The 113,308-nt window shown below is 60.6% G+C and carries 103 protein-coding genes; 44 read left to right on the top strand and 59 right to left on the bottom strand.

Annotated elements, in window-relative coordinates; genetic code table 11:
• Nucleotides 1–42 precede the first annotated feature (42 nt).
• The 6 genes from ABXR19_RS03840 to ABXR19_RS03815 all read right to left on the bottom strand — a co-directional run bounded on the left by ABXR19_RS03840 (nt 43) and on the right by ABXR19_RS03815 (nt 3,785).
• Nucleotides 43–660 carry a flavin prenyltransferase UbiX gene (locus tag ABXR19_RS03840; RefSeq protein ID WP_354599772.1) on the bottom strand — a complete coding sequence of 206 codons (618 nt, stop codon included), beginning with the start codon at nt 658–660 and terminating at the stop codon, nt 43–45.
• 36 nt (nt 661–696) lie between these two features.
• Nucleotides 697–1,269 carry a Gx transporter family protein gene (locus ABXR19_RS03835; protein ID WP_354599771.1) on the bottom strand — a complete coding sequence of 191 codons (573 nt, stop codon included), beginning with the start codon at nt 1,267–1,269 and terminating at the stop codon, nt 697–699.
• Between the two features lie 200 nt (nt 1,270–1,469).
• Nucleotides 1,470–1,871: a NusG domain II-containing protein gene (locus ABXR19_RS03830; RefSeq protein ID WP_354599770.1), complete on the bottom strand. Its 402-nt coding sequence runs from the start codon at nt 1,869–1,871 to the stop codon at nt 1,470–1,472.
• Nucleotides 1,871–2,731, bottom strand: coding sequence for an RNase adapter RapZ (gene rapZ, locus ABXR19_RS03825; protein ID WP_354599769.1), 861 nt, complete (start codon nt 2,729–2,731; stop codon nt 1,871–1,873). The genes ABXR19_RS03830 and rapZ overlap by 1 nt, the downstream gene beginning before the upstream one ends.
• A gap of 46 nt (nt 2,732–2,777) precedes the next feature.
• On the bottom strand, nt 2,778–2,981 hold the full coding sequence (locus ABXR19_RS03820; protein WP_354599768.1) for a DUF1289 domain-containing protein: 204 nt from the start codon (nt 2,979–2,981) through the stop codon (nt 2,778–2,780).
• A gap of 126 nt (nt 2,982–3,107) precedes the next feature.
• Nucleotides 3,108–3,785, bottom strand: a complete 678-nt coding sequence (locus ABXR19_RS03815; protein WP_354599767.1) for an SDR family NAD(P)-dependent oxidoreductase — start codon at nt 3,783–3,785, stop codon at nt 3,108–3,110.
• A 151-nt stretch (nt 3,786–3,936) separates the two neighbouring features.
• Here ABXR19_RS03815 and ABXR19_RS03810 point away from each other — a divergent pair, with 151 nt between their 5' ends.
• Together ABXR19_RS03810 and ABXR19_RS03805 are read left to right on the top strand one after the other, a co-directional pair.
• On the top strand, nt 3,937–4,980 hold the full coding sequence (locus tag ABXR19_RS03810; protein ID WP_354599766.1) for an MBL fold metallo-hydrolase: 1,044 nt from the start codon (nt 3,937–3,939) through the stop codon (nt 4,978–4,980).
• 32 nt (nt 4,981–5,012) lie between these two features.
• Entirely contained in the window at nt 5,013–6,833 is a 1,821-nt protein-coding gene (locus ABXR19_RS03805) for a PHA/PHB synthase family protein (RefSeq protein ID WP_354599765.1), read from the top strand.
• Nucleotides 6,834–6,941: 108 nt separating this feature from the next.
• Here ABXR19_RS03805 and ABXR19_RS03800 read toward each other — a convergent pair whose 3' ends face one another.
• Both ABXR19_RS03800 and ABXR19_RS03795 read right to left on the bottom strand, forming a co-directional pair.
• Entirely contained in the window at nt 6,942–8,345 is a 1,404-nt protein-coding gene (locus ABXR19_RS03800) for an MATE family efflux transporter (protein WP_354599764.1), read from the bottom strand.
• Nucleotides 8,346–8,597: 252 nt separating this feature from the next.
• A complete protein-coding gene (locus ABXR19_RS03795) occupies nt 8,598–9,494 on the bottom strand; it encodes a LysR substrate-binding domain-containing protein (RefSeq protein WP_354599763.1) in 897 nt (298 codons plus the stop codon).
• A 101-nt stretch (nt 9,495–9,595) separates the two neighbouring features.
• On the opposite strand from ABXR19_RS03795, the gene aroE reads away from it, so the two are divergent.
• Both aroE and ABXR19_RS03785 read left to right on the top strand, forming a co-directional pair.
• A complete protein-coding gene (gene aroE / locus ABXR19_RS03790) occupies nt 9,596–10,420 on the top strand; it encodes a shikimate dehydrogenase (protein ID WP_354599762.1) in 825 nt (274 codons plus the stop codon).
• Between the two features lie 101 nt (nt 10,421–10,521).
• Nucleotides 10,522–11,295, top strand: a complete 774-nt coding sequence (locus tag ABXR19_RS03785; protein WP_354599761.1) for a sulfite exporter TauE/SafE family protein — start codon at nt 10,522–10,524, stop codon at nt 11,293–11,295.
• Between the two features lie 299 nt (nt 11,296–11,594).
• Here the strand turns inward: ABXR19_RS03785 and ABXR19_RS03780 are convergent, their stop codons facing one another.
• Nucleotides 11,595–12,269 (bottom strand): PEP-CTERM sorting domain-containing protein, encoded by a 675-nt coding sequence (locus ABXR19_RS03780; RefSeq protein ID WP_354599760.1) that lies wholly within the window; start codon nt 12,267–12,269, stop codon nt 11,595–11,597.
• 313 nt (nt 12,270–12,582) lie between these two features.
• On the opposite strand from ABXR19_RS03780, the gene ABXR19_RS03775 reads away from it, so the two are divergent.
• Both ABXR19_RS03775 and ABXR19_RS03770 read left to right on the top strand, forming a co-directional pair.
• A complete protein-coding gene (locus tag ABXR19_RS03775) occupies nt 12,583–13,032 on the top strand; it encodes a CBS domain-containing protein (RefSeq protein WP_354599759.1) in 450 nt (149 codons plus the stop codon).
• A 176-nt stretch (nt 13,033–13,208) separates the two neighbouring features.
• A complete protein-coding gene (locus ABXR19_RS03770) occupies nt 13,209–14,147 on the top strand; it encodes a cation diffusion facilitator family transporter (RefSeq protein ID WP_354599758.1) in 939 nt (312 codons plus the stop codon).
• On the opposite strand, the gene ABXR19_RS03765 is transcribed toward ABXR19_RS03770, so the two are convergent.
• From ABXR19_RS03765 to ABXR19_RS03755, 3 genes are read right to left on the bottom strand one after another with little or no spacing between them, the layout of a single operon-like run.
• Nucleotides 14,084–14,980, bottom strand: coding sequence for a DMT family transporter (locus ABXR19_RS03765; RefSeq protein WP_354599757.1), 897 nt, complete (start codon nt 14,978–14,980; stop codon nt 14,084–14,086). The two genes, ABXR19_RS03770 and ABXR19_RS03765, sit on opposite strands and share 64 nt — an antisense overlap.
• Nucleotide 14,981: 1 nt before the next feature.
• Nucleotides 14,982–15,881 carry a DMT family transporter gene (locus ABXR19_RS03760; RefSeq protein ID WP_354599756.1) on the bottom strand — a complete coding sequence of 300 codons (900 nt, stop codon included), beginning with the start codon at nt 15,879–15,881 and terminating at the stop codon, nt 14,982–14,984.
• 2 nt (nt 15,882–15,883) lie between these two features.
• Nucleotides 15,884–16,330: an acyl-CoA thioesterase gene (locus ABXR19_RS03755; protein WP_354599755.1), complete on the bottom strand. Its 447-nt coding sequence runs from the start codon at nt 16,328–16,330 to the stop codon at nt 15,884–15,886.
• Nucleotides 16,331–16,624: 294 nt separating this feature from the next.
• On the opposite strand from ABXR19_RS03755, the gene ABXR19_RS03750 reads away from it, so the two are divergent.
• Nucleotides 16,625–18,166: a high affinity choline transporter 1 gene (locus ABXR19_RS03750; RefSeq protein WP_354599754.1), complete on the top strand. Its 1,542-nt coding sequence runs from the start codon at nt 16,625–16,627 to the stop codon at nt 18,164–18,166.
• A gap of 1 nt (nt 18,167) precedes the next feature.
• Nucleotides 18,168–19,232 carry a VanZ family protein gene (locus ABXR19_RS03745; protein WP_354599753.1) on the top strand — a complete coding sequence of 355 codons (1,065 nt, stop codon included), beginning with the start codon at nt 18,168–18,170 and terminating at the stop codon, nt 19,230–19,232.
• Between the two features lie 243 nt (nt 19,233–19,475).
• Here ABXR19_RS03745 and ABXR19_RS03740 read toward each other — a convergent pair whose 3' ends face one another.
• The 7 genes from ABXR19_RS03740 to ABXR19_RS03710 all read right to left on the bottom strand — a co-directional run bounded on the left by ABXR19_RS03740 (nt 19,476) and on the right by ABXR19_RS03710 (nt 24,692).
• Nucleotides 19,476–20,798: a sensor histidine kinase gene (locus ABXR19_RS03740; RefSeq protein ID WP_354599752.1), complete on the bottom strand. Its 1,323-nt coding sequence runs from the start codon at nt 20,796–20,798 to the stop codon at nt 19,476–19,478.
• 196 nt (nt 20,799–20,994) lie between these two features.
• On the bottom strand, nt 20,995–21,615 hold the full coding sequence (locus tag ABXR19_RS03735; protein ID WP_354599751.1) for a Maf family protein: 621 nt from the start codon (nt 21,613–21,615) through the stop codon (nt 20,995–20,997).
• A 13-nt stretch (nt 21,616–21,628) separates the two neighbouring features.
• Nucleotides 21,629–22,099, bottom strand: a complete 471-nt coding sequence (gene rlmH, locus ABXR19_RS03730) for a 23S rRNA (pseudouridine(1915)-N(3))-methyltransferase RlmH (RefSeq protein WP_354599750.1) — start codon at nt 22,097–22,099, stop codon at nt 21,629–21,631.
• On the bottom strand, nt 22,096–22,479 hold the full coding sequence (gene rsfS / locus ABXR19_RS03725) for a ribosome silencing factor (RefSeq protein WP_354599749.1): 384 nt from the start codon (nt 22,477–22,479) through the stop codon (nt 22,096–22,098). The genes rlmH and rsfS overlap by 4 nt, the downstream gene beginning before the upstream one ends.
• An 11-nt stretch (nt 22,480–22,490) precedes the next feature.
• Nucleotides 22,491–23,147 carry a nicotinate-nucleotide adenylyltransferase gene (nadD, locus tag ABXR19_RS03720; RefSeq protein ID WP_354599748.1) on the bottom strand — a complete coding sequence of 219 codons (657 nt, stop codon included), beginning with the start codon at nt 23,145–23,147 and terminating at the stop codon, nt 22,491–22,493.
• Nucleotides 23,144–23,887, bottom strand: a complete 744-nt coding sequence (locus tag ABXR19_RS03715) for a BPSS1780 family membrane protein (protein ID WP_354599747.1) — start codon at nt 23,885–23,887, stop codon at nt 23,144–23,146. The genes nadD and ABXR19_RS03715 overlap by 4 nt, the downstream gene beginning before the upstream one ends.
• A complete protein-coding gene (locus tag ABXR19_RS03710) occupies nt 23,874–24,692 on the bottom strand; it encodes a BPSS1780 family membrane protein (protein WP_354599746.1) in 819 nt (272 codons plus the stop codon). Before ABXR19_RS03710 ends, ABXR19_RS03715 begins: the two co-directional genes overlap by 14 nt.
• Before the next feature lie 208 nt (nt 24,693–24,900).
• Here ABXR19_RS03710 and ABXR19_RS03705 point away from each other — a divergent pair, with 208 nt between their 5' ends.
• Both ABXR19_RS03705 and ABXR19_RS03700 read left to right on the top strand, forming a co-directional pair.
• On the top strand, nt 24,901–26,949 hold the full coding sequence (locus ABXR19_RS03705) for a TonB-dependent receptor plug domain-containing protein (RefSeq protein ID WP_354599745.1): 2,049 nt from the start codon (nt 24,901–24,903) through the stop codon (nt 26,947–26,949).
• 144 nt (nt 26,950–27,093) lie between these two features.
• Entirely contained in the window at nt 27,094–27,441 is a 348-nt protein-coding gene (locus tag ABXR19_RS03700) for a DUF4870 domain-containing protein (protein WP_354599744.1), read from the top strand.
• A 136-nt stretch (nt 27,442–27,577) separates the two neighbouring features.
• On the opposite strand, the gene ABXR19_RS03695 is transcribed toward ABXR19_RS03700, so the two are convergent.
• A complete protein-coding gene (locus tag ABXR19_RS03695; protein ID WP_354599743.1) occupies nt 27,578–33,559 on the bottom strand; it encodes an excinuclease ABC subunit UvrA in 5,982 nt (1,993 codons plus the stop codon).
• A gap of 72 nt (nt 33,560–33,631) precedes the next feature.
• Between ABXR19_RS03695 and ABXR19_RS03690 the strand changes: the two genes are divergently transcribed.
• On the top strand, nt 33,632–33,871 hold the full coding sequence (locus tag ABXR19_RS03690; protein ID WP_354599742.1) for a hypothetical protein: 240 nt from the start codon (nt 33,632–33,634) through the stop codon (nt 33,869–33,871).
• A 222-nt stretch (nt 33,872–34,093) separates the two neighbouring features.
• Here the strand turns inward: ABXR19_RS03690 and ABXR19_RS03685 are convergent, their stop codons facing one another.
• The 3 genes from ABXR19_RS03685 to earP form a co-directional block, all read right to left on the bottom strand.
• Complete coding sequence (locus ABXR19_RS03685; protein ID WP_354599741.1) at nt 34,094–34,363, bottom strand: hypothetical protein; 270 nt, start codon at nt 34,361–34,363, stop codon at nt 34,094–34,096.
• 126 nt (nt 34,364–34,489) lie between these two features.
• Complete coding sequence (gene efp / locus ABXR19_RS03680; protein WP_354599740.1) at nt 34,490–35,047, bottom strand: elongation factor P; 558 nt, start codon at nt 35,045–35,047, stop codon at nt 34,490–34,492.
• Nucleotides 35,048–35,088: 41 nt separating this feature from the next.
• Nucleotides 35,089–36,222 (bottom strand): elongation factor P maturation arginine rhamnosyltransferase EarP, encoded by a 1,134-nt coding sequence (gene earP, locus ABXR19_RS03675; RefSeq protein WP_354599739.1) that lies wholly within the window; start codon nt 36,220–36,222, stop codon nt 35,089–35,091.
• An 80-nt stretch (nt 36,223–36,302) separates the two neighbouring features.
• Here earP and ABXR19_RS03670 point away from each other — a divergent pair, with 80 nt between their 5' ends.
• From ABXR19_RS03670 to ABXR19_RS03630, 9 genes are all read left to right on the top strand, one after another.
• A complete protein-coding gene (locus tag ABXR19_RS03670; protein ID WP_354599738.1) occupies nt 36,303–36,998 on the top strand; it encodes a Crp/Fnr family transcriptional regulator in 696 nt (231 codons plus the stop codon).
• 149 nt (nt 36,999–37,147) lie between these two features.
• Nucleotides 37,148–37,804, top strand: a complete 657-nt coding sequence (can, locus tag ABXR19_RS03665) for a carbonate dehydratase (RefSeq protein WP_354599737.1) — start codon at nt 37,148–37,150, stop codon at nt 37,802–37,804.
• Between the two features lie 82 nt (nt 37,805–37,886).
• Nucleotides 37,887–38,444, top strand: coding sequence for an SPOR domain-containing protein (locus ABXR19_RS03660; RefSeq protein WP_354599736.1), 558 nt, complete (start codon nt 37,887–37,889; stop codon nt 38,442–38,444).
• Between the two features lie 165 nt (nt 38,445–38,609).
• The gene (locus ABXR19_RS03655; RefSeq protein WP_354599735.1) at nt 38,610–39,287 is read left to right on the top strand and encodes a thiol:disulfide interchange protein DsbA/DsbL; all 678 of its coding nucleotides are present in this window, start codon (nt 38,610–38,612) and stop codon (nt 39,285–39,287) included.
• Nucleotides 39,284–40,060 (top strand): SDR family oxidoreductase, encoded by a 777-nt coding sequence (locus ABXR19_RS03650; RefSeq protein ID WP_354599734.1) that lies wholly within the window; start codon nt 39,284–39,286, stop codon nt 40,058–40,060. The genes ABXR19_RS03655 and ABXR19_RS03650 overlap by 4 nt, the downstream gene beginning before the upstream one ends.
• Before the next feature lie 7 nt (nt 40,061–40,067).
• Nucleotides 40,068–40,973, top strand: coding sequence for a DMT family transporter (locus ABXR19_RS03645; protein WP_354599733.1), 906 nt, complete (start codon nt 40,068–40,070; stop codon nt 40,971–40,973).
• Between the two features lie 129 nt (nt 40,974–41,102).
• Nucleotides 41,103–43,448 carry a heparinase II/III domain-containing protein gene (locus tag ABXR19_RS03640; RefSeq protein WP_354599732.1) on the top strand — a complete coding sequence of 782 codons (2,346 nt, stop codon included), beginning with the start codon at nt 41,103–41,105 and terminating at the stop codon, nt 43,446–43,448.
• An 81-nt stretch (nt 43,449–43,529) separates the two neighbouring features.
• The gene (locus ABXR19_RS03635; protein ID WP_354599731.1) at nt 43,530–43,898 is read left to right on the top strand and encodes a VOC family protein; all 369 of its coding nucleotides are present in this window, start codon (nt 43,530–43,532) and stop codon (nt 43,896–43,898) included.
• Nucleotides 43,899–43,962: 64 nt separating this feature from the next.
• The gene (locus tag ABXR19_RS03630) at nt 43,963–44,661 is read left to right on the top strand and encodes a helix-turn-helix transcriptional regulator (RefSeq protein ID WP_354599730.1); all 699 of its coding nucleotides are present in this window, start codon (nt 43,963–43,965) and stop codon (nt 44,659–44,661) included.
• Here ABXR19_RS03630 and ABXR19_RS03625 read toward each other — a convergent pair.
• The 8 genes from ABXR19_RS03625 to ABXR19_RS03590 form a co-directional block, all read right to left on the bottom strand.
• Complete coding sequence (locus ABXR19_RS03625) at nt 44,658–46,280, bottom strand: methyl-accepting chemotaxis protein (protein ID WP_354599729.1); 1,623 nt, start codon at nt 46,278–46,280, stop codon at nt 44,658–44,660. The two genes, ABXR19_RS03630 and ABXR19_RS03625, sit on opposite strands and share 4 nt — an antisense overlap.
• A 168-nt stretch (nt 46,281–46,448) precedes the next feature.
• Nucleotides 46,449–47,009, bottom strand: a complete 561-nt coding sequence (locus ABXR19_RS03620; RefSeq protein WP_354599728.1) for a metal-dependent hydrolase — start codon at nt 47,007–47,009, stop codon at nt 46,449–46,451.
• Entirely contained in the window at nt 47,009–48,025 is a 1,017-nt protein-coding gene (locus tag ABXR19_RS03615) for an acyltransferase (protein WP_354599727.1), read from the bottom strand. The genes ABXR19_RS03620 and ABXR19_RS03615 overlap by 1 nt, the downstream gene beginning before the upstream one ends.
• Nucleotides 48,026–48,089: 64 nt before the next feature.
• Complete coding sequence (locus ABXR19_RS03610) at nt 48,090–49,073, bottom strand: energy transducer TonB family protein (protein ID WP_354599726.1); 984 nt, start codon at nt 49,071–49,073, stop codon at nt 48,090–48,092.
• 11 nt (nt 49,074–49,084) lie between these two features.
• Nucleotides 49,085–51,007: a ribonuclease catalytic domain-containing protein gene (locus tag ABXR19_RS03605; protein WP_354599725.1), complete on the bottom strand. Its 1,923-nt coding sequence runs from the start codon at nt 51,005–51,007 to the stop codon at nt 49,085–49,087.
• Nucleotides 51,008–51,184: 177 nt separating this feature from the next.
• Entirely contained in the window at nt 51,185–51,763 is a 579-nt protein-coding gene (locus ABXR19_RS03600; RefSeq protein WP_354599724.1) for a YqiA/YcfP family alpha/beta fold hydrolase, read from the bottom strand.
• A 43-nt stretch (nt 51,764–51,806) separates the two neighbouring features.
• Nucleotides 51,807–52,631, bottom strand: a complete 825-nt coding sequence (locus tag ABXR19_RS03595) for an undecaprenyl-diphosphate phosphatase (protein ID WP_354599723.1) — start codon at nt 52,629–52,631, stop codon at nt 51,807–51,809.
• 68 nt (nt 52,632–52,699) lie between these two features.
• Nucleotides 52,700–52,954: a YkgJ family cysteine cluster protein gene (locus tag ABXR19_RS03590; protein ID WP_354599722.1), complete on the bottom strand. Its 255-nt coding sequence runs from the start codon at nt 52,952–52,954 to the stop codon at nt 52,700–52,702.
• 176 nt (nt 52,955–53,130) lie between these two features.
• Between ABXR19_RS03590 and ABXR19_RS03585 the strand changes: the two genes are divergently transcribed.
• The 3 genes from ABXR19_RS03585 to ABXR19_RS03575 are packed head-to-tail and all read left to right on the top strand — an operon-like array spanning nt 53,131 to nt 55,092.
• The gene (locus ABXR19_RS03585) at nt 53,131–53,583 is read left to right on the top strand and encodes a hemerythrin domain-containing protein (protein WP_354599721.1); all 453 of its coding nucleotides are present in this window, start codon (nt 53,131–53,133) and stop codon (nt 53,581–53,583) included.
• Nucleotides 53,580–53,804, top strand: a complete 225-nt coding sequence (locus ABXR19_RS03580) for a DUF2249 domain-containing protein (protein ID WP_354599720.1) — start codon at nt 53,580–53,582, stop codon at nt 53,802–53,804. The genes ABXR19_RS03585 and ABXR19_RS03580 overlap by 4 nt, the downstream gene beginning before the upstream one ends.
• A gap of 1 nt (nt 53,805) precedes the next feature.
• Complete coding sequence (locus ABXR19_RS03575; protein WP_354599719.1) at nt 53,806–55,092, top strand: hypothetical protein; 1,287 nt, start codon at nt 53,806–53,808, stop codon at nt 55,090–55,092.
• Nucleotides 55,093–55,183: 91 nt separating this feature from the next.
• Here ABXR19_RS03575 and ABXR19_RS03570 read toward each other — a convergent pair whose 3' ends face one another.
• Together ABXR19_RS03570 and cadR are read right to left on the bottom strand one after the other, a co-directional pair.
• The gene (locus ABXR19_RS03570; protein WP_354599718.1) at nt 55,184–55,606 is read right to left on the bottom strand and encodes a VOC family protein; all 423 of its coding nucleotides are present in this window, start codon (nt 55,604–55,606) and stop codon (nt 55,184–55,186) included.
• Between the two features lie 23 nt (nt 55,607–55,629).
• Nucleotides 55,630–56,079, bottom strand: coding sequence for a Cd(II)/Pb(II)-responsive transcriptional regulator (cadR, locus tag ABXR19_RS03565; protein ID WP_354599717.1), 450 nt, complete (start codon nt 56,077–56,079; stop codon nt 55,630–55,632).
• Nucleotides 56,080–56,178: 99 nt separating this feature from the next.
• Here cadR and ABXR19_RS03560 point away from each other — a divergent pair, with 99 nt between their 5' ends.
• Complete coding sequence (locus ABXR19_RS03560) at nt 56,179–56,808, top strand: cation efflux transmembrane domain-containing protein (protein WP_354599716.1); 630 nt, start codon at nt 56,179–56,181, stop codon at nt 56,806–56,808.
• A gap of 358 nt (nt 56,809–57,166) precedes the next feature.
• On the opposite strand, the gene ABXR19_RS03555 is transcribed toward ABXR19_RS03560, so the two are convergent.
• Nucleotides 57,167–58,066, bottom strand: a complete 900-nt coding sequence (locus ABXR19_RS03555) for a DMT family transporter (RefSeq protein ID WP_354599715.1) — start codon at nt 58,064–58,066, stop codon at nt 57,167–57,169.
• Between the two features lie 546 nt (nt 58,067–58,612).
• Here ABXR19_RS03555 and ABXR19_RS03550 point away from each other — a divergent pair.
• The 5 genes from ABXR19_RS03550 to prmC all read left to right on the top strand — a co-directional run bounded on the left by ABXR19_RS03550 (nt 58,613) and on the right by prmC (nt 64,822).
• Nucleotides 58,613–60,247, top strand: a complete 1,635-nt coding sequence (locus ABXR19_RS03550) for a right-handed parallel beta-helix repeat-containing protein (protein WP_354599714.1) — start codon at nt 58,613–58,615, stop codon at nt 60,245–60,247.
• Nucleotides 60,248–60,676: 429 nt separating this feature from the next.
• Nucleotides 60,677–61,948, top strand: coding sequence for a glutamyl-tRNA reductase (gene hemA, locus ABXR19_RS03545; protein WP_354599713.1), 1,272 nt, complete (start codon nt 60,677–60,679; stop codon nt 61,946–61,948).
• A 109-nt stretch (nt 61,949–62,057) separates the two neighbouring features.
• Nucleotides 62,058–63,143: a peptide chain release factor 1 gene (gene prfA, locus ABXR19_RS03540; RefSeq protein WP_354599712.1), complete on the top strand. Its 1,086-nt coding sequence runs from the start codon at nt 62,058–62,060 to the stop codon at nt 63,141–63,143.
• Between the two features lie 48 nt (nt 63,144–63,191).
• Nucleotides 63,192–63,995, top strand: a complete 804-nt coding sequence (locus tag ABXR19_RS03535) for a peptidylprolyl isomerase (RefSeq protein ID WP_354599711.1) — start codon at nt 63,192–63,194, stop codon at nt 63,993–63,995.
• On the top strand, nt 63,992–64,822 hold the full coding sequence (gene prmC / locus ABXR19_RS03530; protein WP_354599710.1) for a peptide chain release factor N(5)-glutamine methyltransferase: 831 nt from the start codon (nt 63,992–63,994) through the stop codon (nt 64,820–64,822). The genes ABXR19_RS03535 and prmC overlap by 4 nt, the downstream gene beginning before the upstream one ends.
• 483 nt (nt 64,823–65,305) lie before the next feature.
• On the opposite strand, the gene ABXR19_RS03525 is transcribed toward prmC, so the two are convergent.
• The 9 genes from ABXR19_RS03525 to ABXR19_RS03485 form a co-directional block, all read right to left on the bottom strand.
• On the bottom strand, nt 65,306–65,713 hold the full coding sequence (locus ABXR19_RS03525; RefSeq protein ID WP_354599709.1) for a DUF6896 domain-containing protein: 408 nt from the start codon (nt 65,711–65,713) through the stop codon (nt 65,306–65,308).
• A gap of 75 nt (nt 65,714–65,788) precedes the next feature.
• Nucleotides 65,789–66,373 carry a PqiC family protein gene (locus ABXR19_RS03520; RefSeq protein WP_354599708.1) on the bottom strand — a complete coding sequence of 195 codons (585 nt, stop codon included), beginning with the start codon at nt 66,371–66,373 and terminating at the stop codon, nt 65,789–65,791.
• Nucleotides 66,370–67,374 carry an MlaD family protein gene (locus ABXR19_RS03515; protein ID WP_354599707.1) on the bottom strand — a complete coding sequence of 335 codons (1,005 nt, stop codon included), beginning with the start codon at nt 67,372–67,374 and terminating at the stop codon, nt 66,370–66,372. The genes ABXR19_RS03520 and ABXR19_RS03515 overlap by 4 nt, the downstream gene beginning before the upstream one ends.
• A complete protein-coding gene (locus tag ABXR19_RS03510) occupies nt 67,371–68,120 on the bottom strand; it encodes an ABC transporter ATP-binding protein (protein ID WP_354599706.1) in 750 nt (249 codons plus the stop codon). The genes ABXR19_RS03515 and ABXR19_RS03510 overlap by 4 nt, the downstream gene beginning before the upstream one ends.
• A 1-nt stretch (nt 68,121) precedes the next feature.
• On the bottom strand, nt 68,122–69,246 hold the full coding sequence (locus ABXR19_RS03505; protein ID WP_354599705.1) for an MlaE family ABC transporter permease: 1,125 nt from the start codon (nt 69,244–69,246) through the stop codon (nt 68,122–68,124).
• 312 nt (nt 69,247–69,558) lie between these two features.
• The gene (locus ABXR19_RS03500; RefSeq protein WP_354599704.1) at nt 69,559–69,942 is read right to left on the bottom strand and encodes a cupin domain-containing protein; all 384 of its coding nucleotides are present in this window, start codon (nt 69,940–69,942) and stop codon (nt 69,559–69,561) included.
• Nucleotides 69,943–69,969: 27 nt separating this feature from the next.
• Nucleotides 69,970–70,512 carry a hypothetical protein gene (locus ABXR19_RS03495; RefSeq protein WP_354599703.1) on the bottom strand — a complete coding sequence of 181 codons (543 nt, stop codon included), beginning with the start codon at nt 70,510–70,512 and terminating at the stop codon, nt 69,970–69,972.
• Nucleotides 70,513–70,532: 20 nt separating this feature from the next.
• Complete coding sequence (locus ABXR19_RS03490; protein ID WP_354599702.1) at nt 70,533–72,038, bottom strand: YifB family Mg chelatase-like AAA ATPase; 1,506 nt, start codon at nt 72,036–72,038, stop codon at nt 70,533–70,535.
• 22 nt (nt 72,039–72,060) lie between these two features.
• Nucleotides 72,061–72,309 (bottom strand): accessory factor UbiK family protein, encoded by a 249-nt coding sequence (locus tag ABXR19_RS03485; protein WP_354599701.1) that lies wholly within the window; start codon nt 72,307–72,309, stop codon nt 72,061–72,063.
• 372 nt (nt 72,310–72,681) lie between these two features.
• On the opposite strand from ABXR19_RS03485, the gene ABXR19_RS03480 reads away from it, so the two are divergent.
• The 4 genes from ABXR19_RS03480 to ABXR19_RS03465 all read left to right on the top strand — a co-directional run bounded on the left by ABXR19_RS03480 (nt 72,682) and on the right by ABXR19_RS03465 (nt 77,265).
• A complete protein-coding gene (locus ABXR19_RS03480; RefSeq protein WP_354599700.1) occupies nt 72,682–73,515 on the top strand; it encodes a TorF family putative porin in 834 nt (277 codons plus the stop codon).
• Nucleotides 73,516–73,570: 55 nt separating this feature from the next.
• A complete protein-coding gene (gene glnK / locus ABXR19_RS03475) occupies nt 73,571–73,909 on the top strand; it encodes a P-II family nitrogen regulator (RefSeq protein WP_354599699.1) in 339 nt (112 codons plus the stop codon).
• 21 nt (nt 73,910–73,930) lie between these two features.
• Complete coding sequence (amt, locus tag ABXR19_RS03470; protein WP_354599698.1) at nt 73,931–75,418, top strand: ammonium transporter; 1,488 nt, start codon at nt 73,931–73,933, stop codon at nt 75,416–75,418.
• 197 nt (nt 75,419–75,615) lie between these two features.
• Entirely contained in the window at nt 75,616–77,265 is a 1,650-nt protein-coding gene (locus ABXR19_RS03465; RefSeq protein WP_354599697.1) for a hypothetical protein, read from the top strand.
• 203 nt (nt 77,266–77,468) lie between these two features.
• On the opposite strand, the gene ABXR19_RS03460 is transcribed toward ABXR19_RS03465, so the two are convergent.
• On the bottom strand, nt 77,469–77,801 hold the full coding sequence (locus ABXR19_RS03460) for a TfoX/Sxy family protein (protein WP_354599696.1): 333 nt from the start codon (nt 77,799–77,801) through the stop codon (nt 77,469–77,471).
• Entirely contained in the window at nt 77,798–79,054 is a 1,257-nt protein-coding gene (locus ABXR19_RS03455) for a D-amino acid dehydrogenase (RefSeq protein WP_354599695.1), read from the bottom strand. The genes ABXR19_RS03460 and ABXR19_RS03455 overlap by 4 nt, the downstream gene beginning before the upstream one ends.
• A gap of 186 nt (nt 79,055–79,240) precedes the next feature.
• Here ABXR19_RS03455 and ABXR19_RS03450 point away from each other — a divergent pair, with 186 nt between their 5' ends.
• The gene (locus ABXR19_RS03450; protein WP_354599694.1) at nt 79,241–80,878 is read left to right on the top strand and encodes a methyl-accepting chemotaxis protein; all 1,638 of its coding nucleotides are present in this window, start codon (nt 79,241–79,243) and stop codon (nt 80,876–80,878) included.
• Nucleotides 80,879–81,117: 239 nt separating this feature from the next.
• On the opposite strand, the gene ABXR19_RS03445 is transcribed toward ABXR19_RS03450, so the two are convergent.
• From ABXR19_RS03445 to ABXR19_RS03420, 6 genes are all read right to left on the bottom strand, one after another.
• Nucleotides 81,118–81,945 carry a lysophospholipid acyltransferase family protein gene (locus ABXR19_RS03445; protein WP_354599693.1) on the bottom strand — a complete coding sequence of 276 codons (828 nt, stop codon included), beginning with the start codon at nt 81,943–81,945 and terminating at the stop codon, nt 81,118–81,120.
• Between the two features lie 252 nt (nt 81,946–82,197).
• Complete coding sequence (locus ABXR19_RS03440) at nt 82,198–82,956, bottom strand: GNAT family N-acetyltransferase (protein WP_354599692.1); 759 nt, start codon at nt 82,954–82,956, stop codon at nt 82,198–82,200.
• Nucleotides 82,957–83,091: 135 nt separating this feature from the next.
• A complete protein-coding gene (locus ABXR19_RS03435) occupies nt 83,092–83,646 on the bottom strand; it encodes an outer membrane lipoprotein (protein WP_354599691.1) in 555 nt (184 codons plus the stop codon).
• Nucleotides 83,647–83,761: 115 nt separating this feature from the next.
• Entirely contained in the window at nt 83,762–84,697 is a 936-nt protein-coding gene (locus ABXR19_RS03430; RefSeq protein ID WP_354599690.1) for a carbohydrate kinase family protein, read from the bottom strand.
• Between the two features lie 305 nt (nt 84,698–85,002).
• Nucleotides 85,003–85,371 carry a diacylglycerol kinase gene (locus ABXR19_RS03425; protein WP_354599689.1) on the bottom strand — a complete coding sequence of 123 codons (369 nt, stop codon included), beginning with the start codon at nt 85,369–85,371 and terminating at the stop codon, nt 85,003–85,005.
• Between the two features lie 12 nt (nt 85,372–85,383).
• A complete protein-coding gene (locus ABXR19_RS03420; RefSeq protein WP_354599688.1) occupies nt 85,384–86,529 on the bottom strand; it encodes a glycosyltransferase family 4 protein in 1,146 nt (381 codons plus the stop codon).
• A gap of 188 nt (nt 86,530–86,717) precedes the next feature.
• On the opposite strand from ABXR19_RS03420, the gene ABXR19_RS03415 reads away from it, so the two are divergent.
• Nucleotides 86,718–88,070, top strand: a complete 1,353-nt coding sequence (locus ABXR19_RS03415; protein ID WP_354599687.1) for an O-antigen ligase family protein — start codon at nt 86,718–86,720, stop codon at nt 88,068–88,070.
• Nucleotides 88,067–89,143, top strand: coding sequence for a glycosyltransferase family 9 protein (locus tag ABXR19_RS03410; protein WP_354599686.1), 1,077 nt, complete (start codon nt 88,067–88,069; stop codon nt 89,141–89,143). The genes ABXR19_RS03415 and ABXR19_RS03410 overlap by 4 nt, the downstream gene beginning before the upstream one ends.
• Before the next feature lie 94 nt (nt 89,144–89,237).
• On the opposite strand, the gene ABXR19_RS03405 is transcribed toward ABXR19_RS03410, so the two are convergent.
• Genes ABXR19_RS03405 through ABXR19_RS03395 form a run of 3 tightly spaced genes read right to left on the bottom strand, consistent with a single transcriptional unit; the run spans nt 89,238 to nt 92,672 of the window.
• On the bottom strand, nt 89,238–90,287 hold the full coding sequence (locus ABXR19_RS03405) for a CgeB family protein (RefSeq protein WP_354599685.1): 1,050 nt from the start codon (nt 90,285–90,287) through the stop codon (nt 89,238–89,240).
• A gap of 58 nt (nt 90,288–90,345) precedes the next feature.
• A complete protein-coding gene (locus ABXR19_RS03400) occupies nt 90,346–91,452 on the bottom strand; it encodes a glycosyltransferase family 9 protein (protein ID WP_354599684.1) in 1,107 nt (368 codons plus the stop codon).
• Between the two features lie 32 nt (nt 91,453–91,484).
• Nucleotides 91,485–92,672 carry a class I SAM-dependent rRNA methyltransferase gene (locus ABXR19_RS03395; RefSeq protein ID WP_354599683.1) on the bottom strand — a complete coding sequence of 396 codons (1,188 nt, stop codon included), beginning with the start codon at nt 92,670–92,672 and terminating at the stop codon, nt 91,485–91,487.
• A 348-nt stretch (nt 92,673–93,020) separates the two neighbouring features.
• On the opposite strand from ABXR19_RS03395, the gene ABXR19_RS03390 reads away from it, so the two are divergent.
• Both ABXR19_RS03390 and ABXR19_RS03385 read left to right on the top strand, forming a co-directional pair.
• Nucleotides 93,021–93,761, top strand: coding sequence for a hypothetical protein (locus tag ABXR19_RS03390; protein WP_354599682.1), 741 nt, complete (start codon nt 93,021–93,023; stop codon nt 93,759–93,761).
• A 395-nt stretch (nt 93,762–94,156) separates the two neighbouring features.
• Complete coding sequence (locus ABXR19_RS03385) at nt 94,157–94,393, top strand: helix-turn-helix transcriptional regulator (protein WP_354599681.1); 237 nt, start codon at nt 94,157–94,159, stop codon at nt 94,391–94,393.
• 201 nt (nt 94,394–94,594) lie between these two features.
• Here ABXR19_RS03385 and ABXR19_RS03380 read toward each other — a convergent pair whose 3' ends face one another.
• Nucleotides 94,595–95,557 carry a Fic family protein gene (locus ABXR19_RS03380; protein WP_354599680.1) on the bottom strand — a complete coding sequence of 321 codons (963 nt, stop codon included), beginning with the start codon at nt 95,555–95,557 and terminating at the stop codon, nt 94,595–94,597.
• 766 nt (nt 95,558–96,323) lie between these two features.
• On the opposite strand from ABXR19_RS03380, the gene ABXR19_RS03375 reads away from it, so the two are divergent.
• The 5 genes from ABXR19_RS03375 (at nt 96,324) to ABXR19_RS03355 (ending at nt 102,252) form a co-directional block, all read left to right on the top strand.
• A complete protein-coding gene (locus ABXR19_RS03375) occupies nt 96,324–97,781 on the top strand; it encodes a helix-turn-helix domain-containing protein (RefSeq protein ID WP_354599679.1) in 1,458 nt (485 codons plus the stop codon).
• Entirely contained in the window at nt 97,778–99,124 is a 1,347-nt protein-coding gene (locus ABXR19_RS03370) for a B12-binding domain-containing radical SAM protein (RefSeq protein WP_354599678.1), read from the top strand. The genes ABXR19_RS03375 and ABXR19_RS03370 overlap by 4 nt, the downstream gene beginning before the upstream one ends.
• On the top strand, nt 99,124–99,735 hold the full coding sequence (locus tag ABXR19_RS03365; RefSeq protein WP_354599677.1) for an AAA family ATPase: 612 nt from the start codon (nt 99,124–99,126) through the stop codon (nt 99,733–99,735). Before ABXR19_RS03370 ends, ABXR19_RS03365 begins: the two co-directional genes overlap by 1 nt.
• Entirely contained in the window at nt 99,732–100,016 is a 285-nt protein-coding gene (locus tag ABXR19_RS03360) for a hypothetical protein (protein WP_354599676.1), read from the top strand. The genes ABXR19_RS03365 and ABXR19_RS03360 overlap by 4 nt, the downstream gene beginning before the upstream one ends.
• 520 nt (nt 100,017–100,536) lie before the next feature.
• Nucleotides 100,537–102,252 (top strand): retron Ec67 family RNA-directed DNA polymerase/endonuclease, encoded by a 1,716-nt coding sequence (locus ABXR19_RS03355; protein WP_354599675.1) that lies wholly within the window; start codon nt 100,537–100,539, stop codon nt 102,250–102,252.
• Between the two features lie 3,646 nt (nt 102,253–105,898).
• Here ABXR19_RS03355 and csb2 read toward each other — a convergent pair.
• The 4 genes from csb2 to ABXR19_RS03335 all read right to left on the bottom strand — a co-directional run bounded on the left by csb2 (nt 105,899) and on the right by ABXR19_RS03335 (nt 113,038).
• Nucleotides 105,899–107,287, bottom strand: coding sequence for a type I-G CRISPR-associated protein Csb2 (gene csb2 / locus ABXR19_RS03350; protein ID WP_354599674.1), 1,389 nt, complete (start codon nt 107,285–107,287; stop codon nt 105,899–105,901).
• Between the two features lie 2 nt (nt 107,288–107,289).
• Complete coding sequence (gene cas7g / locus ABXR19_RS03345) at nt 107,290–108,414, bottom strand: type I-G CRISPR-associated RAMP protein Csb1/Cas7g (protein WP_354599673.1); 1,125 nt, start codon at nt 108,412–108,414, stop codon at nt 107,290–107,292.
• Nucleotides 108,390–111,845, bottom strand: coding sequence for a type I-G CRISPR-associated helicase/endonuclease Cas3g (cas3g, locus tag ABXR19_RS03340; protein WP_354599672.1), 3,456 nt, complete (start codon nt 111,843–111,845; stop codon nt 108,390–108,392). Before cas3g ends, cas7g begins: the two co-directional genes overlap by 25 nt.
• 254 nt (nt 111,846–112,099) lie before the next feature.
• The gene (locus tag ABXR19_RS03335) at nt 112,100–113,038 is read right to left on the bottom strand and encodes a hypothetical protein (RefSeq protein ID WP_354599671.1); all 939 of its coding nucleotides are present in this window, start codon (nt 113,036–113,038) and stop codon (nt 112,100–112,102) included.
• 173 nt (nt 113,039–113,211) lie between these two features.
• Between ABXR19_RS03335 and ABXR19_RS03330 the strand changes: the two genes are divergently transcribed.
• Nucleotides 113,212–113,308: transposase DNA-binding-containing protein (locus tag ABXR19_RS03330; protein ID WP_354599984.1), on the top strand; the 97-nt coding region annotated here is incomplete at its 3' end.

Genomic DNA, 113,308 nt, shown 5'->3' with positions numbered 1-113,308 from the left:
CCTAGCGGAAGAAGCCCGCCCCATGAGGCTCTGCGGACAGGTCTATTTTTTCTCGCCCCAGCGCGCCATCAGCTGATGCGCTACGCCCAATTGATCCAGAATCCGCGCGACGACGAAATCGACCAGATCCTGCACCGTCTGCGGGTGATGGTAGAAACCGGGGTTGGGCGGCAGGATGACGACGCCCATGCGCGACAGACGCAACATATTTTCCAGATGCAGGGTGGAGAAGGGTGCTTCGCGCGGCACGATCACCAGCTTGCGACCTTCCTTGAGGCATACGTCGGCGGCGCGCTCGATCAGGTTGCTGGACAGGCCGGCCGCCACCGAAGCCAGGGTGCCCATGGTGCAGGGGCAGATGACCATCGCGTCCGGCGGGTTGGTGCCAGAGGCAATCGGCGCGAACCACTCCTCGCGGCCATACACGACGAGTTGATCGGGCTTGGCGCCGAGGCGGGCGCTGAGCATGGCGGCGGTCTCAGTCGTGTTGCTGCTCAGGCTCAGATCCATTTCCTGTTTGGCGACAATCTGCGCGGCCTGGGTGTAAACCAACTGCACACGACAATCTGCGGCGAGCAGGCTTTCGATCAGGCGCAGGCCGTAAGGCATGCCGGAGGCGCCGGTGAGGGCGACGGTGATGGTGATGGTTTTTATCGTCATCGCAAGTCGTGAGTCGCTAGTGGCAAGTCGCCAATTCTACGGTGCATCGGCTGTTTCGACTCGCGACTCGCGACTTGCGACTTGCGACGCCTTATCAGCGACTGGCGAATCTGCCAGCAGCCTAGCCGTAATCAGACCATTGACTGCGCCGAAGAAGGTGGCGGTGGCGGAGAAGATTGGCCACAGGCCCCAAAGACCTTCGTGAGGCACCAGCCAGACGCGGGCCAGCAGCATCTGTCCGCCGATATGGGCGAAAGCGGCGAGGACCGACAGGCTGACCGGGCCGAACCAGCGGCGCGGCAGGTGTACGGCAACAGACAGTAGCGCGAGCGTGCACAGGGTGCCGGCGAGGCTGAGGAAGAAGCCCGGAGCAAACAGCTGGCCGAGCAACAGGCTGGTGGCGAAGACGCGCAGTAGCGCGACCCAGGCGGCTTCGGACCAGCCGTGGCGCAGTAGCACCAGCAACACGACGATATTCGCCAGGCCCGGTTTGACGCCGGGCAGAGGCGTCGGAATGGCGGCTTCGGCAATTGACAGGACGATGGCGGCTGCCGCGTAGCGGGCGACGCGGTGGTCGGAGGCATCGGCGCGGATGAAGGTTTGGGTCATCAAGCGAGTAGCGTGCTTCTGAATTGATGAAGCCACGTCAAGCCAGGAATGACGGCGAAGGGGGCGCTTCGTTGTTTGCGAAGCAGCATTCTGGAAGCTGCCGTGGGCTCACCTGAGCAGAGAAAGTTGTGATGGGGGCAAATGTCGGCATTCATATCGACTTGCCTGTCTGTAAAAGCCCGCAATTGTGCTCTCCTGGTTCAATAACTCATCGAATCATAGGCGGCGCGCCGGCCGGTGAGTTGCAGGCTGACTTCATTCGGTGCGCAGATCGCCGCTGCGCCGCTGCGTGACAACCAGCCCTGCTTCACGCAGTACTGACGCTGGCCGGGGTCGGAGGCCACGCGAGCGCGCCCCGGTTGGACTTCGATATGGGTGATGCCGAGCGGCCCCTTGACTTCGAATCGGGCGGAGCGATCCAGCGGCAGGCTGGCGACGGTCTGTCCACCGGCACGCACGATGGCCGTGGTTGGCAGATCCGGCCCCCACAGGGTCAACCCGGCGGCCAGAGTAGCGCCGAAGGCGGCGAGGATCACCAGATAATCGCCGGGGAGCAGCAGGGCGAGCCAGTGACGTACCGATATCCTCGTGGAGAGCCGCATCAGGCGGACTTCTTCAGCCCGGCATCGAGCGAGCGATGCCGCACCATGACCTTGGCTTGATCGGCGAATTCCCGCGCCAGCCATTCGGCCAGATACACTGAGCGGTGCTGGCCGCCGGTGCAGCCAATGGCCACGGTGAAGTAGCTGCGGCCGTCGTGGCAGAACGAGGGCAGCCAGTCGGCGATGAACTTTCTGATGTCCTGTGCCATACGCAGGGCATCGTCCGAAGCCTGCATGAATTCGATCACGGGCTGATCCAGGCCGGTGAGGCCGCGCAAGGCCGGGTCATAAAAGGGATTGGGCAGGCAGCGCACGTCGAAGACGAAGTCGGCATCCACCGGCAGGCCGTGCTTGAAGCCGAAGGACTGGAACAGCAAAGTCGGCCCGGCACTGGGGGCGGATTCGATCAGCTCGCGAATCCAGCCGCGCAACACGTTCGGGTGCAGGGCGCTGGTGTCGATGCGATGGCCGAGTTCGGCGATGCGGGTCAGCAGGTGGCGTTCATGGCTGATCGATTCCTGCAGGGTCTTGCCGTCTTCGGCCAAGGGATGACGCCGACGCGTTTCCGAGAAACGCGCGATCAGGGCTTCATCACGCGAGTCCAGGAAAATGAAGCGCAGGTCGCGTACCAGTTCACGTACATGGGTAATTACTTCGGGCAGGGCTTCGATGCTGGCGCCGGAGCGCACATCCACAGCCACGCCGACGCGGGTGTAGCCCTCTGCCTGGAGTTGCCCGATGAGCTGGGGCAACAGGGTGGAGGGCAGATTGTCGACGCAGTAATAGCCGGTGTCTTCGAGCAGTTTGAGGGCGATACTCTTGCCGGAGCCGGAGAGGCCGCTGATCAGGGTGAGTTGCATGGGTTACTGTGCCAAGACGGGTCTGCAAGCCGAAGGATAACGAAAATCAGCGCCGCAGGGTCTGTTGCCAAGCCTCGTGGGCGGCGCGGCGCTGCGCACAGCGCGCCAGAATGGCTTCGCGCTCTGCCGCATCGGCACTGTGCCAGCCGGTGATTTCATCAAGCGTGCGAAAGCAGCCGACGCAGGTATTGTTGCGATCATCCAGACAGCAGTCGCGTACGCAAGGCGAGGCGGGAAGCTCGGCGGCCATAGCTCAGAAGCCCCGGAAAAATGAAGCGGAGTGCAACGCAGCGCTTCTGACGCGACGCCCCGACGATGACAGTACATCCAGTACGGCAAGGAGGGGCAACAAAGTCAGAATCATTTTTTGGGGCTTCTACCAGCTGAGCTTGCGCCCGGTGTAGTCAAGGAAGCAGCCGTTGTCGTCGGCTGACAGGTCGTCGATGACTTTGCGCAATCCTTCAACCGATTCGCTGACGCTGATCGCGGCGTTGGGGCCGCCCATGTCGGTGCGCACCCAGCCCGGATGCAGGCTGATGACGGTGGCGCCTTGTGGCCCGAGTTCGTTGGCTGCGACTTTCACCAGCATGTTGGCGGCGGCTTTGGAGCAGCGATAGGCCAGGGCATCGGTGCCACTGGTTTCGGTGATCGAGCCCATTTTCGAGGACATCACCGCGATTACGCCGCCGGCCCGTGCCACGCAGGAGCCGAAGGCCTGGATCAGACGCATCGGTCCGAGCACATTGGTGTGCATCACGGCATCGAAGGTGTCGTCGCCGGGGGCGGCAAAGCTGCCCGTGTCGGGCCCGAAAACGCCCGCATTGACGATCAGCAGATCCAGCGGCGCATCATCAAAATGCCAGCTCAGCGCGGCGACCGAATTGACGTCCGTGACATCCAGTGTCTGCAGGTCGACGTTGGCCGGAGCCCAGCCTTTGGCTTGTTCTGGCGCGCGGCAGCCAGCGATTACGTGCCAGTCTTCCGCCGCATACTGCACGGCGAACTCCAGGCCGATGCCGCGACTGGCGCCAGCGATAAGTACGGTCTTGCTCATGGGTGTGGCCTCGGATCAGAATGGGTACATGACACTGAGCTGAGGATTATGTGCCCATGCCGGCGCGAAGGCTAGACGGCGGCCCTCAAAGCTTGCATCCGGCGATGCTGCGGTGCATCATCAGTCTGAAATCTTCAGCGGGTTTATCGGCATGTCGGCTCCACCCCTCCGTCATCCCTTTTCTGATGCGCCTGCAGGCGTTGCGCGCCTGGAAGTCGCATCCGGCGTGCACTGGCTGCGTTTTGCCTTGCCCTGGAGCCTGAACCACATCAACCTGTGGCTGATTGAAGATGGTGGCAGTCTGGCCATCGTCGATACCGGCCTGGGCGATCCGCCTACGCGTGGACTGTGGACCGAGCTGATTGCGACCCTGGAGCGTCCGATCAGCAAGATCATCGTGACCCATTACCACCCCGATCACATCGGTAACGCCGACTGGCTTTCACGGGCGACCGGTGCACCGGTATGGATGTCGATGAGCGAATTCATGCTGGCGCATGCCGTTCATGGCCAGACCAGCGGTTATGGCATGAGCAGCATGCTCGGCCACTTCCGCCATCACGGCCTGGATGAAGAGCGTCTGGCGAAAATGGAGGCGCGCGGCAATGTGTATGAGCGCGGCGTGCCGACCTTGCCGACACAGATCCAGCGCATGCTCGATGGCGACGTGTTGCGCATTGGCAATCGTGATTGGCGGGCCATTGCCGGCTACGGCCATTCGCCCGAGCATATTTCGCTGCATTGTGCCGAGGCCGGCGTGCTGATTTCTGGCGACATGCTGTTGCCGCGCATCACCACCAATATCAATGTGCCCGCCGCGATGCCGGACGAAGATTCGGTCGGGCGCTTTCTGGCTTCCTTGCAGCGTTTCGTGCCGCTACCGATGGACACGCTGGTGTTGCCGGCGCACGGTTTGCCCTTCCGTGGCCTGCATGCCCGAATAGGCCAACTCGTGGCCCACCACGCCGAGCGCGATGCAACAATGCTCAAAGGCCTGACGGAGCCGCGCAGCGCTGCCGAGCTGCTGCAGACGCTGTTTACGCGGCCGCTGGATGCGCACCAGTTGATGTTTGCCATGGGCGAGGCCATCGCCCATCTGAATCATTTGTGGCACCGAGGATTGCTGCGCTGCACTAAAGAAGATGGCGCCCCCATCCGTTACCAATCCATCACGCTTCCTCAGCTTCATTCTTAGCCTCATCAACCCCTCTTTCAGGAGTCTGTTCCATGGCTGCCCCCAAAATCGAAGCACCCAAGCCCGAGCTGGCCAACCATCAGGAGATGGCCAAGACCTACGCCGAAGTGGCGCAGCGCGCTTCCAAGCTGCTCAACGCGCATATGCAGCGCGAGATGAAAAAGGGCATCCAGCCGCCCAGCGACGAGCTCGGCGTGGCCCAGGCTTTCATGGACATGATGAACAAGCTGCTGGCCAATCCGTATCGGCTGGCGCAGAACCAGATGAATCTGGTGTGGGACTACTTCTCGCTGTGGCAGCACTCCATGCAGCGCATGTGGGGCCTGTCGCCCGACGCGGTCGCCAGCCCGGCCACCGGCGACAAGCGTTTCAAGCATGAAGACTGGCAGGATCACTTCCTCTTCGACTTCGTCAAACAAAGCTATCTGATCGCCGCGCGGCATATTCACGACACGGTTTCCGGCGTCGAGGGTCTGGACGAAGGCACGCAGAAGAAGGTCAACTTCTACACCCGCCAATATATTGACGCGATTGCCCCGTCGAACTTCGCGCTGACCAATCCCGAAGTCTTTCAGGAAACCATCCGCAGTCACGGCCAGAACCTGATCAAGGGCTTCAACAATTTGCTGCAGGATGTCGAAGAAGGCGATGGCAGCCTGCGTATCCGCATGACCGATACCTCGGCCTTCGAGCTGGGCAAGAACGTCGCCACCACGCCCGGCAAGGTCGTGTTCCAGAACGAGCTGATGCAGCTGCTGCAATACACGCCGACGACTGCCAAGGTCAGCAGCCGTCCGCTGCTGATTGTGCCGCCGTGGATCAACAAATACTACGTGCTGGATCTGCGCGAAAAGAACTCCTACATCAAATGGTCGGTCGATCAGGGTCATACCGTCTTCGTGATCAGCTGGGTCAATCCCGATGTCAAGATGGCGGGCAAGGGCTTTGACGATTACATGAGCGAAGGCGTGCTGGCGGCTGTGGATGCAGTGATCGAGCAGACTGGTGCCAAGGAAATCAATGCCGCCGGCTACTGTCTGGGTGGCACCCTGCTCGGCACAACGCTGGCCTATATGGCTGCGAAAAAAGACAAGCGCATCGCTTCGGGCACCTTCTTCACCTCGCTGCTGGATTTCTCGCAGCCCGGCGAGCTGGGTGTGTTCATTGACGAAGAGCAGGTCCAGGCGTTGGAAAAGAAGATGGCCGAACGCGGCTATCTGGAAGGCTCCGAGATGGCCGGCACCTTCAACATGCTGCGTGCCAACGATCTGATCTGGTCCTTCGTGGTGAATAACTACCTGCTCGGCAAGGATCCCTTCCCCTTCGATCTGCTCTACTGGAATTCTGACTCCACGCGTCTGCCGGCGAAGATGCACAGCTTTTATCTGCGCAAGATGTATCTGGAAAACGCGCTCGTCAAGCCCGGCGGCGTCGAGGTCTGCGGGGTCAAGATTGATCTCTCCAAGATCAAGGTGCCGTGCTACTTCATTTCAACTGTCGAAGACCACATTGCCCCCTGGAAGAGTACCTATACCGGCGCTCAGCGCATCAGCAGCGACGTGCGTTTCGTGCTCGGTGGCTCGGGCCATATCGCCGGCATCGTCAATCCGCCTGCGGCCAACAAATATGGCTTCTGGGTACGTGACGACGACAAGCGCCCGGAAGACTGCGAAGCCTGGCTGGAAGGCGCCAAGCATCAGGCCGGCTCATGGTGGACCGATTGGCAGGCCTGGGTGAAAGCGCAGGACAGCACGGAAGTCGCCGCACGCGATCCGGCCAAGGGCAAGTTCAAGGTGCTGGAAGACGCGCCGGGCTCTTACGTGAAAGCGCGTCTGGACAAGAGCCCGAAGTAAACGCAATTCACGCAAAAAGCGGGGCGCTGGCTGAAGAGCCGCGGCCCGCTTGTGTTTACGGCATGCCTGCTTGTACAGGCAATGTGGGTGCGGCTCTCCGGACAGGCTCTAGCCTGCCAACGCCGCCGCCTTGGCCCGCTGTTTGCCCAGAATGCGGCGCCGCGCGGCGCGCGCCAGCGGTGTCCAGCTGAGCCAGTACCAGCGCAGCGCCACCGACACGCCGCGTAGACATTCATCGGCCATGTAACCCAGCCAGATGCCCGGCAGGCCGTAGCCGAAATGGATGCCGAGCAGCCAGGCCAGCCCCGTGCCCATCACCACATTGACGTAGATATTCACCTTGGCCGGATAGCGCGCGTCGCCGGCTGCGCGCAACGCGCCGGTGATCAGGATGTTCAGGCTGCGGCCCTGACCTGCCAGCAACTCGATGGCCAGGATGCTGCCGAGCAGAACCGGCACCGCCGGGTTGTCCGAGAACAGCGCGATGGCCTGCGGCATGATCAGCCAGGCCAGCATGCCGCCAATGGCCGTGGCGATCAGGCCGATCCGCAGCGAGCGCCGCAGCAGCGTATTGGCTTGCTGCAGATGACCTGCGCCGACATGATGGCCGATGATGATTTCGGTGCCGCTGGCCACTGCGTTGACCACCATATTCACCATGCCATTGATCTGCATGGCGTAAGCGTGCACAGCCAGCGCTGCCGTGCCCAGGCTTCCCGCCATGGCCACCGTGGCCATGAAGCAGACGCGGAAGCCGATCTTCTCGCCCGCACTGGGCAGGCCGATGTGCAGGATCGCCGACAGCGGCTCGCGTGCGACCCGCAGCGCATCATGCAGGCGCAGCGAGATGCCCAGGTGCCGTGCCCACACCCACAGCAGCAAGCCGAAGACCAGCAGGCGCGAGGCCAGCTGGCCGTAAGCCAGACCCATCACGCCGAGTGCCGGAATCGGCCCGACGCCGAACACCAGCGGCGCGCTGACCAGCAGGTGCAGCAGGTTCATGGCCATCACCAGACGCATCGAGATCTGGGTGAACGTGAAGGCGCGCAGCACCGCAAACATGGTGATGTTGATCGCCTCCACCGCCAGCGCGCAGGCAATCGCCCGCATGAAGGGCACGGCCATGTTCATCAGCTCGGGCGGCAGGAACAGCAGGCGCAGCAAGCCTTCCGGCCAGGCGCCGACCAGCAGTGCCGCGGCCAGCCCCAGCCACACCGAGCAGGCAAAGCCGGCACGCGCATGTGCGCGTGCCCCATCGGCATCGCCTGCGCCCCGGTGCTGCGTCACCATCACGCTGGCGCCCATGCTGACCACCCGGAAAATACGGTCAAACACCATGCGCAATTGATTCGACAGGCCGAACACGGCCACCGCCGCCGCCGACACATGCCCGGCCATCCACAGGCCCAGCGTGCCGATCAGCATGAATAGCGCCATCTCGACAAAGATCGGCCAGGACAGGGTGTAAAGATCGAGATCGGCGTGAGCGAGGGCTTTGTTTGCAGGTTTCATGCTGGCGAGTATCGCGCTTCGGCAGGCAAAGATTTTGATCGGAATTTGCGTATTGCGGTGGCTGCGCCCAAACGGTTTCCAGCTTCCAGTGGGGCCGTCAAACGATACCTGAATCCACCAGGGGCTCGGTCGCTTGGCGTTAAGAAGGCGACGGGATTCTCCCAGAGACAGCCCGAAGAGCCTCGCCCCGCTTGCGTTTACAGCATGCCTGTTTGCAGATCCAATACCCGCGCGGCTGTTCAGGCAGGCTCGCTACGGCGCCTCCACCAGCTCCGCCCAGGCCGCGACAAAGCCCTGCACGCGGGGCGAGTCTTCTTTCTGGCGGGTGGCCAGCGCCATGATCAGGTGCGCGCCTTCGTCACGCAAAGGTACGAAGCGCACGCCGGAAATCTGTACTACGGCCAGCGGCGCGGGCAGCACGGCGATGCCCATGCCGGCGGCGACCAGACCGATCTGGGTCAGTGCTTCCTGTGCCTCTTGCGCCACGCGCGGGGCGAAGCCGGCCTTGGCGCACAGGCGGCGCAGGTATTCAACGACGCTGGCGCCGATGGAGGCGGGATAGCAGATGAAGGCTTCGTCCTGACATTCGGCCAGTGACACGTCGCTGCGCCCGGCGAGCCGATGGTCCTCGGGCAGCACCAGACACAGCCGGTCCTGACGCAGAATCTGCATGCGGATGCCATCCGGCGCGGCGGATTCGTTGAAGCGCACGAAGCCGATGTCCAGTTCGCCACGCTGCAGGGCGGCGAACTGGACGTGGGTGGTCATCTCGCTCAGGCGCAGGCTGACCGCCGGGAAGGCTGCGCGGTAATGACGCAGCAGGTTGCGGATGTCCGGAATCAGCAAGCCGCTGGAGGTGAAGCCGATGCGCAGCTCGCCTGCCCCGCCGCGCGCGATGCGTTGCAGTTCGTCGGCCACATCGGCGCTGGCACCCAGAATTTCACGCGCACGCACGAGCAGGTGCTGGCCGGCTTCGGTGAGCTGTACGCTGCGCTTGGTGCGGATGAACAGGGCAACGCCCAGCTCCGCTTCCAGCGCCTGGATTTGCTGGGACAGCGGCGGCTGGCCGATGTGCAGGCGGGCGGCGGCGCGCGTAAAGTGCAGCTCTTCGGCGACCGCCAGAAAGTAACGCAGATGGCGCAGCTCCATTCATATCTCCAGACTCTTAGTTGAGCCTTAAATATATATTGGACTAAGCCTGCGACCAAACTTAAGATGCCTGAAACGTCTTTTCAACGGAGCTTTTCCCCATGACCGACCGCTACGCCATCATCGGCAACCCCATCGCCCAGGCCAAATCCCCGGCCCTGCAGACCGCCTTTGCCCAGCAGTGCGGGCAGGACATGGAATATGGCGCGATCTTCGCCGAACTGGATGGCTTCGTGGCCGGCGTGCGGGCGTTCCAGCAAAGCGGCGGCAAGGGCATGAACATCACCATGCCCTTCAAGCTCGAAGCCTTCGAACTGGCCGACGAGCTGACTCCGCGCGGCCGTGCAGCCGGCGCGATCAACATGTTCACCCTGCGTGCCGACGGCACGATCCTCGGCGATAACACCGATGGTTTTGGCATCATGCGCGACATCACCCACAACCTCCGGCGCAGCCTCAAGGGCGCACGCGTGCTGCTGCTGGGCGCTGGCGGCGCGGTGCGTGGCACCTTGCTGCCATTGTTTGACGAGGCGCCCGCTGAGATCTTCATCGCCAACCGCACCGCCAGCAAAGCGGTGGAACTGGCCGCCGAATTCGGCGCACAGGCCGGCGTCATCAAGCTGGCTGGCGGCGGGTTTGCCGATATTGCCGGGCGCTTCGACGTGATCATCAACGGCTCGGCTTCCAGTATGACCAATGACGTGCCGCCGCTGCCGGCGGGCGTGTGGGACAAGGATTCACTGGCCTACGACATGGCCTACAAGAAAGAGCCGACCGCTTTCGTCCTCGCCGCGCAGGCTGCTGGCGTGGGCCAGACCAGCGACGGTCTGGGCATGGTCATCGAGCAGGGCGCCGAGTGCTTCTTCCTGTGGCGCGGCCAGCGTCCGGACACCGCGCCGGTGATTGCGGCGCTCAGGGCGGCATGATTTCTGTAGGTGCGGCTTCAGCCGCACACCGCGTGTGGATGGCGGACTGACGTCCGCCCTACACCCCCAGTTCCCAGTTTCTAATTTCCAGTTCCAAAAAAGTGACCCAAGAACTCCTGATCCTGCTGCCCATCTGCTTCATCACCGGTGCCATCAACGCAGCCATCGGCGGCGGTGGCTTGATTGGCATTCCGGCCTTTTACAACGTCCTCACCACCTTTTCACCCGCCCAGATCATGGGCGTGGACAAGCTGTCCTCGGTGATGGGGCATGGCATGTCGATCCGCCAGTACGCGCGCAACATGAACCTGCCCTGGCGCCTGATGTTGCCCACCGCGGTGACGGCTTTTGCCGGCGCCTATATTGGTGTGCGCATGCTCAATCTGATGCCGACCGAGTGGATGCGGCCGATCATCATCGCGGTGCTGGCGATCATGCTGGTTTACACTTGGTTCAAGCCGCAGATGGGGCATGTGGACGCGAGTCGCACGCCGACCCGTTCAGATCTTGCCAAGGGCGCGGCGCTGGGTCTGGCCCTGGGTTTTTACGATGGTTTCATCGGCCCCGGCACCGGTAGTTTCCTGCTCTTCCTGTTCGTGCGTTTCTTCCACTTCGATTTTCTGCGCGCCACGGCTTGCGCCAAGGTCGTGAATTTCGGCACCAACGCCGCCACCCTCGTGTTCCTGATTCCGGCCGGCATGGTCGATTACAGTCTGGCCTTGCCACTCGGCGTGGCCGCGATCTGCGGCTCGGTCGTAGGCTCTCGCCTGGCGATGCGTGGCGGCAATCAATGGATCCGGCGCTTGTTCTTGATTCTGGCGGTCAGCTTGTTGTGCAAGTTGGTATGGGAAACCGTAAGGCCCTGGCTGGGGTGAGCACCTTTGGCTAAGTGCTGACCGCCTGCGGCGGAGCAATGAGGGTTGAGTGCTGAGTGGGCATGCTTGTAAAGCCGCGCTTGGTAAGTCTTTCCGGGCATGCGTGCTGGAGAGGTCCGGCGTGTGCGGCTCTCCGGCCATGCCTGCATCCATGTTTAGCGTGGGGGTGCCGTGCACGCCGCTGCAAGCTTGGCGTAGGACGCCAACACTGACATTCCCGCGTGGGATGGGGGAGCGATCAAATATTCAGACAAAGAAAAAGGCGACCCGCAGGTCGCCTTTTTTATGTGCTTCTTTGCTTACTTGTTGCGTCGACGCGAAGCCGACACTAGCAAACCCAGACCGGCGGCCATCATCAGCCAGGTCGAAGGTTCCGGCACTGCCGTAACCGGGGTAACTGTGGTGCCTGGGCCAACGATACCGCCTGTGCCAGCGGGGATCGGGTTTGGCGCTGTGCCGGGGATGTTGCCGGTGCCTGGACCGTCGCTCGGGCCTTGAGCGATGGTCGGGCCGGGGGTGGGCGCTTGCGGCGCACCAGGTACGATGTCCTGCGGGCCAGCGCCGGTCGGCGGCAAGGCGTCGAGCGGACCTGCACCGGCAGGCGCCTGGGTCAGCACGCTTTCAGCAAACTTGTCGTCCTGCTTCTTTTTGTTGTCGGCAAGCGGGCGAGCCTTGCGCCGCGGCGCGATGGCAGCTGGCGCGGATTGGGTCGGAGCCTCGGCATTCAGCGCATCGTCAATCAATTCCGGAGTGCTGATTCCCGCGCTGGTGGGCGCGGTTGCGAGATTGCCAGATGCAGAACTGCTTCCTTCGGATTTCTGGGCAGCAGCAAGGGCGGCTGCTTTAGCCTTCTTTTGCTGATAGTACATTGACCCGCCGATGGCGATAGCTGTACAAGCCAGCAGCAAAGCCAGCAAAAGGGCCAAGCGGCGGCGGCGCTGTCCGGACTGAGTAGTAGTGTTATTGGAGGCCACGATGTTTTGCCCTGAGTCAGGTGAAGCTAAAGTCGGTTATCTTACAGTTCTGAGGCCCGATTTTGCTGCATTGCGGATGGAATCTACTGTGATTATTGTCACGGTTGTAGATTTATATTCTCGTCGCGAATGTTTGTAACATATTGATGTGTGTGGGGTTGACGGCCAGCCGGGGCGTCCTCTGGCAGAGGGGTCGATAGCCATGTATATATAAATGTGCGTGCAGGCGGCGCTCCAAGTTGCTGCGGATAGATCGTGATAACTTGTTGATCCAGTTGCACAAAGCCCGAAATCCAAAACGAGAGAGAGCATCATGACCAACGTACGCCAGATTCTGGATGGCAAGAAGAGTCAGCAAATCCATACCGTCAGCCCGCAAACCTCAATTTTTGAGGCGCTTGAGCTGATGGCAAGCAAAGATGTCAGCGCCGTACTGGTGCTCGAAAACGAACGCCTGGTGGGGATCTTCACCGAGCGCGACTATGCCCGCAAAGTCATCCTGAAGGGCCGCAATTCGCGGGATACCCAGATCAGCGAGTTGATGACGCAGAATCTGCTGACCATTTCACCCACGCAGACCGTGGAAGACGTGATGGAGATCATGACCGAGAATCGCTTCCGCCACCTGCCGGTGGTCGAGCGTGGGCAGTTGATCGGGATCGTGACCATCGGCGACGCAGTCAAGACCGTGATCGACCAGCAGCAGCAGACGATCAATCAGTTGGCGGGTTACATATCAGGCGATATTGCGCCGGGGATGTAAGCCTGAGTTTCGGTGTTAGCAGATGGCCGGTCCTGTGACCGGCCATTGCTTTGCCTGCGAGATGCGTGTGATTCGCAATACTGCATTGATTTTACTGAATTAATTTTTATCAAGGCAATGCATTGGGAGTGAAGGAGGCGATAATCCGGCCCGTCTGTATTTCACCCTTTCGCCTCATGAGCCGCAAAAAAAACGTCGCCCTGCTGTCTGTCGCCTCCAATAGTCTGCTGATCACCCTGAAGCTGATTGCCGGCACTTTGTCGGGTTCGGTCAGCATCATTTCCGAGGCCATCCATTCGATGATGGATCTGGTCGCGGCGGTGATTGCCTTTTTTGCGGTGCGCATGGCCGATGTGCCGCCGGATGAAGATCATCCCTATGGACACGAGAAATTCGAGAACGTGTCGGGCGTGATCGAAGGCGTGTTGATTGTGGTCGCTGCTGTGTGGATCATCACTGAGGCGGTGCACAAGCTGTTCAATCCGGCCCCGCTCGGGGCGGCGGGTTGGGGCGTGGCGGTGATGTTCGTGTCGGCGCTGGTGAATACGCTGGTCTCGCGCTTGTTGTACAAGGTCGCGCGCGAAGAGCATTCAATGGCGCTGGAAGCTGACGCTCTGCATCTGAAAGCCGATGTATATACCTCGCTGGGCGTTGGTTTCGGCCTGGCTGCGATCTGGCTGACGGGCTGGCATCAGCTGGATCCGCTGGTGGCGATTGCGGTGGCGCTGTTCATCCTGAAGGAGGCTTTCGAGCTGATCGCCAAGGCATTTGCGCCGCTGATCGATGCCAGTCTGCCGAAGGAAGAAATCGACGCAATCCACTCCGCACTGGGCCGGCATGCGCATGACTTCATCGACTATCACAATCTGCGTACGCGTCAGTCCGGCAAGATCCGTCACATTGATCTGCACGTCACGCTGCATCGATACAGCACGCTGGAGCACGCCCATGCGCTGTGTGACCGGCTGGAGGCTGAAATCGTGGAGGTGATCGCCCATGCCAATGTGTTGATCCACTCCGATCCTTGCGACGAATCGTGTCGCTGTCCGGATCAGTCCTTCATGCGGCCGATCAGCACAACCCCTGTAATCACCAGCCCCGCACCAAACAGCTGAATCGCGCCCAGCGATTCACCGAGAAAAACCCAGCCGAACAGGATGGTCAGCACCGGACCGAGGGTGCCGATCATTGAGGTCGCGCTGGCGCCGATGCGACGCATGGCGACCGCAATCAGCCAGATCGGCAATACCGTCGATAGCAGCGCCATGGCCAGTGCGAGGGCATGCACCTGCCAGGGCTGGGCGAGGCTTGCCAGCGGCCGCATCAGGACAAACTGCAGCAGGCTCAGCACGCAGGCCACGCTAGTGGCGAGGGCCGCTACACGCGTGGCGCCCAGCGTTTTCACTTCCTCGCCGCTGAGCATCAGATAAGTGGCGTAAGAAAGCGTGCTGCCGAATACCAGCAGGCAGCCCAGCGCGACATTGCTGCCGGCATGGCTCAGATCCAGATCGTGAGAGACCGCCAGCCCAATTCCGATATAGCACAGCAGCATCGGCGCAAGCATGGCGCGGGCGATGCGCTTGCCGAGAAATACGGCGGACAGGATCACGACCAGCGTCGGGTAGATGAACAGGATCAGGCGTTCCAGCGCCGCCGTTATATAGCGCAGACCGAGAAAATCCAGATAGCTCGCGAGGTAGTAACCGGTGACGCCCAGCACCAGCAGCATGAGCAGATCGCGGCGACTCAAGGCACGCGGTTCGCGGTACGAAATGCTGAACCCCATCGCGATAAAGAAAGGCAGGGCGTAGCCCATGCGCAGCGCGAGCAAGGTTTCGGCATCCACGCCGTAGCGATAGGCGAGTTTGACGAAGATGGCCTTGAACGAGAAGCACACTGCGCCTAGCACGGCGAAAGCGAATCCGGAAACCTGATGTGTGCTGCGCATGTCAGGCTGCCTGCATGCGCTGGCGGTGTGCATACACTCCATGCAGCTCATTGAGCAGCAAGGCGGCGATCACCACCGCACCGCCTTGCAAGGTGGCCAGCGTCGGCACTTCGCTCGCCCCCAGCCAGGCCCACAGCGGGCCAAGCACCACTTCGAGCTCGGCCAGCAGCGAAACCTGCGGCGCAGACAGACTGCGCGCAGCCACCACCATCAGCATGCACGGCAAGGCCAGCTGGAAACAGCCCAGCACGCCGAGAATCTGCACGTCATGCAGGGTCGCCTGCAAGGGGAAAGCAAAAGGCAGCATCAGCAGCGCCGAGAACGTCGCCCCCAGACACACCGCCGGCACCAGATCCACGGCATGCCCGGAACGCTTGAACACGATGACGTTGATCGCCGAGGCCAGCGGCACCACGAAGGCAATGCACATGCCGAGCACGTCGCGGGCGCTGCCGGCCTGAACGCCGCCGGAAAAGATCCAGGCCATGCCCGCCACGGCCAGCACGATGGCCAGCCAGGTCGCTCCGGCAATCGGCTCGCGCAGGACCACCCAGGTCAGTAATGCGGTGAGAAGCGGTGCGGCACAGCTCACCACCAGCGTGTTGCTGGTCGAGGTCAGGGTTAGCGCAATCATGAAGCTGGTGAACATTGCGCCCCACAGCAGGCCGGAAACGAGCAGGGAACGGCTGGGCCGGCGCAAGGCGGCCAGCGCCTCGTGACCCCGCGTCGCCAGCAGGGCGAGGATCACGAAGACCGCACAGAAGGCACTGCGCCAGAAGGTCACCTCGAAGCTGCGCGCTGCGTCCAGATGGCGCGTGAGCACCCCCGCCGTGCTCCACAGCAGGGCACAAAAAATCATGACGGCAACCGCCGTCGGGCGGCTGTAACGACGGGTGAACATCTTCAGCCGGCCTCGACCAGAGCCATTACTTCGGCTTCATCTTCGACCAGTGAAAAGGCTGCCCGCACCTCATCCAGAATCGGCCGTGGCAAACCGGCGCGCGTGTCGATGAAGACCCAGGCGGTTTCCGCCCGCGCGAGCACTTGTCCGTCAGATTCGCGCCAGAACAGGTATTTGCGCGTGCTGCTGCGCTCCCCCATGCTGCTCACCCAGGTCAGCAGGTTGATCGGATCATCGAGTAAAGCCGGGCGCAGGTATTCAATGAAATGCGAGCGGATCACCCAGGAGCAACGTTTTTCGAAGTAGCGCGCCATCGGCCAGCCCAGCGCAGTGGTGTGGGCAATCGCCACCTCCTGCATCCAGCGCAGGTACTCGACATTATTGACGTGGCGATGCACATCAATGGCATCGGCGGGGATGGTAAAGCGGTGGCTGTAGATACGGGACATGATGAAAAGCTCGGAATAAACCGTACGCAGGAGGATGGTATGAGCCTAGCGTCAGTATGCCACCAGTGCAGCGGCGATGGGCACTGTGCTGAGCCGGTGGCTGAAGAACCGCGCTGGACGGGCTTGTGCAAGCATGCATCACGCTGGCAAAGGCGCACTGCGGCGCTGCAGGCAGTGTGCTGCGGACCTTTATTGCGCCGCTCGCGGGGCTGGGTGGCGAGGCGCAAGCGCCGGTATAATCGCCCGCTTCTTGCTTGCTGCTTGTAGTACTTTTTTGCCCGGAGTCATCTTTCAATGCTGATCGCATTCGTCCTCCTTTATCTGCTGGTGTCCATCGGGATTGGTCTGTACGCCGCGACACGCGTCAACAACGCGACTGACTACGTCACTACCGGGCGCCATCTGCCGTTCTACATCACGGTTGCCACAGTGTTCGCGACCTGGTTTGGCGCCGAAACGGTGCTGGGCATTTCCTCGACCTTCGTCAAGGATGGGCTCTCAGGCATCATCGCCGACCCTTTCGGTTCGTCCTGTGCGCTGATCTTTTTCGGCCTGTTCTTTGCGCTGCCGCTGTACCGCATGAACCTGATGACGCTGGGCGATTACTATCGCCGCCGTTATGGCCGCAGTGTTGAAATCATCACTTCGGTGGTGATCACGATTTCCTACCTCGGTTGGGTCGCCGCGCAGATCGCGGCTCTCGGGCTGGTGTTCTCGGTGTTGTCGCACGGCGCGATCAGCCGTGATCAGGGTATGCTGATTGGCACCGGCGTGGTGCTGCTGTACACCCTGTACGGCGGGATGTGGTCGGTGGCGCTGACCGATTTCATGCAGATGAGCGTCATCGTGATCGGCCTGGTCTATATCGCCTGGGCAGTGGGCGGCATGGCCGGTGGCGTGGACGTGGTGGTGGATCACATGGCGCAGCACGACAAGCTGCAGCTGCTGCCGCAGGGCGGGACGATGGAGTGGGTGGCCTTCATCGCCGCCTTCTCGACCATGGCGCTGGGGTCGATCCCGCAGCAGGATGTATTCCAGCGCGTGAATTCGGCACGCAATGAAAAAGGCGCGGTGTGGGGCACCTTGACCGGTGGCGTGGCGTATTTCTTCTTTGCCTTCGTGCCGCTGTTCATCGCCTATTCCGCCAGCATCGTGGCACCGGATCTGGTGGCGACACAGCTGGCACCCGGCGGTGATTCGCAGATGATCCTGCCGCGTTTGGTGCTGGAGCACATGCCGGTCTTCGCTCAGGTGATGTTCTTCGGCGCGCTGCTCTCGGCGATCATGAGCACGGCTTCCGGCACGCTGCTGGCGCCCTCGGTGACCTTCTCCGAAAACGTGCTGCGCGGCTTCTTTCCCGGCATGAGCGATACCCACTTCCTGCGCATGACGCGGATCATCGTGGTGATCTTTACCGCGCTGGTGCTGACGTTTGCGCTCAACAGCGAGGCCTCGATCTACCAGATGGTCGAGCAGGCCTACTCGGTGACCCTGGCCATGGCCTTTGCACCGCTGGCCTTCGGCTTGTACTGGAAACGCGCCACCAATCAGGGCGCGATCCTGTCCATCGTTTGCGGTGGCGTGGTTTGGCTGAGTTTGTTGTTGCCACTGATGGGCTGGGTTGAGGGGCCGGAGAGCTGGGTAGCATTGGCCAAGGCCGTGCCGCCGCAGTTTTTCGGTTTCCTGGCGAGTGTGGCGGCTATGATCGTCGGCTCTTTGTTGCCGCAGTGGATCCGCAATACGCCGGATCAGCAGCACGCCCATGCGCGCACCCACCATGACGTGGGGCATGCTCATGCCAGCGCCGCGGCCCAGCACACGCCGCCCAGGCCCTGACATGGCCCACTCCAGCCGTCTGCCGCGCTACCTGTGCATTGCCTACGCGCTGCTGACGCTTTACGTTTGTCTGCATCCGTTCAAAGGCTGGGTGGATTCGGGCGTGCATCCGCTGGGTTTCTTGCTGTTGCCTTGGCCGAAGTACAACCTGTGGCTGGACGTGCTTCTCAACGTGCTGGGTTTCATGCCATTCGGTTTCATGTTTGCCGCCGCCCTGGATGAGCGCCGCCGCGTCGGCCGTGCGGGGCGCATCGTCTTGCTGGCAATGCTGGCGAGTGGCCTGCTCAGTTTCAGCGTTGAACTCCTGCAGAACTTCCTGCCGACGCGTGTCGCTTCCAATCTTGATCTGGCGACTAATCTGCTGGGGGGTGTGCTGGGAGCTTTGGCGGGTTTGCGCTGGGGCCGCGTCTTTCACGAAGGTGGACGCGTGCAGCGCTGGCGGGCGCGGCATATCCCTGCGGGTCACATCGGTGAAGTCGGCATCCTGTTGATCGCCTTGTGGTGGCTGACACAGCTGGAGCCGACGACCACGCTGTTCGGCAACGGGGATCTGCGCGTGTTGTTTGATCTGCCTGCGCCGCTGGCTTTTTCTGCCCGCCGCTACATGTTGCTGGAAACGGCGATTGCTGCCTGCAGCACGCTGGCGCTGGGTTTGCTATTGATGCGCTGCCTGCGCGAAAGCAGCATCGGCATGCTGGCCGTGGTGTTAACGCTGGGCCTGGCTCTGCGCTCGCTGGCCGATTATGTCTTTCTGGTGCCTGCCGATCCGCTGCATTGGGCCAGCGTGGGTGGCTTGCGCGGGCTCGCACTGGGGCTGGTGTTGCTGGCGGTGGTCAGCCGGCTGCCGCGCTGGAGCCAGCATAGTCTGGCCAGCCTGACCCTGTTGGTGTCGACCGTGCTGGTTAATCTGGCGCCGGACAATCCGTATGTGGATGCTTCGGTGCGTACGATCCAGGAAGGCCATTTCCTGAATTTCTATGGCCTGACCCAGCTCTCCGCAGCGCTGTGGCCCTTTTTTGCCCTGGCGTATCTGTCGGCCCAGGCTGCGGTGACGCGGCGTTATTGAGCCGGCTGAGCTGCCTGCGGCAGAGGGCTAAAGATTGAGTGGGCATGCTTGCAGAGCCCCGTTGGGTAAGGGTTTGCAGACATGCATGTTGGAGAGGCAGGCCGGGAGCGGCTCTCCAGCCGGTATTCTTGATTGGACCCGCAAATAGTGACACGTGCTGGTGTAGGGCCGACTTCAGTCGGCCGGCCGAGCCTAGTGTGCGACTAATGTCGCACCTACGGTTCAAACTCGATTTGGGCCCAATCAATAGTCCAGTGGCACTTCCACCACCAGTTCGGCGCCTCCCTCGGGGCGATTGTGTGCGTGAATGTTTCCAGCATGGGCGAGGACGATGCGTCGGCAGATTGCCAGCCCCAGGCCGGTGCCGCCCGCGCCAGTGCGGCTCTTGCTGCTCTGGACGAACTCGTCAAAGATCGTTTCCAGTTCGTCCTCCGGAATGCCCGGGCCGTCATCGCGCAGACGCAGGCGCAGCTGCTTTGTGCCAACAGGACTGACGCTGGTATCAAGCAGGATGGTGATGCGTCCGCCGCCCGGGGAGAACTTGAGCGCGTTGGATAGCAGGTTGCGGATCACCTGACTGAAACGCAGGCTGTCCAGCTCGGCATTGGGCAGATCAGGGGCTTCGTCGATGCTGACGCGGATATTTTTCTGTGACAGAAGCGCGTCGATTTCCAGCAAGGCTGCATCGACCAAGGGGCGCAATGGCTGCATGCGGCATTCCATGTCCATGTGACCGGCTTCGAATTTCGACAGATCCAGCAGATCGTCGATCAACGCCAGCAGGCGTGTGCCGCTGGTCGCGATGCGATCAAAGTAGTCGTGCAGTTTTGAGTCGCTGGTCTTGCTGCTGCCCAGATGCGAGAAGCCCAGGATGGCATGCATTGGCGTGCGCAATTCGTGCGACATGTTGGCCAGAAACAGGCTCTTGGCCTGATTGGCCTCCTCGGCATAGCGCCTTGCCTGTTCGGCAGCATTGAGGGCTTCGGCCAGGCGCAGGCGCAGCTCAAAGGCCTGGCGTAAATTGGCGGCCGCTACCCGGCCACTGATCAGCAGGGTAACGGTAAAGATGAACAGGATGAGTCCGGTCCACGCCTCCAGCGTGCTGTGCTGGCTGGCCTGGATGATGACGGAGGGCGCCAGCAGGCAAACGAAGAAGGCGGCGTAAGCCTGTTTCAGACTGACCAGTGACATTACTGCGCCGGCCGCCACGCCGAGCAGGCAGAGTGGGGCCAGTGGCTGCATGGCAGGCGAGATATGCACATACAACAGTGAACCCAGCGCCCCCCAGATCAGGCCGGAGGCTCCCGCCAGCAAGGCGATGCGTTTGACCCACTGTGGCCCTCTGGCCAGACGCCGCGCATCGCGCTGCCAGCGCAGGTCCAGGACCAGACGGCCTGCGGCGATCAGGTTCAGCAGCAGGGCCCAGGCATACAGCAGCCAGCTCGGCGTGATATCCGCGTGGAAGGCCAGCAGCACGAGCACGCTGGCCATAGCCGACGCGGCGAGGGCGCGTCGCGTCAGTTCCAGATGCTGACGAATCTGCATCTCCTGAACGCGCGCGGCCATGGTTTTTTCAAAATCAGGAACGTTTCCGCCCACCTCAGACTCCTCCTTCCATCTCTACGGCGCCCGTCGGCCTGACTTGATCTGGTCCGAAGGGCAGGAGGTGCCTCTGTGAAGATTGGCTGAAGAGCCGCGCCGGGCGGCCCTCTTCGTGAGGGTGTGCTGAAGAAGTCCGCCCGGCACGGCTCTTCGGGCAGGCTTAGACCTTGATCCCGAAACGTCCCAGCAGTTCGGCGGTTTCGAACAGTGGCAGGCCCATGATGCCGGTGTAGGAGCCCTGGATTTCGGCGATGAAGGCGGCCGCGTGGCCCTGAATGCCGTAGGCACCAGCCTTGTCGAAGGGCTCGCCGCTGGCGATGTAGCGCTGGATGTCGTCCTCAGACAATTCGCGAAAACGCACCGTGCTGATGTTCAGGCGGTGTTCCATGCGGCTTTCGGCGGCGATGGCGACGGCGGTCAGGACGCGATGGGTGCGGCCGCTGAGCTTGCGCAGGATTTCGTCGGCATGATGTTCGTTGTCCGGCTTTCCGATGATTTCGCCATCCAGTTCCAGCGTGGTGTCGGCGGACAGGATCGGTTGCGGGCGCATCTTGCGCCAGCCGATGCGGCGCAGCGCGCCGTCGGCCTTGGCGCAGGCCACGCGCACGACGTAGGTTTCGGCATCCTCGGCGGGCAAGGTGGCTTCCGACACGTCGTCATCTTCACGCGGCGGCACGCGGAACATCAGGGTGTCGAAATCGACGCCGATCTGGTGCAGCAATTCCCGCCGGCGCGGGCTGCGCGAGGCGAGATAAATGCGGGGCGGCAGGGTCGGAATCATGTTGGATAGGCTTTCATTCGCGATGGTATGGGTGATTGTTATGCAAACTCCATGCACGGTAAAGCGCCTCGGCCAGCAGCGGACGCACCATCGCGTGCGGCAGGGTCAGGCTGGAGAGGCGAATTTTTTCGTGTGCCTCGGCCTTCAGGCCAGGGTCGAGGCCGTCCGGGCCGCCGATCACGAAGGCCACGTCATCGCCGCCGCCCATCCATTTCTGCAGACGTTCGGCGAGTTGTTTGGTGCTGACATCGTCACCGCGTTCGTCCAGTACCACCAGGCGCCGCCGCGCCGGCAGGGCCGCGCGTAGACGCTCGGCTTCGGCGGCCATCATCGCGGCGGGTGTCTTGCCGGTGGTGCGGGGCTCGGCCTTGACCTCGATGAGCTCCATCGGGCAGTCGCGCGGCAGGCGTTTGGCGAATTCGGCGTAGCCGGTTTCCACCCAGCCCGGCATCTTCGTGCCCACGGCTGCAATGATCAGCTTCATTCCGACTGCGCAGCCGCCTCGGCTTCGGACTCGGCGATCTGCTTGCGGCGTCCGGCCGGGGTCACGTTCCACAGCTCTTCGAGCTTGTAGTACTCGCGAATGGCGGGCTGCATCAGATGCACGACCACGTCGCCCAGATCGAGCAGCACCCATTCGCCGGTTTCCACGCCTTCCATGCCGACGATCTCGCCGCCGGCTTCGCGGACTTTTTCCTGCACGTGATGCGCCAGGGCGCGGGTCTGCCGGTTGGAGTTGCCGCTGGCGATGATGACGCGGTCAAACAGGGCGTTGAGTTTGCTGACGTTGATGACTTCAATGTCGACGGCTTTGATGTCTTCGAGGGCGTCGACAACGATTTTTTGCAGCTTGCGGATATCCATGTGGTGCGGGCTCAGCGTGAGTAGAGATGGTGGGATTGAATATAGTCGAGAACCGCGCCAGGCAGCAAAAAGTGGGCGTCTTCGCCTTGGGCGAGGGCATGGCGGATCAGGGTGGCGGAGATTTCCAGCGAAGGAATCGTGAAGGGCACGATGCTGCCGCTGGGCGTGGCATGCAGGGATTGCGGATTCTGGCTCAGACGCTGCGGGCACTCATCGGCCAGATCGCCGCCGTTCAGCGCATCGGCCAGCACGTAGCCGGGGCGGGTTGCCACCGCGATGTGCGCCAGGGCGAAGATCTCGCGCCAGCGGTGCCAGCCGGGCAGGCCAAGGAAGGCGTCGGCGCCGAGGATCAGCACCAGCGGGCGTTCGTTGCCCAGCTCGGCGCGCAGGCGCTCCAGCGTCGCGACGGTGTAACTGGTCTGCTGGCTGTGCACTTCGGCGGGATCCACGACCAGTCCGGGCAAGCCCTGCGCCGCCAGTTCGGTCATCGCCAGACGGTGTGCCGCTGGCGTGCCGGGGCGGGCGCGGTGCGGCGGCTGGCCGGCCGGGATCAGGCGGATGGCGTCCAGACTGAGGCGCTGGCGCGCCTCGATGGCCAGACGCAGATGGCCGTGATGGATCGGATCGAAGGTGCCGCCGAGAATGCCCAGCGCGGTTTGGGCGCTCATGCCGTGGGCCACTCGCCGAAGATGTCGCGGGCGCAGCTGTAGAGCGTGGCGCACAGCACGGGCACCAAGACCATCAAGCCGATGCCGAAAAGCAGTCCGAGGACGGACGCCAGAAGCTGAATGAGGATGCCGAGCAGGCCAAGGATCAGTTGCATGACCAGCAGGGCGCCCAGATTTCGCCAGCAGGCCACAAAACTGAAAAACAGCGCCTTGATGAGCGGGGTTCTTTGCAAGGCCATCAAAGGCGCAGCGAAGAAGGAGGCCAGTTGCAGGGGAATGAAGAACAGGCTGGTCCAGCGCACCACGCGTTCGAGCTGCGCCTGCAGGGCCGGCGGCAGCTCAGTGCTACCTTTGGCGGCGAGCTCAGTAAAGCTGCCCAGATCGAAATTGCAGACCATTACGGCCAGCATGAAGCACAGCAGCATGCCGAGAAAATTGATCCCGGTAAGCGCGAGCAGGCCGGGAAAACGTTGTTTGGTGAAGCAGGCGAAGAGCAGTTTGGGGTGCGCGCTGTGATTCTGGGCCCAGCTGCTACACACCAGAAACATGCCGACCTGCAGCGGAAAAACCAGCAGTAGCGCCAGCAGTGGGCCGATGCCGGGAATCATCATGGTCAGCAGCAGGCACATCAGCATGGTCATGGCTGAACCGGTCAGCGCCAGCGGCGCGCTGCGCCACAGCGCGAAGCCGGCTTGTAACCAGACCCAACCCCGGCGGGCGGGGAATTTATTGGCCTGCATCAGGCGTTTCTCCGGCAGGCGCGGCGAAAAGATCCTGATAGGCCGCATGCAGGGTACCCACCACCAGCGGGATGTATAGCAGTACGCCCAGACCCAGTGGGATCAAGGCCAGCACGAACAAGACATACAGGATAAAGGCCAACAAGAGGATCGCCCCGATGTTGCGCAGACTCGCGGTGAGTGACAGGCGCATGGCGTCCAGTGGGGGGGCCTTGACCTCCATGACCAGGGCTGGCGCGAACAGCATCGCCAGCAGCAGCAAACCCCACAGCACGAGGAACACGCCCAGCGCAATTCCCAGATCGACCAGCATGCTGATCAGGTCGCTGGCGAAGGTGTTGATCGTGCCGCCCACCGACAGGCCGAACAGGCTGACGAGCAGACCGCCACCCAGTGCGAGCATGACCAGAAGATGGGCGAGAATCAGCGGGGCCGCGTAAAACAGGCCGATCAGGGTCAGGTTGCCCGGGTGGCGGCGGAAGCCTTCAAACAGCTGCAGGAAATGGGTCTGGCCGTCCTGCATCTGGCTGGCTGCTGCGTGCAGCATGCCGCCGAGGAGCAAGGTCAGCAGCAGTGGCGGCACGATCGGGCCGATCAGGGGAATCGGCACCAGCAGGGTTGCCAGGGCCAGCAGCACGAAGGAGCACAGTGCCATCAGCGTCCAGTCGGCTGGATGCGCGGCATACATGCGCCAGCCGCTGGCCAGCCAGCTAAAGCAACGGGAGGCTGGAACGCGCTGTGGCACGGGCAGATGATGGCGGCCGTGGCGGGCGGGCGGGGTGATGCTGGATGGTGACTGGGTCATGGCCGAAGCGGGCGGGCGAGTGCTGAAAAAGGAGCTCGCGAAGGCTAGCACAGATTGCTGCGCCCTCCCATTCACGCCGCCTGCTGAACCTGGTGTTGAAAATGTGACAAAGTTGGCAGTTGGCGGAATCATTCGCCGATTAGACTATGGCCCTGCTCGCACAGTGGTGTGAGAAAACCCCGAGTTGAGCGTCTCACGAAGTCGAACCATGCCTAAATTCTGTTTTTTTCGCGTTTTTCGTTGCGCCTGTTTTTCGGCGGGCATGTTTGTCTTGGCATTCGGGGGGCTGACGGCAAGCGCTGCAGGTGAAGCGGCTTACTTCGAGGATTTGCCGACGGTGCTTACCGCCTCGCGCCTGCCCCAGCCGCTGAACGAAGCGCCCGGCGCGGTCACGGTGATCGAGGGTGAACTCATCCGCGCTACGGGCTACCGGGATCTGGCGCGAGTTTTCCGTCTGGTACCCGGCATGCAGATCGGGCAGGAGCGCGGTAACAGCTACTGGGTGACCTACCACGGGCTTGGAGCCAATTTTCCCTCCGAGTTGCAGGTGCTGGTTGATGGCCGCTCGATTTACTCCATGGCCAATTTCGGCGGGGTTGACTGGACTACCCTGCCCGTCTCGCCCGAGGAGATTGACCGGATCGAAGTCGTGCGTGGACCGAACGCCGTGAGCTATGGCGCCAATGCCTTCATGGGGGTGATCAACATCATTACCTACCATGCCGCGCAAAACCCGATCAATCGGGTTCGCGGCAGCGTGGGTAACGCCCAGCTCAAGGATCTCGACGGTCTCGTAAGCACCAAGGCAGGCGGCGCTGCCGTGCAGCTGGCCGCTTCGAGCAAGCACGATACGGGCTTTACCAATCTGCATGATTCGCGTCGCGTCAAAACCGGCAGTCTGCGCAGCGACTGGCGCGTTTCCAATCGCGACGAATTGACGCTGCGTCTGGCGGCCAGCAGTGCACGGCGTGGTGATGGTTACGAGGACTCGCTGTTTAACAGCGTTGGCCCTCGCGACACTCACAGCGATGCGCAATCCGTGCACGTCAAGTGGGCACATACGCCTGCTGCGGACGCTGAAATTCTCGTGCAGGCTTACCACAATCAGGAAAGTTTCCGCGATGCCTGGACTGCTGCCGTGCCAGCCGGATTCCCTTACGGCCCGAGTTCACCGGATGTGAACCGGAACCGCAAGGGCACGCGCGATCAGGTGGAATTCCAGTCCCGCAATTCTAGTGTTGCACGCCAGACGGTGTGGGGTGCAGAAGCGCGCCGCGACACCGTGGATGCGCCTTTCATGTATGCCGCCGGCAATCCGGAGCCGACTGATCTGTATCGCCTATTCGGCAATCTGGATGAGCGCTTGACACAGAGCCTGAATCTGAATTTCGGCGCGGCGCTGGAAAAATATCGTGGCGAACCCGCCCATCTGGCGCCACGCGCCTTTCTGAACTGGCAAGTGGAGTCTTCACAAACCCTGAGGCTGGGCGGCGCCCGAGCCTGGGGCCAGCGCCCGACCTTCGAGAAGGAAGGCGACACCCGCGTCATTGATCCGGCCACGGGGGCGCTGCTGGTCCATCACCAGCCCAATCCCGATCTGCGTCAGGCGCGCATCGACAGCATGGAAATCGGTTACCTCGGGCGTTTCAAGCCATTTGCCAGCAGCCTGGACGTGCGGATTTTCCGGGAACGCGTGCGCGACTACATTGCCCGCTTTTCCGTCAATTCTCCGGCCACCGCCGCGCTGGAACCTTGGATCGGATCCCTGCAATACCAGAATTTCAGTCGTCCGGTCGTTTTGCAAGGTGCCGAATATCAGGCCAAGTTCAAACCCTGGACGGGAGCGAACATCATCTTCAATCACGCGATGATCGACCGCCGTTCCGGTGATGAAAATATCGATGACCGGATCGCGCCTTACACCGCCACGCTGGCCTGGCAGCAGCGCTGGACCAGTCACTGGAGCAGCATGATCAGCGCCGCGCGGGTTGGCCCCATGGCCGGTGCCGATGGCATCGCCACGAGCGAGCCTTACGTCGCCAAGGCCTATACCAGCTTTGATGCGCGCATCGCCTGGGCTTCACGCTGGGCGAGTGGCGGTCAGTACGAAATCTCCCTCAGCGCGATCAATCTGGGCAAACGCCATCAGGAAATTCCGGATCGCGGCGTGCAGGCCTATCGTTCCATTCTGGGCGATACGGCGCCGGCCAATAGCGTCTCACGAACAGTCTATCTGTCGCTGGCCAGCGATTTTTGACCCGAAATGCCACTTGACCGCGGGGCGGTGTCGCACGCATCGTTATGCCTGTGCGTCATTCTCAGCGAATGCGCCTCAGCAGCACCGGCCCAGGCGATGCCATCTTATCGTCGTGACTGAAAGGAAGCGCAGATGGAAAATGAAGTGAGTAAAGAAACGAGCCCGGCACTGGCCGCCTCGCAGGAGTCGCGCAACATGGCGCTGCTGATCTGGATCGGCAGCATCTTCTTTGGCTTCATCCCCAGCCTGATTTTGTATCTGGTGAAAAAGGACGATGCCTATGTTCAGGACCAATCCAAGGAAGCCTTGAACTGGTCGATCACCGCTACCATCGGCTACGTGGCCGGCGTGATCCTGACCTTCATCCTGATCGGCGTGCTGGTGCTGGCTGCCTTGGGCATCATTCATCTGGTGTTCTGTGTGATGGGTGCGATTGCGGCCTCCGAAGGCAAGACTTTCCGCGTACCTTTCGCGCTGCGACTGATCAAATAAGCCGGGTTGGCAATGAAAACGGGCGCCTGTGGGGCGCCCGTTTTGTTTTTACAACAGACCTGCCTGAAAAGCCGCAATGGGCGGACTTCTTCAGCATGCCTTGCTGGAGAAGTCCGCTGGAAGCGGCTCTTCAGCGCTATCGCTTCGTTCTCTTCAAAAAGGCCTTCAGGGCCCGTCCGGTATGCGAATCGGCTTTCAGCACGCCAGCCAGTGGCCCTTCATACACCACGCGCCCGCCGGCATCGCCGCCTTCCGGCCCCATGTCGATCAGCCAGTCAGCCTCGGCCATCACGTCCAGATCATGCTCGATGACCAGCGCGGTGTTGCCGGCTTCGACCAGACGGTGCAGCACGGTGATCAGCTTCGCGACATCCGCCATATGTAATCCGACGGTGGGCTCGTCCAGCACGTAGAGCGTGTGCGGGCTCTTGAAGCGTGAGGCGCGCACGGCCGGATCGGTTTTGACCTTGGACAGCTCGGTCACCAGCTTGATGCGCTGCGCTTCGCCACCCGAGAGCGTCGGCGAAGCCTGGCCCAGGGTCAGGTAGCCGAGGCCGACGTCCTGCAGCAGGCGCAGCGGATGCGCGGTTTTCGGATGCGCGGCGAAGAACTCGACGGCCTCGTCGACCTCCATCGCCAGCACCTCGGCAATGCTCTTGTCACGCCAGGTCGCGCTGAGGGTTTCCGGGTTGAAGCGCTGGCCGTTGCATACCTCGCAATGCACCTTCACGTCCGGCAGGAAGCTCATCGCCACGGTCTGCTGGCCGGCGCCTTCACAGGCCGGGCAGCGCCCTTCGCCGGTGTTGAAGGAGAAACGCGCCGCGCTCCAGCCGCGCAGCTTGGCGGTCTCGGTGCCAGCGTAGAGCTTGCGGATTTCGTCCCAGAAACCGACGTAGGTGGCCGGGCAACTGCGTGGTGTCTTGCCGATCGGCGTCTGGTCGACTTCGAGCACGCGGCCCACGGCCTGCCAGCCCTCGATGCGCTCGCAGCCCTGAATACCGCTGACGGCCTTGTGGGTGCGCGGCATCGGTTTGGCGGACTTGCGCCCGGCCGGCTTGGCCGCATCCTCATCCTCGCCGCCGATCAGGCGTTTCAGGTTGGCGTGCAGCACGTCGCGCGCCAGCGTGGATTTGCCCGAGCCGGACACGCCGGTGACGACCGTCAGGCGGTTCAGCGGTACGCGCACATTCACGTCCTGCAGATTGTGTTGTTTGCCCCCCGTCAGGACGATGAAGGGGTCTGTAGACTGAGGCGCAGCGCGGCTGTGCAGCGGGTGCTGGAGTGGATCGCGCAGGCATCGACCGGTGACGGAGTCGGGCGAGGCAATCAGTTCCTCGGCCGTGCCTTGGGCGATCAAATGCCCGCCACGCGTGCCGGCGCCGGGGCCGAGATCAAGCACCTCGTCGGCGCGGCGGATGGTTTCCTCGTCGTGCTCCACCACCACCACCGTGTTGCCCTTGGCGCGCAATGCTTCGAGCATGTCCAGCAGCACGCCGTTGTCGCGCGGATGGAGTCCGATCGAAGGCTCGTCGAGCACGTAACACACGCCGCGCAGATTGCTGCCGAGTTGCGAGGCAAGCCGGATGCGTTGCGCCTCGCCGCCGGACAAGGTCGGCGCGCCGCGTTCCAGCGCGAGGTAGCCGAGGCCCACGTCGTGCAGGAAGGCCAAGCGGTGTTTCAGCTCGCTCATGATGTCGCGGCCGATGCCGGCTTCGCGGCCGGTCAGTTTCAGCGCATTGACCCATTCGCCCAGCGCGTCGACGCTGCGCTTGCTGTAGTCCGTAATCGACGCGTCGCGATAGCGCACGGCACGCGCCACCGGGTTCAGGCGCTCGCCGTGGCAGGCGCGACAGGCGACTTCGGCGCCGCCTTCGTCCAGCCCGGCGAATTCCATCTCGGCGACGTCGACTTCCGCATCTTTCATCCACACCGGAATCTCGACGCCGGTGCCGCAGCAGCTCTCGCACCAACCGTGCTTCGAATTGTAGGAAAACAGGCGCGGATCAAGCTCCGGGAAGCTGGTGCCGCAACTGGGGCAGGCGCGCAGGGTGGAGAACACGGCTCCGTCATTCCCGCGAAGGCGGGAATCCAGTGACTCTTCTTGTGGCGTCAAAGACGCTGGATCCCCGCCTTCGCGGGGATGACGATCTGGTGTGATCACGCGAATTGTGCCCTTGCCGATGCCCAAGGCGCCGGCAAGCTTCTCGCGCAATTCGGCCTCGTTGTTGGCGCGCACCTCGACATCGCTAACCGGCAGTTCGATGTTGTGTTCCTTGAAGCGGTCCAGCCGCGGCCAGGGCGCGACCGGCAGAAATTCGCCGTCCACGCGCAAATGCGTGTAGCCCTTGCCCTTGGCCCATTTCGCCAGATCGGTGTACAGCCCCTTGCGATTGACCACCAGTGGTGCAAGCAGGCCAATCTTCTGGCCACGATAATCGCGCAGCAGACGCGCGGCGATGGCGTCCTGGCTTTGCGGTTCGATGGCGCATTGGCAGTCCGGGCAGTGCTGGGTGCCGAGCTTCACGAAGAGCAGGCGCAGGAAGTGATGCACCTCGGTCAGCGTGCCGACCGTGCTCTTGCGCCCGCCACGGCTGGTGCGCTGCTCGATGGCCACGGTTGGTGGAATGCCGTGGATCGCATCCACATCCGGCTTGCTCGCCGGCTGCACGAACTGGCGTGCGTAGGCGTTCAGTGATTCCAGATAGCGGCGCTGACCCTCGGCAAACAGGATGTCAAAGGCCAGCGTGGATTTGCCCGAACCGGACACGCCGGTGACCACAGTGAACTTGTTGTGCTGGATCGCCAGCGAGATGTTCTTGAGGTTGTGCTCGCGGGCGTGGGTGATGGTGATGGCATCGTTGATCGGACGATAAGTCGCGCGCGTTTCGGCAGCCTGTAGGGTGGGTTCGGAGCGCAGCGACAACCCACCGTTGGTAATGGCGCGAGAGGCGTCCTCGGCCAGCGCCCGTCCGGTATGCGAGCGCGTGCAGGCGATCACATCCTCGACCGTACCTTCGACGAGGATCTCGCCACCCCCGTCGCCGCCTTCGGGGCCGAGATCGATCAGCCAGTCGGCAGCGCGCATGACGTCCAGATTGTGTTCGACGACCAGCACGGTGTTGCCGGCATCGACCAGCGCACGCAGGGCTCTCAAAAGTTTTTCGATGTCGCCGAAGTGCAGGCCGGTAGTTGGTTCGTCAAACAGGAAGAGCGAGCCTTTGGTCGAGGCTTTTTTCTTCGAGGACTTGGTCGCATATTCCGCCAGATGCCCGGCCAGCTTGAGGCGCTGGGCTTCGCCGCCGGAAAGTGTCGGCACCGGTTGGCCCAGCGTCAGGTAATCGAGGCCGACGTCGACCAGTGGCTGGATGCTGCGCACGACGTCCTTGTCATGGCTGAAGAAGGCCAGTGCATCGGCGCAGGTCAGCTCCAGCACCTCGGCGATGTTCTTGCCCTGGAATTGCAGCTCCAGCAGTTCGGGGCGATAGCGTGTGCCGTCGCAATCCGGGCAGCGCAGGTAGACGTCGGAGAGGAACTGCATCTCGACGTGTTCGAAGCCGTTGCCGCCGCAAGTCGGGCAGCGCCCGTCGCCCGAATTGAAGGAAAAAGTGCCGGCGGTGTAGCCGCGCTGTTCGGCTTCGGGCAGGGCCGCGAAGCGTTTGCGGATCACATCGAAGGCGCCCACGTAACTGGCCGGATTGGAGCGCGTGGTCTTGCCGATCTGGCTCTGATCGACCATGACGATGGCTTCGATCAGCGCATCGCCTTCGAGCCTGGCGAAAGCGCCGGGCGCTTCGGTGGCTTCGCCCTTGGCCTTCTTCAGTGCGGGATAGAGTACGTCCTGAATCAGCGTCGATTTGCCCGAGCCGGAGACGCCGGTGACGCACACCAGCTTGCCCAAGGGTACGGCAAGGTCGACGTTTTTCAGGTTGTTGGCAGTGGCGCCGAGCAGGCGCAGGCGTGGTGTCTTGGCGTCGACGGTCTGACGCACGAGGCCGGCATCGACCTTGCGTTGGCCACTCAAAAATTGCGCAGTAAGTGAGCCCCCGGTGTGGGCACAATCGCCCACACCGCCCCCCGAGGGGGCAGCGCCAATCTTGGGGCGGCCCTGCGATTGGCTTGGTGTCTCTGCGCTTGCCAGCAGTTCTTCCGGTGTGCCGTTGAAGACGATGTGTCCGCCGGCCGCGCCGGGGCCGGGGCCGATGTCGACAATGCGATCGGCATTCAGCATCACGGCCGGATCGTGTTCGACCACCACCAGCGAATTGCCGGCATCGCGCAGGCGGCGCATCACGCCGTTGATGCGTTCGATATCGCGCGGGTGCAGGCCGATGGAGGGCTCATCGAGCACGAACAGCGTATTCACCAGCGAAGTGCCCAGCGCGGTGGTCAGGTTGATGCGTTGCACCTCGCCGCCGGAGAGCGTGCGACTCTGGCGATCCAGACTCAGATAAGCCAGACCGACCTCGCACAGATAGCTCAAGCGGCCACGGATCTCGTTCATCACCAGATCGACCGCATCGCCGCTGCTGCCTTCGATCTTCAGCGCGCGGAAGAAGTCGCGGGCGCGTTCGATGGGTAGAGTCATCGTGTCGTGCAGCGACAGGCCGGGCAGGGCTCGCAGGGCTTCGCTGGAAAGGCGCATGCCGGTGGGGCGGAAACGTTGGCGCTGCGCGGGAACGTACTCCCCTCGCCCGCTTGCGGGAGAGGGGCTGGGGGAGAGGGCACGCGTGACAAGCACCCTCTCCCGGCCCTGCGGGCCACCCTCTCCCGCAAGCGGGAGAGGGGAAATGCCAAGCGCCACATCGGCCTGTTCTTTCGAGCCAATCCGCCACAGCAGCGAATCCGTCTTCAGCCGTGCGCCAGCGCAGGCCGGGCAGTCGGTGTAGGCGCGGTAGCGGCTCAGCAAGACGCGGATGTGCATCTTGTAGGCCTTGGTTTCCAGCCAGTCGAAGAAGTGGCGCACGCCGTACCAGTATTTCGGCCAGGAACGCTGCCAGGTCTTGAACTCCGGCTCGCCTTCCATGACCCAGATGCGATGCTCTTCAGGCAGGTCGCGCCAGGCGATGTCGGTGGCCACGCCACGCAGGCGCGCCATTTTCATCAGGTCGTCCTGACACTCGTGGTAGCTCTCGCTCTGCCAGGGCTTGACCGCGCCGCCGGCCAGGGTCTTCGATTCGTCCGGCACGATCAGGCCCGGATCAATGCCGACCACGCGGCCGAAACCCTTGCAGGTCTCGCAGGCGCCGACGGCGGAGTTGAAGGAAAAATTTGCGGAGCTGGGCGTGGCGTAATGGATGTCGCACTCGGCGCAGTGCAGATCCGCAGAGAACTTCCAGATCTCGTGAGTCGCGAGTCGCGAGTCGTGAGTCGCTTGGGATGCCTCGGGTTTTTCGACTTGCGACTTGCGACTTGCGACTTGCGTCACGACCGCTTCGCCGCCCAGATGCACTTCGACTTTGCCGTTGGCCAGACGTAGCGCCGATTCCAGCGCCTCGGCCACGCGCGCGGTTTCGGTGTTGCCGAAGCGGAAACGGTCCACCGTCACCAGCAGGCGTTTGTCATCTTCGGTGATGCGCGTGAAGCCCTGGCGCTCCAGATGGACGCGCATTTCCTCTATGGTGAAATTCTCGGGAATCGGCAACGGCGCGACGATGGCCAGCCGTGGATCCTCATGGGCAGGGCAACGCGCGGCCAAGCTGGCGAGGATGGTCTGTGGCGTTTCGCGCTCGACCTTTACGCCGCAGCCTTTGCAGTACAGGTGGCTGGCGCGGGCGTAGAGCAGCTTCAGATAGTCCGCCAGCTCGGTCATGGTGCCGACCGTGGAGCGCGAGGTGCGCACCTGATTGCTCTGATCGATGGCGATCGCCGGTGGCACGCCCTCGATGGCGTCGACCTGCGGCTTGTCCATGCGGTCGAGGAACTGGCGCGCGTAAGGCGAGAAGGTCTCGACGTAGCGGCGCTGACCCTCGGCGTAGAGCGTGTCGAAGACCAGCGAGCTCTTGCCCGAACCTGACGGCCCGGTCACCACCACCAGCTCGCCGATGGGAATGTCCAGGTCGATGTTCTTCAGGTTGTTCTGGCGTGCGCCGCGAATGCGGATGTACGGATGTTGAGACATGGCTGGGGGAGTCCGGCAAGTTTTTTTATGTGTGCCAGAATTGTCGCAGGATCACCTCACCAGAAGGGAGTCATGATGATCAATCTTCGTCACGCCGTAGTGCATGCCCGTCATGGCGACTGGGACAAGACTCACCTGATGGTGCGCGCCGATGAATCCCTGCTCGGCACCTGGCTGCACGGCATCGTGCACATTCAGGAGGGCGATTTGGAGAATGCCAGCTTCTGGTACGCCAAGGCTGGGCGCAATTTCGCCCAGCATGGTTCGGCCGAGGAAGAGCTGGGTAAGCTGGAGTCGGAATTGCAGGATTGAGTTTGGCTCCCTTTGCGGGCGCCAGTAGTGAGCTTCTGAACTGATGACACCACCTTCAAAATCGTCATTCCGGATCAAGTCCGGAATGACGCGGCGGGGGGATTGTTGCGGAGCCCGCGAAGCTCTTCGCCTGCGTCTGTGAGTTGCCCGAAGATCCCCATCAGACGGCCCTGTGCAGGCAGTCTGCCTGAAGAGGCAAGCGGGGTGCGGCTCTGCAGAGGCCTATTTCGTGAAAGTTTCCTTGGTCTTCTTGCCCACATCCTTGCCCACGTCGGCGGCGTCGCTCCCCACCTTTTTGCCGACATCTGCCGCGCCGTGATAGACCTCGACGGCCGTGTCCTTGACGACTTTGGCGGCTTCGACGGCGCCATTGGCCACCGCTTTGGCGCCCTCGGCCACTTCACCGCTGGCGGATTTGGCGCCTTCCTTGACGCTCTGGCCCGCGCAGGCGGCGAGCAGGGCGCACAGACTGAGGATCAGGATTTTTTGCATGGAGATCTCCTTGGGTTTGCGCGAAGGATACGCCAGCCGAACAATACAAAACACCACCGTCCGACAGGCTCCCGGAAATGCAAAAGGGGCCCGCAGGCCCCTTTCTCGAATCAGCAACAGCGCAAATTACTTCACGCGGCTCTTGTATTCGTCGGTGCGGGTGTCGATTTCGATCTTGTCACCGATTTCGACAAAGGCCGGCACCGGTAGTTCAAAACCTGTGGCCAGACGCGCCGGCTTCATGACCTTGCCGGAGGTGTCGCCCTTGACGGCGGGTTCGGTGTAAACCACCAGACGCTGCACCATGGTCGGCAGTTCGACCGAAATGGCTTTTTCGTTGTAGAACACGACTTCGCACTTCAGGCCATCTTCCAGATACTTCAGCGCGTCGGTCATGTTGTCCGGCTCGATTTCGTACTGGTTGTACTCGGCGTCCATGAACACATACATCGGGTCGGCGAAGTAGGAATAGGTCACTTCCTTGCGATCCAGCGAGACGACTTCGAACTTGTCGTCGGCCTTGTAAACGAATTCGGAACCGGCTTCGGTCAGCAGGTTCTTGAATTTCATCTTGACCTGGGCGGAGTTGCGGCCACCTTTGGAGTATTCAGCGCGCTGCACGACCAGTGCATCGGGACCAACCATCACGACGTTGCCGACGCGGAGTTCTTGAGCGGTTTTCATAGGGACACCTTAAAGCGGCGCCCACGAGCGCCTGACGAAGTTTACAAAGCCGGGCATTCTAGCAAGTTTTTGCAAAAAATCAGCAGCTTGGATGCCAAATCGCCGTGTGAGACAAGATTTTGCGTCCATTGTTCCGAATGCGTTTGCAGTGCTGGCAGGGCGGCAAGCATGGCGGGCCAGTGTGCGCCAGCCTCTGCCTCGTCCTCCCAGGCCTGCCAGAGGTCGCGCAGAGCTTGGCTCTCGGCCGGGCTGAGTGCAGCGCAGTACAAGTCCAGAAAGGCGGCCAGTTTGGCCAGGTGCGCGCCTTCCTCCTGCTGATAGATGTGCCACACGCAAGGATGATTGGCCCATTGGGCCCGCACGAAGGAATCCTCTCCACGCACGAAATTCAGATCGCAGGCGGCGAGCAGGCGGTCGTAGTCGGGCTGGGTCAGGAAGGGCAGGAAGGCGAGGGTGAGGCGGCCGTGGCGCAGCGAAGCGCCTGCCCAGGCCTGCACTTGCGGTACATGCCGCCCGGCGGTGACCGCGCAGAAGATCTCGCGTTCACCATTTGCCCAGGCGTCGAGCAAGTCGGGCAGGGCGGCGTTTTCATAAGCGAACAGGGATAGCTTCAAGACCCTCTCCGGTGGTGGCTCTACAGCCATGCTGCTCCAGAAGGCTTGCTGTGCGTGCCTGTCCAGCCTGAAGGCCTGCAGATCAGCGAGCAGTGCGGCTTCGCGGATCAGTCCGCCGGTGTCAGGGGTGAAGCCGGGGAAGAAGAAGTATTTGAGCAGGGGCAGGCGTGGATGCGGCGAGGGCAGGCCATGGCTGCCTGCCGCCCAGGCTTCGGCCGTCAGGTAGTCGAGATTGATCCAGGCGGGTCGCTGCGGGCGGGCGGCCATGGCGCTGATATAGGCGTCGGGCGGATCGCAGGCGAAGGCTTCGATCACGATGTCGGCGGCCTCGGCGTGCGTGGCGGCCTCCCACGGGCAGATCGTCACTCCCGCGATAGCCTGCGAGTTGGCGTGGGCGTCGACGCGGGCTTCCAGGCGCGCGAACACCGCCAGGTCATCGACCCACAGGCGCACCGCCAGGCCATGCTCAGCGACGAGCTGGCGGGCCAGTCGCCAGCACACGCCGATGTCGCCATAGTTGTCGATGACTTTGCAGAAGATGTCGCAGCGCAGGGTGGGCATTGGCGGGGTCGGAGGCGTGGGCGGGCGTGCGCTGTGTTACGTTAGCGCACCCCGACATTTTCGCAGCAAGTCAAAAAAATATGGAAAAACAACTCAAAGCCGATGTGCGTGGCCTGCTGAGCCGCCTGCCCCTGTTTGCGGTGGTCGATGCCGAGTCGCTGGACCGCATTGCCGAGACCGTCGGCGAGCATCGTTTGGTGCGCGGCGAAGTGCTGTTCCGCCAGAACGACCCCTGCGACGGTTTTTACGTGGTGGTGCATGGCCAGATCAAGCTGGCCGTGACCTCGCCCAACGGCAACGAGAAGGTGCTGGAAATCATTCCGGCACGCATGAGTTTTGGCGAAGCCGTGATGTTTCTCGACCGGCCCTTCCCGGTGGCGGCCGAAGCCTTGACCGATTCGCTGGTGCTGAGCATTCCGCGTGAGCCGGTGCAGGAGCTGATCGATACCAACAAGCTGTTTGCGCGCAAGATGCTCGCCGGCCTGTCGGTGCGTCTGCATTCGCTGGTCAAGGATGTGGAAGGCTACGCATTGCGCTCGTCGTCCCAGCGCCTGATTGGCTACTTGCTCGGTGAGGCCGGTGAAGGCGGGCTGGCGCAAGGCGCGCTCGAAATCGATCTGCCGACCAGCAAACAGGTGCTGGCCTCGCGTCTGTCGGTGACGCCGGAAACCTTTTCGCGCATCCTGCACACGCTCAGCAGCGCCGGGCTGGTCGAGGTGGATGGCAAGACCATCCGCGTGCCGGATGTGTCCAGGCTGCGCGACTACGAAGCCTGATTCCTGCGATGGAGGTCGCTTTCACGTAGGGCCGACTTTAGTCGGCCATCCGCGCGTGGAGTGCGACTGAAGTCGCACCTGCACAGACGTACCCTCCGCACCAATCAGCTAGAATCTGCGCTCTGCCCGCATCCTGGAACACCTTATTCATGACAATTCCCCTGCAAGATTTACTGGCACGCAACCAGGCCTGGTCCCAGAAACAGCGCACGCGCGACCCGGAGTACTTTTCGCGTCTGGTGTCTCAGCAGAATCCGGAGTTTTTGTGGATCGGTTGTTCCGACAGCCGCGTGCCGGCCAACGAAATCATCGGGCTGGCGCCGGGTGAAGTCTTCGTTCATCGCAATATCGCCAACGTCGTGGTACACACCGATCTGAATTGCCTGTCGGTGGTGCAATACGCGGTGGATGTGCTGAAGGTGAAGCACATCCTGATCGTCGGTCATTACGGCTGCGGTGGCGTCAGGGCGGCTTTGCAGGACCAGCGCGTTGGTCTGGCCGACAACTGGTTGCGGCATGTGCAGGACGTGCGCGACAAGTATCGTGGCGGCTTGCGTGCCATCGAGGATGTGACGACGCGGGTGGATCGCCTGTGCGAATTGAATGTGGTGGAACAGGCGCTGAACGTGGCTGAAACCACCGTGCTGCGCGACGCTTGGGCGCGTGGGCAGGAGGTCGCCGTGCATGGCTGGATCTACGATCTGGCTGACGGCATCGTGCGCGAGCTGGGCACCAGCATCGAACGTGATGATGACGCCCCGGGGATTTATGAGGCGGCAGTGTCAGAGATCATGCAGCGGGTTTGACGCTCGTCCGGGCGTGAAATGGTGAGCGAGCAGGCGTAATCGAGTCGCAGGTTATACTCGGCGAAATTTTTGGGGAGTGGGCATGTCTTGTAATTCCGGTGTTCAGCGTGATCAGTGGGGCGGCACTCTGGCCGGCGTGCTGATCGGCTTGCTGGTCGGTGCGGTGATTGCCGTGGGCGTGGCGCTCTATATCAACTTCGGCCACAAACCTTTCAAGGCAGAGGGGCCGACCGCGCGTCCGCAGCAGAGCGCGCCGGTGGCGACGCAAAGTGTCCCGATTAGCCTGCCCGGCAAGCCCGGCGACCAGCCCGTCGGCAAACCCAAGTTCGATTTTTACAAGATCCTGCCGGGCGGCGAAGCTGCGTCAACACCGGTGGAGGACAAGCCGGTCGAGGTCGTGGCAGAGCGCATCTATCTGCAGGCCGGGGCCTATCAGAATCCGTCAGACGCCGACAATCTGAAAGCACGTCTCGCGCTGATGGGGATCGAGGCTACGGTGCAACGGGTTGACCTGGGCATCAAGGGAATTTTCTATCGGGTGCGTCTGGGAACTTTTGGCTCGACTGATGCGGCCGAATCCATGCGTGCCCGTTTGGCGACTGACGGGATAGAAAGCGCAATTGTGCGATCGAAGCCCTGAGTCTGACTCGCCCCTTTGTTAAGTAATGGTTATGACTTTGAAACCATTTATGAGCATGAAAGTCATACCCGTTTCCCTTACCCCCAACCCCTCTCCCCAAATGGGCGAGGGGCGCTTCGAGAAGTCGCTCTGCGACTTTTACACTATCGAATCTGGAGAAGTTTCATGCAACGTCGTCACATCCTGAAGTTTGCTGCTGTCACTGCATTGCTAGCCCTGAGCAGTTTTGCCCAAGCCCAGCAGCCGGCTTATCAAACCTTGAATCCGGCGCAGCCGACGGTTGGTAACGGGCAGATCGAGGTCATCGAATTTTTCTCGTATGGCTGCTCGCACTGCGACAGCTTTGATCCGATCCTGGCCAAATGGCGTGGCGAACAGGCCAAGGATGTGGTCTTCAAGCGCGTGCCGGTGTCCTTTGGCCGCCCTGAATGGGCCGCCTTGGGGCGTTTGTATCTGACGCTGAATGCGCTGGGCCTTTCCGACAAGCTTGATCCCGCCGTGTTCGATGCGGTGCATCGTGGTCGGGTCAAACTTGACGACGAAAAGACACGTAATGAGTGGCTGACCAAGCAGGGCGTCGATGTGCGCAAGTTCAACGACACCTGGCGCTCTTTCAGCATTGATTCGCTGGCCAAGCGCAGCGAACAGCAGTCGGCAGCCTACAAGGTTATGGGCGTGCCCGCGCTGGCGATTCAGGGCAAATACATGCTTGAAGGCGGGGATCCGAAAAGTCTGGTCACGGCCAGCAGCCTGATTGCCAAAGTGCGCGGCCCGGTGGCTGCGGCGCCAGCGGCAGCGCCGGCGCCAGCGGCAGCGGCAGCGAAGAAACCTGCAGGCAAGTGAGCGTCGCCCCGCAGCGCGTCTTCATTACGGGCGCGTCCAGCGGGATCGGCGCGGCATTGGCGCGCGCCTATGCTGCACGCGGCGCCACCCTGGGTCTGGTGGCGCGGCGGCTTGAGGCGCTCGACGCCTTGCTCCTGAGCCTGCCCGGCGAACATGCGGTGTACGTCGCCGACGTGGCCGAACCCGAGCAAGTCGCCGTCGCGGCGCGCGCCTTCGTCGAGCGTTTCGGTTTGCCGGATGTGGTGATCGCCAATGCCGGTGTTTCGGCCGGCACGCTGACCGAGGAACGCGGCGATCTGGCCGTGTTCGAGCGCGTTTTGCGGACCAACCTGCTTGGCATGGTCGCCACGTTTCAACCTTTTGTCATGGATATGCGCCGCGCCTGTGCGGGCCAACTGGTGGGGATTTCCTCCGTGGCGGGTGTGCGTGGTCTGCCCGGTGCTGGCGCTTACAGCGCGTCCAAGGCGGCGGCGAGTCGTTATCTGGAAAGCCTGCGCGTCGAGTTGCGCGGTAGCGGCGTGCGGGTCAGCGAGATCCGCCCCGGCTATATCCGCACGCCGATGACCGACGTGAATACCTACGCCATGCCTTTTATCATCGATGCGGACGAGGCGGCGCTGCGCTTCATCCGGGCGATTGATCGCGCCGCGCCGCGCGCCACGATTCCCTGGCCGATGGGTGTCGTGGCCAAGCTGCTGGCGCTCGTACCATGCTGGCTGTATGACCGGCTGGCGGCCAGGGCCGGACGCAAACCGCGCGGCCTGAAGCTGTAATCGCCGCATGCCGGGCAGCGTCTCTCGCGGCATCTTTATCCGTCTGGTATTGGTCACTCTGTTCTGGGGTGGCACCTTCATTGCCGGGCGTTTTCTTGCCCAGAGCATGCCGCACTTCGTTGCCGCGACGCTGCGTTTCTGCTTCGCCCTGATCGGTCTGGGTGTCTATGCCTGGGCCTTCGGTCGGCACATCGTATGGCCACAGGGGCGGCAGTGGTGGCTGATGCTGGCGCTCGGCGCGAGCGGTATTTTTGCCTACAACGCCGGCTTCTTCGCCGGCCTCGCCCAGGTGCCGGCTAGCCGTGCGGCCCTGATCGTGGCCGCCAGTCCGGTGCTGACGCTGTGTGCGGTGCAGTGGCTGCAGCGCGCGCGCTGGGCCGGGCGGCAAGTGCTGGGCGTGCTGCTGTCCTTTGCCGGGGCGGTGATCGTCGTCTCGCATGGCCAGCCGCTGAGCCTGTTTGCCGGCGCGGTCGGGCTGGGTGAGTTGTATATCTTCGGCGCGGTGCTGGCCTGGGTGGTTTACACCCTGTTGCTGCGCTATCGCGCGCAGGGCATCGATGCCCTGTCGCTGACCTTCTTCTCGATTCTTTGCGGCACAGTCATGCTGGCGATTCCGGCCGGCTTCGAATGGCAGGCGGCCGGTTGGCATTTGCCGACCCTTACCGCTTGGGGTGCAATGGCCTACATGGGCCTGCTGGGCACGGCACTGTCTTTCGTCTGGTACAGCCAGGCCGTGGCCGAAATCGGCGCGGCGCGCGCCACCCAATTTACCAATCTGGTTCCGGTCTTCGGCGTGTTGCTCTCCGCCCTGATCCTCGGCGAGCCCTTGCTGTGGGCCAGTCTGGGCGGCGGTGTGCTGGTGCTGGCCGGGGTGATGCTGGCCAGTCGTTCCTCTGCAAGGCACACTGCCTGAAGACTGGCGTCTGTCGGCCCTGAGCGGGTAGATGCCTTGTACAGGCCCGGCCCGCGCGGCTTGGCAGACGGTGTCCAGTATGAGTCTGCGCTGCCGATAAAACCTCTTTCGCCTTGCGAGTCATCCACCATGAAAACGCTTTTCATCCTGCTGCTGCTTGTTCTACCCGGGTTCGCCCTGGCGCAGAGCGATGCCGATCTGGTCGCCGCGCGCATTGCGCAATTTCGTCCCGCGCTGCTCGACGAACATCCGCGCCTGCTCCTGCGTCCGGCGGATCTGCCGGCACTGCGGGAATTCATCAAGATCCTGCCGGCACAGCCCGACGGCGCCATGCTGGCCAAGCTGGCGCTGCCGCCGCTGGACAACAAGGTGTTGATCGCCGAGCCGCGCGCGGTGAAAAACGGCACGAGCGAGGGCACGAAGCAGTGGCAAGCCGGTTACAAGGCAGCCAATGACACCGCGGCCTGGGCGCAGCGTTACGCGCTGGCCTGGCTGATCACCGAAGACCCGGCCTATGGCCGCGAGGCCGCGCGCTGGCTGCTGCATCTGGCCAGCTGGAACATCGACCGCGAGACGTATCGCACGAATGACGAACTCTTCATCCAGTCGCTGCGGCCGATGATCTTTGCCTACGACTGGGCTTATGCCGCTTTGACGCCGGAGGAGCGCGCCATCGTTGGCAAGGCACTGATCGCGCGTATGACGGTGCTGGCCGCCCAAGTACAGCCCAAGTTCAGCCTGACACAGGCCGGTGCGCCGGACAATGGCCTGAGCCACCCGATGCGCTTCATCTCGACGCTGGGGCAGGGCGGGCTGGCACTCTTTCACGAGACGCCGGATGCGCCGGGCTGGCTGGCTTGGAGCTATGAGTATTACCAGCGCCAGTTCCCGGTGTGGGGCGGGCCGGCCGGCGGCTGGGCCGAGGGCTTGAACTACTGGAGCACCGGCATTTCGCAGCACCAGCGCTTCCTCGAAGGCATGGTCCTGCTCGGTTTCAATGAACCCCTGCAGCGCCCGTTCTGGCGCAACACCCCTTACTACGGGCTGTATGGCCTGATGCCTTACGGTGGCTCGTTTTTTGGCGATCTCAGCAACATCATGCGGCCCTCGGGCAGCATCGCCCTGATGATGGAAAAATTCGCCGTGCTGAACGCCGATCCGTATCCGCTGGCCTATGCCAAGGCGTTGCGCCAGAAACCGCCCACGGCTTTCAGCTACTACACCTACGATGGCATCGATTCCGTCCTGCAAAGTTTTCGCAGCGCGCAGGCCAAGCTGCCCGAGGCGAAGCTGGCCGATCTGCCACAGAGCCACTATTTCGATGACATCGGCGTGGTGACGATGCACTCGGCCTTGGGCGATGCGGCGCGCGACATCATGCTCGGCTTCCGTTCCAGCCCGCGGGGCTCGGCCAGCCATGGTTTTGCGGATCAGAACAGCTTCGTGCTCAACGCCTTCGGTCAGCCACTGGCGATCAACTCCGGCTACCGCGAGTTCTACGACAGCCCGCACCACGTCGGCTGGAGCCGTCAGACCAAGGCCAAGAACGCCATCCTCTTCGGCGGCGAAGGCCAGCGCATCAAAGACGCCTCGGCCAGCGGGCGCATCACGCGTTTTGCCGACGGGGCGAGTTTCAGTTTCGCCAGTGGCGACGCCACGCGCGCCTATGCCCCGCATGCCGAGCGCGCCTTGCGGCACGTGTTCTTTGTGGGGCGCCGTTACTTCGTGATGCTTGACGAAGCAGCCGCATCCGAACCCGTTCAGTATCAGTGGCAACTGCATGCGCGCAGCCAGATGACGCTCGCGCCCGAGCGCAATGAAGTCGTCCAGCAGCAGGGCGATGCGCGCCTCGCCGTGCGCTTTCTTGTCCCGGCGCCGGGTGCGCTGACGCTCAGCCAGACCGATGCGTTCAGCCCGCCGGTCGGTGCCAGCTATCAGGCGAAGATGCCGAACGAATGGCATGTGACGGCCAAAACGAAAGTTGCCGCAAAGCAGCAGAATTTCCTGACCCTGCTCTACCCGTGGCATGCCTCCGAGAGCGGCGCCCAGCCTGCCTCACAGAGCATGCAGGCTGCACAGGGCCACGCCATGCGGCTCTCCGGGCAGGGGCTGGATGAAATCGTCTTGATGGCCCGCGAGGCCGAAAAACAGGTCGAAGCGGGCGATTGGAAGCTTGCCGGCATGGCCGCCAGTTTTTCCACGCAAGGCGATACGCTGCGTTTCAGCTTGATCGAGGCGACGCGTCTTGCCGGGCCGCTCAGCCTGCAGATCAGCCAGCCGATCAGTCTGGAAGGCGTGCGTAATGCCAATGGATTGAATCTGACGGCCAGTCTGACTCAGCCGCTGACGCTGCAGCTCAAGCCCGGTTTCTCGGTGAAAAGCGTGGCCGGTGCGCTGAGTTGGCAGCAGGCGGTGGATGGTGGCGTAACGCTGCAGCTGGCTGCCGGCCCGCTGCAGCTGAGCGTGCTCAAGTAGGGCGATACGGCCTGCTGACACCACGCTGTCAGCAGGCCCCCTTCAAGATGTGGGCTCCTCAACCAAAACAAGGAGTTCAGCATGAATGCCATTAACTGGTTTGAAATCCCTACCACCAATTTCGAACGCGCCTGCCGTTTCTACGAAACGATCTTTGCCGTCCAGCTCCAGCAGGATTCCTGCGGGCCGGACATTCGCATGGCGATCTGGCCGCATGCCGGCGATGCCGTCAGCGGTTGTCTCATCGAGATGGCCGAGGCCCGCCCGCACAAGGATGGCACGCGCATCTACCTGAACGGCGGTACGGACCTGAGTCAGGTGCTGAACCGCGTCGAAGCTGCAGGCGGCAGCATCGTCATCCCGAAGACGCTGATCCGCCCCGAGATCGGCTATTTCGCGTTTTTCTTCGATACCGAAGGCAATGTCATCGGCCTGCACTCGATGGGCTGATGGCCGCACGCGGAGCCGTCACTGAGGTAAGGTGCAGGCTCTTTGTTTGCCCAACAAAAGACCCATGCGCCGCGCTGATCGTCTCTTTCGTCTCGTCGAACTGCTCCGCGCCCGTCGTCACGCGACGGGCGCGTGGCTGGCGGAGCAGTTGCAGGTGTCATTGCGCACGTTGTACCGGGACATTCACGACCTGACGCTGTCCGGCGTGCCGATCGAGGGCGAGGCCGGCGTGGGCTATCGCCTGCGCTACCGCCTGGACGTGCCGCCGCTGCTCTTCAATCCGGAGGAGCTGGAAGCCCTGCGCGTTGGCGCACGCATGGTGCAGGCCTGGGGTGATGCAGAACTGGCTGCGGCGGCCGGCGTGGCGCTGGCCAAGATCCACAATGTGCTGCCCGAAGCCCTCAAGCGCGAAGCCCAGATCGCGCGCTTGTTCGTGCCGCCCTGCGGACAGGCGCGCCTGCCCTGGCTGCAGCCGCTGCGTGTGGCGGTGCGCGAGCGTCGCTTCGTGCGCGTGGATTACGTGCGCGAAGACGGCACGCCTTCGCTGCGCACGCTGTGGCCGCTCGGCCTGTTCTTCTGGGGACGCGCCTGGACCCTGATCGGCTGGTGTGATCTGCGCGGGGACTTCCGGCATTTTCGCGTCGACCGTATCCAGCAGCTCGACGCGCTGGATGAACTGTTCCCGGATCAGCCCGGTCGGCGCCTGGCTGATTTCTTCGATCAGCTGGAGCGCCGGGAAGGCATTCGCGTCAAGCGTGATTAGAGTCGATAGGCCGACACGATGCCGTGCATTTCCTTGGCCAGCCGATCCAGACTCTGCGCTGCGTCAGCACTTTCCTCGGCGGAGGCGTTGCTCTCCTCCGACATCTGGGCAATCTTTTCGACCTGAGCGGCAATCGAGTTGGTGGCCGCGCCCTGTTCGCGAATCGCACTGGCAATTTCCTCCACGCGCTGCACGGCCTGCTGACTTCCAGCGCGGATTTGCTGGATGGCCTGGTTGGCCTCCTGCGCACCGGAAACGCCTGTGTTGACGCGGCGCACCGCTTCCTGCATGCAGCCAACGGCACTGCCCGCACAAGTTTGCATGGCATTGATGGTGGCTTCGATTTCCTGGGTCGATTTTGCCGTGCGTTCCGCCAGCTTGCGCACCTCGTCAGCCACCACCGCAAAGCCCCGGCCTTGCTCGCCCGCCCGCGCGGCTTCAATAGCCGCATTCAGGGCCAGCAGATTGGTCTGGTCGGCTACTTCCTTGATCACGGCGACAACGCTGGCGATCTGCTTGCCGTGGTGATCCAGTTCGTGAATGCGTTCGGCGGCGTCATGGACGGAGCCGGCAATATCATTGATGTCGCTGACGGTCTGCCCGATCACCTGCTCGCCATTGGCGGCCAGCTGACCCGATTCGCTGGAAAGCGTGTTGGCTTCCTGCGCACGATCTGCGACGTGATTGATGCTGACCGTCATTTCTTCCACCGTCGCAGCCATGTCAGAGGCGGCAGCACTTTGCTGGGATGAAGCATTCGCAACGTGCGTCGAGGTGGAAGCCATCTGGCTGGCCGATGCGGCCAGGGTATGGGCGCCGGCCGCGATGGTTTGCAGGTTGCCCTGCAGCTTCTCGATCAGGCGATTGACGGCGCTGGCGGTGGCGCCCAGTTCATCTTGGCGGATGACGCGGACGCGGCGGGTGAAATCTTGCCGGGTTTCGATGTATTCGACCGTCTGCTGCACTTCGCTGAGCGACTCACGAATGCTGCGGATGAGCAACAAGGCCAGGGTGCCGGTGAGGACTACCGCGAGTGCGCTGACCGCCCAGGCGATATTCAGTAGCAGGCTGGCTTCCTGCGCGGCAGCAAGCTGGGACTGATCACCCAGCTGATCGTTGTACTCGCGGTGGGCCTTGATTGCCGCGCTAACGCGGGTGCCTTGCTCCACGCCTTTGCTGGTGAATAGATCGCGCGCGGCATCGGTATCGTAGGCGCGCGACATCTCCAGCACCTGCGCCGTGATCGCATCGTAGCCACGGATCTGCTGGCGTTCATCCTCAAGCAGTTTTTTATTCTGTGCGTCGGCTTTCATCCTTTTTGCATAGAGGTCCAGGTTTGCCTCGATACGCTCACGCGCGGATTTGATGGCGGCTTCGTCATCCATTTTTTTTGGGTCGTAAAGCTCAAGAACATGCACCGCAACCAGTCGGCGGATCACCAGAAAATCGCGCTCTACTTCGTTCAGCAAGGCGAGGCTGGGTCTGATATTGGTTTGAAACTCGGCTAGACTTTTTTGCGGCGCGTGTGCCGCGAAATATCCTGCTATCGATACCAAGAGCAGCGACAGGATGGAAGAGGCGCTCAGCAAGACGAGCCGCTGCGTAATATTCAGATTCATGCCGATGGATCCCCAAAAGTCAAAAGCCGGGTTCTGTATGGGCGCCCTCACTCACGCACCATTTGCCCGAACCGGAGATATCGGCGCGCGCCGCCATGACCTTAGTGGGTTTACCTGTATTTTCAATAAAAGCTGATTCAACTCAAATGCGTCGGCTTGCCGGAGGTGTCAGCCATGCTGTGATGATTGAGTTGAAGTGGCATTCCAGATCGACCGGCTGGCCCACAGACAGGCCGCAATCCCTGTTGCCGGCAGCCAGACCCACAGCAATTCCGAATACAGCACCGCCAGCCCGCGCCCATCCATGAAGCGCGCCAGGCTCAGCGGCGAGACCTTGATCATCTGCCAGGGCGCGAAGTAACGCTGCTCGCTCCAGGGCCACATCAGTGCGATGCCCAAACCGCCGGTGGTCAGGGTGTCGAGCAGGCCGTGCGAGGCCATCGCAATGCAAAGAAACAGCCATGCGCCTGCAAAGCGTCGCGTGGCGGGCTTCTCCAGCAGGCATGCCACAACAAGCCCGACCAGCGCGGCTGTCAGCAGGGCATGACTGAAACCTCGGTGTCCAAGCTGGTTTGCATAAGGGATGCCAAAGCGGAAGGCCAGCACGTCCAGATCCGGCAGGATCGACAGGGCCATGCCGGCCCACATCACGCGGCGTGGTACGAGATCCTTGCCCAGTCCCAAACCCAGCGCGAGGGGCACGGCGATGTGCGAAATAATCGTCGGCATCAGCGCACCGTCAGTTTCAGAAAAGGCAGGCGCAACAGCAGCGCGGTGGACAGCGCCGACAGCGCGAAGACTGCCAGCGTGGTGAGTGGAATACCGATAGCCGGATGCCACAGCAAGCCGTCAATGCCGACTTTTGCCAGGAGCAAAAGCCACAGCGGATGGATCAGGTAGATGCCGAAACTCAAAGGCGCCAGCGCCACGCACAGGTTCGCCAGTCGCGTGATGAAACCGGCATGTTGGCGCAGGCCCAGTTGGAACAGGCACACGGCCATCAGCAGCACCAGCGGATTCTGATACGCATACATCACCTCCATGGCACGGCTTCCCAGCCAGGGCCGCAGCAGGTCGGCGCCCAGAGCGACGAGGATGCCCGCGCTCAGGGCCAGCATCAGCAGGCGTGGCGAGCGCGGCTGCGTCGAATGCGTAAACAGTAAATGGCCGAGCAGAAAATATCCCGTGAAGGGCAGGAAGCTGGTGAGGAAAGTGGCGCTGGCAGGCGGCGTTGCGGCGCTCAGCGCGGCCAGTACGCAGCACGCCGCAGTTAGCCCGCGCAATTCAGCGTCACTGCTGTGCGCGATCAGGCGGCGCAGGAAAGGCGTGAGCAGGTACAGGCCCGGCAGCATGTACAGATACCACAGGTGGTACCAGGGCGTGCCGCGCACGATGCTGGCGGCCGCGCGCAGCGGGCTCCATAGCGGATCGGTGAGGGCGTGCAGCGCGAGGTAGAACAGCGTCCAGAACACGGCTGGTTGCCACAGGCGCTTGGCGCGGCGGCGGTAGAAATCGCCCGCCGCTTCATCCGCCGGGCCGCTCAGCAGCACAGCGCCGCTGATCATCACGAACACCGGCACGCACCAGCGGCACAGGGCGTCCCAAAGATTCGCCGCCCACCAGCCGCTGCCCTCTCCGCCCAGCAAGCTCACCAGCACCATGGCGGCGGCATGCACGCCGACCACTGCCAGCGCAGCGGCCGTGCGCAGGAGTTCGAGCGAGGCGTGGGCGCGTGCGGGAATCATCAAGATATGTTGCCTACATTCAGATTTGCAGGGTGCGCAACGCGTATGCGGAACCTGACGTGGCCTACTGTGAATCCACGCCGATATCTTCGCGTGTGAAGGTCAGGGTGCGCACGATGACCAGTACGTCGGAATCCTTGCGGATATCCGGCGGGAAGCGCGCAAAGGGCGCAGCGAGGCGGATGATGCGCAGCGCCGCCTGATTGAGTTTGGCGTTGGGCGAGGGGCGCGAAACTTCAGCGGAGATGATGCTGCCATCGGGCTGCAGTTCGACCGCGACCTGTACGCTGCCGTAGAGCGAGCCGCGTTCGCTGCGCGGGAAGTTCAGCTCGCCGACGCGTTGCACCTTGATGCGCCAGTCTTCGCTGTACTGGGCGAGTTTGTATTCCTTGGTGCTCGGCGAAATCACGGTCTTGCGTGGTCGTGCGGCGTAATCGCTGAGGCGCTTGTCGACCACCGCTTCCTGGCGTTGCATGGCCGATTTGGTGCTTAGATCCAGGCCACGTTTGACTGGCTCGGCCTCGGCGGGCTGATCATCGTTCTTGCTCTGGCGTTCATGCGCGACGCTGGCTTCGCTGGACTTGGCACGCGCCATCAACTCGCGCTGCATGGCTTCCAGCTGGCGCACCTTCTGTTGCGTGCTGATCAGCGCATCGCCATCCTTGGTCTGCTCCTGCGGCGGCAGGGGCGAGGTGGGCATCAGCTTCTTGTCGGCCTGCTCGCCGCCGCCCTCCAGATTGGCCTGAGCCAGGGCTTGGGCTTCTTTCGGGGCTTGTTTGTGCTTGGCGTTGACCAGTACGACCTGCAGGCCCGGATCACGCGCCTTGCGCAGTCCGCCATCGACATCGACGAAGTGAATCGCCAGCAGCAGTGCATGAGCCAGTACCGATACCGTGACACCCAAGAGGAAGGCGTTACTGACCAGCCAGGAGACGGTCGTGCCGCGCACGCGCAGCGCTCGCTTCTTCGTGGCGACCTGCTGTGTGGCAGGCGCTTGAGCGGGCGTGGGGCTGAGGACGCGAGGCGGGCGGGCTTTGGCTGCAGACATGCGCGGCAATTCTACGCGAGCGGGGTTTCTTCTTCCTCGCCGCCTGTCTCATCTGCTGCTGTGTTCAGCGGCGGCAGGGTGGCGAGGTATTTGCCGCGCAGTTCGATCTCGATCAGATCACTGCTCTCGATGGCAAATTGCACGCGCTCGTGCGCATTCACGCCGGCCGGCAGGGAATGCAGCTTGAACACGAAAGGCACGGCTTCACAGCGCAGCAGATTTTCGCGCAGCACGCGGGCGCTGGTTTCGGTGAGGCCGCTCTGGCGCAGCCAGCGCAGATTCCAGTAGCGTTCCATGCCGCGCTGGAATTCGTTGTAGGCGCTGTAAGTGGCGTCGAAATCGTTCATCGCCGCACCCAGTTCGGCCGAGCCCGGCGCAAACGGCGCGGGCTCGCCCTGCAGATGGGCGATCAGCTGCCACTGGTTGGCCAGATCGACGTAGCGGCGCAGCGGGCTGGACGACCAGGCGTAACTATCCACGCCCAGACCGTCGTGCGGGCCGGAGGCGGTACTCATGCGCACGCGGCCGCCGGCCTGGATGCGGTAGATCGCCGGGATGCCGGCTTCGTGCAGCAGCTTGCCCCAGGTGGAGTTGGCCAGAATCATCAGCTCGGCCACCAGCTTGTCGAGCGGGGAACCGCGCCGACGTTGTTCGATATTGACCCAGCCCGCGCCGTCCGGCGTGTCCTGCGTCCAGTCGACGGTGTAGTTGAAATCCAGCTGATTCTGGTTGGCCGAAGGCTTGCCGCGCCCGGCTTCGAGCACTGTGGCGAATTCCCACAGTACTTTCAGCTCAGGCAGGTAGGGCAGATCCGGCAGCGCGCCGTGCAGGCTGTCTTCGTTGAAGACTGGCTCCAGATCGTGATGGCGCAGATTGGCCGTGACCGGCACGCGTTCGATGCGGCTACTCATGCCTGCGATGCTGAAATCGGCATTCACCTCGACATACAAGGACAGGGCCGGGCGGGCCTGACCGGCGCCCAGGGTGTAGGCCGAGACGACCTCGTCCGGCAGCATGGTGATCTTCTTGCCCGGCATGTACACGGTGGACAAACGTTTGCGCGCCACTGCGTCGATCGGGCAGCCGGGGCGGATGCCCAGACCCGGCGCGGCGATGTGGATGCCCACTGTCCAGCCGCCGCCTTCGCGCGGCGTCAGCGAGAAGGCATCGTCGATCTCGGTAGTGGTGGCGTCGTCAATCGAGAAAGCTGCCACGCCGGCCAGCGGCAGATCGTCGGGCAGAGGTGGTGCTGCCAGCGGCGGGAAGTCCGTGCCCTCGGCAAAGTATTCGAACAGGAAACGGCCCAGATGCAGATCGTGGCTCGTGCCCACGGCGCCCGTCTTGAGCAGCAGACGCGGAATGCTCAGGCCGCTCTCTTCAGACGCGGCTTCCAGTGCCTTGCTTTCCAGACGATTGCGGTCGGGTTTATAGAGCAAAGCCTGCAGCATCGGCACGAACTCGGTCGGCAGCGTGCCCGCGATCAGCTCGGCCTTCATGCGCTCCACCTGCTCCTGCTGCAGGCGCTTCTTCTCGGCGCCAGCCTTGGCGGCTTGCAGGATTTCGGGCGGAGCCTTGCGGAAGCGGCCCTTGCCCTTGCGGTGAAAATAGATCGGCTCGGAAAAGAGTTTCAACAGCGCGGCGGTCGCTTCGACGGGCGAGGGCGCGTGGCCAAAATAGTCAGCCGCGAATTCGCTGAACGCGAACTCGTCATCGCCGCACATTTCCCACAGGAATTCGATGTCCATGTCGGCCGTGGCGGCCTCGGCGCGGGCCAGCAGTTCACCGGCCGCAGGACTGTTGAAACGCAGCAAAACGTTACTGGCCTTGAGCTTGACGCGCTTGCCCGTGGCGGTTTCCACCTGCAGGGAGGAATCGTTATCGGTGAGGATCGTGGCGGTCTTGAAAGAGCCGTCCTCTTCAAACAGAACATTCATGAGATGCGGTGCAGGGGATTTACGACCGAGGATTATAGCGGGCGCGGCCGGAATGCCCCAGCGAGAATGTAGCGGGCAGAACGCGGCAAGGACGAATCCACAAGATGTGCCTCAAGAGCCTCTCCCCGCCTTACTCTTCAGCAGGCATGCCCGAAGAAGTCCGCCCTGCGCGGCTCTTCAGCCTATGCCTGCAAAAGCGATGACTTCGTCCAGATAGTCTTCCCAGCGCGTGAAGCCGTGGTCGCCGCCGGGCAGCACGGTCTGGCGGCTGCCGGCGTAGCGCGCGACGGCATAGCGATAGTCGAGCACTTCGTCACCTTCTTCGGCCAGCAGCCAGAGCTTTTCCGGCTGGCTGAGGCGGGGCGTATCCAGCGCGGCGATCTGAGCCGCGTGTTCGGTCGTGAAGGTGAAATGCTCGCCGCTGTAGAGCGTCTCATGCTCACCGATGAACAGGCTCTGATCGAAGTCCGCGTGCGGCACGAAGGGGTTGATCGCCACCGCCTTGAGGCCATGCTTTTCGGCCAGATGCGTGACGTAAAACCCGCCCAGCGAACTGCCCGCCAAGGCAGGCTGGACGCCACTCTTCAGGCAGCGTTCAATCTGTGCGTCGGCCTGGGCGATGGCTTCGAAGGGCACTGGCGAGAGCTGCGCACACCACAGCTGATCGCCCAGCCCGCGCGCGTGCATACGCGCAGCCAGCGCCTGCACTTTTTGCGATTGCGGGCCGGAACGGAAGCCGTGGAGGTAGAGGATCATTTTGGGAACTGGGAACTGGGAACTGGGGGCGGGCTCCGTTATCTCAGGCCTCCACCCACTGCACCCAGCCCATTTGCCAGGTCAGCAGCACGACGATGCCGAAGGCGATGCGATACCAGGCGAAGGCTTTGAAGCTGTGGGTAGAAACGAAGCGGATCAGCCAGCGCACGCAGATGAAGGCGGAGGCGAAGGAGAAGAACATGCCTACCGCCCACATGCCGGCATCATCGGCGGAGAGGAGGGCGCGTTCCTTGTACAGCGAATACACGCTGGCCAGGGCGAGGGTCGGGATGGCGAGGAAGAAGGTGAATTCGGTGGCGGCCTTGCGCGACAGGCCGAAGAGCATGCCGCCGATGATGGTGGCGCCGCTGCGCGAGGTGCCGGGGATCAGGGCGAAGGCCTGGGCGATGCCAACCTTGAGCGCGTCCTTCCAGCCCATGTCGTCCACTGTGGCGACCCGTTCGTGATGATTTTTGCGCTCGGCCCACAGGATGATCAGGCCGCCGAGGATGAAGGTGGTAGCGACCACCGGGGCGTTGAACAGATGCGCCTTGAGCCACTTGCCAAGCACCAGCCCGAGCAGGGCCAGCGGCAGGAAGGCGATGGCCACGTTGATCAGCAGTTGCAGCGAACGGGCTTCGCGTGTCGCGTTGATGACGGCATGGCCCAGACGCTGGCGGTATTCCCACACCACGGCGAGGATCGCGGCGGACTGGATGACGATTTCGAAGAGCTTGGCTTTGTCTCCGGTGAAATCCAGCAATTGCCCGGCAAGGATCAGGTGGCCGGTCGAGGAGATCGGCAGGAACTCGGTGAGGCCTTCGACGATGCCGAGCAGGGCGGCTTTGAGCAGGAGCAGGAGATCCATGAAGGCGTACGCAGGCGGGTGGGGGAGGCTCGATTATACGTGCGCCGGTGTGACGGCCCGGCAACAGATCAGGGCTGGGTCTGCTTTTCCAGATGGCCCAGCCAGTGCATGGCCTGCTCGCGCGAATCCCCGCACATCTCGGCGGAGGGTTGCAAGCCGCTGCATACCGCCGGGCGTTCGGCTGCGCCGAAGATCATGCAGGCATCCTTTGCATCCAGCTGGACACAACGCACATCGGCTGGCTTGCCCTGCGGCATGCCGGGAATCGGACTGGAGATCGAGGGCGCGATGCAGCAGGCAGCGCAGTGGGGACGGCAGTTCATTGATTCAGTGCTGAGTTCTGGGGTTGAGTGCCGAGTGTACATTTCAGTCGGCATGCCGGCGCGCAAAATTTACTCAGCACTCAATCCTCAGCACTTTTTCAAATTGATTCGAGTCAATTACAGCCTGGGCTAGGGCTTTTCATACTGTGCCCACACTCCCCGTATGGATTATAAAAATGAGCGACCAGACTTTTGATCAATACTTGATGGCCGACCATCGCGAATGCGATGCCTTGCTCGGCACCTTGCGCCGCCTGGCCGGCGCGGGCGACTGGGACGGTGCCCGCAGCGCTTTCGCCAGCTTGAACCACGACTTGCTGGCGCATTTCGCCGCCGAAGAAGAAGTGCTCTTCCCTGCATTCGAAGCGGCCAGCGGCATGAGTTGCGGGCCGACCCGGGTGATGCGCATGGAACATGAAGAAGTCCGCAACCTGCTCGAAGATCTCAGCGATGCGGTCAGCGCGCAGGATGGCGAAGGCGTGCGCGGCCACGGCGAGGCGCTGTTGATCACGCTGCAGCAGCACAACATGAAAGAGGAGCACATCCTTTATCCCGCAGCCCTGCAATCGGCCGGTGCCACGGCAGCCGAGTTGTCGGCGCAGGTGGCGGCGCGGCGCGAGGCAGTATGACCATTCATCTGGATGTGCGAGGCTTGCCGCCTTGCGAGCCCTTTGAACTCAGCATGGCCGCAGCGGATGAGTTGCCGGCCGGCGAGACGCTGGAAGTGCTGATTCATCGCGAACCTTTCCCGCTGTATGACTGGCTACGCGAGCATGGTTTCGTGTGGCAGGTGGCGCGCGAAGATTTCAGCGGCTACGAGCAATTCCGCATCACCATCAGCAGAGCCTGAAGTGCAGCTCGTCTCCACCGCAGCCTCGCCGGCGCCCGGTCTGACTTTCGCGAGCATGCTGGCGGGTGTGGCCGGCATGTGCGCGGCCGCACTGCTGCTGGTGTGGCAGCCCGAGGCCATGCTCACGCGCTGGCATCCGGCGGCACTCGCCGCCGTGCATCTGTTCGCGCTCGGCGGGCTGATGCCGGTGATGCTGGGGGCATTGTTCCAGTTCGTTCCGGTGGCTTGTGGTTTGACCTTGCCACGCTGGGGCGGCGTCGACTGGCTGATCTTGTTTGCGCTGCTGGCGGGGGCGTTCGCGCTCGCCGGCGGCTTCCTTTTGGGCGGGCCTTTCTGGCTGGCGACGGCGGGTGTGCTCTTGCTCGGCAGCCTGATTGTGGCGGCGGGTCGATTGGCTCGGGCGCTGTGGCGCCAGCCCTTGCGCAGCGAGATGGTGGCGGCCCTGCGGCGCAGTGCGATGGCACTGGGCATGACGCTGCTGGCCGGTGGGGCCTTGCTTGGCATCCTGCTGTTTGGCTGGAATCTGCCACTGCTGGCGATAGTCGACTGGCATGCCTTGTGGGGCATTGCCGGCTGGGTCGGCGGGCTGGTGGCGAGTGTGGCCGCGGTGGTGGTGCCGATGTTTCATGTCACTGCGCCGTATCCCAAGCAATGGCGCTGGGCCACGCGGGTGTTGCTGGGTGCCTTGCTGCTGGGCTCGGTGGCGGGCTGCTTGGGCATTGGCTGGCTGGCGAGCCTGGCTTGCAGCCTGCTCGCGGCGCTGGCGCTGGTCTTCGGCCTGCTCACGGCGCTGCGCGTGAGCGCTTCGAAACGCGGTGAGCGCGATGCTTTCCACTGGGGCTGGCTCGGTCTGGCGGCGCTGAGCAGCGCGCTGGCGGTGGTCAGCCTGCTCGCGCATTTCTCACCCGATCCGCGCTGGAGCGTGGCCTTCGGCGTGCTGGCGCTGGCTGGTTTCGGTGGCGGCACGGTGACGGTTATGCTGTATCGCATCGTGCCCTTCCTGATCTGGCTGCACTGGCAGCGTGCCAACAAGGCCCGTGCCCGGCTGCCCTTGCTGCATCAGATCATCCCCGGCCGCTGGCAGGCTGCGCAGTTGGGGACAGATGCTGGCGGGATGGTGTTGCTGTGTGGGGCGGCATTCTGGCCGGCGCTCACGCTGCCCGGGGCCTTGCTGTTGGCGACCAGCAAACTTGGTTTGTTTATTTTGCTGGCGCGGGCGCTGCACGATTATCGCCAGCGTCTGGCGCTCCTCAAAACGCTGCCGCCGCGCGTACGACCGGTACATTGATGCGCGCATTGGCAGGCTGAAGAACCTCTACCAGCCTGGGTCTTCGGCGTATATGCCTGAGAATCCAAGCTGAGGGCGGCTCTTCAGGTACTCATCCCAGCGCCTCGAAATCCGGGTTGTAAACCACCTCCCACAAGTGGCCGTCAGGGTCTTGAAAGTAGCCGGCGTAGCCGCCCCAGAAGGTTTTCTGCGCGGGCTTGGTAAGGGTGGCGCCGGCGGCCTGTGCCTCGGCCATGAGTTGGTCGACCGCCGCTGCCGAAGGCAGATTGTGCGAGAGCAGGCAGGCCAGCGCGCCCGGCGCGGAGAGCGGCAAGCCGCTGTCGGCGGCCATGCTGGCGTGCGGCCACAGGGCGAGTTTCAGGCCGCTGCCGAGCTTGAAGAAGGCGACCGCGCCGTGTTCAAACTCGCGGCCGATGATGCCCTGGCTCGGCCAGCCGAGACCATCGTGATAGAAGGCGTAGGCACGCTCGAGATCGGCGACGCCGAGGGTGATGACGCTGATGCTGGCTTGCATGGCGAGGTCTCCGTGGGAAGCGATCAGTTTTCGCTGGTGAGGGTGTGGCAGGCACAGGCCTCGCCATGCGCCGCAGCCACCAGTTCCTGCAAAATGCCGCAATCACCGGCGACCCGGCGCGTACCGCAGCGCCCGCGCAGGGCGGACAGTTGTTGCTCCAGCGCCTGCATGCTGGCGAGACGGGCGCGCACTTTGATCAGCTGGGTGTCGATCAGGCGGTCGATGTCACCGCAGTCCGTCTCGGGATGGGCCACGAAATCGAGCAGGCGTTTGATGTCCTTCAGTCCGATATCCAGTGCCCGGCAATGCCGGATGAAGGCCAGGCGCTCGACATGGGCCGCACCGTAGGCACGGTAGCCATTGGCGCTGCGCAGCGGCGCCGGCAGCAAGCCCGTCTTCTCGTAATAGCGGATGGTTTCGATATCGACGCCGGTGGCCTTGCCCAGTTCGCCGATGCGCAAGTTGTCGCTCATGGTCGTGTTCCTCGATTGCGTAAGTTTCATTCTAGGAGCTTGACCCTGTAGCGGCTACAGGGTGTTGAATATGGCTACTCACTCCCCAAAGGAAACATCATGTCTGCCTCCTGTTGCAGCGGTGCCTGCGCCGCCCCCGGCAAGCCGGTCAGCCCGCGTTATCGCAAGGCGCTGTGGGCCGCTCTCGTCATCAACGTGCTGATGTTCGGGGTCGAAATCTTCGGCAGTGCGCATTCCGGTTCGGTCTCGCTCTTTGCTGACGCGATCGATTTTGCGGGCGACGCCGCCAATTACGCCATCGCCCTCGCCGTGCTCGGCATGAGTCTGGCCTGGCGCGCCCGGGCCGCCTGGATCAAGGGTCTGAGCATGGCGGGCTTCGGGATTTTTGTCCTCGGCAAAGCCGCCTGGGCTTTTCACACCGGCATGCCGCCGGAGCCGCTGAGCATGGGCGCCGTGGCCACGCTGGCCCTGATCGCCAATGCCGGCGTGGCGTTGATGCTGTATGCCTTTCGCGAGGGCGACGCGAACATGCGTTCGGTGTGGCTGTGCAGTCGCAATGATGCGCTGGGCAATCTGGCGGTGATGCTCGCGGCGGTGGGCGTGTTCGGCAGCGGCGCCGCCTGGCCGGATTTGCTGGTTGCTTTGATCATGGCGGCGCTGGCCCTGTCGGCCGGCGTCAGCGTGATGCGTCAGGCGCAGGCCGAGCTGTCCGCCTGCGGCGAGGACTGAGCAATGAGGATTGAGTGCTGAGTGGGGCATGTTTGTAGAGCCTCGCCCGCCAAGGGTTTTCAGGCGGGTATGTTGAAAACCCGCTAGTTGTTTGCGTCTTCACTGCATCTGCTCGAACAGACTTTCCTGGTGCGGCTCTGCAAGCATGTTGATTCAAAAAATGGCGCGATTTCTGCCCGTGTTTGCGCTCCTCAAAACCCTGCCGTCGCGCGTACGGCCGGCACATTGATGCGCCCATTGGCAGGCTGAAGAGCCGCGCTGCGCTTGCTTCTTCAGCAGGCCTGTCCGGACAGGTCCGCCCGCTGAGGTTGTGCAGGCGGTGGGTGGGTGCGGCTGTCCTTGTGCCCCTCGCCGGCATTCAACCTGGCGCGTGCGGATGCTCGGCGCCCGCATGATTGCGCTCCGGCCATTGTGATATCAGCATTGCCGTGATCACCAGCGCGCCACCGATCATGCCGCGTGCGCCAAAGACTTCACCGAGCCACCAAGCCGCGAACACCGTGGCAAAAAAGGGTTCGAGCGCGTAGATTACCGCTGCCTGCACCGCACTGGCACGGGCCTGCGCCCAGGTTTGCAGGATCAGCACCAAGCCACTGCAGACCAGCCCAAGATACAAAAGCTGTGGCCACACCGAGGCCGCCTTCGCTGCCATCGCTGGATAGGCGCTGCCCCAGAACAGCCATTCAGCCCCGATCCACAGCGGACAGAAGAGCGTCATCATTACCGCCTGCGCCCCCGCCAGCGAACGGGCGTCATGCCGGGGGGCGAAGCGCTCCATGCCCAGCACGTAAATCGCGAAGGCCAGCGCGCAGCCAAAGGTCAGCGCATCGCCCAACCAGCCCGAGCCCTGTTCGTAGCTCATCACCACGATCCCGCTGGTGGCCAAGACGGCGGCCAGCGCCGCGCGCCTGCTCGTCTTTCCGCCAAGTCCGGCCAGGATCAGCGGCACCATGATGACATTCAGGCCGGTGATGAAGGCGTTGCGGCCGGCGCTCATCAGGGTCAGGCCCAGCACTTGCAACACGAAACTGGCAAACAAGGGTGCGCCAAGCAAGGCAGCATCGCGCCACAGCTGCCGATCACGCCAGTCAATGAACGGAGCCAATGCCAAGGCAGCCAGCGCCCAGCGCGCGCCCACCATCAAGCCAGGTGGCATCACCTCGGCGACGGCTTTCATCGCAGGGAACGTTGTCCCCCAGAACAGTGTGACCAGCAGCAAAGCCAGGCTGGCCAGAAGCGGTGTGCGCGAAACAGTCATGGATTGCCGCAGATGAAAAAGGAAGGGGCGGATTGTGGCACGTGGCGGTGGAGCAGGCCGGGGCCGGCGTGTTTTTCCAGATGCCCTGCCGAGCATTCCCTTCCACTTTTGCGTGCAACGTGAAAGCAATCTGTAAAACGTTCTGATGCCGCGGTTACTCGCAGGTCGAGCGTAGGGGCGCAGCAAGCAGCTCCCCCGCCGGGCTAGTGTTCGGATTGCACCGTTCGTCCGGTATATCGGCTCTTTGCCGCCAAGGACACAAAGGTTTGCAGAGCAAAACCCGAGGGGACGAGCGTCTCGGCACCACGCCGCACACTCAGTGCTGCCTGCCTGCGGTGCTTATGCAAGGGCGTCGCCCCTTACGCTGCCTATTACCAAAGCGCTATGCATACGCCTTGACAGTCTTGAGTTAATTATCTACTTTTACCAAATGTCGCCCGCCTGTGCGTAGGTGTTATTCCTACAGGCGTGCTGACTATGTGTGCTTGAAACATATTAAAAATGCGCAGGCGGATGCTTGACGTCATAACGATCAGGAGACAAACCATGAGTTATTCCAAGTTTATTGGCGGCTTGGCCGCCTTGCTGCTGGTGGCGAATGCCCAAGCGGCAACCGACTACCCGTCCGGCTACACGAAGTGTGCGCAGGTTGGCAGTAGCTGCACGATGAGTGGCACCCACACGGTGGCTCTGGGCAAGTCCGGCAGTTTTGTCTACGCGACAAAGACCGACAGTTTTGCCTGCGCGCTGTCCGCATTCCCGACGAACAGCTTCACCACTTCGGCCTGGTGTTCGGTTGGCCCGGTCGTGAGCGGCTCTTCCAGCTCCAGCAGCTCGTCCAGCTCCTCGTCGTCAAGTTCGAGCAGCTCTTCCTCAAGCTCTTCCTCGTCGAGCAGTTCGTCGTCGAGTTCCTCCAGCTCCAGCAGCTCCTCATCCTCGTCGAGCAGCTCCAGCAGCTCGTCTTCCGGCGGTGATCCTTACGTGACCGGCTGCGGCACGGAAACCAGCAATCTGGTGGCATCAAAGGTTTACTACGTCACGCCGACGGGTAACGGTGCTGGCACCAGCTTCTCGTCGCCGATGAGCTTCAGCGCCGCACTGTCCTCCGTTGGCGCCGGGCAGATGATTCTGCTGCAACCGGGCAAGTACTCGATTCCCTATAAGGCAGGGGCCAAGAACACCATCGTTCTGTCCAAATCCGGAACAGCCAGCGCCAAGATCTACATGGTGGCGGCCAACTGCGGCAAAGCGGTGATCGACTTCCAGTTCCCGGCGAACACTCATGTGGATAGCTCCTACGGTTTCGACCTTACCGGCAGCTACTGGTACTTCAAGGGCATTGCCGTCACCCGTGCCGGTTATCAGGGCGCTTATGTTTCGGGGGCTCACAATACGTTTGAGAATGTGGCTTTCTACGATAACCGCAACAGCGGGCTGGAGATCAACAAGGGCGGCTCCTACACCAACGTCATCAACACCGACTCCTACATGAACTACGATCCGAAGAAGTTTGGTGGCATGGCCGATGGTTTTGCTTCCAAGCAAACGCAGGGCGCAGGCAATTTCTTCTATGGTTGCCGTGCCTGGAACAATTCGGATGACGGCTTCGATACCTTCGATAGCCCCCAGAAGGTGGTCATCGAAAAGAGCTGGGCCTTCCGTAACGGCGTGGATAGCTGGGGCTACGGCGGCTTCGTCGGCAATGGCAACGGCTTCAAGCTCGGTGGCAACAATGTGGCCGAGAACAACGTGATCACCCAGTCGGTCGCCTTCGGCAACACCAAGAAGGGCTTCGACCAGAACAGCAATACCGGCAGCGTGACGGTCTACAACAACGTTTCGTACAAGAACGGCACTGCCAATTTCGCATTTGGTCAGGCTGTTGCTTCGGGTTCCAAGCACATCTTCAAGAACAACATCTCCCTGTCGGGCGGTGCGGCAGACAGCATCGCCAACGCCACGTCGACCAATAACTCCTGGAATGGTCTGACGGCCACCAGCGCTGATTTTGTGAGCGTTGATGTGAATCTGGCAACCCAGGCGCGCAGTGCTGACGGCTCCTTGCCGACCAACAACCTGTTCCGCCTTTCTGCGGGCAGCAAGATGATCAACAAGGGCGTGAGTGTCGGCCTGCCGTACAAGGGCACGGCCCCTGATCTGGGCGCCTTCGAGCGCGAGTAAAGCGCAGCACACGGGGCGATGCATCGCCCCGGCGGCAAGCAAACGCACGTCGACATCCGGCGTGCGTTTTTTTCGTCTGCTGCGAACGCCATCGGCTGCGGGGCGCGTGGTTTCCTGCGCACCGCGGCAATCAGAAACCGTGTGAAGCCTGCCCGAAGACCCGCTCCCAGCTTGCCTCACAGACAGGCATGCCCGGGCAGGTCCGCCCCGTAAGGCTGTGCGGGTTGGTGCATTTGCAGTCTGGAGGCAGGGGGCTGCTGCGGCGAAGTCCCCGGATTTCGCGGCGCTGCATGCCGGGCTGCGGGCGGGCTTCTGCTGCTTGGTGTGGCGGCCGGCCGGATCGCTGGCGGGTGTTACAATCCGGCCTGTTTCGCAGCGGGCCGCTTTGCCGGCCCGCCGCCATTTCTTCGCCCCCAACTGCGCTTATCCATGCCCCTGTTTGCCATCGGTCTGAACCACCACACGGCACCCGTCGCGATTCGGGAGAGGCTGGCGTTTCCGCCTGCTTCCGTGAGTGAGGCGCTGGCCAGTCTGGCTGACGGGCAGGTGGTCAGCGAGGCGGCCCTGGTTTCGACCTGCAATCGCACCGAGTTGTACTGCAGCACGGATTCGCCCGAGGCCGCTGTTGACTGGCTGGCGCGTCAGCGCGGCGTGCCCTTGGCCGAGATCGCCCCCTACCTGTACACCCTGCCCGAGGCCGAGGCCGTGCGGCATGTGTTTCGCGTCGCCAGCGGACTGGATTCGATGGTGCTGGGCGAACCACAGATCCTCGGCCAGCTGAAGGAAGCCGCGCGTACGGCAGACGCGGCCGGCACGCTGGGGGCGACGTTGCACAAGCTGTTCCAGAAAAGTTTCGCGGTGGCCAAGGATGTGCGCAGCAGCACGGCGATTGGCGCCAACGTGGTGTCGATGGCCGCGGCGGCGGTGCGCCTGTCGGCGCGCATCTTCGAGGATATGCGCGACACGCGGATTCTCTTCATCGGTGCGGGCGAAATGATCGAGCTGTGCGCCACCCACTTTGCCGGCGTATCGCCACGCCAGATGACGGTGGCGAACCGCACGCGTGGCCGTGCCGAGATGCTGGCCGCCCGCATCGGTGCGGATGTGCTGTCGCTGGACGCCATTGCAGAGGCCTTGCCAAACTATGATGTGGTGATCGCCTGCACCGCCAGCCCGCTGCCGCTGATCGGTCGTGGCATGGCCGAGCGGGCACTGAAGGTACGTCGCCGCCGGCCGATGGTGATGGTCGATCTGGCCGTGCCGCGCGACATCGAGGCGGAAGTCGCCAAGCTCTCTGACGTGTTCCTGTATTCGCTGGATGATCTGGCGCAGATCGTCAGCGCCGGGCTGGAGTCGCGTCAGTCGGCGGTGGTTGAAGCCGAAGCCATTATCGGCGCGCAACTGCTCGACTTCCAGCACTGGCTGGGCAGCCGTCACGCCGTGCCAACGATCCGCCAGTTGCGCGAGCAGGCTGAGGCGCGGCGTCTGGCCGAGCTCGATCACGCCAAACGCATGCTGGCGCGCGGTGATGATCCGCACGCGGTGCTCGAAGCACTGAGCCATGGTTTGACCAACAAGTTGCTGCATGGCCCCACGCAATTTCTCAATCAGGCCGAGGGCGCAGCCATCGCGCAGGCGGTCGATACCGTACAGCGCGTTTTTCAACTTGACGGACACGGCACACACAAGGCTGAATCATGAAAGCATCGTGTGCCTGTCCTTTCCCTCTCCCCCAACCCCTCTCCCGCAAGCGGGCGAGGGGGGCTTCCAGAGTCGCTACGCGACTTTCACTTTCTCCACCTTCTGATTCATGAAACCCGGCATCCGCGCAAAACTCGAACAGCTGGATTTCCGCCTGGAAGAACTTGATGGCCTGCTGGCCAGCGAGACGATCACGCAGAACATGGACCACTATCGCAAGCTCAGCCGCGAGCACGCCGAGATCGGCCCCATCGTGCGCCTGTGGCACGCCTTCCAGCAGGCCGAAGCGGACGAGGCGACGGCGCAGGAGATGCTCGCCGATCCGGAGATGAAGGAACTCGGCCAGAGCGAACTGAGTGATGCGCGCGAAGCGCAGGCGCGCATCGAGAACGAGCTGCAACTGGCGCTGCTGCCCAAAGATCCGAACGACGAGCGCAACATCTTCCTCGAAATCCGCGCCGGCACCGGCGGTGACGAAGCCGCGCTGTTTGCCGGCGATCTGCTGCGCCTGTACACGCGCTACGCCGAGCGTCAGGGCTGGAAGGTCGAGCTGGTCTCGGTCAGCGAATCGGATCTGGGTGGCTACAAGGAGGTCATCGCGCGCGTGGTCGGTGCTGGTGCCTTCTCCAAACTCAAATTCGAATCCGGCGGCCATCGCGTGCAGCGCGTGCCGGTCACCGAAACGCAAGGCCGCATCCACACCTCGGCCTGCACCGTGGCGGTGATGCCCGAGGCCGATGAAGTTGCCGAAGTGGCGATCAATCCGGCCGATCTGCGCATCGACACTTATCGCGCCAGCGGCGCCGGTGGTCAGCACATCAACAAGACCGATTCGGCGGTGCGCATCACCCACCTCCCGACCGGTATCGTCGTCGAATGTCAGGACGATCGCTCGCAACACCGCAACAAGGCTCAGGCCATGAGTGTGCTGGCGGCGCGCATCATGGATGCCCGCGTGCGCGAACAGCAGAGCAAAGAGGCTGCGACGCGCAAAAGCCTTGTAGGAAGTGGTGACCGCTCCGAGCGCATTCGCACGTACAATTTCCCCCAAGGCCGCATCACCGATCACCGCATCAACCTCACGCTGTACAAACTGGAGATGGCGATGGAGGGCGACATCGGCGAGCTGATCGACGCCCTGATTACCGAGCATCAGACCGAGCTGCTCGCGCAGCTCACCAATGAAAACGATTGATCCTGCTTTTTTAACGCATTCACTACAAAAACGTTCTAGGAGATTTGCATGAAGCAATACCTGACTCTCGGCGCAGCCGCACTGGTGCTGGCCCTGACCCTCACGGCCTGTGGCGACAAGAACAAGGAAGGCAGCGCGTCCAAGGTGCTGGTCAAGGTCAATGGCGCGGTCATCAGCAGCGACACCCTGGAGTGGCTGCTGAAAGAACAGCTGCCGCCCGGCACGCCGGTGGATGAGGCCCTGCGCAGCAAGGCCCGCGATCACCTGATCCAGCGCGAAACCCTGTTGCAGGCCGCCCGCAAGTCAGGTCTGGACAAGGACGAAGCCGTCAAACGCCGCATGGAATATGTGCGCGACGAACAGCTGGTGAACGCCTATCTGAAGGACTGGATGGAAAAGAACAAGGCCGACGACGCCAAGCTCAAGGCTGAGTTCGACAAGCGCGTAGCTGCTGCCGGCGACACCGAATACAAGGCGCGTCACATCCTGGTCGACAAGGAAGAGGATGCCAAAGCCATCATCGCCAAGCTGCAGAAGGGCGCCAAATTCGCCGATCTGGCCAAGGCCTCGAAGGATACCGGCAGCGCCGTGACCGGCGGCGATCTGGGTTGGGCACGTCCCACCACCTTCGTGCCGGAATTCGCTGCGGCCCTGGCCACGCTGGAAAAAGGCAAGTTCACGCTGGAGCCGGTCAAGAGCCAGTTTGGCTTCCACGTGATCCAGCTGGACGACACGCGCAAGACTCCCGGCCCGGATTTCGAATCGGTGAAGGGCCAACTGGCCCAAGGCCTGCAACAGGAAGCCCTGCAAGCCTACATCAAGGATCTGGTCGCCAAAGCCAAGGTCGAATGAGTCCGCAACTCCCCGTGAATCTGGGCGAAGCCCTCGCCCAGGCGCGCGGGCGCATCGATGCCGTGGACGCGCGCGTTTTGCTGCGTGAAGCCAGCGGGGCCACCGCGGCCCAGCTGGTCGCGTTCGCCGAACGTGCGCTGCAGCCTGATGCCGCCCAGCGCTATGCCGAGTGGCTGGAACGGCGCGCCGCCGGCGAGCCCATCGCGCACATTCTGGGCCGGCGTGAATTCTATGGCCGGCCCTTTCGCGTGTCGGCGGCGACGCTGATCCCACGCCCCGAGACCGAGCTGCTGGTCGAGCTGGCCCTGCATCAACTCAACCGGGTCGAGCATCCGCGTATTCTCGATCTGGGCACAGGCAGCGGGGCCATCGCCGTGAGTCTCGCCCTCGAATGCCCGGGCGCCGAAGTGTATGCCGTCGATTTTTCACCGGCCGCGATTGAAATCGCCCAGAACAACGCCATGGCCCTCGGCGCCAAGGTGAACTTCCTGTCCGGCAGCTGGTTCTCGCCGCTGGCAGGCCAGTATTTCGACTGCATCGTCAGCAACCCGCCTTACATCGCCGAAGCCGATCCGCATCTGGCCCAGGGCGATCTGCGCTACGAACCCATCACCGCACTGGCCAGCGGCAGCGACGGCCTGGCCGACCTGTGCCACATCATCACCCACGCGCCGGCACATCTCGAAACCAACGGTTGGCTATTGCTCGAGCATGGCTACGATCAAGCCGAAGCCGTGCGCGATCTGCTGCAGGACGCCGGCTTTTCCGGCGTGCACTCCTGGCGCGATCTGGCCGGCATCGAGCGGGTGAGTGGTGGGCATTTGTAGGCATGCTGGTCGCAAGTCGCAAGTCGCAAGTCGCAAGTCGCAAGTCGCAAGTCGCAAACCCTCTTGCGAGCCCGCTAGATCACCCTTCGCCCATTTGGGGAGAGGGGGAGAGGGCTGAGTCAAGACGGGCTACGTTCAGCCACCTGTTATGCGAAGCATGCCCGTAGAGCCGCATCGGGCGGTTGTCTTCGGACAGTCCGCCTGTAGAGCCACGTCCAGCAAACCTAAGCGGCATGCCTGCCTGCAGAGCTACGCGCAGCGCGGGTCTACAGCCATCAATGGCTCACCCTGTAAGGTCCGAACATTCCCTCCCCTTTTAAGGGGGAGGGCGAGGGTGGGGGTAATAGCTGCCAAGCCGAGGACGTTCCCTGTTGAACGTGAGAACCCCCATCCCAACCTTCCCCCTTGAAGGGGGAAGGAGCCGTTTGGGCGCGCTTCTGCGAGCGGGAGGTTAGTTGATGCATGCCCCGCAAATTCAATTCGTCAGGATAGTTTTTCGTTGAGGCAATAGAGGTTCTTCCCGAAGTGAGTGATCTCACCCGCAGAGATTGTAGCCTTCACGCTTTCCTCAATTTCTTTTGGGTTTTTAAACCCAAAAGACGCCAAACGATCTTTGGAGAACTCGATAAGGCGCCACGCATCAAATCCTGAAATTTCTCCGAGTGGGCCGAAATCAAAATCTACGACGCCAGTTTTTAAGTAAACCGCGCAGCCATAGCCATGCTTGCGGTAACTTATTTCGCCATGAAGCAAGCCTGTGTGTGGCATTCCGTTACATGCCCACTCCATGTTGCGTGTCGGAAGGATAAAACCGCTTTGTTCAATGAGTATGGCTGCGGCTGCAACAGCGCCAAGATATTCCGAAATGAGGCTAGAGAGGCGAGAGTCCATAGAGGCGACGTGATGTGGCAATCGAAATGACCGGATAGCGAGCTCTGGGGGCTGGAGGCAATGTTGGCGCGCAACTTACTTCGCGACCCCCACCAGCCCTTTCCCGATCGCCTCACTCAACCTCGCCAGCGCCTCGCTCTGCGCGGCCACGGCGCTTGCCGGGCTGCCGTCTTTGGCTTTCACGCGGATCTCGCTGCTGCGTTCGCCGAGCAGCTCTTTACGGTCGCGGCCAACGATGCGCCAGCGCACGCGCAGTACGGTTTCGCCTTGGGCGCTGGTGTCGAATTGCAGCACTTCGACGGGCACGTTGATCGCGGGGGCGTCGTTGAGTGACCAGGGGTGGGATTGCAGGCGTTGCGGGTTGATCTGGCGGGCGAGGTTGTCGCGCAGCACGCGCTCGAAATTGCTGTCGAGTGGCTCGGCCCAGCGATCATTTTCGGCCGCCTCGATACTGCCAGCGTCAAGTCGGGTGATGAGGGCGCGTCGGTTCAGGTATTCGGGCCATTTGAGCGGGCCGATGCCGATGCTTTGCGCGAGGCTCACCCCTGTCGTGGGTGCAAGCCGGGCGCTGAGCTGATAGAGGCGCACGCTTTGCGGCGGGTTGCCGGCGCAGGCTGTGAGGGTCGTCACGATGATGGCGAGCAGGGTGGTACGGATCATGGCGTGGGCTCCTTGCGGGGCGTGGGTTTTCTGCCGAAGAGCAGGGAGTTGGGCTGGCGATCCAGGGTGTCGGAAAGATCCTGCAGGGCGCGCGCGGCTTCCTTGAGTTCTTTCAGGGTCTGATTGGCACTATGCAGGGCGGGTGCGCCTTCGCCGGCCAGTTCGCTGAAGGTGGCTGTGGCCTTGCTCAGTTCGTCGGCGGCCTGTTTCAGGCTGGCCAGCGGGGCGGCGGCTTGCTCGGCCATGACTGCAACCTTGTCGGAGGAGGCGCCGACTGAATCCATGTTGCGGCTGACGGTGCTGAGGGTCTTGTCCAGATTGCTGGCGAGCGGATCAAGGCGCTGATCGAGTTTGGCGCTGATGTTTTTCAGCGTGTTCAGCGTTACATCCAGATTTTTCAGTGAGTTCGCCAGCTCCGGGCTGCGCACGAAGCTGCGCGTGGTGGAGGCAATCGCGGCGACGTCGTTGATCAGAGCCTCCACGTCGATCTCCTGCAGCTTGTTGGCGATTTCCTGCACGGGCGAGGGGATGGTCGGGATTTCCTGCAGGCGTTTGTTGGGCGCGCGATAAACCAGCGGTTTGTCGGGGTGGAAGTCGAGTTCGATGTAGAGCTGGCCGGTGAGCAGGCTCTGGGTGGCGAGCTGGGCACGCAGGCCGCGATCGATCAGCTCGGCCGGATCCGGGGCTTCTTCCTCGGAGACGCCGCCATTCACATCAAGCACCTTGCGCGGCAGGCCTTCCACGGTGACCGGAATGACGAGCTGGCGGCGCCCGCCGTCGTAGCGCAGGTCGATGCGTTGCACGCTGCCGATCTGCACGCCGCGAAATACCACGGGCGCGCCGACCTGCAAGCCGTACACCGAGCCTTCGAAATACATGACGTAGCGTGGTTTGCTGACGAAAAAATTGCTGCCGGTGAACACCAGGATGCCTATGACGAGCAGCAACATGGCACCGAAGACGAAGGCGCCGATCAGGGTCGGATTAGAGCGTTGGCTCATGAGGGTTCTCCACGCGAGAGGAAACTGCGCACGCCGTCCGGGCCGTGCAGGGCGAGGTGTTTGGGGTCACCGGTGGCAATCATGGTTTTGCTTTCGGCATCAAGGAAGACAGAATTGTTGGCCACGGCGAAGATGCTCGGCAATTCGTGGGTGACCAGTACGATGGTGGCGCCCAGGCTGTCGCGCAGCTGGAGGATCAGCTCGTCCAGACGCCGCGAGCTGAGCGGATCCAGACCGGCCGAGGGTTCGTCGAAGAACAGGATGTCCGGGTTCAGGGCCATGGCACGCGCCAGTGCTGCGCGTTTTTTCATGCCGCCGGATATCTCGGACGGGTAGTAGTGTTCGAAGCCGGCGAGTCCGACCAGCGCCAGTTTGGTGGCGACGATGTCGCGGATCGCATCAGCCGGCAGGCGGGTGAACTCTTCCATTGGAAAGGCAATGTTTTCAGCCAGGGTCAGCGAACTCCACAGCGCGCCGGCCTGGAACAGCACTCCGAAACGGCGTTTGAGGCGATCCTGCTCTTCCGCCGAGGCCGCCCAGAAATCCTCGCTGCCGAACAGTACGCTGCCGGCTGACGGTGCCTGCAGGCCGATCATGTGGCGCAGCAGGGTGCTCTTGCCGCAACCGCTGCCGCCCATGATCACGAAAATGTCGCCGCGCTGGATGTCAAACGTCAGATCGCGCTGGATGACATTGTCACCATAAGCCATGGTCAGGTTGCGGATGGAGATGATGGATTCGTTCATCTCACCACCCCAGCCGCTGGAACAGGATGGTCAGCACCGAGGCCGACACGGTGATCAGCAGGATGCTGGTGACGACCGCCGAGGTGGTGGCTTCGCCCACGGCCTGCGCGCTGCGCCCGCACTGCATGCCGCGCCAGCAGCCGGAGAAGGCGACCAGCGCGCCATACACGGTGCCCTTGAACATGCCGATCAGGATGTGGGTCCAGCTCAGCGCCAGCACGGTTTCGTGCAGGTATTCACGGATCCCGACGCCGAACACGGTGGTGGCGATCAGCATGCCGGCACCGATACCAACCACGCCGGCATACAGGGTGAGCAGGGGCACCATCATGACCAGCGCGAGCAGGCGCGGCAGCACGAGGGTGTCGATGGGTGAGATGCCGAGTGTGCGCAGAGCGTCGATTTCCTCATTCACCTGCATCGTGCCGATTTGCGCGGCATACGCGGCGCCGGTGCGGCCGGCGAGGATGATGCCGGTCATCAGCGCGCCGATTTCGCGCACCATGCCGATGGCCACCAGATCGGCGATGTAGATCTGCGCGCCGAATTGCGCCAGCTGCACCGCGCCCATGTAGGCGAGGATGGTGCCGACCAGAAAACTGATCAGCGAGGAGATCGGCAGAGCACGCGGGCCGTTGGCCTCGATCAGCCACATCAGATCGCGCCGGCGCAAACGCGCCTTGCCCGTCAGCAGGCGGCCGAAGGCCTGGGTAATTTCGCCTGTGAAGGCCAGCGCGAGAGGCAGGTCGGACCACAGGCGCAGTGCAATTCCACCGAGACTGGCGAAGAATCCAGGGCTCGCATCGGTCGGATGGTCGGTGCGCGGCGGCACGGCCAGCGCCAGGGCGAGCAGTTTTTGCGTGCCTTCGGCTAGGCCGCCGGTGTCGATGGCCAGATTGCGCTCAGCGGCGACGCGGCAAAACTTCAGCAGCCAGGCGAGCAGCGCACCATCCTCTTCGGTGGTTTCTGTCGCTTCCAGACGCACTCCGGAGAGGCCCGCCCAGAGCGGCTCTTCAGGCATCGCCGGATGCGGCGCAGACCAGTTCCACGCACCTGTGCAGTGCACGCGCAGCAGCGTGTCCTGGCGGGTGAAGTCAACGTGAGCTTTGTCTGGGTTGGCGATCATGCTGGAGAAATATGAACCGGAAAGCGCATCTTACTGCCTGCAGGCCGCCTGAGGCGGAGTGCCGAGCAATGAGGTCAGAGTGCGGCCGCCTGCGGCGGAATGCTGAGTTCTGAGGACTGAGTGCTGAGTGGGCGTGCTTGTAGAGCTGCGCCCGTATTGGGTCTTCGGGCGCAGGTGCTGAAGAGGATTGACAGGCGCGGCTGTCGGGGCACACTAATTACGCACTCAGCACTCAGCACTCAGCACTCAGCACTCAGCACTCAGCACTCAGCACTCAGCACTCAGCACTCAGCCCTGCGCCGTAGGCGCGTTTCAGCCCTTCACGAACATCGTGACCAGGGGGTGGTTGCCGACCTGGCGGCTCCAGTGGCCGTGGATGGCAGGATCGAAGGTGGTGCCTTCGGGCAGTACGTCGGCCGAGTAGAAATGTTCACCCGCCAGAAATACGCGTGAGCTGCCATCGGCCAGGCCGATTTCCATCGCGCCACCGAGAATGAAGACCCATTGCGGTGCGCCGGTGCAGTGCATCTGGCTGCGGAAGCCGAGCGGGCTCTGGCGGAACTGGACGCCGCTGGCGGCTTCGATTTCGGACAGGCGCGAGGCGGGCGTGCCTTCGCTCAACGGAATCTCGATGTCGCGAAAACGCGCGCGGCCGTCGGTGTCGGTGAAAAGTTCAACTTTGGTGAAGGTGGTCATGAAACGGTTCCTTGATGGAGTGAAGAATCAGCGGCCGGGGAATGCCGGCAGCGAATCCAGAAAAGCCTTGCCGGCGCCGCGCAGGCGGATGAAATCCTTGTCGATGCGGTTTGGCGTGAGCAGGCGGGCGAGGATGCTGCCCCAGATCAGCCCGATGAGCAGTACGAGGCCGCCCAGACCGGCCAGCGCGCCGGAGTCATCGACGGCGCCGGCAAACATCAGGCCGACGCCAAGGAGCAGGCCGCCCCAGATCAGGCTCAGGCCGATCTTGCGGCGCTTGCTGTGTGTGGCACACAGGCCGGGCTGGATTTCAGCCTTCTTGCGCACCGCCAGGGCGATGACGGCGTATAGCAGAATGGCAATGAAAATCAGGATGTACCAGGCCGGGTGATGCCAGTAAATCTTGCGCTTCTTGATGGGTAATTCGGCGGGTGCATTGCACTTGATGCAGCGATGCGGCAGGGCGCTACCTGGACGCAGGATCAGGATCTTGCCGTCACGCCAGTGCTGGCCTTCAAGCGCGGCCTCCAGGTCGGCCTGGGGCGGGGCGTAGGGATTGATGGCGGACATGCGGGTCTCCGGGCTGAGGTTCATTTGCGGGTTTCATTGGGCAGGCCGCGCCGGTATTGCACGGCCTCGGCCACGTGGGCGGCGCTGATAACGTCGGCGGCGGCCAGATCGGCCACGCTGCGCGCGATCTTCAGGGTGCGGTGATAGGCGCGGGCGGACAGACCCATGCGTTCGATGGCCTGACGCAACAGCGCCTTGGCCTTGTCGTCGGCTGGGCAATGCTGGTCGATCTCGCCGGCATCCAGATGGGCGTTGGCCTTGCCCTGGCGCGCGTGCTGACGGCTGTGGGCGGCGATGACGCGTGTCCGCACCACGGCGGTGGTCTCGCCCGTGGGGGCGTTCTGCAGTTCGTCGGCGGAGAGCGTGCCGACTTCCATCGACAGATCAATCCGATCCAGCAGCGGGCCAGAGAGTTTTCCGCGATAACGCGCGACCTGATCCGGCGTGCAGCGGCAGGCGCGGGTGGGATGTCCGAGGTAGCCACACGGACAGGGATTCATCGCCGCAACGAACTGGAAGCGGGCCGGGAAATCCACGCTTTGCGCGGCGCGCGAGACGGTGATGTGGCCGGTTTCGAGCGGCTCGCGCAGGGCTTCGAGCACGCGCCGGTCAAATTCGGGCAGCTCGTCGAGAAACAACACGCCGTGATGGGCGAGGCTGATCTCACCGGGGCGCGGATACATACCGCCGCCGACCAGTGCCGGCGCAGAAGCCGAATGGTGCGGCGAGCGATAAGGCCGGGTGCGGAAACGCGCCGGATCGAAACGACTTTCTAGCGACTGGATCGCGGCGGATTCCAGCGCATCGGCTTCTGACAGCGGCGGCAACAAGCCCGGCAGGCGGCTGGCGAGCATGGATTTGCCGGTGCCCGGCGGGCCGTAGAGCAGCAGGGAGTGCAGGCCACTGGCGGCGACTTCGAGCATGCGCCGCGCTTGCGCCTGGCCTTTTACGCCGGCCAGATCGGGATAAATCGGCTCGCCGGTGAGTGGTTCGCCGGTGAAGGGCGTGAGTGCGGTGTGGCCGTTGAAGTGCGCGGCGACTTCGAGCAGATTGCGCGCGGGCAGGATGGTGATGCCTTGCACCAGCGCGGCTTCAGCGGCGTTCTCGGTTGGCAGGATCAGGCTGCGGCCGGCTTGGGCCGCGCGCCAGGCCATGGCCAGCGCGCCGCGTACCGGGCGCAATTCGCCGGAGAGCGAGAGCTCGCCGGCCAGCTCGTACTGATCCAGCGTGGCAGATCTGATCTGATCGGAGGCGGCGAGAATGCCGATGGCAATCGGCAGGTCGAAGCGCCCGCTCTCCTTGGGCAGATCGGCGGGGGCCAGATTGACCGTCACCCGCTTGTTCGGGAATTCGAACTGGCAGGTCAGCAGCGCGGCGCGCACGCGGTCGCGCGCCTCTTTGACTTCGGTGTCCGGCAGACCGACCAGCGAAATCGAGGGGACGCCGTTGGCCAGATGCACCTCGACGGTAACTTCCGGTGCGTCCATGCCGCACAGCGCACGGCTTTTGATCAGGGCGAGGCTCATTTCCGCGCGCCTTGGTCGGTGCTCAGGCTTTTCCGGCTTCCAGCTCGGCGAGGCGCTTTTCCAGTGCAGCGAGCTTTTCGCAGGCACTCTGGAGCAGCGCTTTCTGCACGTCGAATTCTTCGCGACTCACCAGATCGAGGCGCGAGAAGCCCGCGGCCAGCATGGCTTTGGCGTTCTTTTCGAAATCTTTGGCCGGGCCGCTCTGCATCATTTCGGCGAACTTGTTGCCCATCTCTTCAAACAGCTGGGCGGGTTTGCTGGGATCAATCATGTGCATGTTCCTTGAATGGGCGTCGGGCGAGTATAGCCGAGCCGGCAGATTCGGCGCCTGCCCGAAGTGTCGGTGAGCAAGGCTTGTCTGAAGAGCCTCTCTGGGCGGGGTTCTTCAGGCAAGGTGTCTGTAGAAGAAGGCTCTGTGCGGTTCTTCGGGCATGGGCTTACTGCGGCCAAGGCTATGCACCAGCGTGATGCATCGACTTGGTGCGGCACTGTTGTGCTGCGCGAAGAGAGTGCGCCGGCCCTTTCGGGCAGGGTTCTGGAAAGTGACGTAGAGCAAGCATTGGCGAGGGTTTCGAGTATCTGGCACGAATCCAGCTAAGAAAGCCTCGCTGCATTACCTTAACTTTCTTTCAGGAGCACTCCCATGCGTTTGTCGATTATCGCCGCTTCCCTGTTTTCCGCTTTTGCCGCCCTGCCTGCTCTGGCTGCTGATGAGCCCGCTTCGGCACATACCTTTACCGGCAACATGAGCATTGTGTCGGACTATCGCTTCCGTGGTATTTCGCAGACCTACAAACTGCCTGCACTTCAGGGCGGCCTGGACTATAGCCACGCCAGCGGCGTGTATGTTGGCACTTGGCTGTCGAACGTCAGCGGCAACCAGTATTACAACGGCGCTTCGCTGGAAATCGATGGTTATGGCGGTTATAAGCTGCCGGTAGGCGATTTCACCTTTGATGTGGGCGGCCTGTATTACTACTACCCGGGCGCTCACTATGCCGTGGAAGCCAAGACCAAGTACAACAATCTGGAAGCCTACGTGGGCGTGAGCTACAAGGTTGTCAGCTTCAAGTATTCACACACCCTTACCAACTTCTTCGGCGTGAACAAGGATACCTACGGCGGTGTTTGCCAGAGCACGGTTGTTGGTGGTGATGGTGGCGACTGTTTTGATGCCGATCCGGGCAAGTCCACCGGTTCGGGCTATTTTGATCTGAGCGCCAACATTCCGCTGACCGAGAAGATCACGTTGAACACGCACGTGGGTCATCAGAAAGTGAAGAACTACGGCAAGCTGGATTACACCGACTGGAAGCTGGGCGCGACCTATGACCTGAACGGCTGGGGCCTGGGCGCTGCGATCGTGGGTACCAATGCCAAGAAGGGCTGGTACTACGCATGCAAGATCAGCGATGGTGGCAGCTGCAAGAAGACGGGCGAGAACACCCTGGTTCTGTCTGTCGCCAAATCTTTCTGATTTTCACACCACGGACGCGGTGCGCAGGCACCGCGTCTGAATCAAGGAGTAATCCATGAAATTCGTATCCGCCATCATCAAGCCCTTCAAGCTCGACGAAGTGCGTGAAGGCCTTTCCGCCATCGGCGTGCAGGGCATCACCGTCACCGAAGTGAAGGGTTTTGGTCGTCAGAAGGGCCACACAGAGCTGTATCGTGGTGCCGAGTATGTGGTCGACTTCCTGCCTAAAGTGAAGGTTGAAGTCGCTGTTGACGACGCCTTGCTTGATCAGGTGATCGAAGCCATCGAGAAAGCCGCCAATACCGGCAAGATCGGTGACGGCAAGATCTTCGTGTTCGACCTGCAACAAGCCATCCGCATCCGCACCGGTGAAACCGGCACGGAAGCCCTCTGATCCAAAAGGGAGTAGAGACAAATGAAAAAGTTTCTCGCCATTGCACTGACGGCTTTCTCCGTCATGCTGTCTGGCAGCGTGCTGGCCCAAGACGCCAGCGCCCCTGCCGCTGTTGAGGCAACGGCACCTGCTGCGGCCGCGCCTGCTGCAGCGCCTGCCGCTGATGTTTCAGCCCCGGCTGTTGCCGCACCTGTCCTGAAAGCGGACAAGGGCGACAATGCCTGGTTGCTGGTTTCCACCGCCTTTGTGATCCTGATGTCGATTCCTGGCCTGGCCCTGTTCTACGGCGGTCTGGTGCGCACCAAGAATGCACTGTCGGTGCTGATCCAGGTCTTCGTGGTGTTCTCGCTGATTACCGTGCTGTGGGTTGTGTACGGTTATTCGCTGGCCTTCACGGAGGGGAATGCCTTCATCGGCTCCTTCAGCAAGATCATGCTGGCAGGCGTAACGCCAGACTCTCTTGCGGCAACCTTCTCCAAGAGCACTGTGATCAGCGAATTGATCTATGTGGCCTTCCAGGGTGCTTTTGCTGCGATCACGGTTTGTCTGATCCTGGGTGCTTTTGCCGAGCGGATCAAGTTCAGTGCCGTGCTGGCCTTCTCGGTCATCTGGTTCACCTTCTCCTACCTGCCGGTGTGTCACATGGTGTGGTACTGGACGGGTCCGGATGCCTACACTTCTGCTGAGGCAGGCGCAGCGGCTACGGCTACGGCGGGCTTCCTGTTCCAGAAGGGTGCTTTGGACTTCGCAGGTGGCACCGTGGTGCACATCAACGCCGCCATTGCCGGCATCATCGGTGCCTTCATGGTTGGCAAGCGTCTGGGCTTCGGTCGCGAGTCGATGGCTCCGCACAGCTTGACCATGACCATGATCGGCGCTTCTCTGTTGTGGGTGGGCTGGTTCGGCTTCAACGCCGGTTCCGCTCTGGAAGCCAACGGTTATGCCGGTCTGGCCTTCCTGAACACCTGGCTGGCAACGGCTGCTGCCACCATGTCCTGGCTGGTCGCTGAATGGCTGATCAAGGGTAAGCCCTCGATGCTCGGCGCTGCTTCTGGTGCGGTGGCGGGTCTGGTAGCGATCACTCCGGCGGCTGGTTTTGTCGGCGTCGGCGGTGCCTTGGTTATCGGCTTGGCTGCAGGCGTGATCTGCCTGTGGGGTGTGAATGGTCTGAAGCGCTTGATCGGTGCAGATGATGCGCTTGACGTGTTTGGTGTGCATGGCGTCGGCGGTATCCTCGGCGCGCTGCTGACCGGCGTGTTTGCTTCGCCTTCGCTGGGTGGTACGGGTGTGGTTGATTATGTTGCGAACGCTGTCGCGCCGGATTACTCCATCGCCAGCCAGGTCTGGATTCAGGCTCAGGCTGTGGGCACGACCATCATCTGGTCTGGTGTGGTGGCTTTCGTGGCTTACAAGCTGGTCGATATGTTCATCGGTCTGCGTGTGCCGGAAGACGAAGAGCGCGAAGGTCTGGACGTTACCAGCCACGGCGAATCGGCTTACCACTATTGAGCACGATAGGAGCCTGCCGCAAGGCAGGTGTTATTGACGGGCGCCCACGGGCGCCCGTTTTTTTGTGTTTCGGGTGTGACTGGTTTGCACAAGCTTCAAGAAACAGGCGCAGCATGTCGTAAACTGAGAGTCACGATCCGATCGTGCATTCTCAGGCCGGCTCGTTTCACTGACCCTATCGCCCCAGGACTGCCATCATGAACAAGATGCTCGACTACATCAGTCAATACGCCGACACCATCCTTGCGAAATATCGTGATCCTTACCATGGCACGCCGCTGTTCTTCGATGGCATGAACACTTTCACGGGCGAACCGGTGAAATGGCGCAACATGGAAGGCAAGGACTGGGAGCCCTCCAATATCGCCTCGCAGCAGAATCTGTTTCGCACCCTGGTCGCGCTGTCGGCGCTGACCGGCGAGCCCAAGTACAAGCAGGCGGCCAAGGATGCGATTCAGTGGCACTTCGATCATGCCGACGAGAGTGGTTTGCTGATCTGGGGCGGTCACTGCTTCCTCGATCTGAAGACGCTGGATACTGTCGGCCCCGAGGGCAAGAACAAGGTGCATGAAATCAAGCACCACTATCCCTTCTATGAACTGATGTTTGAAACGGATGCACGTGCCGCCGCCCGCCTGATCAAGGCCGAGTGGAATTGCCATATCGACAATTGGGAAACCCTGGAGCTGACCCGCCACGGCAGCTATGGCCGCCCGCTGGAAGAACAGGGTTTCTGGGACAAGCCCATGCACCCTGATCTTGAGCTGATGCGCGAAGCCAAAGGGCTCTCCTTCGTGAATGTAGGCAATGACCTGATCTATTCGGCAGGCCTCCTCGGTCAGATCGTGCCGGGCGAAGAAAAGGCGCTGGAATGGGCCGAGTTCATGGCCTGGCAATATGTACGCACACGCTATCCGGCGACCGGTCTGGGTTGCTACCAGTTCAACCGCCCGGTCAAACGCGAAGAGGCGCCGACCGACGAGAATCACCCGCAGTTCACCTATTCCTTTTACGGCGACCGTGCCGAGCGCCAGTTCGGCCCGGAATATGGCGAAGTGGCCAAGGAGGCCTGGGTGCTGTTCAAGATGGACCCGGACGCCATGAATGGCCCGGAAGGCATCTATGGCGACTCAACTCTGGCTCAACTCACGCTGGCCCGCCAGCTCGGCCCCAAGGGCGAGAAGCTCAAACAATGGGCGGTCGACGGTCTGGATGCCTGGCTCAAGTATGCGTATGTGCCGGAAACCAACCAGATCAAGCCGATGTTCGCCGATGGCAAGGATCTGACCGGGCAGGAGTTTCCGCGCCGTGGTTTCTACGGCAAGAAGGGCTGGATCTTCGAGCGCAAGCCGATCAATCCCATCGTCTTCCTGAGTACCGTGACGGCCTGGGCGATTTCCGGGCGCGATTCGCTGTGGCAGCATGTGGTCGCGATGGCGCGCAATTACGGTCTGGGCAACTGGAATCCGGCTGACCCCAAGGCACCCCAAGCCCCGTTGGTGGCCACGCAGGCCGACGCCATCCGCTTGTTTGCGGTGCTCGAGGTGTATCGCGCCACCGGCACACAGGCTTATCTCGATCTGGCCAAGAGCCTGGGTGAGCGCCTGTTGGCCGAGCATGGCCATCGTGGCATGTTTGTGCCGAGTGCCAAACACATCCACTGTCGTTTCGATGACACCGATGCGTTGGCGCTGCTGAGCCTGATCGCGACCGAACGTGGTTGCCCCGAAGTGGTGCCTGGCTTCCGTTCACAAGGCGGTTACATTCATGGAGACATCCAGATCGAGGACGGCAGCAAGAAAAACATCATGGATATCAAGGATATCTACCCGCTGACGATCGAGTGATCTGGACAGACGTGAAACAGCCCGCCAGATGAAGGCGGGCTTTTTTATGTCAGTCAGGAGCGCTGCCGGGTTTCTTTCCTGAGCCGGGCACGCGTGCGTGGTGTGCGCTACGTTCGGTGAATGCCTGCCTGAAGAGCCGCTCCCCGCTTCGTTGTGCGAGTGGCGTGTCTGAAGAAGGTTGTTGGGTAAGCCTCTTCAGGCAGCTATTTTTTGGCGCGTAAAGCCGCGGCCAGCGCGCTACGCGCCCAGGGATGCATCAGCGCCGGGGAATCAAGGGCTTCGTCCGGCGCGCGGTAGTAGTTCATCTGTGCGAGCTTGCCCTTGGCTTCATAGCGGAATGGCTCCAGGCCTTCGGCTTCGAACTGGGCGCGGTTGTGTTCATCCACTTTCAGATAAAGCACGTCGTCGATGACTATGGCAAAAAACAGTTCATCGCAGTAGAGTCCTGCGCCGCCGAACATGCGCTTGCTGCGGATGCGCCCGAGCGGGGCGAACAGTTCCGTCAGATAGGCGATGTAGTCGGCGGAAACGCTCATGCGCGGCCCGCGAAGGGGTAGTCGATGGCCGGCGTGCGGCCGTCGATGATGTCGCTCAGGGCGTGGGCCGAGCCGCAGGCCAGGGTCCAGCCGAGGGTGCCGTGGCCGGTGTTGTAGAACAGGTTGTCGAAGGGGCTGCGCCCGATGATGGGCAGGTTGCTCGGTGTGGTGGGACGCAGGCCGGCCCAGTAGTTGGGCTCGTTGGTGTCACAGGCGTCGGGGAAAACGTCTTCGGCCCAATTCACCAGCGCGGCGCAGCGCTCGGGGTCGATGTCGGTGTTGTAGCCATTGAGTTCGGCCGTGCCGGCGATGCGCAGGCTGTCGCCCAGACGTGAGCAGACGATGCGCCGCGATTCGTCGGTGAGACTGACGCTCGGCGCGCGGCTCGGGTCGCGCAATTTCAGGGTCGTGGAATAGCCCTTGACCGGATAGATCGGCAGGCGCTCGCCCAGCGGGCGCATCAATGGCGTGCTGTAGCTGCCGGCGGCGATCACGTAAGCATCTGCGTGGATTTCCTGAGCTGAGCCGTTTTGCAGCACTTTCAGCCCGCTGATGCGCTGCCCCTCGCGCAGGATCTGCTCCACCTGTGTATCGAAGACGAAATTCACGCCAGCGGTGACGCAGCGTTCGGCGAGTTCGCTGACGAAGCGTTGGGCATCGCCGCTTTCGTCATCGGTGCCGAGCATGCCGCCCACGAGGCGAGTTTCCACGTGGGCGAGGCTGGGCTCAGCCGTCACACAGGCGCTGGGCGTGAGCATCTGCGCGCCGATGCCGAGTTGGCTCAGCACACGTTGCTGGGCTTCGCCGTGGCGGAAATTTTCCTTGGCGAAATACAGATGCAGCACGCCGCGTGACAGGCTGTTGTAGTGAATGTCGGTGGCTTCGCGCAGGGCGCGCAGCTGATGCCCGCTGTAGGCGGCCAGATGGCCAATCGCCAGGGTGTTGCGGCGGGTGCGGTGGGGCAGGCATTCGCGCAGGAATTGCAGGCCCCAGTGGATGCGCGCGGCTTCGGCCGGCCAGCGGAAGAGCAGGGGTGCGTCCTTGCGGCCCAGCCATTTGAGCACGGTCAGCGGCGCACCGGGATTGGCCCAGGGCTCGGGGTGGCTGATCGAGATCTGGCCGCCGTTGGCAAAGCTGGTTTCCAGCGCTGGGCCGGCATTGCGGTCGATCACGGTGACGGCGTGGCCGGCGGCGCGCAGATACCAGGCGGAGCTCACTCCGGCCAGGCCGGCGCCAACAATCAGGATGTGCATGGAGAGGCGGATTTCATGGATGAGGCAGCAGGTCGTGATTATTGCCGATTCACGGCGCAAGGGGATGGCCTGCATCAAGTATGGGCATGCACCCTTTGGAGCGGGGCGCGCTTGGCTGGATCAAGTCCGGCAGGGCCAGGCCGTTAGTCCTTGGGTTGGGGCCAGTGTGGCGCCTGAGGAGTGAACATGACCATCCGCAAAAAATTACTGATGCTCTTGCTGGTGGCGGGCCTCGCTATCCTGCTGCAAGGTGCTTATGGCTTGCAACGTCTGCACCAGATGTCGGCACAGTTGAGTCATGATTTGAACGCATCGCTCGCCACAGGGGCGCTTGTGTCAGGTGTGGCGCAGGCACAGATCAACTTCAAGACTCAGGTGCAGGAGTGGAAAAATATTCTGATTCGCGGCAACGACAAGGCGCTTTTCGACAAGCATCTGAAGGGCTTTAGTGACGAGGAGGCTAAGGTTGTCAAGGCGCTGGAAGGAGTGGTGCGAGGCATGCCGGCCATGCAGATGGATGCTACGCCAGCCCAAAAAACCTTGGGCGAGCTGAAAACTCTGGGTGAGAAATACCGTGCAGCCTTGCAGATGTTTGATGCGGCTGATCCGGAGAGCGGCAAAAAAGTTGATATCGCTGTGCGTGGCATGGACAAGCCGATGGCGACGGCACTGGGTGAACTCGAAGAGAGCATCGGCAAATTTGCCCGCGAAGAAGCCGCCGAGCATGTGGCTGAAGGCGCCGCGATGGCTCGGAGTGCGACGGTGTGGATGGTCTCAGGTGCGGTGCTGGTGCTGCTGGCGGTGAGCCTGGGTGGCTGGATGCTGATGAATTCGATCATGACACCGGTTGCTGCCTTGCGTCAGACCGTGCTGCGGATCGAGCAGGACTGGGATTTGACCCTGCGTGTGCCACAGCGCGGGCAGGACGAACTGGCGCAGTGTGGGTTGGCCTTGAACAAGATGCTTGAGCGCTTTCAGAGCATTGTGAAAGATATTTATACGCAGTCGGAATCGCTGGCGATGCAGAGCGGCTCGATCGCCAGTGCGCTGAGTCAGGTTGGGCGCTCGGCCGAGGTACAGAGTTCTTCGGCATCCTCGGTGGCCGCGGCGGTTGAAGAGCTGACGGTGAGCGTGACGCAGGTCGGCGACGCGGCGCAGGAAGCGCAGCACCTGGCCGGCAGCTCCTTGAGCAGCGCCGAGACCGGGCGGCGGGCGGTGCAGCAGGGCAATGAACAATTACAGCGGACTTCCGTGCGCGTGAATGAGACCGCGCAGGCGCTGGAAGAGTTGGGCGCACGCTCGACGGCGATTTCCGGCATCGTGCAGACAGTGAAAGAGATTGCCGACCAGACCAATTTGTTGGCCCTCAATGCGGCAATCGAAGCGGCGCGTGCCGGCGAGCAAGGGCGTGGGTTTGCGGTGGTGGCTGACGAGGTGCGCAAGCTGGCCGAGAACACCACGCGCTCGACCGAGCAGATCAACGATCTGGTCAAGTTGATCCAGGCCAGCTCGGCCAAGGCGATCAGCGATGTGCGCGGTGTCGTCGAGGAGTTCGGTGGTCAGTTGGCGTTGGCGCAGCAGGCGGATACGGCGATTAGTGAGATTCGCACTGCGGCGGATCAGACCTCGGAAGTGAGCGCGCGGATCAACGAGGCCTTGCGTGAGCAGTCGGCGGCGAGTCAGCTGATCGCTCAGCAAGTGGAACAGATTGCGCATATGTGCGAGCAGAACAACCGTGCCGTGGTTGACGTGGATCGCAGCACGCAGGTGCTGAATGGCTTGGCTGACGGACTGGAGCAGACGGTGAAGCGGTTCAGGATTTAGTTTGCAGCTTCGCAAGTCGCAAGTCGTGCGCGGACTCTGACTCCGGCCCGGAATATTCCCTCCTTTGCAAAAAAAGGGGAGCGAGGGAGGATTCGGGCTGCTGTTGGATTGATTGTTCCCTCGCTCGGGAACGACCGCGACTACTGGCGGCTTGTACAGGCAGGTCTACAAAGGCTCTTCAGGCATGCGTGCCGAAGAGCCTTTGTGCATGCGCCTGTCCGGCATGCCTGTCCCGAGTTTCAGGCTGCGCGCGGCTCTTCCACGGGTAGAGCAGCGTCTTCCGGGCGATCTTCCGCGTCGACAACCAGCGCGCCCGGATCGAGGTTCAGGCCCAGTTCACTGGCAATCGCCGTTTCGCTCAGACGGGCCAGATCACGCCGGCTGTGCGAGGCTGGCAGGGGCGCGAGGAACTTGAGATCGGCACGAATACCCGAGGTCCGCACGATGGCGAGGATGCATTGGCCGAACGTGATGTCGCCGTCGTAGGCCGGCGCGAGGCTGATGTTGCCTTGCGCATCGCGGTAGCGCAGGCAGGCCGGCTGTACCGGCACCTGCGCGTCAATCGCGGCTTGAAACAGCGCGGCCCGGAAAGGCAGCATGGTCGTGCCTTGCGTGGTCGTGCCCTCGGGGAAGACCACCACGCGCTCTTCGCCAGAGAGACGTGCCGCCATGGCTTGCGCCGAGCGGGCGGCGGCGGTTCGACTGCCGCGCGCGATGAACAGAGTGCCGCTGTATTCGACCAGACCGCCGATACCCGGCCATTCCTTCACTTCATCCTTGCAGACGAAGGTGGTTGGGGAGATCGCGTTGATGATGAACACGTCCAGCCAGGAGATGTGATTGCTCACGATCAGTGTGCTGGCGGGTAGTGTGGCCTCGCAGGCGTCAATCTTCACACCCAGCACAGAGACCAGACGGCGCGACCAGGACTGCTTGAGGCTGCGCCGCAGTGCTTCACTCCAGTAGGGAAAGAAGAAGCGGACCATGATCGTGCCGCGCAGGATCAACCAGGCAACGCAGCTCAGGCGCCAGACGGCGCGGATTTCACGGAATAGGGAAGCGAGCACGGAGAGAGACAAATAACGGAATGTGGAGGCGAGTTTACACCCGCTCCCGCAGAGTCGGGTCAATCGCAGGGACATAGCATGAACAGGGGAAAGGCCGTCCGCTCATGGCAAAAGCCGATATTTACCGCGGTGGACACGAAGGTTCACAGAGGTTCGTAGAGGAGTGCCTGAGATTCTGGCTTTGCGTCCTCTGTGGTGGCCAGTCCCCGATTTGATCGGGGGCGGGCCACCGCATGATTCGGCTCCCTTGACTCAGGCGCCCTGACGTTCGACAAAGTGCTTGGCGTAGCGCGAATCGACGCGGGCCATGTTCAGCAGGATCAGCAGATCCGCGGTGTTGAAGTCTGGATCCCAGGCCGGAGCGCCACAGACCTGGGCGCCGGCACGCAGATAGCCTTTGAGCAGCGGCGGAATCTCGGCCTTTACCTCGGTGACCAACGCTTCGACCGGCAGCGGCGTGCGCGGGAAGACGTGATATTCGACGGGGGCCAGACGCTCACGCAGCGATTCATAGATGTTGGCCGCGTTGTGCCCGCCGTCGGCCATGCCGATGCTGGCGCAGCCCATCATGTATTCGTAGCCGTTGGCCTGCATGAAGCGCGACAGGCCGCTCCACAGCAGGGTGATTACGGCGCCGGTGCGGTAGTCGGCATCGATGCACGAGCGGCCGACTTCCACCAGACGTTCGCGCAGATGCTGCAGGCGGGTCAGGTCGAATTCGGTTTCGGAGTAATAGCTGCCGATCTTGCGTGCCGCTTCCGGCGTGAGGATGCGGTAGGTGCCGACGATGCGCCCCTGGGCTTCATCGCGCACGATCAGGTGCTGACAATGGGCGTCGAAATGATCGCGATCCACGCCCGGTGTGCGCGGGTTCAGGCGCGCGCCCATTTCGTCGGCAAAGACGCGGTAGCGCAGCTTCTGGGCTTCGAGGATTTCGGATTCCGAGCTGGCCAGCCCGACCCACAGATTGCGGGATTTCTGTTCGATGACTTGCGGGGCAACGCGCAACATGTCTGTTTGTCCTTGTGTGGCGAGGTCTGAAAACCTCGTTTGAGCCACTTTAGGATCTGCGTGTTGCGCGCCTGTTACACCGGTATTGCATGAATGTGACACCGGCTGACAAGGTGGCCAGCCGGTGTTTTTTGTTTAGAGTCGGACTTCTCCATTATTTGCGGGAGCCGAGGTCAGGCCTGCCGGGGCGGCTGCGGGTGCAGAGACCGCTGGCGCTGGTGCGGGAGTGGCCGGCGAGACGCGCGTCTTGCCACTGCTTTGCAGTACGCGCACGCGGTCACCGATGGCGAACTTGTCGGTCTTGCCGATCTCCTGCACCACGATCATGGTTTCGCCGCCGCTCATGCGCAAGGTCAGTTCCCAGGCATCTTCGCGGGTGAAGCCTTCTTCGGCCGCTGCACCAGCGATGCCACCGACAACGGCGCCGACGACCGCGCCCACGATCGCACCGCGCCCAGAGCCTACGCCGCTGCCGGCGACGCCGCCGACGAGAGCGCCGGAGCCCATGCCAATCTTCGAGTCGGTGCCCTGCAGGCGCACTTTGCGCACCTCCAGAATCGTACCTTCACGGAAGCTGATCGGGCGCTGAGCTTCTTCGCGCGAATACGAGTCGCCGGCCAGGCTGCGTGTGCAGCCGGTGTTGACCAATGTGCTGCCGAGCAGGCAGGCGATAAGCAAGCTGTGTTTCATGATGCTCTCCTTATTCCAAATCCAGATAGAAACGATACTTTGTTGACTTCGCCTTGTCGTGCTACAGCACTGTCGGCGGCTAGTCTTCGCGTCTCGTCTCTATCTGAAATCGGAGTTACCAGGGTTGGGCGCCGAAGGTCGCCGCAAAGCGTGCAGCGATCTCGTCGCGCGAAGGTGTGTAGTTCTGTCCGCCACGATGCCCGATCTTGAGTGAGCCCATGACCGAGGCGAGTTGTGCCGATTTTTCCAGACTCCAGCCATTGCTCAGACCATACAGCAAGCCGCCGCGGTAGGCATCGCCGCAGCCGGTCGGATCCACAATCTCCGTGATCGCAACGCTGGAGACTTCAATGACCTTGCCTTGAGTGTAGATGCGCGAGCCTTGTGCGCCCAATGTGACAATCAGGCCATCCAGACGTTCCGCCAGCGCTTCTATACTCAGGCCGGTCTTATCGGTGATGAGCTTGGCTTCGTAGTCGTTTACGGTGCAGTAGGTCGCCAGATCCAGACATTCAAGCAGCTCGGGGCCGGAGAACATCGGCAGGCCCTGACCCGGATCGAAGATGAAAGGCAGGCCGGCCGCCGCAAAACCACGCGCGTGCTGGAACATGCCATCGCGACCGTCTGGTGAAACGATGCCGTGCGTAATTCCGGAAGCGTCGCGTACATGGTTGCGGTGCGAATAGCTCATCGCGCCGGGGTGGAAGGCGGTGATCTGGTTGTCGTCCAGATCGGTGGTGATGAAGGCCTGGGCGGTGAAGGTGTCGGCCACTTCGCGGATGTAACGCGTGCTGATGCCGAGCTTTTCCAGGCGGGCCAGATAGGGGCCGGCGTCATCGCCGATGGTCGCCATGATTTCCGGCTCGCCGCCGAGCAGCTTGAGCGAGTAGGCGATATTGCCGGCGCAGCCCCCGAAATCGCGACGCATCTCCGGCACCAGAAAGGACACATTCAGGATGTGAATCTGCTCGGGCAGGATGTGACGTTTGAACTGGGAATGGAACACCATGATGGTGTCGTAGGCCATCGAGCCGCAAATCAGGACTGACATGGGAAGGAACCGTATGAATTAGGGAAGCCGCGATTGTAGCCGAGGCGTGGAGCGTGAGGCGTGAGTGAGCGGGTCTTGTAGGTGCGACTTCAGTCGCACGCCATGGGTGGCTGGCCGACTGAAGTCGGCCCTACGAAAACAAGCAGCGGCTTTTAGCAGCGAATGCTGCGCGTGATTCGCGGCTGAAGTCGCTCCTCCAGGGGTGCTGCAGAGCCGCGCCCAGCTTGCCTGTGCGGCAGGCCTGTCTGTAGAGTCAGGCTGGACGGGCCTCTCCAGGTCATTCGATGAAATTTGTTACGTCTGCTCTACGCGAAGAATATCAGCCCCCACACCGCAGCCAGATTGATCAGGGTGATCAGCACGGCGGCGCTGCCGATGTCCTTGGCGCGTTTGGCCAGCTCGTGGCGTTCCAGCGAAACGCGGTCGACCACGGCCTCAATGGCCGAATTGATCAGCTCGACGATCAGTACCAGCAGCACGCAGGCGATGAGGACGGCCTTTTCCAGCGCGGTGTGCGGATACAGCAGGGCCAGCGGAATCAGCACGAGGGCCAGCAGCACTTCCTGGCGGAAGGCGTCTTCATGCCGGATCGCCGCGCGCAGGCCGTCCTGCGAATAATTGAAGGCTTTCCAGATGCGGGTCAGGCCGGTCTGGCCTTTGAAGGGGCTTTCCATGAAGGATCTCGCTTAGGCGACGGAGAAGTAGATTTTCTCGACCTGACCGGCGATGGCGCGCCAGTCGTAACGGCTGCGCGCCCGCTCCCGTCCGGCCGCGCGCATTGTCGCGTATTGCTCAGGATGGGCCGCAATATCGAGGATCAGCGCCGTCGCTTCCTGCGCGTCGCTGGCGTCGTCGAGCAGCAGCGCGTGTTCCTTGTCGCTCACGCTTTCCGTGATGCCGGCCAGACGCGAGGTGATGACGGCGCAGCCCGTAGCCAGTCCTTCGATCAGCACCAGCGGGTGTTGTTCACCCTTGAAACGCGTGGCAAACAGCAGCACTTCGGCCACGCGATACACATTCACGAGTTGATGATGCGGCAGGGCCGGCAGATCGATCAGCAGGCCCTGGGCAATCAGGTCGCGGCGCAGCACTTCGCGCTCGGCATAACCGTCTTCTTTCAAAGTGTCGGCCGGTGTCGGCCCGGCACACACGCCATGCACCTTGAGTCCGCGCTGGCTGAGGATTTGCAGGGTCTGCAGAAAGGTTACGAAGCCTTTGGAGGCCTGCTTGCGCCCGACATAGGCGACGACAAAGCTGTCCAGCGGAATGCCCAGCGCCGTGCGCAAACCTTCGTGGGTACTGGCATCAGCAGGCGAAAACAGATCGGTATCGGCGCCATTCGGGACGACCTTGATGCGCTCGCCCGGGAAGCCACGTTCAATCAGCTGATCGCGGGTGAAGGACGAGACCGCAATGTAGCGATCCGCCAGGCCGAGCGTCGGGCTGTAGCTGCGCACCGAATGCGCGTGGACGATGACTGGAAGTTCGCGCCCCAGGCGACGGCGGAAATCGGCCACCGGGAATTCGATCTGGTGGGCATGTACCAGATCCGGTTGCAGTGTCTGGCACAGGCCGGCCAGGCGAGCATGCAGGGGCGAGGGGTCGAGGCGTGTCAGTTTGCGCATACGGGCGTAGGCGCGGCTTTCGGCGATGCGATGGATTTCGCCCAGCACGGGATGAAGGTCGAAACGGGCGAGGCCAGCTTCACGCGCAGTGACGTGGATGTTGCGCGTGAAGCCCAGATGTCGGGCAATTTCGGCGGCTACGACAGCCGGGGCGAAGCCGCGCAGATCGGGCAGGGCGCCGTGCGGGGTGTAGGTAACTGCTTTCATCGGTGTCTCACCTGGGATTCAATGCTAAAAACCTGGCAGGCATGCTACCTGTTAATCCTGTGGTTTGCCTGCCAAAGGGTGTGAGGCGAGCGTCCGGCGCAAGCCCGAGCTTGCGCTGAATCCGCGTATACTTGCGCGCTTGCAAGGCGTGCCCGCCTTGTCTGACAAGCTTTTCAGCGAGTAGCCCCATGTCTTTTCTTCCCCTGCAGCGCGGATTCGATTCGCGCATGATCATCGGCGTGGCCGTGCTGGAAGCCGTGCTGATGTTCGTGTGGTCGATTGTCGGCACCATCGCCTTGCGTCACGGCCTGCTGCTTTTGATGCTGCTGGCGCTGCCCTTTATCGCTGTGGATTTCCAGGCTCTGCGCCGCAGCCTGCGGCATCCCGCCGTGTTGCTGCTGGTGGCTTTGACCCTGTGGATTCTCGTGCACAACGCCGTGCTGGCCTGGGAGCCCGAGCGCGCCTGGTATGAGTCGATGCAATGGTTCAAGTCCACGCTCTGTCTGCTGCTGGGACTGGCGCTGGCCTGTGCGCCACGCGCAGCTTTGGGGGCGCAGCGCTGGCGTTTCTGGATCTTGGGGGTGGCGGTGGCCTGGGCGTTGCATCTGATCCTGAATGTTGTGCTGAAGGACTGGGCCGGGTCGTTCTCGACCGTGATGCAGGCGCCGACGCGGATCGGCTCGCGCGACATGGTCAGCTATCTGGGCACTGGCTTGCTGGCGGTGCTGCTGGCGGATGCCGTAGCGCACATGGCCGGTGGCGTGCGGGTGTTGCCGATGTCTGCCCGCTGGCTGTGGGTGAGTGTCGCCGCCACCTTGCTGCTGACGGCGGCAACCTTGACGCGCAACGCCCTGCCGATCATGGCCATCGAACTGGGCTTGGCCGTTGTGGCATTGATTGGCGCGTCGCTGACGCGTCAGCAAAAATGGCGGCGCAGCGGCCTTGCCGCGGCGGTTCTGGTGCTGGTTGGCGGTGCGTTTGCGGCGAATCTGGTGCTGGATGCGCGCTGGAAAAATTTTGCAGATTCGGCACGGATCGCCTGGGACATCGAGCACAACACCTGGTGGATCAATCAGATCGAAAATCCCCGGCCGAATAATGCCCAAGGCGTGCCGGTGGATCATTCTGCCTACAACCGGATTGCCTGGATCAAGGGTGTCAGCAAGATGATCGCGGAATATCCGCTGGGCACAGGCTATGACCGCAACGCCTTCCGGCGCGCCTTAATGAAGTATTACGGCACCCCTAATAACGCGACGGGGCACGCCCACGCCGGGCTGTTTGATTTCACCATGGCGACCGGGGTTCCCGGCGGGCTGCTGCTGGTGTCGGCCATGTTGGTCATGATCGGCTCGGGCTGGCGGCGCTGGCGCGCGACGCGTGACGCGGCGGGGCTGGCGCTGGCCTTGTTCGTGACCAGTTATCTGCTGCGTGCCGCGATGGATGGCATCGTGCGCGATCACATGCTGGAGCAGGCGATGTTCGTGACGGGCCTGTTGCTGGCGGCGAGTACGTCAGACCATCAGGAGACACCGACATGAAAAAAATTCTGGTCATCCGCCGTGACAATATCGGCGATCTGGTGTGCACCACGCCGCTGATCCGCGCCCTGCGCCAGCGCTATCCCGCCGCGCAGATCGACGCGCTGGTTAATAGCTATAACCTGCCGGTGGTCACACACAATCCGGATCTGAATCTGGCCTGTGCCTATACCAAGGCCAAGCATCGCGCTGCAGACGAGAGCCTGATCGGCGTCAGTTGGCGGCGTCTGCGCCTGATGTGGCGCTTGCGCCGCACCCATTACGATCTGATCGTGCTGGCCAATGGCGGTTGCCTCAAGCGCCCGCTGCGCCTGGCCAAGCTGATCGGCGCGCAGCACGTACTCGGCTTTTACGACGCCAGCGTGGCTGGCGCGGAGCTGATCGACCTGCGCGTGACTGAACCCAGTCCGCGCACGGGCCACGAGGTGGAACATCTGTTCAGCCTGCTCGCGCCGCTGGAGATCCAGCCGCCGGCCGGGCCGCAGGTGCTGGCGCCCGATCCGGCCGAGCGTCAACGTGCTCTGAACTCGCTGCAGGCGCAGCCCTGGTTTCAGTCGCGCCCGACTCTGGCGGTGCACATCAGTGCGCGCAAACCGAGCCAGCGCTGGCCGGTGGCACATTTTGCCGAATGCCTGAAAACCCTTGCCGCGCAGCGCGATGTGCAGTTCATGCTGTTCTGGTCGCCGGGCGATGAGAACAATCCCATGCATCCGGGCGACGACCAGAAAGCCGCCGCGATCCGTGCCGAGCTGCCGGCCGATTTTCCGTTGCTGCCTTGGCCCACCAGCCATCTGCAGGAGTTGATCGGCGGCTTGTCGGTGTGTCAGGGCATGCTGTGCAGCGATGGCGGCGCGATGCATATCGGCGCAGCCTTGGGTTTGCCGATTGCGTGTTTCTTCGGGCAGTCCGATGTCACGACCTGGCGCCCCTGGGGCGTGGATTATCGCGTGATGCAGCCTGAATCACACGACGTGTCCGACGTGTCTTGCGCCGAGGCGCTGGCCGCTCTGGATGAGCTGTGGCCGGCGATTGCCGCGCGTGGAGGCTGTGCTGTAGAGCCGCATCCCGCTTGAGTCTGCAGGCCGGTACGCTGTTCAGCCTTTCCGGGTGGGCCTTTCCGGATGGGGTGTCTGTAGAGGCCCACTGCGTGCGGGTCTTCGGGCTGGCTTATTCGGGCAAGGGAATCCCGCAAGCGGCCAGCAGGCGTTGCATCTTCTGCGGATAGGTTTCCAGCGTTTGCACCTTGGCCCAGCCGGCTTGCGCGATGCGTTCGCGCTCAGCCTCGTGTTCCAGGTAGTAACGCGCCTTGTCGCGCATCTCTTCCGGTGAGTGGGCAATCACCACTTCCTGATCCGGAATCAGATATTCCTCGATGCCCGGCGCGTAATCGGTCAGCAGCAGGCTGCCGGTGGCCGGCACGTCGAGGATGCGCAGGTTAAGGCAGCCAGACGCCTCTTGAGGCCAGGCGGATACGTTGATAACAATCTTGCTCTGGTTATAAAGCCGATTGACATCAGCGCCAAAAATCCCGCTGCTTGCGTGTTTGGTGGATAGTGCCGTCTGCTCCCATTTCGGCCCATATATTTCGAGATTCAAGTCCTGTAGAGGAGTCAGCCACTCTACGCGACGTTTCTTTTCCTGCCCGACGAAGACTATGTCGTGCTCTTTTTTCAGCCCAGCCATTTTGTGGAAGTTCTGGGGGTCGAACCCGAGCGCGGGCAGAAAATGAATGCTCGGGTTGGCAATGTTGCATTGATGGATGCAGAAATAGTGATCGTAAAGAGTGGATTCAAAATCCGGATTTCCCGCCCAAGTAGGACCTTCCACGCACCATCCGATCATCGCCTTGATGTCTGATTCGCGCCGTATGGAATCAAGAACGTGCTTGGGGTATGTATAAGTGCTGATGACGAGAAGGTAGTCCGGTTTGAATTCCCGGCATTTTCTGACAATGCCTTCGAATCTTTGTGCTTCTTCAAGCCATGGTAGCTTCGCTTTTGTCGCGGCTTTGCTACGTCCGATAAGGCGCCCCCCGAAAACGGCTGCACGTTCTAGTGTTTTCCAGAAAAATCCACGACGGATTTCGAACAGAGCGTTGAATACGTCAACCTCAAATCCGAAATTTTCCAGTGCATCCCGACAGGATGGTCCTAGCGGAATGAACAAGCCGCCGTTTTCCTGGAATACAAAGCTGATGAGAACGCGTGGTTTGCTCATTGGTGACCTTGTTATAAGTGTGAAGCGCCACAATGTATTTTTGGTTGGCTGCGGAACTCTATGAGAAATCCTCGCGCTTTTGTATGAAAAGGTGAATTGCGTCAGTGGCTTTATTCAAGTAGGTGTCCGAGCTGAACGCGCCACAAAATGTCCTTCCTGCAGCGCAAACCTTGTCCTTGGCGCGTTCCCGGTAAAGGCAGGGAGAACATGGCATCGCCTCGAAAATTTTGAGTGATGGCGTCGCTGGGTGTACGACATGCTCTGGAAGGTCATGTGATATTAATATCACATGATTCTGTGCGGCAATCTGGGCGAGATGCCCCGCAAAACTGTCAACAGTGACAGTGACTTTTGCTTGGGCCATTATCGACAAGCTGGCATCGATCGAGTTGACGCAAATGCAGCGCAGACCAATATCTTCATAGCTCTTCATGTCCTTCTCGTCGCCGTGCGCAAAATAGCACGCATAGTCAATATTTGCGCTGTCCAGTGAATCAACAAGTTTTTTTATGAATGCTGGCGGTGCGTACTGGAACGATTTTCCAAGAGGGAAAATGGCCAGCTTTGCGCTGTTAATTTCGGCAGGGATGGCGTGAATGTATTCTGCGGCTCTCTGCCTCAGGATCGGAAACGAACGATGCATGGCACTCAAGATATCTGTATCGGTTATTCCGGCGGCAGGCGCAAGTGGCCCCCACATTTTCAACCCGTAGTATATGGGGGGTTCTCTTCGCCAACTCAGACGTCGGTCCAGAATCCAGTCGTTTGCCATGCGCAATATTCGCCCGGAAAAGGTGAATCCAGGATGTCCATAAAACCAGTTTCTTCGGTCTGGAAAATTATTCCACCGGCTTCTGGTTAGTAGCATTTTTATGGTTTTTAACCATGAACTGTTGGAGAAGGTGTTGTACGTTGCTCCTCGTTTCGGGCGCCCTGCCGCTGGTTTAATGCTTATCTCGCGAAGCAGGGCGGAGGCGATGGGGTGCAGGATCCCTTTTACATAAAGCGAACTCGATTTTTTCAGGGATTCCGGGCTGGCGAGAATAAATGCGTGAAGACCGAATACGGCCATGATTACGTCACCCAGGCCTCCGCTAGTAACAAAGGTCTTTATCGGGATAGATTTTTTCTTCTTGTGCATATGCGGTAGGAGAGGGCTGTTCATGGCAAGTGTAGTTCGGGGATGTCTGGCTGGGGTTAGATGGAGCAAACAAGCCCCTTCAAATACTCGCCTTCCGGCACGGCCAGGCCAATCGGGTGATCCGGGCTGGCAGAGAGGTGTTGCAGGATGCGGCCTTCGACACCGGCATCGACCGCCGCGCCGGCGACGATGCTCTGGAACAGCTCCGGGCTGATGCCGCCGGAGCAGGAGTAGGTCATCAGGATGCCGCCCGGATTGAGCAGGCGGAAGGCGAACAGATTGATGTCCTTGTAGGCGCGTGCGGCGCGCTGGGCGTGGGCGGCGGTGGGGGCGAACTTGGGTGGGTCAAGCACGATCAGGTCGAACTTGCGGCCTTCGGCGTGCAGGCTGCGCAGCGCTTCAAACACGTCGGCTTCGCGCCATTCGGCACGGCTGGCGTCGAGTTGCGGATTGTGGGCAAGGTTGCGCTGGCCGGCTTCCAGCGCTGGGCCGGATGAGTCGATGGACAGCGCGCTGGTGGCGCCGCCGGCTAGGGCCTGCAGCGAGAAGCCGGCGGTGTAGCAGAAACAGTTGAGCACGCTGCGCCCCTTGGCGAGCAGGCCAGTGAGCAGGCGGTTGTCGCGCTGGTCCAGATAGAAGCCGGTCTTGTGGCCGCCGACCACGTCGACTTCCATGCGTACGCCGTTCTCGCTGATCAGCAGCGGGCCGGCCGGCAGCTCGCCAAAGGCAATGCCGGTGCGTGGCTCCAGGCCTTCGAGTTTGCGCACGTCGACGTCCGAACGCTCATACACACACTCGCAGCCGGTGGCCTGCACGAGGCTGACAACAATCGCGTCCTTCCATTTTTCCGCACCGGCGCTGGTCAGTTGCAGCACCACGACCTTGCCGTAGCGATCCGCGACCACTCCCGGCAGACCATCGGATTCGCCGTGGATCAGGCGCTGGCCGTCCTGCTGGGCGAGCAGCGGATGGGTGGCGCGACGTGCGACGCTGGCGGTAACCCGGCGCTTGAAGAAAGCGTGATCGATGGTTTCGTCCGCGTTGAAGGTCCACACCCGTGCGCGGATCTGCGAATTCGGCGAAAAGGCCGCGCGGCCCAGCCATTCGCCGCGTTCGCTGATTACGTCCACAGTGTCGCCGGCACGTGCGCGGCCGTTCACGCGCTCTACCGCTCCGGCGTAAATCCACGGGTGGCGGCGGTGAAGAGGGCGCTCTTTGCCAGCGGCAAGAATCAGTTCGGCCATGGTCGAAGTCCAGCAAGGTCAGGAAGGGGCGAATCCTAGCCTATACAAGGCCGCCTGCGGCGGAGCACTGAGCAATGAGTGCTGAGGACTGAGTGGGTTTGCTTGCCACGCCGCGCCGGTATTCGCTCTTCGGAGCGGAGTGTTGTAGAGGCAATGTGGTTGAGTCCTATGCGGCGTAGTGCTTGGAAAGCCGTGGCAGTTAAGCCTGTTCGGGCAGGGTGTTGAAATATGCTTGCCGGGCGCGGTTCTTCAGAGGGCCTGCCAGTGTGCGTTCATCGGCCTGCGTGCCTGAGGCTGCCAGGGCATGCCCTACAATCGGCGCTCCCGTGTCCGCCCAAGGCCTTTGCCATGATTCGTAGCCTGATCAAATTGAGTCTGGTCGCCAGCTTTGTCTTGTTGGTTGTGGCGGTGTGGCGCAGTACGATCTTGCCGCCGCCGTCCGGGCTGAATGCGGTTTTGCTGGAGGAGCCGGAGCAACGCCCGGTGCAGCAGGCTGCCTTTGAGGTCAGCACGCAGGGCGTGACTTACACGGTGCAGCCCTTGTATGCCTACGATCTGGTCGGTCTGGTGGTCAGCAAACACGATGCCCACACCTGGTGGGATTACATTCACCGCGAGGCGAATGACCATATCAATGTTGTCGACCTGTGCGTGGTGTGGGGCAATAACGTGCGTAGTGGGGCGTATACCGAGTTTGCATTTTCGAGCGGGCAATTCACTTGCAACTTCAGCACCAACTTCAGCGAAGCCTACGCCGCGTTCGATCAGGCTGCTGTGTCCAACAACCATTTGCTGAGCGCCGACCCACGCCTTGCCAAGCTGATGCTGTCGGTGCGCGAAGGTGATCAGATCCATTTTCGTGGCTATCTGGCCGAGTATTCGCACAATCACGGCTTCGCTTACAAGCGTGGCACCAGTACTGTTCGTACCGATAGCGGCAATGGCGCCTGTGAAACTGTGTATGTGGAGAGCTTCCAGATCCTGAAGGCTGGCGGCCAGCCTTGGCGCATGCTGGTCTGGGTGGCCGGGCTCTGGCTGCTGCTCAGCCTGATCGCGTGGTTTTCGCAGCCGGCGCGCTTCAACGACTGATTGCCAGAAAGCAAAAAGCCCAACTTTGTGGGTTGGGCTAAGTGCTTGAATCTTTTGGTGGCCGGTCTCGGAATCGAACCAAGGACACGCGGATTTTCAACGGGAAATATCCCGACTGAATAAGCGAAGTTAAGCGTAACTCACAACAATAACAATGACTTAACTGCATTCTTGCGCAGTCAAACGTACTCAAACGCAACCGTTCTCCATTGGAAGCGTCAGAGGTTTGACAGAAGCCAAAAATGAATTTTCATTCTATTTGAGTATGGCGTGACTGTAAAGTTGAAGAAGTATTAGGACGCTTTAAAAAATATTTTTATCTATTTTCGTGAAGATGTTCGCTGTGAGCACGGGGCGCGCTATACCTCCCAAGACCCACTCTCAAATTCATCGCCATGCTTACAGATCAGGTATCACCGCTCATCGACGTGTCCGCACTCTGCGCCCGACTGTCGATATCTCGACGCACCATTGAAAACATGGTCAGGGCTCAACTATTTCCGCCCCCCGTCCGTATCGGCAAGAAGGTTTATTGGAGTGAAAAGACGGTTGCTGGCTGGCAGTTGCGCCTTTTTGCGGATCAGGAAAGCTGGGTGGGAAGGCTTCCGAACCATGACGCGAGAAGCCTTTGAGGCTTGCACCCCTGAAGTAATGAACGACCTAGGAAACTTGGGTCGTTGCCTGACTCCAGCCTGCTACAGGTTAGGCGGACTGAACGATACGGACGGGGCGTCGCGCGCGCCTCAAGGTGCGCGCGTGGATTTGAAGCGTACGTCGCATCTGATTACGATTCGATTCTGAAATCAGGCATCGAACTCAGGCCAAATTCACTGTCAGCGCAGCTCATACCAAACCCCTCGGCCGCTACCATGCTGATTCAGATGACCACGCTCGACCAATGTCCTGAAGTGCTGCTTAAGCGTATTGCGGCTCGCTCCCGTTAGCTTGGTAGCCTCACCGATGGTGACGCGTCCATGCTCGCGGGCAAACTCGACAATCTGCAACGAGCGTTCAGGCATGGTGGCCAGCACCAGTTTTTCGCGTTCGACTTTTTTCTCAAGCCGTCGGACCTGCTCCGCTAACGACCTCAGAAAAAACACCAGCCATGGTTGCCAGTTCGGCGCTTCGGTGCGGATCGTTCCCTGTGTCTGCCGAAGCGCCAAGTAGTAGGCTTCCTTGTTCAGCTCAATCACGCTTTCCAGTGAGCTGTACGGAACGTAGGCATAGCCCGACTGGATCAGCAGCAACGTCGTCAGTACGCGACTGAGTCGCCCGTTACCGTCCTGGAACGGGTGAATTTCCAGAAAGACCACAACACTCAGGGCAATGATCAGCAGCGGGTGCAGACGACCCGTCTCTCGTTCGGTCTGAATCCATGTGACGAGTTCCGTCATCAGGCGTGGCGTATCAAATGGGGATGCGGTCTGAAACACGATACCGATCTGCGAGCCGTTTTCATCGAAGGCGGCGACGCTGTTCGAGTTCGTCTTGTAGTTCCCTCGGTGCCAGGCATCCTTTTCGCTGTGGCGCAAAAGGATCTGGTGCAGTTGCTTGATGTGGTTTTCGCTGACAGGGATCTCCGGCCATGAGCTGAAGACCAGATCCATCAGTTCTGCATAGCCGGCCACTTCCTGCGCATCGCGGGTATCGAAAGACTTGATCTCCAGATTGGAGAGCAATTTTTCCACCTCCCGGTCAGAGAGCTTGCTGCCCTCGATCCGGGTAGATGAGCCTATGCTTTCAATCGTTGCGACACGGCGCAGAGCGGACAACCGCTCGGGCGCAAGTGAACCCAAGGCACGCCAAGCGCCTTTGAATTCGTCGATTCTGGCGATGATGCTCAGAATCTCCGGGGTAATCTGGATGGAGTCGGATCTAATCATGCACCCAATAATACACCCAATTACACCCAATAAGCGTGAAGACCAATAATGCGCCCATTTACACCCAATTCAATAGCCCCGGTGTCTGGCGATTTGGCTGGTGGACCACCAGCGGCCGCATGTACTGCCATCACCCGATCCTCTCTGGTCATCCTCCGTCTCAAGGCCCCGACGGCCGCAATCTGAGCAGAGCTGTTGTACAGGGTGTGGCTGGCGCTGCTCGGCCAGAACGGTCGTTTGACTGGCAGGCTAGGCCTGCATGGTGCTTAACGGGTGCTCCGCTAAAAATCGTGTTGAGCGGCCGCTTTACGGCCTGACGAACTCACCCTCTCGACCCTCTGCGTTCAATCGCCGTTTCAAGGCTCCTGCGGCCGCTATCTGAGTAGAGCTGTCATGAAGAGCGGGGGCCTGCTGGGTACTGCTCGGCCACAACGGCCATTCGACATTCAGGGCGCCACGGACTGCACTGAGTACGTTACCGGCCGCTCACCCTCGATCAGCACTGAACGTCAGCGTCTCGATTCGTCGAGCTCACGCTCTTGATCCACGCAGCTTCGCCCCTTGTAGATAAGCCGCTGACAGCGCCAAACGCTTACAGAAGTAGTTAATGATGTATTTGCTGTCTTGATACATCTTTTTGAATGGCGATAATGGGCACATCCCAATGGAGGTGCTACTGATGGCAAGGCCAAAATTCAAGATTGACCAGGAAGTTTTGCAAGGTCTCCGACGCAAATCGCGCAAAACACAGAAGGAGGTTGGCCTTTACCTGCGCACGTATTTCCACAAATTGGCCTCAGACGACAGCGCTGCCTCCGCGACATCTACTTACCAAAAAATTGAGCGGACAGGGCAAACCAGCCAAAAGATGGCGCAAGCATTGGCAACATATTTTGGTGTGTCCGTAGAAGAACTTCAGGGGGCACCTATTAACACGCTGGAACGGGTTAAGGATCGAATATTGAGTCTTTTGGATGAAGGCTCGAATGAAGTCCTCAATCAGGCATTCAATGATCACGCGTACTGGTGTAACCGTATTTACATGGGGCCAGGTCCACTTAGCCGTGAGCAACTCCTTACGAGTTTTTCTAAACAGACCGCGGAGCGGATTGAGTCCGCCCAGTGGGCTCGAGATTCCGCAGAAATGAGTCGGCTGAAATGCTTGACGAATTTATCGGAAGCTGAGTTGTTCGCACCAGCCTACGTACAAGGCAATTGGTGGGTTGTAATTCATGGAATTCGATACATAAAGGATGTTCCGAAAACGCCATTAGTCCTTACAGGAACCTCTGCGTTAATCTGCTTCATACAAGACGTGTGGAATTGGGCTGTTAGCAATCAACGCGCAAACTCAAATATGGCTATTCAACTCTCACGGGATGAGTTCTGGCATCACATTAAAATTATCGATTCGCGTGATGATGATCGATCGTGGGGCTTTGATTTTGTTCGTTGCGAGCCAAATGACAACAAAGGGGTGCGGTGGTTGACGACCTCTCCGAAAGACAACGAATCCTTGGGGAGGGAACTAAGTAAATTTGCTTATTCGAGCGTAAGGGAAGTTACTGATTTTGAAAACATCAGGGTGCCTGAGGACGTTTGCCGGCTAAGCTTTGTTGTTACAAAAAGGAAACAGGGCGCAGACTTTGATGCTGATCGAGTGGTTTTCCATGGGGGTTTTGACGAGGCATCACAAAATTCGGACCTTAACGAAAATCATCACCCTGGAACTCCAGATGCATTGACGGGCCAACTCAAGTCATATTTGCGCTCTCTTCTAAAAAGCTCTTCTGAAGGCCGATGGGAAGTGACCGGTTGCAGCGTCGACGACAGGCAAACGCTCATTCTCACCCAAGAGTTTCCTGGTGGAGGAGTTCTCGATTACTCACATCCTCTGCCGTCGCTGTTCCGTATTTCCATAGCTGTGTTTGAAGACGACAGATCTCTCGATCCTGACCACTATCTAATAGCGTTAATGGAGGAGCTTCCAGATGGCAGTTCTCGTCATGCGCCATGGCCAGAGGCAGATGTAATCAAACTTCGTGAGGAAGTATCTCAATGGATCAGCGAGCCTAATCACAAAAATGAGGAGTGCGACGGCATCGAGCAGGCCCAGTCAATTGGTGGCGCAAAATGAAGCGTCATATAGTTCTTATTGCGCTCCCATTTTCAAGCGACGAATACGTGCCAACTCCTCTTGGGCATGCATCACTACTCGCCGCACTACAATGTGGACATGAAGTCGAAATTCATCAGATCGTATGCGCTGTCTGTGAGGGAATGCCATTCCCGCGTGAAAAAATAGTTCACCAGATCATTGAGTTGGCGGCTCAACTCTCATTTGAACAAATTGATGTAGCAATCGGCGCTTTTGTATGGAATGACGAGCAAACCAAAGTATTGCTGACTGCGTTGCGCGGCGCCGGCTTCAATGGACGAATCATTCTGGGTGGCCCACAAATCTCATACGCAGGCGAGGGACTTGAAGCCATTTATCCGGAAGCAGACGTTTTCATTCGGGGTCAGGCCGAGAGTGCGTTATGTGATTTGGCAAGACAAGCGGGTTCTCCAGAGATTCATGGTGTTCATTACGCGGGCACTGATGACCGTTGTGAGCAAGCCGAATGTAACTCTCACTCTCTACCTTCGCCTTGGTTGAACGGGCTCATTCCCTTCGGCACGCAGTCATCTATACGTTGGGAAACTCAGCGAGGCTGTCGTTTTCATTGTTCGTTTTGTCAGCACAAGCAGCCGGATTTTCGTATGCCTATTGCCGCACTAGCTGAGTCACGGATCGACCAAGAGATAGCCCTATTTTGCAGCAAAGGGGTTAAGCGAATTTCAGTTTTGGACCCCATTTTCAACGGAAATCTCGTGCATGCAAAGCGCGTTCTGGAGCTGCTCATACGGCACGGATACAAAGGTGAGCTATCCCTTCAGTGCAGGGCTGAAATGGTAGATGACGAATTCCTTCAGATGGCCGAGGAGCTTGAGGCGTGCTTGGAATTTGGTTTGCAGTCGATCCACAAGCGTGAATACATGGCTATCGGGAGGCCGAACAATATGCAAAAAGTGGAATCTGTTCTGCGTAATGTCCAAGTACGCGGTATCAAGCACGAGGTTTCGTTGATTTACGGGTTGCCCGAGCAGACTTTAGAATCGTTCAAACAATCTGTTGACTGGTGCCTAGGCATTGGAGTGCCCGTCATCAAGGCTTTTCCATTGCTGCTTTTACGAGGCACCGAACTTGATCGGACTCGAGCAAACTGGTTGTTATCTGTTCGGGATGGCTTATTGCCGGTAGTAAATAGCTCTAGCAGTTTCAGTATTCAGGAGTGGGAGAAAATGGATCGGATTGCGAATGCGTTGTCTGATAGCGAAAGAGTGCTTTCTAAAAAGTCAAATGATCTGGATTTTTTTATGAGTAATCAATTGACCAACGATTCGTTATCTATGTTTCGCGCACTAGGGAGGGTGTGATGCTCTTTGTGCATAAAAAACCGATATTTCTGGTGTTCGAAGGCCTGGATGGAACTGGGAAAAGCAGCTGCGCGAAACGAACAGCCGATTTGCTTGGAGCGCGCTACATGACAACCCCATGTGAAACATTGCGAAAACATCGTGAAGAAATTATAGCCAGTTTCAAGGGTAGCCAGGAAGCAGTCCACTTATTTTATCTGGCGACCGTTAAAGCGGCGTCTGATGAGGTGAGGATCTGCCTAGCTGAGGGTAAATCCGTGATTCTGGATCGATATTTCCTTTCTACACAAGCCTATGCAGAATTTCGTGGTTCTCAGCTGAATTTGGATTACGCGATGGAGACCGAGCTAATCCATGCAGACATAACTATATATCTGGAAGCTCCATTGGAAGTCAGACGGGAGCGCACGGCTGCTCGTGGTTGCTCTACTGCTGATAACGAAACACTTAGCCCAAGTGCAGATTCGATGCTTAGAAAGGCATATGGAGGACGCAGTTCCATGCCTGTAGTGGGTAAGTGGCTACGCCTCGATACCGCGCAAGCCAGTATTGACGAAGTTGTACACACCATTGCTGCATATGCCGTGCATTGGCAGAGAGGAGTGTCATGAGCTTGAAGCTGACCGAGCATGCGATACAGCGCATGCAACAGAGATCTATCCCCAAAATGCTAGTAGATTGGCTGGTCGATTTTGGTCATGGTGAGCCAGCGGGGAACGGTAGTTTTAAATACTACTTCGACAAAACCTCGCGTCGTCGTTTTAAAGAGTACGCGGGAAAGTTATATGGGATGCTCGAGCAGCATCTTAATATTTACGTTGTACTTGCCGCCGACCGCTCGGTTGTCACCGTAGCCCCACGGTGCGACCGAATCAAAAGAGACTGGAAGTAGAAATTGATGTCTGACGATGAGCCGAGTGTGAATCTGGCAGGAACATTACGTTCGCCCTGAAGGCGGCTCGCGATGCGCTGATGTTTGATAAGCACCACGGGCTTCAAGTGATTGTCAGCGGGTCGGACCAGGGCGTACTAAAGCAACTTTGTCAGCATCTGCGTCAGGCATTCTATGGTGCCAGATTCATGTCATTGCGCTAGCAGGATAGTGAAGACAAAGCTCGCTGCCGTTCAGCGCAAGTAGAATGAGGGGGCAAGTTGCGCCTTTTTGCGGATCAGGAAAGCTGGGTGGGAAGGCTTCCGAACCATGACGTGAGAAGCCTTTGAGTTTTGCATCCTTGAAGTGTTGAATAACCTGCTATTCTCACGCTGGGGCCGTTGGGCAGAGTTTTTGCCGTTGCTTCGCGGCATGTGACAACAACGTCAGGGGCTTTGCCTCCTGATATCCGTAAAATGGGCAGCAATGTGTTCCCATAGTAGTGCTTAAGAGTGCCTAACGTGCCCCACCCTCGACAGAGATGTCCTTCTTAACAAACCTTAAGAGCACAAAGTCGCTCCATGACGTTGCATTCCTTCTTGGGTACAAACCTAAGTCGCTCTCGTACGTCATCTATAAGATGCCGGTCAAGTACAAAACATTCACTGTGCCAAAAAAATCCGGCGGAGTCCGGAATATCTCCGCGCCGTGTCCGGAACTCAAACTGCTTCAAAGTCGATTGTCTGATGGTCTTCAAAGCTGTTGGGACGAGATCAATAATCAAAAGAATATTAAAAAGCCAATATCTCACGGATTTCGTAAAAACGCATCGATTGTTACGAATGCCTCGGTTCACCGAGGAAGGCGCTTTGTTTTCAACGTCGACATAAAGGACTTCTTCGACTCCATAAACTTCGGGCGCGTGTATGGTTTTTTTGTAAAGAACAAAGACTTTGCCCTGACGGAGAACGCAGCGAAGATCCTTGCCGCAATTGCATGTCATGACGGGAGGCTTCCTCAGGGAAGTCCGTGCTCGCCAGTTATCTCGAATTTGATAGGTCAGATACTCGACATTCGACTGGTTCAGCTTGCGCATAAGTATGGGTGCAGCTACTCGCGCTATGCAGATGATTTGACCTTCTCAACCAACGAACGCGTCTTCCCTTCGGCGATAGCGTTGTCGAATGCTGATCATTCCTGGGATGTAGGTACGGCACTCTCCAAAATAATCGAGAAAAGTGGCTTTCAGCTCAATCCTAAGAAAACCCGTATGCAGTATCGCAACTCACGTCAGGAAGTGACGGGTCTTGTTGTCAATCGTCGCATAAATACGCGTCCAGAATACCGGCGGTTGACTCGCGCAATGACTCACCAATTGGTAACAAATGGAAAGTTCCAGATTACCAAGACGACGACTGATGCATTGGGGGCGCTTGTGCCCACGAAAATGGATGGCAGCATCAACCACCTTCAAGGCATGTTCGGCTTTATTGACTGGATCGATTTATGCCACAGGAAGAACAATGAAATACTCAATGCGGAGCAGTCCTCGATAGGCAAGGTGTACAAGCGATTTCTTATGTACCGAGACTTCTGGGCAAATTCGCAACCCATTATTCTGTGCGAGGGAAAGACCGATAGCGTTTACCTTCGCGGTGCGATTCGACGCCTTGCCACAGCGCATCCAAACTTGGTGTCTATAAATGCAGCGGGCAAAGCCGAATACAAAGTCAGATTCTTCAATTACTCGTACACTTCACAACGGATCTTGGATTTGTCTGGTGGGGCTTCAGTGGTTAGGCACTTCATTACCGATTACATCAAGTCAGTCAAAAAGACTCTGGCGCCTATAAATCCGAATCCACTAATCGTGTTGCTAGACAATGACTCGGGCGGTCAGGTCTTTTATAGCCTGATAAAGGAGTACAGCGGAAAGAAAACGTCGGCTACCGGGATGGATGATTTTTATCATCTTGCAGCAAATGTTTATGTCGTTTTTACCCCAATTGATAAGCCCGGCGACAAAAGCTCGATCGAGGATTTTTTTGAGCCGGGCCTGCTCGCAATGACGATTGAGGGAAAACCGTTCAATAGGGACGACACAACGTTGGATAGAAGCAAAGAGTACGGTAAAGCTGAATTTGCAGCAAAGATAGTGCGGCCCAATATCGCCAAGATTAATTTCGATAAGTTCGATCCGATACTGGCCCGTATAGAGATGGCGATTGAAGCGCACATCAAGAAGCACGTTCCATAAGCGACGCGACGAATTCACACAACCGATCATTCGACATTGCGGCGCAGATGCTTGACAACATTCCCGCCCAGGGTATGTCCGCTCTACATCTGAAACCCGCAGCAGAGGTCGTCGAGGGTTGGATGACCGCTGAGGGTCGAAAGCTGCTGCTCAGCATACTCAGTTGAGTGCGCAGACGCCGCCAGCGCGGTGATTAAGTCGACCAGATTGGTGCTCGCGAGTGAGTTGATTTCGCAATCGGCGCACCCTTCGTAGCGAGTTACGAAAAAAGCATCTCAGAGCGCATGATTTCTTAATACGTTACGAAAACGTCATTGGAGGTTATGTTGCTTCGCGATAATTTTTTATCGTTTCGCGCCATTCATTACACGACTATGATTTTCTGCACTACACGAAAAACTGGAGACTCCGATTTTCATAACGCGTTTCATCTGGCCCTCTATTTTTTTAACGTATTACGAAATTAACATCACCGCGTGCCTACTTTCGTAACGCGTTAATTAATAATTATTTGTAATTGTTACGCGTAACGATGGCAATTTCATCACCGCGCACTATTGTTTAGTCAAGTTTTTACGCGGTTATGCATTGCTGCGCCATACAAAAAAATGGGGCGCCGTTGTTTTCATAATGCATCCCATTACAGCCATCCTTTCGTAACGCGTTACGAAATAACCGAAGCGTTACTTGCGAAAACAATATTTCCGCGCCCACAATTTCGTAATGCGTTACGAAATTGTCATGGATGGTTGTGACGCGTTACGATAGCTATTTCACCGCCACCTACCATTTTTTTAGTCAAGTTGTGCACGATTCTGAGTTCCCGCGCTATACGCTAAAAGGGAGCCTATGATTTTTATGACGCGTTTCATTGGAGTCCCTGCTTTCGTAACATGTTACGAAAAGTACACCCCAAAAGCGTTAGAAAATTTATTGAATCGGTAAGGCTATGAAAGAGCGAACGGACTCGAAAACTATTGATATGTTTGGTGTGATAAATGAAGCAAAGCCTCGCGGGCGCCCAAAAATTTACGCCAATTCTTCTGCACGACAAAAAGCTTATCGGGAACGGAAACGTGCTCGGGAAATAGCCCGCCGTGACATATCAATACCTCTGTCATCCGATGTGATTGACTTGAGTGAACTACGTGAATGGCGGAGGCGGTCGCCACAGCCTCAGGCATGTCTGTTCGAATATCGGTCATCTGGGAGTTGAAAACGCTAAGTCGCCAATCTATGCATTAAAAAATTTAATGCATAGATTGTGTTGTTTGGGGCGAGTTTTCGACATCTGTGGAGATATACCTTGAGGCAGACGCCTAGAGTGTTTGCCGCTCGGCAGGTCGGGTTCAATAACGGCAGCTGTCGAGGGATACCGCGGACTGTGGGAAACAGGCTGAGATACGCGGCGGGGTGGCGAAGCTAGCGCCCCGGCTTGGAACGGCTGGCGGGCGAGCGATCCGACGGGTGGGAATTATTCCATTTCCCAATGGTGAGGCGAGTTGAAGGGTTGTCCCGTGCTTATGGCTGCGGGATGGCGAGGCTCGCTCGCCTCGGGGTGGGGTTAAAGGGGGTTAAAGGGGGTTAAAAAAGCACTGTGTTTACAGGGCTCTGTAATCAAAAAAACAGCTCTATATTGAGTGGACTTGGTTTGGTATTTTGACGCCTTATGGGGGCGCGGTGCTCAGCTTCAACGAAGCCCAGTCATTTAGCCGAGACTTCACGGTCTTGGGTTTTGATGACCTGATAGTTACCGGTCCTTCAACGAAGCCCGGTCATACAACCGGGACTCCACCCGTGCGCCGCGCGGATCTGGCATTGGTGCTGGCACTTCAACGAAGCCCGGTCTTTCAATCGGGGCTCCACCCCCTTGTTCTTGAACAAGTCCAGACGGTGCTCATCCCTTCAACGAAGCCTAGTCATTCAACCAGGACATTACGTTCATCCACTCCGTATCAATATTCGTCACGCATCCTTCAACGAAGCCCGGCCATTTAACCGGGATTCCACACGATCTGGCCAGCGCTGCGGATCAGGCCAGCGAACCTTCAACGAAGCCCGGTCATGCAACCGGGGCTCCACCGACCATGCCACCAGGCGGCGCGTGGCAATGTCGATGCTTCAACGAAGCCCGGCCATTTAACCGGTACTCCACGATACACGCGCTCGGCATTCGCATGCTGGCGGGTTCTTCAACGAAGCTCCCGGTCATGCAACCGGGAGTCCACCACGCTTGGAGCCAGAACTTTAACAATGGCAACCATCTTCAACGAAGCCCGGTCGAGCGACCGGGATTCCGCAATTGGAAACATCCCAGGTACTGATTTCTCCGTTTCTTCAACGAAGCCCGGTCTTGCAACCGGGACTCTAAGCGTCATATCGCGCAGCACATAGCCGTTTTTCTTCCTTCAACGAAGCCCAGCCATGCAGGCGGGAATCCACCCCAGATCAGGCCGGCGCCTTCGCGAGCATCCTCTCTTCAACGAAGCCCGGTCATGCAACCGGGGCTCCACAGCGCGTCCGTGACGTTCAGGTTCAGCTTGTCGTTCCTTCAACGAAGCCCGGTCATTCAACCGGGGCTCCACGCGGTGAGTGGTTTGACGATACCGATCTGGATGTCCTTCAACGATGCCCGGTCATTCAACCGGGACTCCACAGCGGGTCACCAATGGCGGCCTTGGGATTCACGACCCTTCAACGAAGCCCGGTCATTCAACCGGGACTCCACTGTCACCGCTGCGCGGGACCAGCGAGGCGCACCTCCTTCAACGAAGCCCGGTTATTCAACCGGGACTCCACGCACGCCAGACAAGCGAGCGCCAGGCTGCGTGTCCCTTCAACGAAGCCCGGTCATTCAACCGGGACTCCACAGAACCCCGCCGCCGGCAACATGGTTCTGTTCAACCTTCAACGAAGCCCGGTCATTCAACCGGGACTCCACTCGAGGAAGCCCGCGAGGGCGCGAAACTCGAATGCCTTCAACGAAGCCCGGTCATTCAACCGGGACTCCACCATCAACCCGGCGCAGCTCCAGCACGTTGCGCTTCCTTCAACGAAGCCCGGTCATTCAACCGGGACTCCACCGGGCGGCTCGATGGGCGCGGGCGGCTTGCGCTTCCTTCAACGAAGCCCGGTCATTCAACCGGGACTCCACGGCCGGACCGTGGCTGAACCACGTCAAACTGAATCCTTCAACGAAGCCCGGTCATTCAACCGGGACTCCACGCGCATCAGGCGGGCTCTTGATGTAGTCGTTCGCCCTTCAACGAAGCCCGGTCATTCAACCGGGACTCCACTCAGCAATTAAGTTGCTGGATTGGGATACTGACACCTTCAACGAAGCCCTGTCATTCAACCGGGACTCCACGATGGTTAGTTATCCGTACGCGGGCTTCGATTTCCTTCAACGAAGCCCGGTCATTCAACCGGGACTCCACCCTCGAGCAGGGTGTCTCGATTGAGATTTTGGGACCTTCAACGAAGCCCGGTCATTCAACCGGGACTCCACTCTTCTTTACCAAATCCTTGGAAGCAGGGCAAAAAATAGTGGCTTTGCGCGAACCTACGCTGGCCCGTTCAACCCAACATACTCCGCTGTGATGAGAGTGGCGTAAACACTGTGCGCGATCTCTCCGGCAATCTGCGGTCACTCGGGGTTCGCGCAGAGCAAGCCAAGACCGTAATGTCGCCCTCGGCCAAGGATCAGTGGCCCCGTTAGCGGTTCAGAAAACTCGATGCGAACATGACGAAGGGGTATTGCTCTTGCTTGCCATGCCTTGGTTTTAACTGCACCAAGAGGCACATCGCGTGGATGCAACGGTAAATGCGAGGCTTTGATGCTACTGACGAGACCGGGGTCGATGCCTGCTTCTAGGATGGCTTTGCGTAATAATTTGATGGTGCGTCGCTCATCCGTTGCGAAATCGCCTGGCAAAGCAACGGGGGTGATGCTCTGAAACACAGTCCCAGCCCGGCGATACTGCGCAAGCACTTTATCTGCTGTGTCGAGTTGGCGGGCGATTGCTTTGATCTCCCCTGAGCTTTGATCAACAAGGGTGAGTTGGCCACTCAACACTGCCGGGTAAAGAGCCGCGAGTTGTTCAGCCTCCTGCGGACGGGCAAGCAAAATTGCACGGCGAATACGCCGGTCGGCGTGCTGGTGCCCGATAGATGGCAAAGGCACCCAGGACAAGCGAGCATCGAGATCGTCTGCTGGAGCATGACCTGCCGCCCAGTCGGCGAGCCCCGTGTTGCGAGTTGCGTTCATGCAGGCGTTGCGGAGCATGCCCGCGACAATTACGGCATCACCGCAATGCCATGACGGTGCTTTTTCCGCCCCCTCTGGCGTAGCGAGCTCAATCGGTAGCATGACGTGGCGAGGAATCTCATTTGCCGGCGCGTACGCTTGGGTGGCGAATAACGCAGGCGGGAGTACCGGCGAGACAAACTCGCCGTTGCCTTGATAACGCCGCAAACCTGCCTGAAACCGAGCCTCAATGCTGGCGAGCGAACCGACCATTGGCACGCGCAGGCTGCGTGCCCCATCACGCAGAATCTGCAACGCGGGCATGGGCTGCCATAGCTGGTTGTCGCCCGTACTTTGTGGTGGAGCATTGTCCTCAATCTGACCGGCTACGCGACACATGTCATGCCCTGTACCCAAGGTGTGTACGGAATCGGCAAGGCGGATCACTTCGCGAGCAAGCTCTACATCTTCGGCTGATAATTGCCAGATGTAACTGACAGGTTGCCTTATGTATCGGTTGTGACGCTCGCGTCCACTGCGTTCGTCGGGTGTGGCCGGGGTTCCTTTTGCCGTGTTGTTTGGCACCCAGGTCAGAATTGCCGCCGTGGCAGGCTCATGTTCTGCGAGGATCGTTGGTGGTTTTTGAGTTTCAAGCCATGTCAGTGCGGGGTGATCAATACTGCGCACGCCAGCAACAATGGCCTGAAGCAGGCGCATGGGCGCAGGCGGCCATTCTTCACCACCATAGCGTTCCGCAATGAATTGGGCTTTCAGTACCAGCCAGGACACGATTAGGACTCCACGGTAGCGTCTGCGTCAGCGGCTGTTTTTTTGCCTTTGGCAGCCTTCGCCTTGGCTGGTGATTCGTCCTTTGCCGAGGCCAGCTTGCGGATGTTATCTGCGGTGATCTCACCCAAAAGCGGTGCTAGTTGGTCAATCCCCAGTGTTTTGGCGCATTGTTTTGCGACCGCGATAGCTTCGCTGTGAGTAATTTTCAGCGTTTCACGCGAGCCGTCAGTGTTGACCGCCTCAATCAATGTTGTGCCATCGGGTACGAGGTTGCAGCCAGAACGAAGCCAAGGCGAGGCGGGCATTGTCAGTGCCACGAGGCCAAGTGAAGCGATATAGCGAGCAGCATTTTTTGCTGTGTCGCTCTTGCCGGAACAGTTGGCTCGCAAGGGGTTGGTTGCCAGGAACGCGTTGCGGCCGATCTCTCCGTGTACGACCACGCCCCCCAAGCCGTCGCCAGAAGGCACTCCGTCGAGGCCAATTTCGGAAGGCTTGGCGCCAGCTGCGTCCTGAAGCTCGCTCGCAAGTTCATTCGCGTGCCATGCCGAGTTGTATTGCGCATGCCGCTGCCGCTGGGAAACGTCAGTGGCCTCGATGGTCGCACTGAAGGCGCGGGGCAGCTTGAGCCCTGTTCGGTTTTTACGGCTATCCCACACACCCATCAGCAAACACATAGGAGCAATGCTTGCCAAGGGGGCCGGATCATCGCGTACGCAGCGAAGCGCCGTGGTGATTTCAGGTTCAAGCGTAGAGGCCAGAACCGCCCCGTCCGTGGCGCGGTGACCAAGTTCGAGCATGTGCCGGATTCCGACTGTGTCGTTCGCCAGTTTGGCCTGTACGCGCACCTCCCTCACCAACCCCAGATAGTCGTCGGTGAGAAGAGCTGTCTCAATTCGATTGGCTTGTGAAGGGATTGAATCGATCACGCAGATGTTGGTGCCGTCACGCAGTTCGGTGATGCAATAGCGTGGCCCTTTATCGTCGCGCGCTGAGCCATCAGGCGCGGCATACGAAGCCGGGTAGACCGTATTGCCAATAAGTGGCTTCAAGCGTTGGGATGCAACCAGGGCGATCAGGTTTTGATCTGTAAGCAGGCGATCTATCAGGCTATCAACAGTTGCGGACATGCGGTTGCTCCTTGAAGGGCAAGAGGGATGGATGGGTACGTATCAAGATTCTGACCAGCAGATTCAAAGCAGGGCTGATAGCCCGCGAGAGGGGTAGGCATCAGGCCGCGTGCCGCAATGCGTGCCAGCAACAGCGGTAGTGGGGCTGACCAGGTGAAATAAGGCGCATCGCGTCGCGCAGGAGGAGGGAATGCAGCCTGAATACCAAAGGCGGCCAATACCTCTATCCAGGGCCTTGAGAAGCTCATATGTTCTTCGTAAGGGGACCAGCCGACATCAAGAGCTGTCCAGCTAGTTGCCGCGTCGTAACGGAAGCGTTGTGCCTCATCCTTGGCGGCGCCTGGAACTTTTGTTTTTGTGAGCCCCTTACTTGCAACGACATCGCGGATCTTGGCCGGTGATTGCATGTCGGACAGCGAAGCACTGCATTGTTTGAGCATTCCTTGAAGTGTCTGTAGTGCATCAGAGCGGCCCGCTGCGAGTTTCCAGGAAGATTTGTCCGAAAAACGTTCGTTGCACCACGCGTTCAATGGTTGGGGATGCCCGCCAATGTTCAGAATCAATGGCGGGTATTTGCTGGTCTTAGTGCCGGGCACCCCGGCTTCTTGATCGCCGGCATCCATACAGGCCGCGCGGGTCAGATCAACGTCGGCTTCTGCGTGAGCCAAGGTTTTCAGCAGTGCCATCATCTGAGTGTCGTCGATGCCGTGGTATCGGCAGCCGGCCGTACCCCAGCTCAGTTGCACGTTTGTATGTGCTTGGTCGGCAAGCCAGAGCAATCCAAGTGCCGCCAGATACTCCCCGAGATTCTCAGCACGGAACGGGATGTCGGTATGTTCTGAGGAGACTTTAGATGCTTTTGCGTGGAGGGGTTCTGTTGCAACACGCTCATCATTCAGCAGACTTTGCGCTTGCGTCTCGGCCATCACATCAGAGCATTTCAGCAGAGCTTCTAGGTAGGCAATCCCCCAGAATCCCATGTCGCGGGAAAAATAGGCAAATCCATGCGCCGCATCCATTGCGGCTTCCTTGCAGCCAGAGTGAATCAGGGCGGTTTTGCGCACAGTGGGGCGTGCGTAGCCGTGGTGTGTCGCCACCAGCTCGCGCACAAGTGGGGCTGTGTCCTCGCAGTCATGCAGGCTGCCAAGTTCGTGCCGGTAGCCCATGTTTGCATTCAGATTGAATGCCGTCTTGCCCGATTTTCCGAGTGGGCGGGCGGGGTCGAAATTGCCGACTGCGTGCTGCCAGCACGTGCGAGCTTTACCTTGGTCATGGATATGGGCGCTGCGCACCAAAGCCAACCTAAGCTCACTGGGCAAAGTAAGTGAATGGGCTATTCGCCGGGCTGCGCGTGCGGCGAGATCGAGATGTTCTACCAGCAGTCGAGGTGCCGCCGTGAGCAGTTCATCACAGTCGCTTGCGAGCGAGTCTTGTTGTCTTAGCCATAGACGTAGCTGACCATCACTAATTTCATACCATGCGCAGGACATCCCTGGGTGAAGGAGCGAAATCAAGGAAGGAAGCGTGTCTGCATCCGTGTCGCCACACTGCCAAACGCCATCTTCCTCATCAAATCTGACTGAATGGTCTGCGAGAAGAGCATTTTCAAACTGGTGAACGGATGCATCAGATACAACCTCAAGCACGTTTGAATTAGGTAGCCCTTGTGCTGTCAGGCCACCGGCCAAGCAATCGAAAACCACGATGCCGCCAGGTGGCAAGTTGCGACGGTTTGCATCAAGCAATGCGCCCATTGAATCGAGCATGAAGCTCGGTGCCCTTGCCCGAATTTCAGCGATACGCATTTCGTTCAATTTTGTGAGCGGCAGCTTGGCGCACTCTGAACGATGGATTGGCCAAGCCTCAAGCCATGTTTCGTAGTCGGCGGGGTCGGTCGGCAGCATTCTCCAGACGAGACTTATCTCGGGCTGATCTTTGATCAAACCATGAATCCAGATTGCGGGGTCAGGTGCTGACAGTTCCTTCAGTCGGCAGGAGGTAGATGCAAACAGCCCGAGAATGCCATCTTCCAGATCACGAGTGACTGGCGAAGGGTCAATTGCCTCTGCGTATTCTGGGTGTTTAAGGAGTTCGGTCAGAGCCAATGGACTGGCATCTAACGCATCGCTCGTTTCTGGCAAGGTTTGCAGCAGTCGGCTTGCACACGCCCTGCGGGCGCTTAATGCCTGCTTCAGATCGACTTTATCTAAAGCGAAAATGTGGATTTGACCTGCGCCCATGCCTCGCCGGTTACACCGACCGATACGTTGAATCTGGCGGTCGAGCGTTGAATCGTCACAAAGAAGAATGTCCGCGTCGAGGTCAATGCCGATCTCTCCGGCGCCGGTTGCGATAAGCACCGCGGTCGATTGATCTTCAGACTCAATACGGTCTGCCGCAAGTCGGCGCCATACGGGCTTTTGCAGCAACATCTCGCGCTCGACGCCACGCATGGTGCCGGTTAGAACCGCAACTCGGTCTGAGGTGAGCGCTGGTTTGCTGCCTTCGGAGACGGCACGTTCAATTTTTGCAGCCTCATCAGGTGATGAAACGAAAACTGCGACTGCCTTATTCAATTCAGCATAAAAACGGACGCGTTCAACAATCCGCTTCACCCTTGTAGCCGAGTTATCAACGGGCTCCAGTCGCAGATGTTTGGTCGCGAGCATCCTCTGGTGCAGGCGTGGATCGTCAGCTGGATTGCATTCGATAGGGGAGCGCCCCGTACCACTCTCAGGGCTGAGAGTGGCCGTCATCTCAATGATGCGTAGAGGTGGGCGACCGACCCGTTCGGCTTGCCACTCAGCGCGACGTTCGACTTCCCGCAGTAATTTGGTGAAGGGACGCGCTAGGTGTGATTCGTCATGCACGACCAGCGTATCAATACCCAGTAGTCCTGCCTGCATGGGAGCCCGGTTTCTGCCAAGTCCGCCATAACCGCGAAACAATAGTCGGCTTCCAAGCATGTCCGGGGTCGCGAGGATCAATGCCGGGGTGCTTGGGTCTGCGGACCACTCACCATTGTCTTCAAACGCTCCCCGCAAGGTTGAGATCGCCAGGGGTACGCCTGACGCAGAGAGCAAGCGTAGTGCCGCGGTTAATTTGGAGGCTTCGTCATCCAGAATGATCTCGCGAATTCGCTCACATAGCCGCGTGGCTTCATCAACAAGCACGCGCCGGTTTACAACATATACAAGCCGTCGAGGAAGGGTGACCGAGCCTGCTGACGCTTGCGCTGCAAGGGCAGCAACAAACGTGGGCAGGATCATGGTCTTGCCGGCGGCGGTGGGTGCCTTGATTTGATCAGGGATGTCGCCCCGGACAAGATGATCGAACGCAGTCTTCTGCCATCGGTAGGGCTGAACACCGGACAGCTTATTGAAAAGTTCGTCTTGAAAAGTGTTCGGTGCCGTTTTGCCAGGGGGAGCCATTTGTTCGCCAATGGTGAGATATGCATTTATGCATGCGCATCATGGCACTAATGCGCTATGAATAGGATGCTTATCTGAACGGAGCGGTCATCTGAATGGCAGGTTGCGGAAGCGTTGTCCGTCAGTTGATGGCTGGCTTGCCTGATTGTTCGCAATCGGCAGCCTACAAACTTATGGGAACTTATCCGCCAAGGTATAACTTATACCTTGGCGGATAAGTTGGGATACCTAAGGCGCGCGGTACGATCCAACCCCTATTTCCACTTCACCTTCGACAGCAGCTCACACGCCTTCATTTTTCCAGCGTCGGCGCTTTCAACGCTGCATGAGTTGGTGTTTATTTCATACCGACACTCGTTGGTAGGTTCTATATTTACCCACCAGCATTCGCCGTTATCTGCGGCAAACCAGACAGTTGCGCGCACATCCATATAAGTGGCTTCCCACAACTCGTATCCAGGATCCAATTTCCAGGCGTTGTTTCGATCCAAATACTTACGGATTCGCGCCCCTGGCACAGACTCAATAGTGACGTTGAGTATCTCGAAATTGCTGACGCTATAGCCTTGCCGCTCGAAAATCAGGAATTTCACCTCGACCGACGACGAGATGAAATTTTCCAGTGCGGAAGTCACCCGGCTCATGTGGTTGATACGACAGCCTCTTGTATCAAGGGCGTGTTTGTCGAGGGCGATTGCAGCCCCCGTGATTTGTATGTCTCCAAGTGGGGGCACCGCAGCGCTGCAAAACCAGGCAATGCCTTGAGCTAAGTGAGCCATGTCCTTACCCGTTTTGCTGGCGTTTTCGACCTCCAGCGCTAGCCACGTGCCGTCGATACAAATAAGGCCGTCGGGTATTTTTTTCAGGTCCGCGCCATGCGCAGCGGCGGCGGCAATAACTTCTCGTTCGGAGCGAAATTCGCAGCCTGATTTTGCCAGGATGCCCGCCGCTATCAGGTCATGTTCCCACTGGCGGTCAGGATGCCACTGTCCCGCATCGAAACAGCCCCAGTCTTTGTTCGTCTTGGCTGTTTCTGAACCATGCTGGCGCAGCAGGCGAGCGCCTGCTTCACTGAGCACGAGTGCGCGCCCAGCAATTGAGGGCAGGACGCGCTCGATAACGAGTTTGCGTTCTATCCAGCCGCGAACCATGCGCTCGGCAGCTGGCCGAGGAAATTTGGTATGGGCAAACATAAACTGTCCGAGCTCTGACGCTCGAAGCCAGCCAAAGCTGTGGATGTAACTTAGACCCACCCCATTCAACACAAGTCCACCAGCATAATTCGGCGCATCTCCCGCGCCCAGAATAACCCCTTAGTTTAGTCTGGTATACCTTGTGCTTGCCTCATGCTCTTTGTCGACAGAGCATGATCATGAATCACGAGGAGAACTGGGCAATGGACGAGTTTGGCAAGGCACAGACAGGGGATAAGCGTTTGACCAAGCGTCTGGTCAAGTTGGCAG

Origin of the sequence: Uliginosibacterium flavum, from assembly GCF_040566545.1 — a bacterium.
GTDB classification, from domain to species: Bacteria; Pseudomonadota; Gammaproteobacteria; order Burkholderiales; family Rhodocyclaceae; genus Uliginosibacterium; species Uliginosibacterium flavum.
Note: the sequence above shows the minus strand (reverse complement) of the source record. Positions and strands in the feature narration are given on the sequence as shown.

Bases quoted from the DNA above. Each gene is read 5' to 3' on its own strand.
- ABXR19_RS03840 (WP_354599772.1), bottom strand. From the start codon at position 660: ATGACGATAAAAACCATCACCATCACCGTCGCCCTCACCGGCGCCTCC.
- ABXR19_RS03835 (WP_354599771.1), bottom strand. From the start codon at position 1,269: ATGACCCAAACCTTCATCCGCGCCGATGCCTCCGACCACCGCGTCGCC.
- ABXR19_RS03830 (WP_354599770.1), bottom strand. From the start codon at position 1,871: ATGCGGCTCTCCACGAGGATATCGGTACGTCACTGGCTCGCCCTGCTG.
- rapZ (WP_354599769.1), bottom strand. From the start codon at position 2,731: ATGCAACTCACCCTGATCAGCGGCCTCTCCGGCTCCGGCAAGAGTATC.
- ABXR19_RS03820 (WP_354599768.1), bottom strand. From the start codon at position 2,981: ATGGCCGCCGAGCTTCCCGCCTCGCCTTGCGTACGCGACTGCTGTCTG.
- ABXR19_RS03815 (WP_354599767.1), bottom strand. From the start codon at position 3,785: ATGAGCAAGACCGTACTTATCGCTGGCGCCAGTCGCGGCATCGGCCTG.
- ABXR19_RS03810 (WP_354599766.1), top strand. From the start codon at position 3,937: ATGTCGGCTCCACCCCTCCGTCATCCCTTTTCTGATGCGCCTGCAGGC.
- ABXR19_RS03805 (WP_354599765.1), top strand. From the start codon at position 5,013: ATGGCTGCCCCCAAAATCGAAGCACCCAAGCCCGAGCTGGCCAACCAT.
- ABXR19_RS03800 (WP_354599764.1), bottom strand. From the start codon at position 8,345: ATGAAACCTGCAAACAAAGCCCTCGCTCACGCCGATCTCGATCTTTAC.
- ABXR19_RS03795 (WP_354599763.1), bottom strand. From the start codon at position 9,494: ATGGAGCTGCGCCATCTGCGTTACTTTCTGGCGGTCGCCGAAGAGCTG.
- aroE (WP_354599762.1), top strand. From the start codon at position 9,596: ATGACCGACCGCTACGCCATCATCGGCAACCCCATCGCCCAGGCCAAA.
- ABXR19_RS03775 (WP_354599759.1), top strand. From the start codon at position 12,583: ATGACCAACGTACGCCAGATTCTGGATGGCAAGAAGAGTCAGCAAATC.
- ABXR19_RS03770 (WP_354599758.1), top strand. From the start codon at position 13,209: ATGAGCCGCAAAAAAAACGTCGCCCTGCTGTCTGTCGCCTCCAATAGT.
- ABXR19_RS03765 (WP_354599757.1), bottom strand. From the start codon at position 14,980: ATGCGCAGCACACATCAGGTTTCCGGATTCGCTTTCGCCGTGCTAGGC.
- ABXR19_RS03760 (WP_354599756.1), bottom strand. From the start codon at position 15,881: ATGTTCACCCGTCGTTACAGCCGCCCGACGGCGGTTGCCGTCATGATT.
- ABXR19_RS03755 (WP_354599755.1), bottom strand. From the start codon at position 16,330: ATGTCCCGTATCTACAGCCACCGCTTTACCATCCCCGCCGATGCCATT.
- ABXR19_RS03750 (WP_354599754.1), top strand. From the start codon at position 16,625: ATGCTGATCGCATTCGTCCTCCTTTATCTGCTGGTGTCCATCGGGATT.
- ABXR19_RS03745 (WP_354599753.1), top strand. From the start codon at position 18,168: ATGGCCCACTCCAGCCGTCTGCCGCGCTACCTGTGCATTGCCTACGCG.
- ABXR19_RS03740 (WP_354599752.1), bottom strand. From the start codon at position 20,798: ATGGCCGCGCGCGTTCAGGAGATGCAGATTCGTCAGCATCTGGAACTG.
- ABXR19_RS03735 (WP_354599751.1), bottom strand. From the start codon at position 21,615: ATGATTCCGACCCTGCCGCCCCGCATTTATCTCGCCTCGCGCAGCCCG.
- rlmH (WP_354599750.1), bottom strand. From the start codon at position 22,099: ATGAAGCTGATCATTGCAGCCGTGGGCACGAAGATGCCGGGCTGGGTG.
- rsfS (WP_354599749.1), bottom strand. From the start codon at position 22,479: ATGGATATCCGCAAGCTGCAAAAAATCGTTGTCGACGCCCTCGAAGAC.
- nadD (WP_354599748.1), bottom strand. From the start codon at position 23,147: ATGAGCGCCCAAACCGCGCTGGGCATTCTCGGCGGCACCTTCGATCCG.
- ABXR19_RS03715 (WP_354599747.1), bottom strand. From the start codon at position 23,887: ATGCAGGCCAATAAATTCCCCGCCCGCCGGGGTTGGGTCTGGTTACAA.
- ABXR19_RS03710 (WP_354599746.1), bottom strand. From the start codon at position 24,692: ATGACCCAGTCACCATCCAGCATCACCCCGCCCGCCCGCCACGGCCGC.
- ABXR19_RS03705 (WP_354599745.1), top strand. From the start codon at position 24,901: ATGCCTAAATTCTGTTTTTTTCGCGTTTTTCGTTGCGCCTGTTTTTCG.
- ABXR19_RS03695 (WP_354599743.1), bottom strand. From the start codon at position 33,559: ATGTCTCAACATCCGTACATCCGCATTCGCGGCGCACGCCAGAACAAC.
- ABXR19_RS03690 (WP_354599742.1), top strand. From the start codon at position 33,632: ATGATGATCAATCTTCGTCACGCCGTAGTGCATGCCCGTCATGGCGAC.
- ABXR19_RS03685 (WP_354599741.1), bottom strand. From the start codon at position 34,363: ATGCAAAAAATCCTGATCCTCAGTCTGTGCGCCCTGCTCGCCGCCTGC.
- efp (WP_354599740.1), bottom strand. From the start codon at position 35,047: ATGAAAACCGCTCAAGAACTCCGCGTCGGCAACGTCGTGATGGTTGGT.
- earP (WP_354599739.1), bottom strand. From the start codon at position 36,222: ATGCCCACCCTGCGCTGCGACATCTTCTGCAAAGTCATCGACAACTAT.
- ABXR19_RS03670 (WP_354599738.1), top strand. From the start codon at position 36,303: ATGGAAAAACAACTCAAAGCCGATGTGCGTGGCCTGCTGAGCCGCCTG.
- can (WP_354599737.1), top strand. From the start codon at position 37,148: ATGACAATTCCCCTGCAAGATTTACTGGCACGCAACCAGGCCTGGTCC.
- ABXR19_RS03660 (WP_354599736.1), top strand. From the start codon at position 37,887: ATGTCTTGTAATTCCGGTGTTCAGCGTGATCAGTGGGGCGGCACTCTG.
- ABXR19_RS03655 (WP_354599735.1), top strand. From the start codon at position 38,610: ATGCAACGTCGTCACATCCTGAAGTTTGCTGCTGTCACTGCATTGCTA.
- ABXR19_RS03645 (WP_354599733.1), top strand. From the start codon at position 40,068: ATGCCGGGCAGCGTCTCTCGCGGCATCTTTATCCGTCTGGTATTGGTC.
- ABXR19_RS03640 (WP_354599732.1), top strand. From the start codon at position 41,103: ATGAAAACGCTTTTCATCCTGCTGCTGCTTGTTCTACCCGGGTTCGCC.
- ABXR19_RS03635 (WP_354599731.1), top strand. From the start codon at position 43,530: ATGAATGCCATTAACTGGTTTGAAATCCCTACCACCAATTTCGAACGC.
- ABXR19_RS03630 (WP_354599730.1), top strand. From the start codon at position 43,963: ATGCGCCGCGCTGATCGTCTCTTTCGTCTCGTCGAACTGCTCCGCGCC.
- ABXR19_RS03625 (WP_354599729.1), bottom strand. From the start codon at position 46,280: ATGAATCTGAATATTACGCAGCGGCTCGTCTTGCTGAGCGCCTCTTCC.
- ABXR19_RS03620 (WP_354599728.1), bottom strand. From the start codon at position 47,009: ATGCCGACGATTATTTCGCACATCGCCGTGCCCCTCGCGCTGGGTTTG.
- ABXR19_RS03615 (WP_354599727.1), bottom strand. From the start codon at position 48,025: ATGATTCCCGCACGCGCCCACGCCTCGCTCGAACTCCTGCGCACGGCC.
- ABXR19_RS03610 (WP_354599726.1), bottom strand. From the start codon at position 49,073: ATGTCTGCAGCCAAAGCCCGCCCGCCTCGCGTCCTCAGCCCCACGCCC.
- ABXR19_RS03605 (WP_354599725.1), bottom strand. From the start codon at position 51,007: ATGAATGTTCTGTTTGAAGAGGACGGCTCTTTCAAGACCGCCACGATC.
- ABXR19_RS03600 (WP_354599724.1), bottom strand. From the start codon at position 51,763: ATGATCCTCTACCTCCACGGCTTCCGTTCCGGCCCGCAATCGCAAAAA.
- ABXR19_RS03595 (WP_354599723.1), bottom strand. From the start codon at position 52,631: ATGGATCTCCTGCTCCTGCTCAAAGCCGCCCTGCTCGGCATCGTCGAA.
- ABXR19_RS03590 (WP_354599722.1), bottom strand. From the start codon at position 52,954: ATGAACTGCCGTCCCCACTGCGCTGCCTGCTGCATCGCGCCCTCGATC.
- ABXR19_RS03585 (WP_354599721.1), top strand. From the start codon at position 53,131: ATGAGCGACCAGACTTTTGATCAATACTTGATGGCCGACCATCGCGAA.
- ABXR19_RS03580 (WP_354599720.1), top strand. From the start codon at position 53,580: ATGACCATTCATCTGGATGTGCGAGGCTTGCCGCCTTGCGAGCCCTTT.
- ABXR19_RS03570 (WP_354599718.1), bottom strand. From the start codon at position 55,606: ATGCAAGCCAGCATCAGCGTCATCACCCTCGGCGTCGCCGATCTCGAG.
- cadR (WP_354599717.1), bottom strand. From the start codon at position 56,079: ATGAGCGACAACTTGCGCATCGGCGAACTGGGCAAGGCCACCGGCGTC.
- ABXR19_RS03560 (WP_354599716.1), top strand. From the start codon at position 56,179: ATGTCTGCCTCCTGTTGCAGCGGTGCCTGCGCCGCCCCCGGCAAGCCG.
- ABXR19_RS03555 (WP_354599715.1), bottom strand. From the start codon at position 58,066: ATGACTGTTTCGCGCACACCGCTTCTGGCCAGCCTGGCTTTGCTGCTG.
- ABXR19_RS03550 (WP_354599714.1), top strand. From the start codon at position 58,613: ATGAGTTATTCCAAGTTTATTGGCGGCTTGGCCGCCTTGCTGCTGGTG.
- hemA (WP_354599713.1), top strand. From the start codon at position 60,677: ATGCCCCTGTTTGCCATCGGTCTGAACCACCACACGGCACCCGTCGCG.
- prfA (WP_354599712.1), top strand. From the start codon at position 62,058: ATGAAACCCGGCATCCGCGCAAAACTCGAACAGCTGGATTTCCGCCTG.
- ABXR19_RS03535 (WP_354599711.1), top strand. From the start codon at position 63,192: ATGAAGCAATACCTGACTCTCGGCGCAGCCGCACTGGTGCTGGCCCTG.
- prmC (WP_354599710.1), top strand. From the start codon at position 63,992: ATGAGTCCGCAACTCCCCGTGAATCTGGGCGAAGCCCTCGCCCAGGCG.
- ABXR19_RS03525 (WP_354599709.1), bottom strand. From the start codon at position 65,713: ATGGACTCTCGCCTCTCTAGCCTCATTTCGGAATATCTTGGCGCTGTT.
- ABXR19_RS03520 (WP_354599708.1), bottom strand. From the start codon at position 66,373: ATGATCCGTACCACCCTGCTCGCCATCATCGTGACGACCCTCACAGCC.
- ABXR19_RS03515 (WP_354599707.1), bottom strand. From the start codon at position 67,374: ATGAGCCAACGCTCTAATCCGACCCTGATCGGCGCCTTCGTCTTCGGT.
- ABXR19_RS03510 (WP_354599706.1), bottom strand. From the start codon at position 68,120: ATGAACGAATCCATCATCTCCATCCGCAACCTGACCATGGCTTATGGT.
- ABXR19_RS03505 (WP_354599705.1), bottom strand. From the start codon at position 69,246: ATGATCGCCAACCCAGACAAAGCTCACGTTGACTTCACCCGCCAGGAC.
- ABXR19_RS03500 (WP_354599704.1), bottom strand. From the start codon at position 69,942: ATGACCACCTTCACCAAAGTTGAACTTTTCACCGACACCGACGGCCGC.
- ABXR19_RS03495 (WP_354599703.1), bottom strand. From the start codon at position 70,512: ATGTCCGCCATCAATCCCTACGCCCCGCCCCAGGCCGACCTGGAGGCC.
- ABXR19_RS03490 (WP_354599702.1), bottom strand. From the start codon at position 72,038: ATGAGCCTCGCCCTGATCAAAAGCCGTGCGCTGTGCGGCATGGACGCA.
- ABXR19_RS03485 (WP_354599701.1), bottom strand. From the start codon at position 72,309: ATGATTGATCCCAGCAAACCCGCCCAGCTGTTTGAAGAGATGGGCAAC.
- ABXR19_RS03480 (WP_354599700.1), top strand. From the start codon at position 72,682: ATGCGTTTGTCGATTATCGCCGCTTCCCTGTTTTCCGCTTTTGCCGCC.
- glnK (WP_354599699.1), top strand. From the start codon at position 73,571: ATGAAATTCGTATCCGCCATCATCAAGCCCTTCAAGCTCGACGAAGTG.
- amt (WP_354599698.1), top strand. From the start codon at position 73,931: ATGAAAAAGTTTCTCGCCATTGCACTGACGGCTTTCTCCGTCATGCTG.
- ABXR19_RS03465 (WP_354599697.1), top strand. From the start codon at position 75,616: ATGAACAAGATGCTCGACTACATCAGTCAATACGCCGACACCATCCTT.
- ABXR19_RS03460 (WP_354599696.1), bottom strand. From the start codon at position 77,801: ATGAGCGTTTCCGCCGACTACATCGCCTATCTGACGGAACTGTTCGCC.
- ABXR19_RS03455 (WP_354599695.1), bottom strand. From the start codon at position 79,054: ATGCACATCCTGATTGTTGGCGCCGGCCTGGCCGGAGTGAGCTCCGCC.
- ABXR19_RS03450 (WP_354599694.1), top strand. From the start codon at position 79,241: ATGACCATCCGCAAAAAATTACTGATGCTCTTGCTGGTGGCGGGCCTC.
- ABXR19_RS03440 (WP_354599692.1), bottom strand. From the start codon at position 82,956: ATGTTGCGCGTTGCCCCGCAAGTCATCGAACAGAAATCCCGCAATCTG.
- ABXR19_RS03435 (WP_354599691.1), bottom strand. From the start codon at position 83,646: ATGAAACACAGCTTGCTTATCGCCTGCCTGCTCGGCAGCACATTGGTC.
- ABXR19_RS03430 (WP_354599690.1), bottom strand. From the start codon at position 84,697: ATGTCAGTCCTGATTTGCGGCTCGATGGCCTACGACACCATCATGGTG.
- ABXR19_RS03425 (WP_354599689.1), bottom strand. From the start codon at position 85,371: ATGGAAAGCCCCTTCAAAGGCCAGACCGGCCTGACCCGCATCTGGAAA.
- ABXR19_RS03420 (WP_354599688.1), bottom strand. From the start codon at position 86,529: ATGAAAGCAGTTACCTACACCCCGCACGGCGCCCTGCCCGATCTGCGC.
- ABXR19_RS03415 (WP_354599687.1), top strand. From the start codon at position 86,718: ATGTCTTTTCTTCCCCTGCAGCGCGGATTCGATTCGCGCATGATCATC.
- ABXR19_RS03410 (WP_354599686.1), top strand. From the start codon at position 88,067: ATGAAAAAAATTCTGGTCATCCGCCGTGACAATATCGGCGATCTGGTG.
- ABXR19_RS03405 (WP_354599685.1), bottom strand. From the start codon at position 90,287: ATGAGCAAACCACGCGTTCTCATCAGCTTTGTATTCCAGGAAAACGGC.
- ABXR19_RS03400 (WP_354599684.1), bottom strand. From the start codon at position 91,452: ATGAACAGCCCTCTCCTACCGCATATGCACAAGAAGAAAAAATCTATC.
- ABXR19_RS03395 (WP_354599683.1), bottom strand. From the start codon at position 92,672: ATGGCCGAACTGATTCTTGCCGCTGGCAAAGAGCGCCCTCTTCACCGC.
- ABXR19_RS03390 (WP_354599682.1), top strand. From the start codon at position 93,021: ATGATTCGTAGCCTGATCAAATTGAGTCTGGTCGCCAGCTTTGTCTTG.
- ABXR19_RS03385 (WP_354599681.1), top strand. From the start codon at position 94,157: ATGCTTACAGATCAGGTATCACCGCTCATCGACGTGTCCGCACTCTGC.
- ABXR19_RS03375 (WP_354599679.1), top strand. From the start codon at position 96,324: ATGGCAAGGCCAAAATTCAAGATTGACCAGGAAGTTTTGCAAGGTCTC.
- ABXR19_RS03370 (WP_354599678.1), top strand. From the start codon at position 97,778: ATGAAGCGTCATATAGTTCTTATTGCGCTCCCATTTTCAAGCGACGAA.
- ABXR19_RS03365 (WP_354599677.1), top strand. From the start codon at position 99,124: ATGCTCTTTGTGCATAAAAAACCGATATTTCTGGTGTTCGAAGGCCTG.
- ABXR19_RS03360 (WP_354599676.1), top strand. From the start codon at position 99,732: ATGAGCTTGAAGCTGACCGAGCATGCGATACAGCGCATGCAACAGAGA.
- ABXR19_RS03355 (WP_354599675.1), top strand. From the start codon at position 100,537: ATGTCCTTCTTAACAAACCTTAAGAGCACAAAGTCGCTCCATGACGTT.
- cas7g (WP_354599673.1), bottom strand. From the start codon at position 108,414: ATGTCCGCAACTGTTGATAGCCTGATAGATCGCCTGCTTACAGATCAA.
- cas3g (WP_354599672.1), bottom strand. From the start codon at position 111,845: ATGGCTCCCCCTGGCAAAACGGCACCGAACACTTTTCAAGACGAACTT.
- ABXR19_RS03335 (WP_354599671.1), bottom strand. From the start codon at position 113,038: ATGTTTGCCCATACCAAATTTCCTCGGCCAGCTGCCGAGCGCATGGTT.